The following is a 115,343-nucleotide window of genomic DNA, read 5'->3' as shown; positions in this document are numbered from 1 at the left end:
GTGCGCCTCCTGATCGATCATGCGCGGCGCGTGCTGTTCGTGGTCGGCGTGTGTGGCGCGCTCGGCGACGCGGCGGTCAATTACGACGTCGCGCATCAACTCGGCTCGAATCTCGCCGCACTGATTTCGACCGCCGCGAACATGACGGCCGCCGTGCTGACCGGCTACTTCGCGCTCGCGTTCCGCCGGCCGGTCGCGCATCTGATCCGCAACCGGCCGTACGAGCAGCGCAACGACCACAAGGCCGCCACCGACGCGTTCGACGTGCTTGCCGCGTTGTGGCACGTGCCGGTGCTGGTGCTGGCGACGGCCTCGGTGGTCGCGACATTGGGCGGCTCGGGTTCCAGCGAGAACGTGCTGCAGATTTCGATCGTCACGGCGGCCTTGCTGGTGCTGGCGTTCTTCCTGTCGGCGATCGTGCTGCGGATGACACGTCCGCGCAGTGCCCGCGCCCGTCGCCGTTCGCCTTATCTGACGCGGCTGCTGCGGTTTTCCGGCACGCTGCTGACGCTGTTCATCTGGCTGTTTTTCTTCGAACTGGCCGCCCGCTTGTGGGGTGTTTCGCTGGTGGCGATGGTCGAGGAAAACGTCGCCGCGCGCGGCATCGCGCATGCCGTGGTGGCGATCATCGCGACGGTATTCATCGCGTGGCTGCTGTGGATTCTGGTCGACACTGCGATCACCGAAGCGCTGAATCCCGGCGGTCCGCGCAACAAGGCGCGCGCGCCGAGCATGCGCGCGCGCACGATGCTGCCGCTCGTGCGCAACGTGCTGCTGGTGACGATCATGACGATTGCCGGCATCGTGACGGCAGCCAATCTCGGCATCAACGTGACGCCGCTGCTGGCCGGCGCGGGCGTGATCGGTCTGGCGATCGGTTTCGGCGCGCAATCGCTGGTGACCGACCTGATTACGGGCTTGTTCATCATCATCGAAGACACGATTTCGGTGGGCGACTGGATCGACGTGGACGGCGGACACGCGGGCACGGTCGAGCATCTGTCGATCAGGACCGTGCGTTTGCGCGACGGCCAGGGCGCGATTCACGCGATTCCTTTCTCGCAGATCAAGATCGTCAAAAACCTGTCGCGCGATTTCGCGTACGCGGTGTTCGAAGTGCGCATGGCGTTTTCCACCGACGTCGATCAGATCACACAACTGATTCGTGAAGTCGGCGCCGACTTGATGGCCGACTTCCGTTACCGGCGCGAGATGCTGGGGCCGATCGAAGTGTGGGGGCTGGACCGTTTCGATCCGAACTGGATGGTCGTGAAAGGGCAGATCAAGACGCGGCCGCTGCAGCAATGGAGCGTGGCGCGCGCGTTCAATCTGCGGCTCAAGCGCAAGATGGACGAAGCGGGGATTGAGATTCCGGTGCCGCAGATGCGGGTCTACACGTCGTCGAAAGATAGCGAGGGGCAGCCTTTGCAGGACGACGATATGTCGGGGCTGATGGCGCAGCACGCGCATGAGGCCGGACATGGCGAAGTGCATGCCGGAGCGGGGGTGGGGGCAGCGGCGCGGCCTGCGCATGCGGCGCATGTGCCGCTTGCTGTGGCGCGCGACGTGTCGCATGAGCCGAGGCCCGCGCCACCGCCGACCGGGCAGACCGACCCGGTGCCGCCGCAGATTCCTACGGCGGGGAAGACTTGAGATGCAATGCGGGTACGAGGGGCGGCGTGTGTGTGCTTTGTGCCGGCTTCAGACAAGCGCCGTCGAGTTAGCTGCTCGAACCACATCGTTCACATGCGTCGCGATTTGAGCACCCGGCACACCGTAAATATGCAGCGAAACAGCAGGCGTATCAGAGCGATTCCCCAACTGATGAATACCACCCCGGCCGCCACGCACGAACGACACCGCTCCGCGTTTGCGCGCCTGCGTGCGCGTCGCGCTGGCGCAATGCTGCGCGCCGTTCCATTCGAATACCGTCTCGCTTAGCGTGCCGTCCAGCACCGCGTACCCGCACCACGTGTGATGTCCGTGAACCGGGCTTGCCTGCTGCGGCTGCCAGACCAGCGCGGCGATCGCATAGCGCCCGTGTGGATCGGCGGCGAGCAGGTGTCGCCGGTAGTTCTCCACTGAACCTTCACGTTGCTGGGGCGTGAGCAACGCCGGATCGGCGGCTGCCTGGGCCAGCGCAATGCGCATGCTGCGCGCGAAGAAGGTCGAGTCCGACGGCTCGGGAAAATGCGCGCAGGCTTCGAACATCGCATCCAGCGCGTCGCACAGGCGGGCCAGCGGCGAGTCGTGATTGATCGGCGGACGCTGTGGGGTGCCTGCGCCAGCGCGCGACGCCGTTTCACCCGCTGCGCCGGACTGCGGACGGTAGACCGGAAGACGGTCGAAAGAGGGGGCGCGGAAGTCTTCGCTCATGATTGTTTTGCAGCGTCGTCGCTGCTTTGTCGGCTATTTCTGGATAGCGATATTTATACCCGTTTGACCGGAGAAAGAGTTTCCATATAATTCCCCTCGGAATCTCAAAAGTAGAATAATTTCCTATAGGGGTGTGAAGATGGGAATGGATATCATCGACCGGAAGCTGCTCGAATTGTTGCAGGAAGACGCGACCATGCCGATCGCCGAATTGGCGCAGCGGGTGAATCTGTCGCAGACACCTTGCTGGAAGCGGCTCCAGCGGCTGAAAGAGGCCGGCGTGATTCGCGCGCAAGTGGCGCTTTGCGATGCGCGCAAACTCGGCGTGGGAACGACGGTATTCGTCGCGGTGCGGACCAATCAGCATACCGAGGACTGGGCCAGGACTTTTACGCTGGCGGTGCAGGCGATTCCCGAGGTGGTGGAGGTGTACCGGATGAGCGGCGAAACGGATTACCTGCTGCGCGTCGTGGTGTCCGACATCGACGATTACGACCGCGTGTACAAGCAGTTGATTGCCGCCGTGCCGCTGTATGACGTTAGCTCGAGTTTTGCGATGGAACAGATCAAGTATTCGACGGCGTTGCCGGTGCGGCCATCGGCGGTGACTTAGTGAAGGCGTGAAAGTGCGGGGCGTGTCAGCAGGTGCGCCGTTTGCTGCGTACCTCTATGAGCCTGTATGAGGCGGATGGCAGCGCTGATTGCAAGCCGTGTGCAAGCTTGTCCAGCGTAGAATGCCGCGTTCCCCGCTGCCATCCACGACTGTTTCGCGAACCGAGCCCGCCTCATGAATAAACCGCCGCGCAAGAAGAACCCAACCCTTGGCGTTGCCATCTTCATCGTGGTTGCGATATTGCTGGTGATTGCGACGATTCTCTATAACGCAATCAAGGAAAAGCACGACTTCGACAGCCAGAATGCAGGGGCGCCGTCTATTTCGTCAGAAGCGGCAGCGGCTGCGTCGGTGATGAAGCCGGCGAGCGGCGCGGCTCAGTAAGACTGGGTTGGCTGGTGGCGAGCGTTCTTCGCCATCGCCATTTCACCCCGCCGGCAGGCGGATCACGCTCGCATCCTTGCGAATCAGCGCCGCCGCAGCCAGCATCTGCTTGCACTGATGGGCGAGCAATTTCATGTCATGCACGGCATCGGCCGAATAGTCCGGCGACTTTTCCGTTTCGACCACCATCGCATCGAGTTCGCGGCTTAGCAGCTTGATCTGCTCGGCTTGATCGGCGGGCGCTGCGGTGCCGGCTTCAGCTTCGGTGAGATTGTCGCGGACGGCGCTCAGCGCGCGTTGCAGTGGCTGCAAAGAGACGCTTTCAACCTGCTGTTGCTGCTGTGCGGAGGTGCGCAGCAACGGCGCAGCCGCCGTGATCTGCGATGCGAGTACGTGGCTGCGCACGAGCAGGCCGTTCAATTCCGGCACGAATCGCTGGGCGGACTTCGGCTCGAGCATCATCCGTTGAAACGCCTGGCCAAGATTGGCGAACGCCACGTGAACGTTCTTGCGCGCGAGGCGGTAGCGGTAATCGCGGTCGAGCGCCGTCGCCGCTGCGGCTGCGGCAGCGGATGCACCGGCGGCCGGTCGCGCAGTCACATTGCTGACCGTGGTGGTGCCCGCGCTGGACTCGGCGTTTGCGATTGGTTTGAGGTCGGCCAGCGGCTTGACATCGGCGACAGCGGTAGACGTAGCGTCGGCATTCGTGCTCGCACCTGCGTTTGCAACCATGTTTGCACCCCCCGCGCTTGAAACCCCACCGGTATTAACCATCGCCGGCCTTGTGAATTCCGCGACCGGATCGGTCATCGCCGCAGCCGGGGCACGCGCACCGGCTTCGGTCACGGTCGCGACCACCGCGGCGGCCGGCTTGCCGCTCCACCACCAGCTCGCCTCCAGATACTGCCGGGTCGCGCTGATCATCGTGTTGACCAGCTTGCCCATCAGCCGGTACTCCCAATACGGGAACAGATGGCTTGCGGCAATCGCGATTGCGCAGCCCACCACCGTATCGATCGCGCGTTCGCCGATGATGCGCATGCTGCCCGGCGCGAGCAGATGGAACAGCAACAGCACATACGACGACGTGAACACCACGCTCGCCGCGTAGTTGAACAACAGCAGGCTGTAGCTCATCACCATCGACGCGAACATCACCACCATCACGATGTGCGGATTCTTCACGAGGATGATCAGCGCAATACTCGCCGCGCAGCCGATCAGCGTGCCGACAATCCGCTGCCCGTTGCGCTGTTTGGTCAGCGAATAACCGGGCTTCAAGATGATGACGGTCGTCATCACGATCCAGTACGCGTTCGTCAGCGGCAACAGACGGCCGAGCCAGAAACCGACGGCGACCGCGATCGTCACCCGCAACGCATGGCGAAAGCTCGGCGACGCCATCGTGAGATTCGAAAAAATCTGGCCGAAAGGCACGCGCCTGCTAGACACGAAGCGGCTTAGCGCCTTGTCGATACGCAGCTCGGTTTCGGTCGGGCTCGGGTCGCTCGACAGGCTCTTGCGCATCTTGTCGATCAGACGCGTCGCGCTCCAGATGCGTCTGAAATTCGACGACACCGCTGCATAAGCCTCGGGGCTTTTCGCGGGCAGGTCCTGCTTGCGCATCAGTTCGATTTCGAATTCGATCGCGCGCAATTCAGCCTTGACGTTCACGCTTTTACGCGGCGCATGATTCTGCAGAACCGCGAGCCCGATTTCTTCGAGGTCTTCAGCGGCCTTGCGAATCAGGTCGCGGTAGAACACCAGCAGATCCGAGCCGCCGAACGTGTTGCGCACCAGCGGGTAATCGGTGTGCGCGCCGACAAACAGTTCGTGCAGATCGACGGTGTTGATGAACAGATTGAACAGCATCGCACGGCGCGGTTCGAGCTTGCCGCGCTTGAGCTTGGGCAGATTGCGCAACACGATGTCGCGCGCGGCGTCCTGGCGCTCCACGGCCGCGATCTGCTTGTCGACCAGGTTGCGGTAGCACTCGTCGAGGTCGTTGTCGAGATCGTAGAACGCAGCGCGCGCGAGCAGGTAGTCGGCACACGCGAATACGCTCTCGGCGAGCGCCTGCTGTTCGATGCGATGCATCATCCAGCGGCTGACGAAGGTCGACCAGTATGTGTACCAGAGGCCGCCCAGCAGAATCCACGATGCGTTGACGAGCGCCTGCACCGGCGTGAAGTGTTCCTCCAGCGTCATGATCATCATGAACAGCGTGGCGAAGCTGATCTGCGGCCAGCGGTTGCCGTAGACGACGATCAGCGAGAGCACGAACGTGAGCGGCACAACCGTACACCACAGTGCGACCGGATTGACGGTGGCGAGCCCCGTGGCGAGCGCCGACAGGAAACCGATCACGGTGCACGCCAGCATTTCGTTGTGCTTGTACTTGAGCGGCCCCGGCATGTCGACCACGCACGCGCCGAGTGCGCCGGTGGCGATCGTGAAACCGAGTTCGCGGTCATGAAACACGATCAGGCACAAGAGCGCCGGTAACGACACACCAACCGCGATGCGCAGGCCGCCATAAAAGTACTGGCTGTAAAGGAATTTTCTTATTTCAACCGAATAGCGCATCGACTGCCTGGATTCCATTCACTGAGAAAAGGCGGCTGAAGGGTAGACGCGAGTGCAGACCCAAACTGCCGTCGAGTCTAACTTATTTTGTGTCTGATCTGACCTCGTCCATCTGGCCAGGTTATGCCCTGGGAGCACGTTTGTTATGCTGTCGCTTCAATGTCTGTGGCGGTCTGCACGTTGCGCCAAAGTTACTCCAGCACCGCCCGTCTGATCCGGAATCCATGCTCCAGCTCTTCTATTCAAACCGCTACGAAACCCTTGTCGGCGCGCTTCTCGACGACCTCGGCGAAGCGCCGTCCGATCCCTGGGCCGCGCAGCCCGTGATCGTTCCGAGCGCGGCGGTGCGTCGTCGGCTGGAACTTGATATCGCCACGCGCCAGGGCATTTGCGCGAATGTCAATTTTGGTTATCTCGCGCAATGGCTGTGGGCTCAGATCGGCGGGGTGATCGACGTGCCGCGGCACTCGCCGTTCGCACCGGACCGGCTCGTGTGGCGCTGCTACCGCCTGCTGGGCGACGCGGACGAAACGCTGCCGTGGAACGCGTCGCCGCGTCTGCGAACCTATCTGGATGCAGCCGACGCGTCGATGCGTTACGAACTCGCGCGGCGTGTGGCGACGGTGCTCGACCACTATCTGACTTACCGGCCGGAGTGGTTGCAGCAATGGCAGAAGGGCGGTTCGATCTTCGCAAGCGGCGCGCTGGACGACACCGGCCCGCGTCTCACCGGCGCGAGCGATGCCGCCCGGGAAGACGAGCGCTGGCAAGCGGCGCTGTGGCGCTCGGTCCTCGCCGAAGTCGCGGGCGACGCACAAACGCCTGCCGCCGCCTTGCCCCCCGCGTATCGCTTCCTGGAGGAAATCGGCACGCTTGATCTGGAGGCGATTTCCAACGCACAGTGGCCTGAGGCAGTTAGCGTATTCGCGCTGCCGACCATGCCGCCGTTGCACGTCGCGTTGCTGCGCGCGTTATCGCGTTGGGTCGACGTGCGGCTCTACGTGATGAACCCGTGCCGCGAGTTCTGGTTCGACGTGGTCAGCGAAGGACGCGTGCAGGCGCTCGATGCCGCCGGGCAACTCGACTACCAGGAAGTCGGGCATCCGCTGCTAGCCGAGTGGGGTCGTCAGACGCAGGCGCAGTTGCACATGCTGCACGAACTGACTGAAAGCGCGGCCTCGGGCGAGACCGGCGACTTCACCGAAAACCCGGAACCTAGCTGGCTTGCCGCCGTGCAGAACGGCATTCTCGAACTGCGCGCGGAAACCGATACCGACGAGTTGCCGATCGAGCGCGGCATCGAGGTTCATGTCTGTCACAGCCTGTCGCGGCAGCTCGAAGTGCTGCACGACCGGCTGCTTGGCTGGTTCGACGAATTCGACGATCTGCAGCCGTCGGACGTGCTGGTCGCCGTGTCCGATCTCGCCGCAGCAGGCCCGTTGATCGATGCCGTTTTCGGCACTACGCCGCCTGGCGACACGCGCCGCATTCCGTATCGGATCACCGGTTTGCCGCCGTCGCGGGCGAATCCGGTGGCGCGTTTGCTGCTGGATTGGCTGGCGCTGCCCGAGCGCAGCGTGGGCGCGCCCGATCTGATCGAATGGCTGCGTGTCGACGCGATTGCCGTGCGCTACGGCATCGATGCCAGTTCGCTCGAAGCCGCGCAGGAATGGCTCGCGGCAGCCGGTGCGCGGCGCGGTCTCGCGCCCGTCGAACCGACCGGCGAACACGTGCCGATTGCCCGTCACACTTTCGCGGATGCACTCACGCGTCTCTATCTCGGCTACGCGATGCCCGACGGCGGAGAACCGGTCGACGCGTGGCTGCCGGTCGAAGGCGCCGACGGCTCCGACGCCGAGTTGCTCGGCCGCCTGTCGCGTTTCGTCGACGATATCGACAGCTTCGCAGCCGATTGTGCGGTCGAGCGAACTCCCGCAGCATGGTCGCAACTGCTGCTTGAAACGCTCGGGCAATCGTTCGACGGCGGCGTCGAGTTCGCCGATTCGCTTGCCGCCGTGCGCGACGCGATCAGCAAGATGAGCGATGCGATGCAGGCGGGCGCGCAGGACGTGCTGCTGCCGGCTGCAGTCGTGCGCGGCGCGCTGACCGAAGCGCTCGACGACCCGGCGCGCGGCGGCGTGCCCTGGGGCAGCGTGACTTTTTCATCGTTGACCAGTTTGCGCGGCTTGCCATTCAGGATCGTCTGTCTGCTGGGCATGGACGACGGCGTGCTGCCGAGTCTCGCGCGCGCCGACGAATTCGACCTGATGGCCGCGTTCGGCAAAGCGGGCGACCGCCAGCGCCGCGACGACGAGCGCAATCTGTTCCTCGATCTGGTGCTGGCCGCGCGCGAACGGCTTTTCATCGCGTACACGGGGCGCAGCATTCGCGACAACGCGCCGTTGCCGCCGGCCGCGCTGGTCGACGAACTGCTCGATCATCTGGCGCAAGTGTCGGCGGGCGAAGATGCGAGTCCTGCTGAGGTCGACGAGGCGCGGCACGAGTTCATCGTCGATCACCCGTTGCAGGCGTTTGCGTCGGACTATTTTTCATCGCAAGGCGAGCTGTTCACCTACAACGCCGATCGCGCAGAACTCGCGACGCTGCTGGCCGCGCCACAGCACGCGGACGTCGCACCATTCTTCGATCAGCCATTGCCCCCTGAAGACGATTCACCGGTTGCGTTCGACGAATTCGTGCGCTTCTGGCGTCATCCGGCGCGCGCGTTGTTGAGGGATCGGCTGGGCATCGTGTTGTCGGACGCGCAAGGCGAATTGCTCGACACGGAGCCGTTCGATCTCGATTACAGCGGTCGCGATGCGTTGGCGGATCGTCTGCTGCCCGTGCTGCTCGATGCCGATACCGAAGACGAGGTCATGTTCGATCGTGTGCGCCGGGTTGCCGCGGCGAGTCCCGAATTGCCCGGCGGCGCGACCGGTGCCGTTTGGCGCGCGAGAGAGTTGGGGGCGTTGCACCGGCTGGCAACGAGCGTGCGCCGTGAAGTGGCGTCAGGCGTCGAGCGATTGCCGTTCGTGCTCGATATCGCGCCGCGCTGGCCCGATGGTGCGGATCTCGCAGGCGCGCTGTTTGGTCCGCACGACGCCATGCTTCGTGACGCGGCAAAAGCACCGCTGCAACTGCATGGCACCTTGAATCTGCTGACCGGAACAGGGCAAGTGATTTTCCGTTACGCCAAACCCACCGCGCGCGATTATCTGTCCGCGTGGCTTGCGCATCTGGTTTATTGCGCGGCCCGGCCCGATGGTCCGCGCCGTACCGTGTGGCATGGCAGCGGCGAGAGTTTCGAACTCGCGCCAGTCGCCGCGCCGCTCGATGAACTCGCGCCGCTTGCGGCGTTGTTCAGGGCGGGGCGCAGGTTGCCGCTGCGCTTTTTTCCGAAGAGCGCGTGGACGCGGGTCAGCGAAAGCGAATCGGCGTCGCAAGGTGTGTGGATCAACGACCGCGTGCGCGGCGAGTCGGATGATCCTGCATTGCGCATCGCATTGCGCGGCACGCCGCTCACGCTCGACGAGCCGTTCGGCAGTCTTGCGTCGATCGTGTTCAAGCCGTTGATCCAGCATCTGCGGAGCGCATCATGAGCGGCGCCGCACACAATTACGCGCTGGTCGCCGAAGAACTCGACGTCTTTGCGTGTTCGCTCGACGGCGTCAACCAGATCGAAGCGTCGGCCGGAACCGGCAAGACCTGGAACATTTGCGCGTTGTACGTGCGATTGCTGCTCGAAAAAAATCTGAACGCCGATCAGATCCTCGTCGTCACGTTCACGAAAGCGGCGACTGCCGAGTTGCACGAGCGTATTCGCGGACGCCTCGCGGAACTGCATCGCGCAATCGAGATGGATGACGATGGCGGTGATCCGTTCATTCAGCGTCTCTTTGAAACGACGTTGTCGCCGGAGCGCGGCATTGAACGTGACGACGCGCTGAAAGTGGTGCGCCGCGCGTTGCGTACTTTCGACCAGGCCGCGATTCACACGATTCACGCCTTCTGTCAGCGCGCGTTGCAGGAAGCGCCGTTTGCCGCCGCCATGCCGTTCGCGTTCGAGATGGAAGCCGACGACGCCGCATTGCGTTTCGAAATGGCCGCCGATTTCTGGCGTGAACAGGTCGAACCGGTTGCCTATGCGCACCCTGCGTTCGCCGCGTGGCTGGTGGCCAAACGCGCCGGTCCTGCTTCACTCGACGAGCAACTCGCGCGGCGTCTGAAAAAGCCGTTGGCATTATTGCGCTGGGGCACGCTCGACGCGAGCGGCAGCGACGCCGATCCGCAAGCCGGTTTCGACGCCGCATGCGCGCTATGGCAAGCCGAACGCGACGCAATTGTGGGCCTGCTCGCGCAGGCGCAGGAGCGCTTGAGCAAGACCACGCACAAGCCCGATCACGTGAGCGCGGCCATCGCCGCATGGACCGACTATTTCGCGCAGGGCGATTGCCATGCGCCGCCGCCGAAGGCTGCGCTGAAATTGACGGTGTCCGCGTTGAAGAAGGCGACCAAGGTCAAGTTCGAACCGCCCGAGCATCCGTTCTTCGAACACGCCGAAGCGCTGGCGGCCGCCGTGGTGTCGGCCGAGGTCGCGCAACGCGCGCGCTGGCTCGAACTGGTGCAAAGCTGGCTCGACTATGCGCCCGCCGAGCTGGTCGCACGCAAGCGCACGCGCCGGGTCGTTTCGTTCGACGATCTGCTGTCCAACCTGTATCGCGCGTTGGCTGCCCATCCGTGGCTCGCCGATGCGTTGCGCGCACGTTATCCGGCCGCGCTGATCGACGAGTTTCAGGATACCGATCCGCTGCAGTTCGCCATTTTCAGCCGCATTTTCGCGCCGGCTGGACCGCTGTTCCTGGTCGGCGATCCGAAGCAGGCCATCTACAGCTTTCGCGCGGCTGATTTGCATACCTATCTGGCTGCGCGTGCGGCGGCTTCGGCGTGCTACACGCTGGCCGTCAATCAGCGCTCTACCGCACCGATCGTCGAAGCCTGCAACCGGTTGTTCGAAGCCAATCCGCAAGCATTCGTGCTCGACGGCCTCGACTACCAGCCAGTGCGCGCAGGCGAGCGGCGCAGGGCGCTGTTTGCCGATCCCGATGCAAGCGACGGCGATTTCCGTATCTGGACCCTGCCGCAAGGCGACGCCGCGCTGACCAAACGCGAAGCCCAGCGCGAAGCGAGCGAAGCGTGTGCCGCCGAGATCGTGCGGTTGCTGCGCGGTGCCCGCGAAGGCACGGTGACGATCGGCAACAAACCGCTCGCGCCGGGCAACATCGCCGTGCTGGTGCAAACGCATAAGCAGGGCAGTCTGATCAAGCGCGTGCTGGCCGCGTGGGGTGTCGGCAGTGTGGAGCTGGCGCAGGCGTCGGTGTTTGCGACGCTCGACGCCGAGCAGATTGAGCGTGTGCTGGCCGCCGTCGATACGCCCGGCGATCTGCGTCGTCTGCGTGCGGCGCTCGCGACCGACTGGCTCGGTCTCGACGCCGCCGCGCTATGGCGTCTGGAGCAGGTCGCCGACGCGCCAACATCGGTCGACGACCCCGCGCACGCGGCGGACGCGATGGGCTGGGTCGAACGTTTCTCACGCTACCGCACGCTGTGGCACGAGCGTGGTTTCGCGGTGATGTGGCGCACGCTGATGCGCGAACTGCGGGTGGCGCAACGGCTCGTTGCGGGCGTGGACGGCGAGCGCCGTCTGACGAACGTGAACCATCTGGCCGAACTCGTGCAAGCGCGTGCCGCCACGCAACCCGGCATCGCGCCGACCCTGCGCTGGCTCGCCGCGCAACGCGACCAGGGCGGCGGTGAAGACGCGCAATTGCGGCTCGAATCGGATCGCAATCTCGTGCAGATCGTCACGGTTCACAAATCGAAGGGGCTGGAGTACGCGCTGGTGTTCTGTCCGTTTCTGAACGACGGCGCGTTGCGCGAGCCGCCGTCGTCCGGCTTGCCCGATGCTCGCGAGTATCACGACGAGTCCGGCGACGCGGTGCTTCACTACGGTTGCGACGACGATGAAGCAGAGCGCGCGTCGCGTTACTCATCGCGTGAACAGGCAGCGGAGCGGGCACGGCTGGTGTACGTCGCGCTCACGCGTGCCGTCTACCGCTGCTATCTGGTGGCAGGAACGTATCTGTCGTCGAAGTCCACGAAAGAATCGCGCCGTAGCGTGTTGAACTGGCTGGTGGGCGGCAGCGGTCATGTTTTCGACGACTGGCTCACCGATCCACCCGACGAAGCCTCGCTGGCCGCTCGCTGGCAGGCGCTGGCAGGCGGCCCGGTGACGTTGCAGGCATTGCCTGCGGTTGCTCGCAGGACGCCGCTGGAGAGCCTCGAGGACCACGGCGCGCACATGCAGGCGCGAGCCAACCGGCGGATGTTGCGCGACCAGTGGCGCATGGCGAGCTTTAGCGGCTTGATCGCGGCTGGCAGCAAGGCTGAAGAGTTGCATGCACCGGCCGAAGACGTGCGGCCCGATCACGATGAAATCGCCGATTCGATTGCCGTCGTGCCCGTGCCTGTTCCGCAAGCGCCGTCCTATGCCGAGGACGACATTCTCGGCTTTCCGCGCGGCGCGGCGGCGGGCGACTGTTTGCATCGGATGTTCGAGCTTGCGCAGTTCAACAATCCGGGCACGTGGCCGAAGGCTATCGAGGGAGCGCTCCGCGAGCGGCCCGCCCCGGCCACGCCCGAACTCGGCGCGCGTTTGCCCGCGATGATGCACAACCTGCTCGCCGATGTCGTCAGCACCGAACTCATGCCCGGCATGACGCTGGCCAGGCTCGATCCGCGGCGGCGAATGAACGAAATGGAGTTTCTGTTCGCGGCGCCGTCGCTTGGGTTCCCCGCGTTACGCGAGTTGCTGATCGAGCACGGCTACCCCGACGTCGCACTGGAGCCGGGCGTGTTGCGCGGCTTCGTCAAAGGGTTTATCGACATGATCGTCGAGCACGATGGCCGCTTCTGGATCGTCGACTGGAAGTCGAATCATCTCGGCGATACCGCTGCCGACTACGCCGCCGCGCCGCTCGAAGCGGCGATGGCAAGTCACGCGTATCACCTGCAGGCGCTGCTCTACACGGTCGCGCTGCATCGGTATCTGAAAACGCGGGTGCGCGATTATTCGTACGACACGCACATCGGCGGCTATCTATACCTGTTCGTGCGGGGTGTGCGTCCTGATTGGCGTGACGCCGGTGAGGCCGCCGGCGTGCATCGGCGGCGGCCTGCTTTTGAACTTGTGGCGCTGCTCGATGCGGCCATGATCGGGGGTGTCGCATGAGCACGATTGAGCAGAAAGGCTCGATGCCGCCGGAGATCGACGACATCGGCATCACGCTGCCCACGCCGGCCGATTTCAGCATCGCGCTCGCCGAAGGGTTTGCACGCCGTATCGGTGCGCTGGCGCGTCGCGGGGGCGCCTCGATCGATGCGGTGAAGTGGGCCGCTCGGGGCGCTTTTGCAGCGAGCCGTGCGACGACAGAGGGTCACGTGTGCGTGCCGCTTGGCGTGTTGGCGCGGCGCTTCGACGCGTCGGTCGGCGAGGCGCGCGCGGGCTTGTTTGCAAGCGGCATGGCCAGCGATGGGACGCTGGGCGCGGCGGCTTTACGGCCGTTGGTGATCGACGCGCAGGGGCGTTTATATCTCGCGCGATATTACGATTACGAGCGGCGCCTGGCGCGCTCGCTGGTGGCGCATACGGGTGAAGGCGGCGCGCGGGGTGAGGCTGTTGAGGCGCCCCTTGTTGACACGGCTGAGGGCGCCATGGTGGGCGACACCCAATCCTTGTCCGGCCGTCTACTGCGGTTTTTCGGGCCGCCCAAGGACGATGAAGTCGACTGGCAGCGCGTCGCGGCAGTGATGGCGCTATCGGGACGGCTCACCATCGTCAGCGGCGGGCCCGGTACCGGCAAGACCACGACGGTGGTCGGCGTGCTTGCGTGTCTGCTCGATACCCGCGCCGATCTGCGGATCGCACTCGCTGCGCCGACAGGCAAAGCCGCCCAGCGCATGCAGGAAGCGTTGCTCGCACGTGCCGGCGATCTGCCGCCCGAACTCGCCGTGCGTTTGCCTCAGACTTCGTACACGTTGCATCGTCTGCTTGGCTCGGGGCCGGGCGGACGGTTCCGGCATCATCGAGATAACCCGCTGCCGTACGACGTTGTCGTGATCGACGAGGCGTCGATGATCGACGTCGCGATGGCCGCGCATCTGCTCGACGCTATCGCGCCGCACACGCGTCTCGTGATGCTCGGCGACAAGGATCAGCTCGCCGCCGTCGAAGCCGGTGCGGTGTTCGCCGAACTCAGCGCGCGGCCGGCCTTTACGCAAGGCGGCGTGCAACGGATCGCCGAAGCACTGGGGATAGACCGGAAGCGGTTCGCGCAGGCGTTGCCGGGTGTATCGCGTGACTTCGACGAGCCTCCTGCTGACTATTTCCCATCGGCGGAGTCTGATTCCTTTTCGGACGACAGCTTCGCTACGCCGTCCGACGACCTGTTCGCGCAGACCGATCCGCGCGATGCATTCGATCCGCCATCCGCCGGCGATCTATTCGGCGACGACATATCGGCGGCAAGCGGGGGCGCGTCGTTCGCATCGCGCGACGACATATCGGCTCCGAGCCCGCAGAGTCCGCTCGCCGATTGTGTCGTGTGGCTCGAGCGGAACTATCGGTTCGGCCTCGATTCGCCGATCGGCCGTCTGTCGCTTGCCATTCGCAGCGGCTCTGCCAGCGAGGCGCTCGAGGTGTTGCGCATCGACCCGGCAGAAACCTGCGCGGCGGCTCTGCACGAAGATACCCACGCGACGCTGACCGAGCGCACCGTCACCCGGCTAGCCGCAGGCTTCACCCCTTACGCCGATGCATTGGCGTCGACGCTGGCCATGGACTCGCCCGATCCGCTGCCGCTTTTCGATGCGCTGAACCAGTTCCGCATTTTGTGCGCGACGCGTTCCGGGCCGCGCGGCGTCGATCAGGTGAACGCGGCGATGGCGGCTCAGGTGCGGCGTGCCGCAGGCGTGACGCTGGCGGTGGGCGCGCAATGGTTTGCGGGGCGCGCGATCATGGTCACGCGCAACGACTATGCGTTAGGTCTGTTCAACGGCGACATCGGCATCGCGCTGCCGGGCGCGGGCGGCGCGTTGCGGGTGTATTTCCGCACCGGCGACGGCGGCCTGCGAGCGGTGTCGCCCGCTGCGCTTCCACCACACGACACGGCCTTCGCGTTGACGGTCCACAAATCGCAAGGCTCGGAGTTCGAGCACGCGGTGTTGATGCTGCCGCCTGTTTTCAGCCGGGTGTTGTCGCGCGAGCTGGTGTACACGGCGATTACCCGCGCGCGCGTTCGAGTGGAAGTGGTGGGTGGGCGCGCGGTGTTGGCGCAGGCAATTGCCACGCCGACGCAGCGCGACTCCGGGCTGGCTGCGCGAATTGCGGAGGCCTCGCGGCGAGGGACTTAGGGTGAAACGGAAGCTGGGCTTGCAGGAGGGGCTGTAGCGGCGTGGAGCGGGGATAGGTTGCAACGCAAGCGGGGTCGTTCGCAGCGAGGTGGGGCGGCGCGAAGCGGGCTACGAATGGTGAGAGGTGAGAGGTGCTGGCGTGATGCCGGGGGCGTATGGCCATACTGTGTTACGCCAACGGACGCTAACGCGCCAGGCTATGGGAGCTCGGTACCAGCCAAAAAAAGCGGGAAAGCCCGCCGCGAACCAACGTGCTGCGCGAGCGCTGCTCGCCAGCGTCAAACCGTTGCTAACCGCTGCCAACCGTTGCCAAAAGCTCACCCTGCCACCTCACCCGACTGCACCTTTGCAGCAGCCCGGCTACTCAAAGCCTTTCGATACCAAAGCGTCCACAGTGCAAGGCCACCGTAAATGCCGTAACCGATAAACGGCGAGACCACCAGAAACCGCTCGATCGGCCATGTCAGCGCCATCCACGAGCGCAGTGCGGTCTCGGTAGTCAAGCCGACGCCCCATATCAGCGTCATCATTCGCATCGCGGTAGCGAGTGCGGGTCGTTCGCGCCACAGCGCCTCGAAATGCGCAGCGCCGCCTTCCATCTCGCGAGCAACTGTGGCGCGCGCGAGATAAAAGATTAGCGGGCGGCGCATCGGCAGCGAAAGCAGAAACACCACGCCGACCGCGCCGGACACCAGCGACTCGCGCAACAGCAGCACACGTGGACTGCCGCCCATCACCATGGCGGCGACCGAGAGCACGATCCCGGCGACCACCATCACGCTGAGCGCGTCGACCCGGCGAAAGCGCGCCAGTTCGATCAGACTCCAGACGATCGGCGGCACGGCCGACGCGATCAACGCGCCGGTCTCGCCGAGATGCGGCAGCGTGAAGCGGTAGGCGAGCCAGGGCAGCAGAAAGTTGACGGCCATTTCCACCACAAAACCGGGGCGCAGTTTCATATGACGTTATGCAGTAAGCGGGAAAACGCAGTATCGCGCAGTATCGACGTGCGGATTGTGCCGGTGCAAATGGTTTTTCACATCGGCAGTATCGGTCGATTCGACTTTGAAAATCGTAAGCGCTTAACGCGTGGCCCGCGAGCGTCGCCTGGCGCGCATCGCCGGTTACACTTACGTTTCCCAGCCAGAACAGCCTCATGACATCCCGTTATCCGATCCCGCTCAACGAAATCGAACTGACCGCAGTGCGCGCACAAGGGGCGGGCGGTCAGAACGTCAACAAAGTGTCGAGTGCCATTCATTTGCGTTTCGACGTGCAGGCCTCGTCGCTGCCGGACGTGCTGAAAATGCGTCTGCTTGCGCTGTCCGATCATCGGCTCACGCGTGACGGCGTGGTGATCATCAAGGCCCAGGAACATCGCACTCAGGAGATGAATCGCGCGGCGGCGCTCGCACGGCTCGATGAACTGATAGAGAGCGTCAGCGTGACGCGCAAGCCGCGTGTCGCGACCCGGCCGACGCGCGCATCGAACCGGCGGCGTCTCGATAGCAAAGCGAAACACGGTGAGATCAAATCGGGGCGAGGCAGGGTGGTCGACTGACGGGAGAATGCACACACTGGCGAACCCGCGAACCCGCGAACCCGCGAACCCGCGAACCCGCGAACCCGCGAACCCGCGAACCCGCGAACCCGCGAACCCGCTACCGCTTCCCTCGTCCCCGGGGACGAGTTTCAGAGTCTGCCGCAGCCGGCACGAAGTCCACGCACAGCACGTGCATCCCATCGCGCTCGAACGCCAGCGCCGCGGTGTAGCAGTCCTCGCCGTCGGCCAGCGAATAATGCGGACCCATCATCGCGACCCGTCCCGGCGCGGCAAGCGCGTGCTTGAAGTACGCACGCCGCGACCAGTTGCTGCGCGTTTCGGTGTAAAGCGGCGCGAGCCGCAGCGGCGGTGGTGGCACCGAAGCGGCCGTCACTGATGGCTGGGTTTGCTCGCCTTGACCGTCGGTGATGAAGACCCGGCGTGCTTCCCGCAGATGCCACACTTTTTGCGCGGCCTGGCGCAGATCGCCGGTTACCTTGTAGGTGTCCGCCGCCGCCAGCACCGCTTCCGCGAAGCCCTCGAAACCGAGCCGTTGATGACCCGCGACCTCGCGTTCGTACGCGGCGAACTTGTTCCAGATCGATTCGACCAGCGTCGGCACGCGGGCGCACGCCGCCTGTATCGAACCCTTCGGCTGACCGAGCCAGAAACCCTGCACGAAATCGACGTCGGCCTGCATCAGGATCATCAATTCCTCTTCGGTCTCGACGCCTTCGGCCAGCACCAGCGTGCCGGACTGATGGAGCATCGCGATCAGATGATCGATCATCGAATCGTCGCCCTCGCGCTTGCCCGCGCGCGCCACCAGCGAGCGGTCGAGCTTGACGATGTCCGGACGGAAGCGCCACACGCGGTCGAAGTTCGAAAAGCCTGTGCCGAAGTCGTCGATCGCGATCAGGAAATCGCGCGGCTGCGATGCGGCGAGCATGCTGGCGACGGCGGATTCATCGTCGGCGGGCTGCTCCAGCACCTCGATCACGATGCGTTCCTGCGGCAACCCGAAATGCGCGGACAACTCGTCGATGAACGCGCGCTGCGGCCAGCCGGTTTCGAATACTTGTGGACGCGTGTTCAGAAACAGCCAACCGGTGGTAATGCCTTGTTCCATGAAATTCGCGACGTGCAGACAGCGCGCGATGCGGTCGAGTTCGCGGGCATCCGCAGCCGATCGCGTGCCGGAAAAAAGGACTTCGGGCGAGACCGGCAAGCCGACCGGATCGAAGGCGCGCAACAAGCCTTCATAACCGACCACGCATTGGTGCGTCACCGAAATCACGGGCTGGAACACGCTATGCAGCGTCAACGCGCGCCACGTCGCGGTCCAGCCGGATTCATCCCGTACCAGATGCGGGAGCAGGCCGCTCAGGGTCAATTCGCTGACGGTTGGCATAGGGGCGGAAATGAGAGCACACAAGAGAGCTTCGCGACCGACGGACGGCGATTCGCGCAACCCGGCGCAGCGGGCAATGGAAGCACGGTCCACGCGAGAGCAGGGCGCAATCGATAAAGCCCGGGAACGCGGAGAACGATGCCAGCCATGCTGGACTCCGGCAGATTAGTCAAAACCAGTCTAGCAGTTTGCAATTCGCATGAATGTGCGGGTAATCACAGACGCGCGACCCCGAAATCTGCCATGCCAGAGAATGACGGAGGGCAGCCCGGACTGGATTTGAAGGCGTGCCGCACTGTTTTCCGGCGCACTCATTTCGGACCACCCCGAAGCGCGGATTGCAATTGTTTGCCTGTACGAAATGAGCGTAACAGGGCGGCACGCGGCTACCCGCCAAACTCCAGGCAACGGCGGTGCTCAGACGTGACTCGCTCCATGCTCAGACACTTCTCGTATGTGTCGAGTTTTTTTCGAGTTGAATCGGGCGCCGTCCGCACGAGGCGTTCTGACGGTGTGCGGCGCCCGGCAGCAGACTTGGCGACCGGCAGGTATGCTGCTGTTTCTTAATTTTTCAGGCGAAGGAGCCAGGCATGTCGGAAATCGCGGTGGTCGCAATCTCGGTGGCAAAACCAGGCTATGAAGAGCAGGTGCGTGAGGCGCTCGAAGGTATCGTCGGGCCGACGCGCAGGGAGCCGGGTGCGCTTCAGTACGATCTGCACCGTGATCTGCAGGAGCCGCGCCGGTTTGTGTTCGTCGAGCGTTGGGAAAGCCAGGAAGCGCTGGCGGCGCATGCGAAGTCAGCGCATCTGGAGGCGTATCGTAAAGCCGCCGCAGACTGGCTCGAACACTCGGAAGTTCGCGTCGTCTCGAAGATCGTGTAACTCGGGTAGTTCACGCTGGTGTCGCGGGCCATTAAACCCGTTGAAGCGTGCCAAAGCCCGCTTGGGCCCGCTTAGACCCGTAAACGCAGCAACGGCGAGCGAACCGCCAGGCCAATCAGCCTGTGCGGCTCGCTCGCCGTCATTTTTTCTGCAGATGCCAGGCGAGCGCGTTTTAGTGCGTCGCTTGCGGCACGTCCAGGATCAGGATGATGGTCCAGTCCGCATCGCCGTCGTGGTGATACTGCCGTTCCGCGACGATAAACGGTTGCTGCTTGCCATCAGGGCCAAGAAACAGCACGTCGCCTTCCATCGGCAGGCATTCGACGGGGGGCAGCGCGAGAAACGCTTCCTGACCGCCGCGCGGCATCAGTTTTTCAATTTTGCGGGATGCTGCTTCGGTCCATTCGATATCAAGCTGGATGTTGCTCATGCTGTCCTCCGCACCAGGGTGCGTACGGGTTAGGGGATTCCGGCTGGGTGCCGGTCGGTGCGCGACTTTAGCATACTGAAAGCCGGGCGCGCCGGGCTTCGCGAGGCTACCCAGGCCGATGACGAAGATCCATTAAACAGCAAAAAAGCCGAAGCCGGCATGGCCGGCTTCGGCTTTTCACCTTCGTGGAACGAGGCCACGAAGTGAAGCTGATCGTTGTCCTCTAAAGAGGACGTCCAACCGCACGCTTACTGTGCATCGGGTTTCTTGTGATGATGCGGCTTGTGATGTTTATCCGACATGGCCGGCGCTGCACTCATCGATTGCTGGCGATTTTGCAAATCTTGCGCGCGTTGTTCGATGTCGGCGGCTTTCGCCGGGTCGTTACTCATCGTGATGCCGTTGTCCTGCGCATACGCCGCGCCCGCTACAGCACTGAGAGAAACCAGGATCGCCAGGGACACTTTCTTCATCGCTACCTCCGCAGAGTGGTTGTGGACCCGAGTATTGCCTGTCCTGTCGGAAAGACAATGCATTCTAGTCAGCAATATCCGCTCCCGCAGATGCTTTTGTAACTGCAATCACAATCTGTTACATCTCGCAATGCTGCGTTCTTATTAGCTAAATTGATTAATCAATTTGCGCCGCATTCACATGTATGTCATGGCAATACACTTCTCTTCAGAATTCGGAGGGCTAAATAACGGCCCTCCCGTCATTCGAATATCAGAACCAGCCGAGTGCGCGATAGACGTGAAATTGCGCGATTCCAATCAGTTCATGCAACGCGATCTCCGCACTCTTCAGATTCTCATAGCGCGGCAATACGCCCAGTTGGACCCGCCGCGCGCTGGAGATCAACGGTTGCGGCGCAATGCCGAAGCGGTGAAAGTCGAGTAACGCGCGTGGCATGTGATACGCGGAGGTGACGAGGATCACCGTGTCGTAACGTGATTGACCGACAATGGCCGAGACGTTGCGCGCGTTTTCATACGTCGTGAGACTGCTGTCTTCAAGCACGATGTCCGCGCGAGGAACCTTCTCACGCAATAGGTAAGGAAGATAAGTCTCGGCTTCGGTGGCGGGGTGCCGCTGCGGATTGCCGCCGCTCACGATCACCTGGCAACTGGCCGCGTTTCGTTTGCATTCGGTGTAATTCTCCGCGCTCACCGAAATGCGGGAGAGTACGTCGTGCGGTGGTACGAGCACGTGGTTGTGGTCGTAAATCGTGCCGCCACCCAGCAGGATGATTGCCGTGCGCGGCGCAAACGTGGTCGGCGTCACATTCTCCCGATGCGGCTGCGCCAGATCGAGTAAGGGCGCTGCCAGCCACCCGGCTGCAAGCAGCCAGAACAGGATGACAGTGACAAGGATGAGGGGGCGGCGGGCGCGCTTCCATCGCACGATTGCTGCAAAAAAAAGCGCTAATAAAGTGAATAGAATCAATTTAAATGGGGTAACGTATGTCTTTCGGGACAAATCTACGGGCTTGCTATCGCGCCGCAGCGGTTGCATCGTCGGCACGTAGGTAGAACGCTAACATGCCGTTCAAACGGGGGTTCCGAAACCGAGACCAGGCAACACCTGGTGGAACTCGGCTGCTTCGATAGGCAGCCAGCTTCCGGCCAAGGCGGGTGCTACGCGCGTCACTGGTGGCGCGGTGACGTGTTGGGCATAGATGTGTCATAGCTGCACTTTAAGAAAGAAGTGAGATGACCACGTATTCCAACGAAGCGGTACTTGAAGCGCTGCGGCGGGCGCAATATCGCCAGGTTCCATGGGCCAGACGGCCGGGCGTTTTCCAATATCTTCGCGCATTAGGCCTCATGGATACCGTTCGGCAGCGCACCGTCGCACCAGCGCCGGGCTTTCACGCACCGGTAGACATCGCTGTGCTTACGGATCGGGGCAGAGCCGAGTTCGCGCGGCTCGCTCATGATGAACGTTTGCTCAGCTGGACCGCGCAGCGAATGAACGACTACGTTCTGGAAAAGGCCGAGGTGCGGGCGGCGGCAGTGCTCGAGGCGAGACCGTAAAGCGCTATTGCGCCGTTCGGCAGGCTCGTGCGGATTTTCCAGCCGCTTTTGCGGCTGGCGAAGACTCTTTTCTCCGACGATCAATGAATGGATACACACGCCGATGCCTGACGCATCGGCTGTTTTCGTTTGGGAGAAAAAAAGCCCGTATCACGAGGATACGGGCGTACCGGAATTACTACTGCCACGCTGTGCTAATGGCAGTTAATGAGACTGGTGTCACGCCGGGTGGTTCCCTGATTATTCCAATCACCTGGCGAGGCATTTCTTTCGACGTTCTGGCAATAGAAGTGCTGCGGCAGCGTCTGGAATTCAAATAGCGGTTTAGTTTGTGGCATCCATTTGGACCCCAGAAAAGGGGAAATAGGGCTGCCGAATCATTACCGGTTGAAATTTGCCAAAGCCACCTGCCAACACCTCACCTCCGGCGCGTCGAATCTTCCCGCGGGGCTTCCGGACGCGTCCGAACATTACTGGCAATATCGCCGCGCAAATCTCCGCGCGGTGCCGGTGGCGTGAAGTCGCGGCTACGCGTCTGACTTTCCTGCCACGATTCAAGGCTGGCCGTGCGATCCGGCCGCCAGTTCCAAGCCTGTTGACGCTCCTGTGCGAGCGTCGGTGCGGCCATTGATGAAATCACAATGCCGCACAGAAGCAGTGACATTGGTTTCATGCTGAGCTCCCGTCAAGCCGATCAACTCAAGGCCTGTTTTGCATACGTATAAACATATGCCGAGTAGCGAAAGCACGCTGTAAGTAATAGTAAATGGATGTTTCATCAGCAATCAGCGCGCTGCTTCAGTTGCCTGAAGCAGCGAAAAAAGCGCTGACGTGACGGTGAGGTGAAAGCGACGACTGCGTTGGGCGCGCCGGTTGGCGGTGCCCACTATGGCTGCGGCGAGTGGTGGATTCGCAACAACACGGCAACTCGAAAGTACGCCGGTCGCCCTGGGCGACCGGCGGCAGTAATTCGTGTCAGGCCATCTTGACCGGCGCGCGCCACGATTCCGGATTGGTCCAGAATGCGCCGCGCAGGCGGTCGCGGCTCGGCGGTGCCGGCGGTTTCGCCGCGGTCGCACCAATCCGGCCGCGCAGCGAAATTTCACGGCCGCTCGTGCCGAGTCGCTTAACTATTTCGGCGAGCGTACCATCGGCTTGCCATTCGTCGAATCGACGGCGGCAAGTCGGAGGCGACGGATAACGGCCCGGCAGTTTGGACCAGCCTTCGCCCGTCGACAGCACCCAAAGCACAGCGTTCACAACCGCGCGCGCTTCCACGCGAGGCCGGCCACGCCGTTCACTCCGTGCCGGCTCGGCACAGAACAAAGCCTCGACCAGCGCCCACTCGTTGTCTCTCAAATCGTCGAACAGCATCATGTTTCACCTCAGCGAAGCTAACTCCGGTGCGCTGCCCCGCGCCGCGCACTCTCCATGCACTCGATAGGCGAGTGCCAAGGGGATCGGGCTTGCCACGTCTCTCAAAAATCGGAAGTCATGGCGCCGACCCTGTGTGCATGTAAATGCATGAAGTGTGCCAAGTTGATTCCGACTCCCTGAAAGCCCCGTAGCGGCGGGCCAGCGCGGGCGCTAGCTAGGGGCGTATGAGAATCCAAAAAACCCATCCCGCAAATCGGGACAATCACCAATCTTGTGCAATCAGGCCCGACCAGCGTGCGCTTGCGCCTTATTGCTGCATTGCAGCGAAAGCACGAAGATGGCCCCCAGTAAGCTTTTTGACCCTACAATGCGCATCAAACAAAGCTATTAATGAGGTTGACAAATGAATGTGACGTTGCGTCAGCTAAGGGTTTTCATTGAGGTCGCGCGTCTGCAGAGTTTTAGCCGGGCGGGAGATGAGATTGGTCTGACGCAATCGGCGGTAAGTCGCTGCGTGCGCGAACTGGAGAGCGAGATCGGTCTCAAGCTGATCGACCGGACCACGCGCGAGGTGCAACTGACCGATGTCGGCGGCAATCTGGTGTCGAGCGTGTCGCGGCTGTTGACCGATCTGGACGACGCATTGCGCGAAATCCGAGAAATCGGCGAGCAGCGCCGAGGACGCGTGGTAGTGGCCGCCAGCCCCACCGTGGCTTACCGGCTGATGCCACGCGTGGTGGCGTCGTGCATGCAACAGTTTCCGTACATCACCTTGGGACTGCGCGACGACGTGCAGAGCGACGTGGTGCGCAAGGTCAAGTCGGGCGAGGTCGATTTCGGGGTGATCATCGGCCCTTTTTCCGCCGACGATCTCATCAGCGAGTCGCTGATGACCGACTCGTTCTGCGTGGTCTTTCGCGACGATCACCCGCTGGCAGCACAGGAGCAGGTTGCGTGGGCGGATCTGGAAGGCCAGCAGTTGGTGATGCTCGATTACGCGTCGGGTAGCCGGCCGATTATCGACGCCGTGATGCAGGCGCACGGCGTAAGCGCCACGGTGGTGCAGGAGTTAGGGCATTCCGCGACCGTTTTTGGGCTGGTGGAGGCCGGCGTCGGCGTCAGCGTGCTGCCGTGGCTGGCGTTGCCCTTGCCGGCGGGCGCGGCGCTGGTCGCGCGGCCGCTCGTGCCGCGAGCGGAGCGCACGGTCGAATTGGTGCGGCGGCGGGACCGGTCGCTCTCACCGGCAGCGGAAGCTGTGTGGGGGTTGATCCGGCAACTGCCGGCGCGGGCGGAGGATTTGAATTAGGCGGGACAGGGCTTGGTCGCTCATGAAGAAAGCCCAATTGTTGGGAAGCTGGGGCGGGGTGGCTTTACGTCTCATGGACTGAGTTCAGGCGCCACGCCACAACGGACTGTCGCCCGGCCGCTCGCTGCTACCAAGGCCTACGCCATCTTGTTCATGTTTGTGATGACGCTTTGGACTTGCACGGCGACCTCCATTCGAACCGGAGATGGGCGACTTCGCCGCTCCGAAAATAGACGCCGCGATAAACTGGCAGCTTCCTTAAGCGTCAATCCCTACCTCTAACCCGTCTGGAAGCCTCGATGAGCGTGTCGGACCTGCCTGTGCCCTTCATCCCGAATGCGCGCGACGCCGTGCGCGCGCTGCGTCCTTCGCAAATCCGCGAAGTCGCCAACGCCGGTTTTGGCGTCAGCGACGTGCTGCCGTTCTGGTTCGGCGAGTCCGATCGGGTCACGCCGGCCTTCATCCGCGAAGCCGCCAGCGCTGCTCTGGCAGACGGCGCGACGTTCTACACGCATAACCTGGGCATTGCGCCATTGCGCGCGGCGCTGGCGGGTTATGTGACCGGACTGCACGGCGCGACGTCGGCGGATCACATCGCGGTGACCAGCGCTGGTGTCAACGCACTGATGCTTGCTTCGCAACTGGTCGTCGGTGCACGTGATCGTGTGGTTGCCGTCACCCCGTTGTGGCCGAATCTGGTCGAGATTCCGAAAATTCTTGGTGCCCATGTCGAAACGGTCGCGCTTAACTATGGCGAACATGGCTGGCAGCTCGACATCGAGCGATTGCTCGCGGCGCTGACGCCCGACACCCGAATGCTGCTGATCAACTCGCCGAACAATCCGACCGGCTGGGTGATGAGCCGCGACGAGCAGCGCACCGTGCTGGCGCATTGCCGTCTCCACGGCATCTGGATCGTCGCTGACGAAGTCTACGAGCGCCTGTATTACGCCGACGCGGATGCGGGCGCAGAAGGCTCATCGGCCCGCACAGCACCGTCGTTTCTCGATCTGGCCGGGCGCGACGAGCGTGTGATCTGCGTGAATTCGTTTTCGAAGGCGTGGCTGATGACCGGCTGGCGGCTTGGCTGGATAGTCGCACCTGCGGGTTTGATGGACGACCTGGGTAAGCTGGTCGAGTACAACACTTCGTGCGCGCCGTCTTTCGTGCAGCAGGCGGGGATCGCAGCCGTTCAGCAGGGCGAGCGCTATACGCAGGAACTGGTGCGCGACCTGAAAACCTCGCGAGACCACCTGGTGCGCGCGCTTTCCGAACTGCCGGGAGTTGACGTAAAGGCGCCGCCGGGTGCGATGTATCTGTTTTTCTCGATGCCAGGAGCCGAGCACAGCCTGGATTTGTGTAAAGCCATGGTGCGCGAAGTTGGGCTTGGCATAGCGCCTGGCAGCGCATTTGGTCCACAGGGCGAAGGTTTCGTGCGCTGGTGCTATGCGTGCGATACGGCGCGACTCGACGCGGGCGTCGAGCGTCTGAAGCGCTTTCTGGCGCAATAGGGAACAGTCTAGTGAATGCTGGCTGAGAGCCGGTTGGCGTGCTGGCTGAAAAGAGCGACTGAAAAGTCTGGTCGGAAAGAGCGGCGTTTCTCCCGGCGACACCCGCTTTTCGGCTAAAGCACGCCGGCCACCGCCCGGCCAGAAAATGCGTCGGGGATTTCGTCTTTACGCACTGATTGTTTTTGCGTAATATGGCGCTCAGTCACGCGATTCCTTTCAGGAATATCGCTGCTCCGTCCGGCTGGGTTTGGCTCGATAGTCTGTTTCGCCTCCCCCCGGTGCGTGCTCCCATCAATATGACCGATCAGAATCGGGCGAGCGCGTCTTCAGTTCCACATCGTCTGTTTGATCCGGTTCTTTGACCACAGGGTCTGACCTAGCTGCATGAATACCCAAGAGGCGAAGATCGTCCTCGAGACTGCCTTGATCTGCGCGCAGGAGCCGTTAAAGCTCGGCGAGTTACGCAAGCTCTTTGCCGACGGCGTGTCGGCAGACACCGTTCGGACTTTGCTCGAAGACCTCAAGCAGGACTGGTCTGGGCGCGGTGTGGAGTTGGTCGGGCTGGCGTCGGGCTGGCGGTTTCAAAGCAAGCCCGCGATGCGTTCGTATCTGGATCGTTTGCATCCTGAAAAGCCGCCGAAATATTCGCGCGCGGTGCTCGAAACGCTCGCGATCATTGCGTACCGACAGCCGGTCACGCGAGGCGATATCGAAGAAATTCGTGGCGTCACAGTGAATACGCAGGTCGTCAAGCAACTCGAGGACCGTAACTGGATCGAAGTGATCGGTCATCGCGATGTGCCGGGCCGTCCGGCGCTGTACGCGACTACGAGGCAGTTTCTCGACGACCTCGGTCTGCGCGCGCTCGACGAGTTGCCGCCGCTGGCCGATCCGTCGGCTCAGTTGAATGCGGATCTGCTCGGTCAGCATGCGATCGAATTCGCCGACGCCGAGGTTGCGCAGACTCTCGTATCAGGTGAGGAAGGCGACGCCGGCGACTTGGCGGCTGAAGCGGCGGCGCAAACCGTGAGTTTTGACTCTACGGCCACGGCGTTCGAGGAAGGCGGGAGCGAAGTCGAAGCGAAGGCTGAAGCAGCCAGCGCTACGACGACGGCAGCGGATACGAATATCGACGCAGCGGCCACCGCGCCAGAAGCAGTAAGTAGTACCGTCGCAGTTGGGTCGATCGATAACGTTACTGATCCCGCTGCACCGGCAACGACGCCGCATTTTGATGCCGCAGGCTCACCGGCCACGCCAGAACACGCCGAAAAGGCGCATGCAGAACCGCAGGCCGGCATCGCCGAGCCCGCACAGAATCACGATCCGGTCTCCCAGGCCGATCCGGCAATACCCGCGCACGACTCGGGCGTACTCCGCGATACGGAGCACGCCGCCGAGCCGAATCCGACCACGGCGGCGCACGGCGATCCTGAAGATCGCCGCGATGCCGCACAGGACGCAGGCGTTCTGACCGACGACGAACCCGAGTCGCGCAGCGCCTGACGTAACCGAACTTTTTTTGCCACGCCCGCAACGGGCGTGCGCGACCTGACATTTTGAGGTTGTTTTGACACATACCCACGACACCGATTCGTCCGAATCCGAGCGCGCCGTGCCGTCGGCACGGGCCGACGAAGCTCGCACCACGCAAGCGTCGGCCGGCGAGGGCGAGCGCCCGGCGCAGTCCACGGAAGCTGACGGCGAAGACCGTCCGCGCCGCGGCTTGCGTCGCGGACCGCGCAGCCTGATCGCGCGCCGCCGCGCCGGAGCGAAGACGAAGGGCGCCGAAGGCGCACCCGCGCAAGGCGCGCCGGTCGTCACCGAAGCGCCGCCGGACGGCGAAGTGGTCGCGCAAGTACGTATGCCACGCAAGGACGCTGGCGCCAAGGGCCAAGGCCCGCGCCGCAATGCGGGCGGCGCGAAGCGCGAGGGTGGTCAGCGCGAGGGCGCTGCTCCCCGTGAAGGCCAGCGCGAGCGTCAGCCGCGTGAGGGTGGTCAGCGTCAGAACAACCGCCGTGGCGGCGAAGCGTCGGCGGCACCCGCACCGGCGGAAGCGGGTCAGGACGACCTCTTTTCCTACGTCACGTCGCCTGCGTTCGACGCGGATAACAGCGCCACCGGCGGCGTGCGCGCGCCGATGCTGCGCCGTGGCAAGCCCGCCGCGCCGAAGCGCGTGCTGGCCGCCGACGACGACGCGCCGAAGCTGCACAAGGTGCTCGCCGAAGCAGGCATGGGCTCGCGTCGCGACATGGAAGAGTTGATCGTTGCCGGACGCGTTTCGGTGAACGGCGAGCCGGCTCACATCGGTCAGCGCATCATGCCGACCGACCAGGTTCGCATCAACGGCAAGCCGGTCAAGCGCAAGCTGGCCAACAAGCCGCCGCGCGTGCTGCTGTATCACAAACCGACCGGCGAAATCGTCAGCCATGCTGACCCGGAAGGCCGTCCATCGGTGTTCGACAAGCTGCCGCCGATGAAAACGGCCAAGTGGCTCGCAGTCGGCCGTCTCGACTTCAATACCGAAGGTCTGCTGATGCTGACCACGTCGGGCGATCTGGCGAACCGTTTCATGCACCCGCGTTATAGCGTCGAGCGTGAATATGCGGTGCGCGTGGTCGGCGAGCTGGCTGAAGGCATGCGTCAGAAGCTGCTTCACGGTGTCGAACTGGAAGACGGTCCGGCGAACTTCCTGCGTATCCGCGACGGCGGCGGCGAGGGTACCAATCACTGGTATCACGTCGCGTTGGCCGAAGGGCGCAATCGCGAAGTGCGTCGTATGTTCGAAGCTGCCGGCTTGATGGTCAGCCGCCTGATCCGCACGCGTCACGGCGCGATTTCGCTGCCAAAGGGCTTGAAGCGCGGTCGTTACGAAGAGCTTGAGGACAACCAGGTGCGGGCGCTGATGGCGTCGGTGGGCCTGAAGGCGCCCACGGAAGAGCGTGGCAGCCGCAACTCGGCGCCCGAGCGTAAGCAGCCGGATCCGATGCAGACGTCGATGGGCTTTATCGGCCGTGAGCCGGTGTTGATGTCGCACAGCCGCTTTGAGCAGCAGCCGCGTGGTCAGGGGCAAGGCCGTCGCGGTGCGGCGGGTGGCGGTTTTGGCGGCGGTACGGGCGGTAGTTTCGGTGGCGGCGCCGGTAGCGGTGGCGGCTATGGCAATCGCGGCACGGGCCGTGGAGCGAGCGGTTTTGGCGGTGGCTCCATGGGTGGCGCAGCGGGTCCGCGTGGTGGCCGTGAGGTCGACGGCAATCGTGCGCCGTCGGGCAACGGCAACCGCAGTGGCGGCGGCAAGCGCGCTGCGGGCGGCGCGAATCCGGGCAATGGCGGCGGCCGCGGTCCGGCAGGCAATCGTGGCGGCAACGCGAACCGCGCTGGCGGCAATGCCAACCCGGCTGGTGGCAATCGTAGCGGCGGCGCGCCGCGCGGCCGCTCTCGTGGCCGTTAAACCTCGCTGCCGAATCTGACTCTGTTTGAAGGTTGCCCGGCAGCTAAGCCGGGCGATCGGAGAATAAAGCTGCAATGTAAGACGGTTGGTCGCAAATCGCTTTTACCGCTTTTCGCGAACCACCGTCAGATTCAATCGATGAGCGCCATAGTTTCATCCAACGCATAAAACCGTGGCACGGCCAAAAATAGGGGCAAGTCTGATTTGCTCCTGGTTGCACGATAGTGCTTCGGTACTGTCCGGGCCGCCTTGCAAAAGGCTCTGCGTGTCGCCGTATCGTCGAAAGATTCCCATGAAATCAAGCGGAAATGCGCTTCACGCAGCGTTCTGCGGTTTGCGTTTGTCCTGAAAAATGGCTACAATCGCGAAGTCGCTGGGCGTGCGGCTTTTCATGTGCGGCTCAGGTGCGACCACCGGTAATAAGATGATGGGCGTTTAGCCCATTTTTTTTTGCCGCTCAGTTAATCGTGGTTCGGCATCTCGGGTACGCACGAACGTGCGCCGGCTTGGCGCGCGGCCCGCATTGGTTGTTTGCAAAACAAGCGGCAGGCTCGCTGCGCGAACATCTAAGAGGGCAATGTGCAACTGACGGAACTGATTGAAACCACGGTCGTGGGACTCGGCTACGAGCTCGTCGATCTCGAGCGCACCGGGCGCGGCATGATGTGCATTTATATCGACCAGCCGGCCGGCATCGCGATCGAAGACTGCGAGAAAGTCACGCGTCAGCTCCAGCACGTTCTGACGGTCGAAAATATCGATTACGAGCGGCTTGAAGTGTCGTCGCCCGGTCTCGACCGCCCGCTGAAGAAACTGGCGGATTTCGAACGCTTCGCAGGCAGCGAAGCGGTAATCACATTGAAAAAGCCATTGGACGGACGGAAATCGTACCGGGGCATCCTGCATGCTCCGCAAGGCGAGACGATCGGTCTGGAATTTGAAGGGAAGGAAGGCGCCGCGATGCTCGATTTCACGCTCGCGGACATGGACAAAGCACGCCTCGTTCCGCAAGTTGACTTTAGGAGCCGCAAACAATGAGTCGCGAAGTGTTGATGCTGGTGGATGCGCTGGCACGCGAGAAGAATGTCGACAAAGACGTGGTATTTGCCGCGCTCGAAGCGGCTCTCGCTTCGGCCTCCAAGAAACTCTTCGAAGAAGACGCGGACATCCGCGTCCACATCGACCGTGAAAGCGGCGAGCACGAAACGTTTCGCCGCTGGAAAGTGGTGCCGGATGAAGCCGGTCTGCAGGAGCCGGATCAGGAAATTCTGTTGTTCGAAGCACGTGAACAGCAACCCGAGATTCAACTCGACGAGTTCATCGAAGAACCGGTGCCGTCGATCGAATTCGGCCGTATCGGCGCGCAGGCCGCCAAGCAGGTCATCCTGCAGAAGGTGCGCGACGCCGAGCGCGAGCAGATCCTGAACGACTTCCTCGAGCGCGGCGAGCACATCATGACCGGCTCGGTGAAGCGCCTCGACAAGGGCAACTTCATCGTCGAAACCGGCCGTGTCGAAGCGCTTCTGCGCCGCGATCAGCTGATTCCGAAGGAAAATCTGCGCGTGGGCGACCGCGTGCGCGCCTATATCGCCAAGGTCGATCGCACCGCTCGCGGTCCGCAGATCGAACTGTCGCGTACGGCGCCCGAATTCCTGATGAAGCTGTTCGAAATGGAAGTGCCAGAAATCGAACAGGGCCTGCTGGAAATCAAGGCGGCGGCTCGCGATCCGGGCGTTCGCGCCAAGATCGGCGTGGTCGCGTACGACAAGCGTATCGATCCGATCGGCACCTGCGTCGGTATTCGCGGCTCGCGCGTGCAGGCTGTGCGCAACGAGCTCGGTGGCGAAAACGTCGACATCGTGCTATGGTCGGAAGATCCCGCACAGTTTGTGATCGGCGCGCTCGCGCCGGCAGCCGTCCAGTCGATCGTCGTCGATGAAGAAAAGCATTCGATGGACGTCGTCGTAGACGAAAACGAATTGGCGGTCGCGATCGGCCGCAGCGGCCAGAACGTGCGTCTTGCCAGCGAACTCACCGGCTGGCAGATCAACATCATGACGCCGGACGAATCTGCGCAAAAGCAGAATCAGGAACGCGGTGTACTGCGTGACCTGTTCATGGCGCGTCTCGATGTCGACGAAGAAGTTGCCGACATCCTGATCGACGAAGGCTTCACGAGCCTCGAAGAGATCGCTTATGTGCCGCTCAACGAAATGCTCGAAATCGAAGCATTCGACGAAGACACCGTTCACGAACTGCGTAACCGCTCGCGCGACGCGTTGCTCACGCAAGCTATCGCGAATGAAGAAAAGGTCGAAAATGTAGCACTCGACCTGAAGAGCCTGGACGGCATGGACGCCGACCTGCTCGCAAAGCTGGCTGAACATCAGGTGCAGACGCGCGACGAACTCGCCGAACTGGCCGTGGATGAACTGGTCGAGATGACCGGAATGGAAGAGGATGCCGCTAAGGCGTTGATCATGAAAGCACGTGAACACTGGTTCCAGTGAGAAATGACCATGGCGCACTAAATTGAACGCGGCCGTCAGGCCGCATGACCCGATGCTAACCGCAAGGAATCGGTCCTTGCATTAAGAGGAATGAATGGCGAGTAACAACGTAGCCCAATTTGCCGCGGAACTGAAAATGCCTGCAGGCGTGCTGCTCGAGCAGCTGCAGGCGGCGGGCGTCACAAAAGCGAGCGAAGACGACAGCTTGTCCGAAACGGACAAGGCGCGTCTGCTCGACCACTTGCGCAAGTCTCACGGCTCGACTGATGCGGACAAGCGCAAGATCACGCTGACGAAACGGCATACGTCGGAGATCAAACAATCCGACGCGACGGGCAAAGCTCGCACCATTCAGGTCGAGGTGCGTAAGAAGCGTACTTTCGTCCGCCGCGACGAAGCCTCGGCCGAAGGCGGGGATGCATCGAATCATGTGGCCGAAGCCGAGGTCGACGACCTCGAACTTCAACGTCGTGAAGAGGAAGCTCGTCACGAAGCTGAACTGCTCGAAAAGCAGGCTCAGGAGTTGAAGGCGCGTCAGGAACAACTCGAGCGCGAAGAAGCGGAGCGTCAGGCACGCGAGCTGGCTGCTGAAGCCGAGCGCAAGCGTGCGGAAGAAGACGCGGCGAAGAAGCGCGCGGCGGCTGCGGCCGAGGCGGCAGCTCGCGAGAAGGCGCAGCAGACTGCGCAAGCTGCGCAACCTGTTGCCGCAAAGGTCGAACCGGCAGTGGCAGCCAAGGCTGCGGAGCCGGCAGTCGCGAAAGAAAGCGAGCAGGACGACGAACGCGCAGCGGCCGAACGCGCTGCTCAACGCGAAGCCGCGAAGAAGGCTGAAGACGCTGCGCGTCAGGCAGCCGACAAAGCGCGTGCCGAGCAGGAACAGATCGCCAAGCGCCGTGCAGCGGCTGAAGCCGAAGCACGCGCTATCCGCGAAATGATGAATACGCCGCGCAAGGCACAGGTCAAGGCACCGGAACCGGCACCGAAGCCCGCTGAGCCGGCCAAGGCCGCCGAAGCCAAGGGTACGCTGCACAAGCCGGCACGTCCGGCGGGTGAAGCAGCGGCTCGTCCGGCTGCGAAGAAGCCGGCTGCTGCGGCTCCGGCAGCCACCACCGCACCGTCCGCTGGCGACAAGAAGAAGCCTGGCGGCGGCAAGGGCGGCTGGCAGGACGACGCAGCGAAGCGTCGCGGCATCAAGACGCGTGGCGACACGAGCGGCGGTGTGGATCGCGGCTGGCGCGGTGGCCCGAAGGGTCGCGGCAAGCATCAGGATCAGAACACCACGTTCCAGGCGCCGACCGAACCGATCGTGCGTGAAGTGCATGTGCCGGAAACCATTACGGTTGCCGACCTGGCGCACAAGATGTCGGTGAAGGCATCGGAAGTCATCAAGTCGATGATGAAGCTCGGCCAGATGGTCACGATCAACCAGATGCTGGACCAGGAAACGGCGATGATTATCGTCGAAGAACTGGGCCACCACGCGGTTGCGGCCAAGCTGGACGATCCGGAAGCGATGCTGGTCGAAGGCGAAGTGTCGGATGCGGAAGCTCTGCCGCGTCCGCCGGTCGTCACGGTCATGGGTCACGTCGACCACGGCAAGACCTCGCTGCTCGACTACATCCGCCGTGCGAAGGTTGCAGCGGGTGAAGCAGGCGGCATTACGCAGCACATTGGCGCTTACCACGTCGAAACGCCGCGTGGCGTGATTACGTTCCTTGACACGCCGGGTCACGAAGCCTTTACGGCAATGCGTGCTCGCGGTGCGAAGGCAACCGACATCGTGATTCTGGTGGTCGCAGCCGACGACGGCGTGATGCCGCAGACGAAGGAAGCGATTGCCCACGCGAAGGCTGGCGGCGTGCCGCTCGTCGTTGCGATCAACAAGATCGACAAGCCGGATGCGAATCTGGAACGCGTGAAGCAGGAACTCGTCGCGGAAGGCGTCGTGCCGGAAGAATACGGTGGCGAATCGCCGTTCGTTCCGGTGTCGGCAAAAACCGGCGCGGGCATCGACGATCTGCTCGAAAACGTGTTGCTGCAAGCCGAAGTGCTGGAACTGAAGGCACCGGTCGAGGCGCCGGCCAAGGGTCTGGTTATCGAAGCGAAGCTCGACAAGGGTAAGGGTCCGGTTGCAACGATCCTGGTCCAGTCGGGTACGTTGAACCGCGGCGACGTGGTGCTGGCAGGTAGCGCTTACGGTCGTGTGCGAGCCATGCTCGACGAAACCGGCAAGCCGACCAAGTCGGCAGGTCCGTCGATCCCGGTCGAAATTCAGGGTTTGTCGGAAGTCCCGCAGGCTGGCGAAGAAGTCATCGTCATGCCGGACGACCGCAAGGCGCGTGAAGTGGCGCTGTTCCGTCAAGGCAAGTTCCGCGACGTCAAGCTGGCCAAGCAACAGGCCGCGAAGCTCGAGAACATGCTGGAACAGATGGGCGAAGGCGAAGTGGCGTATATGCCGCTCATCGTGAAGGCCGACGTGCAGGGCTCGCAGGAAGCGTTGGTGCAGTCGCTGCTCAAGCTTTCGACCGATGAAGTGCGCGTGCAGATCGTGCACGGCGCGGTGGGCGGTATCAGCGAGTCGGACGTCAACCTGGCAACGGCATCGAAGGCGGTCATCATCGGCTTCAACACCCGTGCGGATGCCCAAGCTCGCAAGCTGGCGGAGTCGAACGGCGTCGATATTCGTTACTACAACATCATCTATGACGCAGTAGATGACGTGAAGGCAGCGATGTCGGGCATGCTGGCACCGGAGAAGCGCGAAATCGTGACGGGTACGGTCGAAGTGCGTCAGGTCTTCAAGGTACCGAAGATCGGTGCAGTGGCCGGTTGTATGGTCACGGACGGTTTCGTCAAGCGCTCGTCGTCGGTGCGCGTGTTGCGCAACAACGTCGTGATCTTCACGGGCGAGCTCGATTCGCTCAAGCGCTTCAAGGACGACGTCAAGGAAGTCCGCCAGGGCTTCGAGTGCGGTATGTCGATCAAGAACTTCAACGATATCGTCGAAGGCGATCAGTTCGAAGTCTTCGAGATCACCGAAGTCGCGCGTACGCTGTAATTCACGCGGCACGGCTCAACGGGCGGAGCGGGCTTTAACGCCCGCTCCGCCCGTTGTTTTTGGGGCCGCCGTTTCGCGCAGGCCGGTTTTGTCCACCGGGCCATTTGTCTATTGGCCGCCCGGTTAGCCGAAAACCATGGTCGCGCGAACAACTTTTTTGCATCCGTCAGATCGGATCACATAACACCATGCCTAAGAAACGTACTTCCCCTAATCGCAATGTGCAGATTGCCGATCAGATCCAGCGCGATCTGTCCGAGCTGCTGCGCGAGGTCAAGGACCCGCGCATCGGCATTGTCACGATTCAGAGCGTCGAACTGACGCCGGACTACGCGCACGCGAAAGTCTTCTTCACGACGTTGACGGGCGACCCGCAACAGACTCTCGAAGCGTTGGTCCACGCGGCCGGTCATCTACACAATCAACTGTTCAAACGCCTGCACATCCATACCGTTCCGACGCTGCATTTCCACTACGACAAGACGATCGAGCGTGCCGTCGAAATGTCGCGTCTGATCGACGAAGCCAACGCCTCGCGCGCCAAGGAAGACTGAGCGCGGCGTTAGCCGCAATCGCGGACGTGGCAGTGGTATTGGTTTCTACGCGCAACACGCAATGCGCCACTGTTTAGTGCTGTTTTCCGTATCCATCGAAGTCTCTGCTTTTTTGACATGACCGCACCTCAACGCCCCCGCGTGCCGCGTCGCGCGCTCGACGGCGTGCTGCTGCTCGACAAGCCGCTCGGCCTGTCGAGCAACGACGCGCTGATCCGCGCCAAGCGTCTCTATCTGGCGAAAAAAGCGGGCCACACCGGCACGCTCGATCCTCTCGCGACCGGTTTGCTGCCGCTGTGTTTCGGCGAAGCCACCAAGTTTTCGCAAGACCTGCTCGAAGCCGACAAGACCTACGAGGCCACCATGCGCCTCGGCATTCGTACGACCACCGGCGACGCCGAAGGCGAAGCGATCGATACGCGCGAAGTCACGTGCGACGAGGCGGCGGTGCAAGCGGTGCTTCCGCAATTCCTCGGCGAAATCACCCAGGTTCCGCCGATGTACTCCGCGCTCAAGCGAGACGGCAAGCCGTTGTACGAGTACGCGCGTGCCGGTCAGACTGTGGAGCGCGAAGGGCGTCAGGTCACGATCCTCAAGCTCGAATTGATCGCGTGTGCGTTGCCGGACGTGTCATTTCGCGTGACGTGCAGCAAGGGCACCTACGTGCGCACGCTGGCCGAAGACATTGGCGAAGCGCTGGGGTGCGGCGCGCATCTGGTTGCGCTGCGGCGTACCGGAGTCGGAGCGCTGACGCTCGAGAATTCGGTGACGCTCGATGCGTTGTCGGACGCGACAGAAGCCGAGCGCGACACGTGGCTGCAACCGGTGGACGCGTTGCTGTCGACATTCCCGCGTATCGAGTTGAACGAGGATGAAACGCGGCGGTTTCTGCACGGCCAGCGTCTGAAACTGTCGGAGTTGACGATTTCCTCCGACGCCGTGAACGCACCGCGCGTGAGGGTGTATGCCGCGCAGGGCCGCTTGTTGGGGGTTGCGAAGCAAGGCGAGGGCGTGCTTGCGCCGGAGCGGCTGGTGGTGACGGCGGCTAGCTAGCGTTATCGCAAGCGATTACTCAGGCGACCTACGCCAGTACGAAAAAAGGCGGGACTGCTCGAAAGCAGTCCCGCCTTTTTCATACCGCAGTCAGATCAGGAAGACGGCGGCCTTTGAATCTCAATGCGCCGCTGCAGCCGCCGCACCCGCATCACCGCCGGCGCGTTCCGGTTTGGTAATCCAGATCAGCGCAATCAGCGCCACAAAAATACCGGCTGACATGAAGAACAGATCGTTCACGCCCAACTGTGCGGCTTGCTGCGTGGCCATCGTGTTGAACAGCCCGTACGCCTGCGACTGACTAAAACCCGCCGCACCCATTTGCCGGATCGACTGATCGAACACCGGGTTGTACACGTTAGCCTGCGCGGCCAGTTGCGCGTGATGCATGATCGTACGGTGATCCCACGCGGTCTGGAAAATCGACGTGCCGATACCGCCGCACATGATCCGCACGAAATTCGACAGACCCGACGCTGCGGGAATCCGGTTGCCCGGCAGACCCGACAGCGTGATCGACACCAGCGGGATAAAGAACCCCGCCATGCCGATGCCCTGAATCAACGTGGGGATCAACAGCGAGTTGGTGTCCACACCGGTCGTATAACGCGAGCGCATCCAGAAACACAGCGCGAACACCAGAAACGACAGCGTCGCGATATAGCGCGGATCGGTGCGCGGCAAAATCTTGCCCGTAATCGGCGACAGCAGCACCGCGAACAGACCGACCGGCGCCATCACCAGCCCGGCTTCGGTCGCGGTGTAGCCGATGTCGGTTTGCAGCCACAGCGGCAGCAACACGAGATTGCCGAAGTAGAGCCCGTAGCCGATGGATAGCGCGATGGTCCCGCCGGTGAAGTTGCGCCGCGCGAACAGCGACAGGTCGACCACCGGATGCTTCGCCGTCAGTTCCCACACGATAAAGAACGCGAGCGCAATGACCGCGACCAGCGCCAGCACGACGACCGTCGTCGACGAAAACCAGTCGAGGTCCTTGCCCTTGTCGAGCATCACCTGAAGCGAGCCGACCCAGACGATCAGCAGACCGAGTCCGACGCCGTCGATCGGCGCTTTGCGGATCACCGAATCGCGGTTGCGGAAGATCATCCACGTCGCGAGAGCCGCAATGATCCCGACCGGAATGTTGACGTAGAAAATCCACGGCCAGGAGATGTTGTCGGAAATCCAGCCGCCGAGAATCGGGCCGGCCACCGGCGCGATCAGCGTGGTCATGGCCCACATCGATAACGCCATGGGCGCTTTTGCGCGTGGGTAGCTGGCGAGCAGCAGCGTTTGCGACAGCGGAATCATCGGTCCGGCGACCGCGCCCTGCAGCACGCGCGACGCCAGCAAAAACGGCAGGGTGGGCGCGAGGCCGCACATCCACGACGAGATCACGAACAGGATGATCGACGCCATGAACAGACGCACCTGACCAATACGGTCGGTGAGCCAGCCGGTTAGCGGCACCGAGATTGCGTTGGCGACCGCGAACGACGTAATGACCCACGTGCCCTGGTCGGACGAGACGCCGAGATCGCCCGAAATGGACGGGATCGACACGTTGGCAATCGACGTGTCGAGCACGTTCATAAAAACGGCAAGCGACACCGCGATGGTGCCGATTACCAGTTGCGCTCCCTCGAGCGGCGGGTGAGGGAGCTGCGCCTGAGCCTGAGCCATTAAAGAAGCCTTGTTTGAATCGTCACGCGGCTGGGATCAGCTCTTGGCCGGCTTGGCGGCCGGGACAGCAGCGTCGGCGCCGGTTTGCGCCGACTTCTTCGCGCCGCCATTCGGACCGGCGTTTTCCGCGATGATGCGGGCAACTTCGGCATCGGCTTCGTCGCCGAACTTCGCGAACACGTCGGTCTGGTAGACCGTGTTCGGCGCGTCGCCGAGGTGGCCGCCGTTGTCGTCCTTGATGCTCACGTCGACCTGCATCGACAGGCCGATGCGCAGCGGGTGCTTCTCGAGATCGGCCGGATCGAGCGAGATACGCACCGGCAGGCGCTGCACCACCTTGATCCAGTTGCCGGTCGCGTTTTGCGCGGGCAGCAGCGAGAACGCCGAACCCGTGCCGGCCGAGAAGCCGATCACCTTGCCGTGATACACCACCGACGAACCGTACACGTCAGCCGTCATTTCAACCGGCTGGCCGATCCGCATATGACGCAGTTGCACTTCCTTGAAGTTTGCGTCGATCCACAAGCTGTTCAGCGGCACGATCGCCATCAGTGGGGTGCCCGGCGACACGCGCTGGCCGACCTGCACCGAGCGTTTCGCGACATAGCCGGTGACCGGCGCCGGCAGGTTGTTACGCGCGTTGTTCAGGTACGCGTCGCGGACCTTCGCGGCGGCGGCCTGCACGTTCGGATGGCTCGCGATCGTGGTGTTCGCGGTCAACGCGCGGTTCGACGCCAGTTGTTGCTGGGCGGCGTCGACAGAGGCTTGCGCGCTCTTCACGGCGTCGCGTGCGTGCGAGATTTCTTCCTGCGACACCGCGCCGGTTTGCGCGACCGTCAGACGGCGCTTCAGGTCGTCCTGAGCGCGCGACAGATCGGCCTGACGCTGTGCGACTTGCGCGGCGTACTGGTTGTCGTCGACGAAAATACCGCGCACCTGACGCACCGTCTGCGCCAGATTCGCTTCGGTCTGCTCGAGCGTGACGCGTGCGTCAGCCGGATCGAGCACGACGACCGGGTCGCCGGCCTTCACGGTTTGCGTGTCGTCTGCATTCACGCTGACCACGGTGCCGGTCACTTGCGGCGTGATCTGAACGACGTTGCCGTTCACGTACGCGTCGTCGGTGCTTTCGGTGAAGCGTGCGACGAGGAAGTAGTAAAGGCCGTACGCGATCGCGGCAATCAGGATCACGATGACGAGCAGCGTCATCATGCGCTTGCGTTTGCCGTTGTTCGCCGGCTGTTGCGGGGCGGCGGGCTGCTGGGGGGTGCTCATTGATGTGCTCCGGGTTCTCTCAAGCGTCGTCGTTTATTCGGATGTTCGTGCGTGTGTTCGGTGCGTTGCGCGCTCAGTTCGCTGCGGCGGTCGCGGCGGTCGCGGCGGTGGCCGATGCCGGGGCATCGGTCGGCACCACGAGGCCGGTCTGCGTCGCGTCGAAACCGCCGCCGAGCGCCTTGATGAGGCCGATCTGCATATCGCGGCGCTTCATCTTCAGGCTCGTCACCGTCTGTTCGGCGGAGAGGCGGTTCTGGTCGGCGGTCAGCACCTGCAACTGCGGCGACAAACCGGCCTTGTAGCGGATCACGGCCAGCTGGTAGGCCTTCGTCGATGCGTCGAGCGCGCGTTGTGCGTCGCCCGATTGCTGGTCGATCGAACGGATCGACGAGACTTGCGTCGCGACGTCCTGCAATGCGCCGATGAGCGTCTGGTTGTAGTTCGCCACGTCGAGGTCGAAGTCGGCAAAGCGGCCCTTCAACTGCGAGCGCAAGGCGCCGGCGTCGAAAATCGGCAGATGGATCGCCGGGCCGAACTGGATCTGGCGGCTCGATGCGGTCAGGAAACGGCCCCAGCCGAATGCATCGAAACCGAAACCGGCGGCGAGGTTCACGTCCGGGAAGAACTCGGCTTTCGCTTCCTTCACGTCGTGCATCGCCGCTTCGACCTGCCAGCGTGCGGCCACGATGTCCGCGCGACGGGCGACGAGATCGGCCGGAATGTTGTCGGGCAGCGCCACGACAGCGCCGTTGCCAAGCGTCGGCTTGGCGATTTGCAGGCCACGGTCGGGACCCTTGCCGAGCAGCGCGCCCAGTTGATAGCGCACGGTGGTGATCTGGCCGTCCAGTTCGGTCAAATTCGACTGGCTGGTCGCGATATTGCCGCTTGCCGTCTGCCGCTCGACGTTGGTGTCGAGGCCGGCGGCCACGCGGCCGTTGGTGATGCGGCCAATATCCTGACGATTGGCGATTTCGCGCGCGGCGATATCGCGGAACGCGTAAAGCTGCGCCAACTGGTTATAGGCGCTCGCCACCGATGCCGCGAGCGTCACGCGCGCCTGCTGCATGTCCGCTTCAGCCGCCTTTTCCTGCGACACGGCCTGGCCCAGACGCTGACGGTTCTTGCCCCACAGGTCCAGATCCCACGACGCGCTGGCCAGCACGTTGTTCTCGCTGTACCAGGTGCCGCCGTACGGGGGCGGGTAGAGCGAATTGGCTGAATAGAGTTCGCGGGTCCATGAATAGCTGCCGTTGACCTTCGGGAACAGCGCCGAGCGCGACGTCTCGATATACGAGGAGGCTTTGGCCAGACGGGCCTGCGCCTGCGCGATCGACGGGCTGCCGTCGAGCGCTTCCGAAATCAGCTGGGGCAGTTGCGGATCGCCGAACTGGTTGGCCCAGTCGAGCGACGGCCACTGGCCGCCCTGGCCGGGCAGGCTTTGGGTGGACTCATACTGAGCCGGCGACGACATCTGCTTGTCGCTTTTCATACCGAAGTAGTTCGCGCACCCCGTGAGGGCGAGCGCCGTCACCGCGGCGGCGACAGCGGCCCGGCTCGAAAGCGCGGGCGCGGACAGGGAAAGGGATTTCATCGCTCGACTCTTTGAGTGGAATGTAATGATGGACGCTGCAAGCAATTTCTTACGATTTACTGTCAAAATTGCTTGCTGCATCACGGGTTAGTCCCGTTTGTTCGCCGGAATTGACGAGCACGCGACGTAGCATGCTCTTCAGAAAACCCACTTCTTCGGGGGTGAAGCCGCCCAGCAGATCGTCCAGCACGCCGTTGAAGATGCCCGGCATTCTGGCTGCGATAGCGTGACCTTCCGGTGTCAGCGCGAGGCGGACGACCCGCCGGTCTTCATTGCTGCGCACCCGGGTCAGCAGGCCGCGTTTCTCCAACCGGTCGACCAGCCGGGTGACGGCGCTGGCGTCGATGCCGTATTCACGGGCCAGTTCGGCGGCCAGCAGGCACTTGCCGCTCGCCACCATGAACAGGATGCTGCCTTGCTGGCTGGTGATGCCCAACTCGGCCATGCTGCGCTGCGTGACCAGGTTCGACATGGTCGACTTCACTCGCGACAGCAGATAGCCGACGCTTTCACCTAGCTGATACTCGCTGAGGTCCGGCGTGGGGGTGGGGGACGGCTCCGTCATGATTCTCGTGCGAATGCAATGGTTGACTAGGCAGGATTATAGTCAGCGGTTGATTGACGCGGCAAGCGTTATTACAGCTTAGGCAAGGATCTTTTTCTTCCAATCGCTTTAATTGGGGGCCAGGAGCGGGAAGCCTGCTGTAGGGCGCAGCCGATACCCTTGTAATCGTTGTTCCTACACGTCGCGACGTCGAAGTTGTCCGGGCTATCAGGGAATACCAGAAAGCTTCATTCTCCCGTGCTACAATATTGGGTTCCCAAAAGTGCGCTTTGGGCTTGTCGTCGTTTCGTGGTTGTTTAGAAGCAAGCAAGTAACCGTAAGCAACCGGCATAAGCAAGCGGCGCACTCAACTGTCTCCAGGTTTCCTATGACCCGCGCCCTACGCAACATCGCCATCATTGCCCACGTCGACCACGGCAAGACTACGCTCGTCGACCAGCTTCTCCGCCAGACCTCCACGTTCCGTGAAAACCAGCAGGTCACGGAGCGCGTGATGGACTCGAACGACATCGAAAAAGAACGTGGCATCACGATTCTTTCGAAGAACTGCGCGGTCGAGTACGAAGGCACGCACATCAACATCGTCGACACCCCCGGTCACGCCGACTTCGGCGGTGAAGTGGAGCGTGTGCTGTCGATGGTCGACTCGGTGCTGCTGCTGGTCGACGCAGTCGAAGGTCCGATGCCGCAAACGCGCTTCGTGACCAAGAAGGCGCTGGCGCTCGGTCTGAAGCCGATCGTCGTGATCAATAAGGTGGACCGCCCGGGTGCGCGTATCGACTGGGTGATCAACCAGACGTTCGACCTGTTCGACAAGCTCGGCGCAACCGACGAGCAACTCGACTTCCCGATCGTTTATGCATCGGGTCTGAACGGCTACGCCGGCCTGACCCCCGACGTGCGCGAAGGCGACATGCGCCCGCTGTTCGAAGCCGTGCTGCAACACGTTCCGGTTCGCCCGGCCGATCCGAGCGCGCCGCTGCAACTGCAAATCACGTCGCTGGATTACTCGTCGTACGTCGGTCGTATCGGCGTGGGCCGCATCACGCGCGGCACGATCAAGCCGGGCATGGCGGTTGCCGTGCGTTCCGGTCCCGATGGCGCGATCCTGAACCGCAAGATCAACCAGGTGCTGTCGTTCAAGGGCCTCGAGCGCGTGCAGGTCGACTCCGCTGAAGCGGGCGACATCGTGCTGATCAACGGTATCGAAGAAATCGGCATTGGCGTGACCATCTGCGCACAGGAACAGCCGGAAGCGCTGCCGATGATCACCGTCGACGAGCCGACGCTGACCATGAACTTCCTGGTCAACTCGTCGCCGCTGGCTGGCCGCGAAGGCAAGTTCGTCACGAGCCGTCAGATCCGCGACCGCCTGATGAAAGAGCTGAACCACAACGTTGCGTTGCGCGTGAAGGAAACCGGCGACGAAACCACGTTCGAAGTGGCGGGCCGCGGTGAACTGCACCTGACCATTCTCGTGGAAAACATGCGTCGTGAAGGCTACGAGCTGGCCGTGTCGCGTCCGCGCGTGGTGATGCAGGAAATCGACGGCGTGAAGCACGAGCCGTACGAAAACCTGACCGTCGACATGGAAGACGGCCACCAGGGTGGCGTGATGGAAGAGCTGGGTCGCCGTAAGGGCGAAATGCTCGACATGGCGTCGGACGGCCGTGGCCGTACGCGTCTCGAGTATCGTATTTCGGCACGTGGCCTGATCGGCTTCCAGTCGGAATTCCTGACGCTCACGCGCGGCACGGGCTTGATGAGCCACACGTTCGACTCGTATCAGCCGGTCAAGGAAGGCGCGGTGGGCGAGCGTCGTAACGGCGTGCTGATTTCGCAGGACGACGGCGCAGCAGTCGCGTACGCACTGTGGAAGCTGCAGGATCGCGGCCGTATGTTCGTGTCGCCGGGCGAGCCGCTGTACGAGGGCATGATCATCGGTATTCACAGCCGTGATAACGACCTGGTCGTGAACCCGATCAAGGGCAAGCAGCTGACCAACGTGCGTTCGTCGGGTACCGACGAAGCAGTTCGCCTCGTGCCGCCGATCCAGATGTCGCTGGAATACGCAGTCGAATTCATCGACGACGACGAACTCGTTGAAGTCACGCCGCAATCGATCCGCCTGCGCAAGCGTTATCTGAAGGAACACGAGCGCCGCAGCGCAAGCCGTAAGGGCGCGGTGGACTAAGTAGTCCTCGTGTTGCCTGACGAGTTTTGCGATGCTTCGTAGCGAGCGCCGCTTAACGGATAAAAGCCACCTTCGGGCGGCTTTTATCGTTTCTGGAGAATGGAAAATGCGCGGGAGCAATTGTGGCTTCCTTGCAACGGTGTACGCGCATTCTTCCGTTTGTCCCCATTTCCCGCAGAAGACTATTGCGAACGGCGCAATCAGCCCGGAAATCCCGCTGCGACAGGCCTCAGCGGCAATTCGCCAGCTATCTGCGGTATTCGTTCTGTGCTATGCTCCCCGGGTGCAAAGTTTTAGGTCCTTCCAAGCAAGACTTGATTCGCGCAATCCGCTAAACGGTCAGGCCGTGTCGCGGAAGGTTCTGTAACCCGCTATTTCTCGAGAAACTCGAAGAAAGGTGAGCGTAAAAATGATGAAGCAATTCCAGTCGAACTCTTATCTGTTCGGCGGCAATGCTCCGTACGTCGAAGAAATGTACGAAGCGTATCTCGATAATCCGGCGTCAGTGCCCGAGAACTGGCGCAGCTATTTCGACGCGTTGCAGAACGTTCCGGCAACGGACGGTACCAATGCCAACGACGTGGCCCACGGCCCGATCGTCGAATCGTTTGCTCAACGGGCCAAGGCCAATGCCTTCATCCCGCGCACGGCAGCTGGTGGCGAAGATCTCGCTACGGCTCGCAAGCAGGTCTATGTGCAATCCCTCATCGGCGCATATCGCTTCCTCGGCTCGCAATGGGCCAATCTCGATCCTCTGAAGCGCCGCGAACGTCCCGCTATTCCCGAACTCGAACCCGCGTTCTACGACTTCACCGAAGCCGATATGGACCAGGAGTTCAGCGCAACGAATCTGTATTTCGGATTCGAAAAAGCGTCGCTGCGCGAGATCGTCAAGGCATTGCGTGACACGTACTGCGGCCAGATCGGCGCCGAGTACATGTACATCAGCGATCCGGAACAGAAGCGCTGGTGGAAGGAACGTCTGGAGTCGATCCGCTCCACGCCGAACTTCAGCAACGACAAGAAGAAGCACATCCTGAATCGCCTGACGGCTGCCGAAGGCCTCGAGCGCTTCCTGCACACCAAGTACGTCGGTCAGAAGCGCTTCTCGCTGGAAGGCGGCGAAAGCTTCATCGCGTCGATGGACGAAGTCGTTCGTCACGGCGGTGCGAAGGGCGTCCAGGAAATCGTCATCGCGATGGCTCACCGTGGCCGTCTGAACGTGCTGGTCAATACGCTCGGCAAGATGCCGGCTGACCTGTTCGCCGAATTCGAAGGCAAGCACGTCGACGATCTGCCGGCTGGCGACGTGAAGTACCACAAGGGCTTCTCGTCCGACGTCGCAACCGACGGCGGCCCGGTCCACCTGTCGCTCGCGTTCAACCCGTCGCACCTCGAAATCGTCAACCCGGTGGTCGAAGGTTCGGCGAAGGCCCGTATGGACCGTCGCGGCGACGACAGCGGCCTGCAAGTGCTGCCGGTGCAGATCCACGGCGACGCGGCTTTCGCAGGCCAGGGCGTCGTGATGGAAACGCTGAACCTCGCGCAAACGCGCGGTTACGGCACGCACGGCACGCTGCACATCGTCATCAACAACCAGATCGGCTTCACGACGTCGGACCCGCGCGACTCGCGCTCCACGTTGTACTGCTCGGACGTCGTCAAGATGATCGAAGCGCCGGTTCTGCACGTGAATGGTGACGATCCTGAAGCAGTCGTTCTGGCTACGCAAATGGCCATCGACTTCCGGATGCAGTTCCACAAGGACGTCGTCGTCGACATCGTCTGCTTCCGCAAGCTGGGTCACAACGAGCAGGACACGCCGGCTGTCACGCAGCCGCTGATGTACAAGACCATCGCGAAGCACCCGGGCACGCGCGCGCTGTACGCTGAAAAGCTGGTGCAGCAAGGCGTCATCACCGCCGAAGAAGGCGACGATTTCGTCAAGGCCTACCGCAAGGCGATGGACGAAGGTCATCACACGGTCGATCCGGTGCTCTCGAACTACAAGAGCAAGTACGCGGTGGACTGGGTTCCGTTCCTGAATCGCAAGTGGACCGACGCAGCCGACACGGCCGTGCCGCTCGCCGAACTGAAGCGCCTCGCTGAGCGCATCACCACGGTGCCGGAAAACTTCAAGGTTCACCCGCTGGTCGAGCGCGTTCTGAACGACCGTCGCGCGATGGGCCGTGGCGAAGCCAAGCTCGATTGGGGCATGGGCGAACACCTGGCATTCGCGTCGCTGGTCGCGTCGGGCTACGCAGTGCGCCTGACCGGTCAGGACTCGGGCCGTGGCACGTTCACGCACCGTCACGCTGTGCTGCACGATCAGAACCGCGAACGCTGGAACGACGGCACGTACGTGCCGCTGCAGAACGTCTCCGAAGGCCAGGCCAAGTTCAACGTGATCGACTCGGTGCTGTCGGAAGAGGCAGTGCTGGGCTTCGAATACGGTTACTCGACCGCTGAACCGAACACGTTCGTCGCGTGGGAAGCGCAGTTCGGCGACTTCGTGAACGGCGCGCAAGTCGTGATTGACCAGTTCATCTCGTCGGGCGAAGTGAAGTGGGGCCGCGTGTCGGGTCTCACGATGCTGCTGCCGCACGGTTACGAAGGTCAGGGTCCGGAGCACTCGTCGGCACGTATCGAACGTTTCCTGCAACTGTGCGCAGACCACAACATGCAGGTCGTTCAGCCGACCACGCCGGCGCAGATTTTCCACCTGTTGCGCCGTCAGATGATCCGCCTGTTCCGCAAGCCGCTGATCGTCGCTACGCCGAAGTCGCTGCTGCGCCACAAGGAAGCTGTGTCGGATCTGTCGGAACTCGCGAAGGGCGCGTTCCAGCCGATCCTCGGCGAAGTGGACGAAGCGATCGACGCGAAGAAGGTCAAGCGTCTCGTGGTCTGCTCGGGTCGCGTGTACTACGACCTGGTGGCGCATCGCCGCGAAACCAAGGCGAACGACGTCGCGATCATCCGTATCGAACAGCTCTATCCGTTCGCGCACAAGCAGTTCGAAGCGGAAATCAAGAAGTACGACAACGCGACGGAAGTGGTCTGGGTGCAGGACGAGCCGCAGAATCAGGGCCCGTGGTTCTACATCGAGCACCACCTGAAGGACGGCATGAAGGAAGGACAGAAGCTGGCATACAGCGGCCGTCCGGCTTCGGCCTCGCCGGCAGTCGGCTACTACGCGAAGCACTACGAGCAGCAGAAGGCGCTGATCGAAGGCGCTTTCGGCCGCCTCAAGAGCGCGTCGATCGCTAAATAAAAGAATCGCGAACCGGGAAGGCGCGTAGCGCTTTCCCGTGCCGCAACGGTGATCCACGAAGGCTCACACGCGGCATACACGGTTTGCAGACGGTTCGCAGGCGGTCGTCGTTCACCGCGCCGTCACCCGATACGTATTCAGGATATTCATAATGGCTATTGTTGAAGTCAAGGTTCCCCAGCTGTCCGAGTCGGTCTCGGAAGCCACGATGCTGCAGTGGAAGAAGAAGCCCGGCGACGCTATCTCTGTCGACGAAATTCTCATCGAAGTCGAGACCGACAAGGTCGTTCTCGAAGTGCCGGCACCCTCCGCCGGCGTGCTCGTGCAAGTGATCGCGAACGACGGCGACATCGTCGTGGCCGATCAGGTCATCGCGAAGATCGACACGGAAGGCACCGCTAGCGCCGCTGCTGTCGAAGCTGAAGTGAAGCCGGCTCCGGTTGCGACGCCCGCACCGGCAGCAGCTCCCGCTCAAGCTGCATCCGCAACGGGTGCGAACACCGCGGCTTCGCCGGCTGCCGGCAAGCTGATGGCTGAAGCGGGCCTGTCGTCCGCCGACGTCGCAGGCACGGGCCGCGACGGCCGCATCACCAAGGGTGACGTGCTGAACGCAGGCCAGGCCGCTCCGGCTGCGAAGGCTGCACCGGCACCCGCTGCCGCACCGAAGGCTGCGAAGCCGTCGCTGCCGGAAGTCAAGGGCCCGGCATCGGCCGACCAGTGGCTGAAGGACCGCCCGGAACAACGCGTGCCGATGTCGCGTCTGCGTGCGCGTATCGCCGAGCGTCTGCTCGAGTCGCAGCAAACCAACGCCATCCTGACCACGTTCAACGAAGTGAACATGGCTCCGGTAATGGACCTGCGCAACAAGTACAAGGACAAGTTCGAGAAGGAACATGGCGTGAAGCTCGGCTTCATGTCGTTCTTCGTGAAGGCGGCTGTTCACGCGCTGAAGAAGTTCCCGCTGGTGAACGCGTCGATCGACGGTAACGACATCGTTTATCACGGCTACTTCGACATCGGTATCGCTGTCGGTTCGCCGCGTGGTCTGGTGGTGCCGATCCTGCGTAACGCCGATCAGCTGAGCCTCGCTGAAATCGAGAAGAAGATTGCCGAGTTCGGCCAGAAGGCCAAGGACGGCAAGCTGTCGATCGAAGATATGACCGGCGGTACGTTCTCGATCTCGAACGGTGGTGTGTTCGGTTCGATGCTGTCGACCCCGATCATCAACCCGCCGCAATCCGCGATTCTCGGCGTGCACGCCACGAAGGAACGCGCTGTGGTCGAAAACGGCCAGATCGTGATCCGCCCGATGAACTATCTGGCGCTGTCGTACGACCACCGCATCATCGACGGCCGCGAAGCGGTTCTGTCGCTGGTCGCGATGAAGGACGCGCTGGAAGATCCGGCTCGTCTGCTGCTCGATCTGTAATTGCCATCAGCCAGGTGCCGGCTTGTCGTTGCACAAACCGGCACCATCTGAGCAGTACGTCTTTCGCATTCCGCAGTACAGGAACGGTGCGCGCCACTAACTGTGGCCGCGCGCCGTTCCGTCATCAAAAGGATTGTCATGTCCAAAGAATTTGACGTCGTCGTGATCGGCGCAGGCCCTGGCGGTTACATCGCCGCCATCCGTGCAGCGCAGCTCGGCAAGACCGTCGCATGTATCGAAAAGTGGAAGAACCCGGCCGGCGCGTTGAAGCTCGGCGGCACGTGTCTGAACGTGGGTTGCATTCCGTCGAAGGCGCTGCTCGCGTCGTCGGAAGAGTTTGAAAACGCATCGCATCACCTCGCCGACCACGGCATCTCCGTGGAAAACGTCAAGGTCGATATCGCGAAGATGCTGGCCCGCAAGGAAAGCATCGTCGAGAAGATGACGAAGGGCATCGAATTCCTGTTCCGCAAGAACAAGATCACGTGGCTCAAGGGCCACGGCAAGTTCACCGGCAAGACGGACGCCGGCGTGCAGATCGAAGTCAGCGGCGAAGGCGAAGCCGAAGTCGTGACGGCGAAGAACGTGATCATCGCCACGGGTTCGAAGGCACGTCATCTGCCGAACATTCCGGTCGACAACAAGATCGTCGCCGACAACGAAGGCGCACTGACGTTCGACTCCGTGCCGAAGAAGCTGGCCGTGATCGGCGCTGGCGTGATCGGTCTGGAACTCGGCTCGGTGTGGCGTCGTCTGGGCGCGGACGTGACCGTGCTCGAAGCGCTGCCGGAATTCCTCGGCGCAGCTGACCAGTCGCTGTCGAAAGAAGCGGCCAAGCAGTTCAAGAAGCAGGGCCTGGACATTCACGTCGGCGTGAAGGTCGGCGAAATCAAGACGACCGACAGCAGCGTGTCGATCGCCTACACGGACAAGGACGGCAACGCGCAGACGCTCGACGCGGACCGCCTGATCGTGTCGATCGGCCGCGTGCCGAACACCGACAACCTCGGCCTCGAAGCGATCGGCCTGAAGGCGAACGAACGCGGCTTCATCGACGTCGACGACCACTGCGCGACGGCTGTGCCGAACGTGTACGCGATCGGCGACGTGGTGCGCGGCCCGATGCTCGCGCACAAGGCAGAAGACGAAGGCGTGCTGGTCGCGGAAGTGATCGACGGCCAGAAGCCGCATATCGACTACAACTGCATTCCGTGGGTGATCTACACCGAACCGGAAATCGCGTGGGTCGGCAAGACGGAGCAGCAACTGAAGGCGGAAGGCCGCGAGATCAAGACGGGTCAGTTCCCGTTCATGGCAAACGGCCGCGCGCTGGGCATCAACAAGGCGGATGGTTTCGTCAAGATGATCGCCGACGCGAAGACCGACGAACTGCTCGGCGTGCACATCATCTCGGCCAACGCATCGGACCTGATCGCGGAAGCCGTGGTGGCGATGGAATTCAAGGCGGCGTCGGAAGACCTCGGCCGCATTTGCCATCCGCACCCGTCGCTGTCGGAAGTCATGCGCGAAGCCGCGCTGGCCGTCGACAAGCGCGCGCTGAACATGTAATCACGCGCACGCCTGACTGAAAGCACTCTGGCATCACCACAAAGGCGGGCGGGTTCACTCCCTCCCGCCTTTCTTTTTGCAGCAACACCATGAACGTCACCGAATACTACGAAAAAGAACTGCAGACTCGCGGCTATCAGTCAGACCCGGCGCAGCGCGCGGCGGTCGACCGTCTGCAGCGGTGCTACGAAGAGTGGACCGAGTACAAGTCGCGTCGTTCGAACGCGTTCAAGAAGTTGCTCATTCACCCGGACCTGCCGCGTGGCGTGTACATGTGGGGCGGCGTAGGGCGCGGCAAGAGCTTCCTGATGGACAGCTTCTACATGCTTGCACCGCTGAATCGCAAGACGCGTCTGCATTTTCACGAGTTCATGCGCGAAGTGCATCGCGAACTGGAAGACCTGAAAGGCCAGGCCGATCCGCTCGACGAACTCGCGCGTCGCATTGCGAAGCGATATCGCCTGATCTGTTTCGACGAATTCCACGTGTCGGATATTGCCGACGCGATGATTCTGTACCGTCTGCTCGACAAGCTGTTCGAGAACGGCGTGCAGTTCGTGATGACGTCCAATTACGATCCGGACACGCTGTACCCGGATGGCCTGCATCGCGACCGTATGTTGCCGGCCATCGAGCTGATCAAGTCGAAGCTCGACGTGCTCAACGTCGACGCGGGGATCGACTACAGGCAGCGTACGCTGGCGCAAGTCGAGGTGTACCACTCACCCCTCAACGCGGCCGCCGACAAGGCGCTGCGCGACGCTTTCGGGCGTCTTGCCGCGGTTCCCGACGAGAGTCCGATCCTGCATATCGAGAAACGTGAACTGAAGGCGCTGCGCAAGGCTGATGGCGTCGTGTGGTTCGATTTCGCCACGTTGTGCGGCGGCCCGCGTTCGCAGAACGACTATCTGGAACTGGCGAGCCGCTTTCACGCAGTGGTCCTCTCCAGCGTGCCGCAGATGTCTGCGCGCATGGCCTCGGAAGCGCGCCGTTTCACGTGGCTGATCGACGTGTTTTACGACCACAAGGTCAAGCTGCTGATGTCCGCCGCCGTGCCGCCCGAGCAACTCTATGTTGACGGCCCGATGGCTAACGAATTCACGCGGACGGTATCGCGCATCGTCGAGATGCAATCGAAGGAATATCTCGACACGCCGCGCCGGATCGTCGACACCTCGTTGACCTGATACGGGATCACGTGACCCGCACACGCGGGTTGCGTGACATTGCCGGGGGTGCTTTTTCCATGCGCCTGGTGTCGTCCAGGCGCTGAACCGGCCACGCCAAACACCTTAATTTCAAGATTCAGATTGGTCTTATTCTCCGTGCGCGGAGGACTGGATATCTTTTGTCCTTCCTGTTTCTGACAAAGGAGTCAATCATGAATCTGCATCGCGATATTAACGACGAGGAATGGCAACGGGTCGTACCGCTGCTCCCTGAGTTGCGTCCGCGTTCCGAATTGCGTGGACGCCCGCTTGCCAATACCCGTTCGGTACTTAACGGCGTGCTGTGGGTCATGTATAGCGGCGCGACCTGGTCGGCCATGCCGCGCAAGTACCCGTCGTATCAAACGTGTCATCGTCGCTTCAAGGCCTGGTATGAATCCGGCGTGCTCAAACGTGTCACCGAGCAACTGGCTGGTTCCGCAAGTGAAGAGCTGTGCAATCTGATGGAAGCGCGCATGCGCACGCACGCGGGCACTGAGCAGAAGGGTATTTCGACAGCGAAGACCGCGAGCGTGGCGCCGTCGTTGTACACGCCGGCCAAAGCCAGGCCGCTGCCGCCGTCGCCGTCGCCGTTCACTTACGTGTCGCCGTTCAAGCACGCTGCATGACACGCACAATCCGGACACATCAAATAAAAAACGGCCGGACGATGATGATCGTCGGCCATTTTTTGTGAATCCTGACCGTGTCTACGGTCAGGCGTTAGCTCTGCCAGCATTCCCCGCATCGGGCTGTGAACCACAGTCCACTTTGGCCGGTACTTCGATGGGTAATTCCGGCAGCGGCTTCAGATCATCCGCGCATTACTGCTGACGCACCCAAGTCTGCGAACGGCCCAGCAGCGACACGCCGATATACCCGCGCACCACCAGCTTGTTTCCACCGTCTTCAAGATGCATCTTGCACTTGTAGATCTTGCCGTTTTCCGGGTCGAGAATCTGCCCGTGATCCCAGCCGTCGCCATCCTTTTTCATGTCGTTGATGATGGTCATGCCAAGAATCGGCTGATCCTTGCGTGCGTCGGTACATGCGGTACAGCGGCGATCAGGTTGATCGTTAGCGCCGAGTCCCTTGATAACCTTGCCGTTGAGCGAACCACTGCCGTCCTGCGTGATCTGCACGAGCGCTTTCGGCTGCCCCGTGCTGTCGTCGATGGTTTGCCACGTGCCCGCGGGCGTATCGGTTTGCGCCATCGCGGTGACGGCGCTGGCGAGCAATACGCCAGCAAGCGCAGCGTGTCGGGCGGTACGAACGGCGAGGGTGCGAGCGCGTTGAGTGAATTGCATGTTGTCTTCCTCCTTGATGAAGAACTGCGCGATCGTGGTCGCGCAGCGTTATCGGCATCTCGGGCGGCTTCAGTTTCAGGTCACCGTGATGCCTGGTACTGCCTCTCAGGTCTGCTTCAGCTACAACGGTTGGTGATGTGCAAGCCGTGACGCGGGCCGGAACCCGCTGACCATCGTGGTCGCTCGAGCGTAGTCTGCGCAGAATACGGGAAAGTGCGCGCGACGTTTGATAGTGGACCCTCTAATCAGGTCGCGGCACGTTTGGCAGTCGTCAATTCAGTTGGTACGAGAACGTTGCATTGATACGCGGGCTGCGCGACGGGCTTTCGACCGGCGCATCGCCGAGCGCCTTTGCCACCGACAGATCCAGCGTGTAGTACTTCGCATCCGAAATCCGGAAACCGAACGCAATCGACGAGAGCCGCGACGGCGACGGCGTACCCGCATGCAGGTAAACGCGAGCCATGTCGAACGAGACGTAGGGTACTAGCGTGCGCAGATACGTGAACCCCGGCGTGAACGGACGATTGACTTCGAAAATCGCGCCCCAACCCGAATCGCCCGATGCCTCGCCCGGTTGATAGCCCTGCGCGAACCGTTGCGCGCCGAACGAGATCTGCTCGGAAGTCGGCAGGGATACGGCGCTGTACTGCCCGGTCAGTGAAACGGAGGTGCCGATCTTCATCGGCCATTCGTTGGTCTGCGAGAAACTGGCGGCGCTCTTCACGAACGTGATCGACGCGGGATTGACCACAGGCGAGCCGGGCACGTTCGAGTCGCCGGATTTCGACGCGCCGAGAATGTCGAATGCCTTCGATACGGCGATGCTCGCGCGCCTCACCTGGCCGGTATCGACGGCGGTGTAGTCGGCTTGCAACTGCATCACGCGCACTTGCGAGCGAAAGCCGAGTTGCGCGCCGGTGACCTGGTTGTTGTAGCGATCTTCGTCGTGTGACGCATAAACCGAGGCCGTGCCGATCACGCTCCGTGAGTTGCTCAACAGCAGCGGATACGCAAGCGAGCCGCCTATCTTGTCGTTGATCACCGTGCGCTGAACGTAGCCGGGCAGGCCGGGATTGTCGACCGGATTGCCGCGATAGTGCGTCGCGTCGATCTTGCCGATCAGCCCGTTGCTGCCGATCGGCACGGCCGCGTGCGCGGCGAGATAGGTGACGTTGTCGCGTCCCTTCGGCAGCAGCGCCGACACGCTCAACTGTTCGCCGAGCGCGGTCAGCCCGTTCTCGGTGGCGGTCAGCAGACCCTGCACGCCCGGCTGGTTGAAGTTGACGCCGGCGCTGAAGTCGAACGGTTTGCGATCCACCTTCAGTTCGAGCGTGGTCGCGCCGTCGGTGTTCTGCGGCGGGGCCACGTTGGCGGCGACCTTGATCCCCGGCAACAGGCCGAGCACGTTGATGTAGCGCTCGAAGGTCGCGCGCCGCAACGGCCGGTCGGCGACGATGTGGTCGGCGATCGCACGAATCTTGTCTTCGACCGCGCCTGGTCTGCCGGTCACCTTGACGGCCGACACGTAGCCTTCGACTACCGTCACGCGCACGACGCCGTCCGCGAACGATTGCGCCGGAACGAACGCGAACGAGAGCGCATAGCCGCGCTCCTGGTACAGCTTGGTGACGCCGTTGGCGACTTCGATCAGCTCGCCGATCGTGATGTCCTTGCCGACAAGCGGGGTGAAGCGTTGCGCGACTTCATCGAACGGAATGGACTTGACGCCCTCGACCTGCACGCGCGTGGGCGTCAGATGGCGGGCGAGCAGTTCCTGAAGTTGTGGAGCTTGTTGCTCGACCTGCACGGTCACGCTTGGACCGCGATCGGGAGCCTTGACTTGCGGCAGCGAATCGAGCGGATTACCGCCGACTGCCGTACCGCCGGGACGGGACTGCGCATGTGCTTCCATTTGCAACGTACTCGCCGCGAGCGCCGCGAGCAAAAGGGTCCATTTGCTGCCGTACCCGAGTTTCATCGGATTTTCCTCGTATGCCGTTCTTGTGTCGCGGGCGCGCCGCCTGGCCGGGCTGGTCGCGATCGCTTATGTGAGGCTCGATGCTTACTGCCATGCTTGCCTGTATTACGTCACGCGCTCCGCGCAGCTTGAGCGTGTGAGGAAAAAAGCGGAATACGTGTTGAATCGAATCGTAAATGCGTGATGCATGTGCGCTGTTTGTGCACTGTCCGGCGAGATTCACTACGGTACATCTCGCCGGACAGTACGGGCATGCGCATCGCATCGTTACGATCGATGCTCAGGCTAACTACTTAGGCAAACTACTTATGACTCACCGGGACCAGGCTGCCGAGGAGGGTCGTCAAACCGTTCGTCGCGCTGCTGGAACCGCTCGCGCTACCTGTTGAACCTGCCGCCGAACTGAGCGTGCCGGTCAACGTGGCGACCAGCGATGTCACCGGTGACAACAGTTGTCCGGCGCCGCTGCCCGAGGCGCTACCCGATGCGCTGCCCGTCAGACCGGTGAGGGTGCTGGTGAGCGTCGTCAGCGGATTGGATGTACCGGTGGCGCCGGTCGTGACGCTCAGCACCGACGTCAGCGAGCTCAGCGGCGTGCCGTTCAGTGCAGACGTCAGCGAACTCAACGGCGTGCCGCTCAGCGCCGAACTCAGGCTGGACAGCGGCGAACCGCCGAGCAGCGACGACAGCGAGCCAAGCGGATTGTTGCCGAGTCCGAGGCTCGCGAGCGAGCTTTGCAGCGGGCTCAGCGGATTGACGCTGGTGGCCGTCCCGGGCGCAACGACCGCGGTCGTGCCGCCGACCAGGCTCACGATCAGACCCGGAATCGGATTCGCGCCGTTCGGCCCGTTCGGATTGATCAGGCCACCTGCGTTCGTCACCGTGTTGCCGAGCGAGCTGACCAGCGTGCCGACATCGGTGCCGAGCGGGTTGCCAGTCGTCGAGCCGACCTTCGATCCCGCCGAACTCAACGCGCCGCCAACCTGCGCGAGCACGCCGCCGAGCGGAGCGCCGAGGCCGGTCTGCGTGCCGACGGTCTGCGTGACAAGGCCGGCGGTTTGCACGATCGGCGTGATCGCGGTGCTGATCGGCTGCGTGACCTGCTGCACCGGCGCGGACGCCAGCACGTTGCCGAGCGTTGCGCCACCTGCGTTCAGTGCGCCGGCGGTGGTCGACAGTACGCCGGCCAGCGGCGTGGTGACCGGCGACAGCGGCGCGAGATTGCCGGCGCCGAGCCCGCCGACGGCGGTGCTCAATCCCTGCACGACGCCGCTCGTCGAGCTGACCACCGAGCCGAGTCCGGCGACGGTCGTGCCGACCGGGTTCGCGGTGGTGCCGGTCTGGCCGACGCCGTTGCTGACCGCATCGGCGAGGGAAGTCAGCGTGCCGCTCGTGCTCGACACCGCATTGCCCAGCCCTTGCGTGACCTGCGGGCTGAGGCCCGGAATGGTCTGCGAGGCGATGGTGCTGCCGAGATCGCTGGTGGTTTGCGCGGCGGCGGTGGCGAGACCGGTGGTGCCCTTGGTCGTGGTGGTGGTCGTGCCGGTGCTGGTCGAACCGCTGCCACTGCCGCTACCGGTGCCTGACGTGGTCGGCGGCGCGCTGACGGTGCTGCCGCCACACGCCGCGAGCAGGGCGGCGACCGCCACGGACACGGCGACCAGCGGTGCGCGCAACGACGACACGGTCGCGCATGCCGCAGGGAGAGTAAAAAAACGTTGAGTGGACATGTGTGCTCCTCTGTGTCTATCAGTTGTTGTGTGCGGGTGTTTTCAGTGCGCCGTTGCCACAGATGTCTGAGCGGCGCGGCCCAGGTCAGGCAGGAGCCCCGGCGGATCCGGGCGCGGCTGGCGGGCCGCGTACCGGAGCCGGGTCTCGGCAGCTTGTTCGCGAGGTCTGAGCGTCGCGACAGGGCCGCTTATTTCTTCGTCAGTCCACCGAGCAGGCCAGTGACGAGCGAGGTCACCGGAGACAGCGGATTGCTCGCGGTTCCTTTGCCGCTGGTCGCCGACAGTGCGACGCCGGTGCCCGACGTGGTGGCGGAGGCGGTTGCCGACGATGTCGTCGCCGCTGCCGTGGTGGTGACGCCGCCGAGTGCGCCGGTCACGGAAGTGAGCAGGCCGGTGACGGGAGCCAGCGGGCTGCTGGTGCCGCCGGTTGCGCTGCTCAGACCGCTCGTCACGGTGGTGAGCAGGCCGGTGACCGGAGCCAACGGGCTGCTGCTGGTGCCGCCGGTCGCGCCGCTCAGACCGCTCGTCACGGTGGTGAGCAGGCCTGTGACCGGAGCCAACGGGCCGCTGCCGGTGCTTCCGGTGGCGCCGCTGATGCCGCTAAGGCCGCCGGTCAGGCCGCCCAGCGTCGTGGTCAGCGCGGACAGCGGGTTGGTGCTGGTGCCGCCGGTCAGCAGGCCGCCCACCGAGGCGACGGTCGTGCCGGTTGCGGTGACGGTCTGGCCGAGCGCGGTCGTGACCGGGTTGTTGCCGGTCGAGGCGAGCAGCGTGCCGGCTTTGCCGAGTCCGCCGCCGACCGTGGAGAGCAGCGTGTTGACCGGTGCGCCGAGACCTGTCACGGTGCCGACCGTTTGCGTGGTCGCGGCGACCATCGACGTAATCGGGGTGATCGCGGTGCTGAGGGTTTGCGTGACCTGCTGGACCGGACCCGTCGAGAGGGCGGTCGTGAGCGTACTGCCGCCGTTGGTGACCGCTGTGCCGAGCGTGCCGACGACCCCGCCGAGCGGCGTGGTCAGCGCGGCCAGCGGCGCAAGCGGGCCGCTGCCGAGGCTCGTCACGAGCGCGCCGGTATCCGTGACCGCGTTGCCGACCTTGCCGACCACACCGCCGACGCTTGCCACCGTCGTGCCGACTGCGTTGTTGCCGGTGCCGAGCTGTCCGAGTCCCTGCGACAGACCGGTGGCGAGCGTCGACACTGCCGAGCCCACATCCTGCACGACCTGGCCGGTGGCCTGAGTGGTTTGCGTGCTGACGACGGGCAGGGTCTGCGAGCTGATCACCTGGCCGACGCCAGACACCGTCTTGCCGAGGCCGTCGACGATGCCGCTCGCGTCGTTAGTCGTGGTGCCGAGTGCGTTTGCGATCGGCGTCGTCGTGGTGGTGCCGGTACCCGAGGTGCCGCCCGTGTCGGTCGTGGTGGTGGTCGTCGTGGTGCTCGGATTGGAGCCGGAACCGCCCGAACCCGACGAACCGCTGCCGCTGCCCGTGGTGGACAGCGTGCCGCTGCCGGATCCGCTGCCGCTGCTGCCGGTGCCAGTGCTGAGACTTCCGCCGCCGCCGCAGGCGCCGAGAGAAAGCATCGCGGCGATGCTTGCCGCAATCAGGGTTGCCCGTACGGTGGTGCTGGTCGTTTGAATGTTCATGTCGCCCTCGGATCGCATGTGTTATTGGGTGTCGCTGCGAACCTATCTCTGCATGAGCCGTGCCATTTCGACAGACCAATCAGCAGGATTTTCTGGCGATAAAGCGCTCGGCCCGATGCGGCGAGGCTTTGCGTGAATTTGATGGAGTGGGCGCTAAACGGAAATCCGTTCTTTAAACGCGTTCTGGCGGCGCGTTATGTGGTCCGCGTAACGTAACGAGCCGCGCTCGCCGTTACGGTGTACGGCGTAACGCAAATGCCGGGGGAGGGTCGGCGTGCTTGAAACGTTCTGTTCAAACGGTTATTTAGGGTAGCGAATCTAACTAATGGTTATTCCTATGTAATGAAATCCGGAAATTGCCGTTAACCCGGGTAAGGATACAAAAAGCATACGGATTGCGGTTTCTGGCATAGGACAATTGCTTAAATAACATTGTTCGGCTATAAAACCCAAAAGCATCACGGATTGATCAGGGAGGTTCGTTATCGAACAGACTGAACCAAAACATCCGTTTTACTGAGCAACGCTGCAGGATGGACTACCGCAACGCAATCAGCAGCACCAGGAATGAGAGACCGGGTGCCGTAGCGTGAGCAGGGGTTCGATGGGTAGAGCAGCACAAAAGACACGAAATAAATCAAGTCCGAGGGTCAAAATGAAAAAGTTCACACAACGCTTCCTGAGAGATAACAAAGGCGTGACGGCCATTGAGTACGGGCTGATCGCGGGTCTGGTCGCGCTGGCTATCGCCGGAGCGGTGTCCACACTGAGCGGGAATCTCACCTCCGCGTTCACCGCGATCGCCGCTCTAATCGCGCCGGCTAAATAGCGCAAGGCAACCGTTAAACGTCCGCTGAAACGGCTGAGGCGGTTGCGGTCATTGCAACCGCCTGCTTCTACGGCGTTTTAACGCATCGTTGTATTGATTAATGCGAATTGCATGGCAATTCGCATTGCGTTGCTTCGCCTGTCGAGCGCGAAATGAATAACTCCGCCGGTATTTTTTTATTTATTGCCTGGGCCACGGTTGTCGCAATTAGCGATTGCCGCGCCCGGCGTATTTCTAATTTAATCGTTTGCGCCGGTTTAGCGGCGGCATTCGGCTGCGCGTTATTTCAATGCGGGCCTTTTGGCATTTCTTTACTGCATTCCGGTATCGGTGCGTCGGTCGGACTGATTGCGCTGTTGCCGTTTTTCGCGCTGGGCGTGATGGGTGCCGCCGACGTGAAAGTCTTCGCCGTCCTCGGTGCATGGTGCGGCATGTCCGCATTGCCGGGCTTGTGGATCGCGGCGAGTCTCGCGGCCGGCGCGCACGCAGTGTGGCTCGTGGCGACGAACTGGATGACACGCACAAGCCGCCCGCGATTCGCCAGCGCAGGCCGTCTGACGGGCGCGACGTTCGAACTGGGCGGTAAGGCTTCGACGCCTTATGCCGCGTGTCTCACGCTTGCGTCACTCGTGTGGCTCGTATGGCATGCAACGGGCGGGGTGGCGCGATGACTCTTCGCGAAGCCCACGCAGGTTCAGCACGGCGCCCGCGCCAGCCGTCCAGGCGCGCGCAGTCACGCCGCACGCGCACGCAGCGCGGCGCCACTGCGATCGAATTTGCGATGGTGTTCCCGCTGTTCTTCGCGATCCTGTACGCCATTGTCACGTTCAGCGTGATTCTCGTGGCGCAGCAGAACCTGACGCTCGCAGCGTCGGAGGGTGCGCGCGCCGCGTTGAACTGGCAGGCCAATAGCAGCATGGCAGGCGCGCTCGCCGCGCGAGCAACCGCCGCCTGCGCCGCAGCGCAACTGATGACCACGCAACTGGTAGGCAAGGCGATGCAATGCACGTCCACTTACGCAGCCTGCGGAACCGGCATGCAATGCGTGAACGTGGTGCTGACCTACAACTACAGCGCCCATCCGCTGGTGCCGCCGCTGCCGGGGCTGCACCTGGTCACGCCGAACCAGTTGATCAGCAACGCCACCGTCCAACTCAACCCGGAGAACATTCAGTGATGTACGCGCCGGCTTCCAGCCTTTCTGTCCGTGAGCGCGTGTCCGCACGCGTGTCGTGCGCGGCCTCGGGCACTGTCGTGTCCAGCGTCGCGCTCACGGCCGCCATCAACCGACGCAGCCCATCGTCATGCCGAATCTGACCAAAATTCTCGCCGGCGTGCTGATCGCCGTCGCGCTCGTCCTCGGGCTGTTCGCGTGGACGCTGTCGCGGCGCCCGGCGACCGTGGCCGTCGCGCCCGCCACGCCCACGACGTATCAGGTCGTGGTGGCGAGCAAGACCTTGCCGCCAGGCAAAGCCATCACCGCCGATCAGCTGCGCGTGCAGTCGCTGCCGATCAACCCGAACGGCGCATTCACCGATCCGTCGCAACTCGTCGGCCGCGTGCCGGGCGTCGAGATCGGCGCGGATTCGCCGGTGCTGGAGTCGCAGCTGTCGTCGGGTCTGGCCGAGCGCATCGAACCGGGCGAGCGCGCGATCGCCGTGCGGGTGGACGAGAGCAATGCCGTTAGCAACCGCTTGCGTCCCGGCAATTTCATCGACGTGTTTTTCACGCTCAAACGCGATGGCAACACCGGCATGGGCGGTGAAATCGACCGTACCCAGGCGCGTCTGCTGATGTCGAAAGTGCGTGTGCTGGCGTTCGGTAATGCGACCACCACGGGCGACACCGGCGGCGATCCGAGCGGCATGGTGCGCACGGCGGTGCTCGCGGTGCCGGTGGCCGACGTGGACCGTCTGACGCTTGCCGAGAGTGCGGGCCGTCTCGTCTTCGCGTTGCGTAATCCTAAAGATCCCGACGTCATCGACCCGAACGCGCTGCCGGTTCTGCCTGGCGTGCTGAAGACAGCCGCCCACGCAGGCGAGCCCGCCGCGCAGCCGGACCTGACGCGCGCCGCAGCCGGCGTGGCGCTCGACTCGCTGTCGGGCAGCACCGGCGCGACCGGCCCGGGGGCCGGTGCCGGAGTGGGTACGCGCCTGCCGCCGTTGCCGCAGATGCGCTTGCCGACGACGCGCGTCGCGGCGAACACGACAAGTACAAATGGCGGTATCGAAGTGATACGGGGTGGGCGCGCCGAAACGGTCGCCCGATAAGCAGTCTCAGGGAGCGGGCGGCCAATCGCCTCCATAACTACATGACAGAACGGATTTTTGGTTTCAGAAAGGCGGTGTGGCTTGGGTTGGCTTTGCTGGGCGTATCCGTTGCGACTGACGCAGCGGGCCCGGCGCAGCGTGCGCAGTCGGCCGGATCGGTCCAGAGCGCGCTTGCGACGCCTGCGCAGACCATCGAGATGATGGTCGGCGCGCAGCAGCAGGTGGCGATCGGCCATGCATTGCAGCGGGTGGCGATCGGCGATCCGGCGGTGGCGGATGTACTGATCATCAAGGGCGACAAGCGCGGCGGCTTGCTGCTGGTCGGCAAGGCCGCGGGCACCACCAGCCTGATGGTCTGGACGCGCGACAGCGACGCGCCGCTGAACTACACGGTCGACGTCGTCACGCCGGCGGCCGCGGCGCTGCTCGGACCCGATACGTCGGCCGTGAAGGTGCTCGGCAAGACGGCGGTGGTCTCCGGTTCGTCGACCACGACCGAAGCTCACCAGCGTGCCGTGGTCGCGGCGGAAGGCGCGGTCGGCAAGGACGGCTCGGTGTTCGACAGCTCGACGGTGGCGAGCCGCGCGGTGGTGCAGGTGGACGTGCGGGTGGTCGAGTTCAGCCGCACGGTGCTCAAGCAGATCGGCTTCAACTTTTTCAGTCAGCGCAACGGCTTTTCATTTGGCTCCATCGGCCCGAACGGAGCGACATCCGTGACGGTGCCGCAGAAAACGTTCCCCTCGGATTCGAGTGCAACGGTGGGGCCGGCGATCGCGTCGCCGATGACCTCGGCCTTCAACCTCGTGTTTGGTTCCGCGACCAAGGGTCTGTTTGCCGACCTCAGTTTGATGGAGAGCAACAACCTCGCGCGCGTGCTGGCCGAGCCGACGCTGGTTGCGCTTTCCGGGCAGAGCGCGAGCTTCCTCGCGGGCGGGCAGATTCCGATTCCGGTGCCGCAGGCGCTCGGTTCGACGTCGATCGAATACAAGTCGTACGGCATCGGGCTCACGCTCACGCCGACGGTGCTGAGCCCGCAGCGCATTGCGCTGAAGGTGGCGCCGGAAGCGAGCCAGCTCGACTACACGAACGCGGTGACGATCAGCGGCGTGTCGGTGCCCGCGTTCACCACGCGCCGCGCCGACACCACCGTTGAACTCGGCGATGGCGAGAGCTTCGTGATCGGCGGGCTGATCGACCGCGAGACAGCGTCGAACGTGTCGAAGGTGCCGATGCTCGGCGATCTGCCGGTGATCGGCGCGTTCTTCAAGCAGTTGAGCTATACGCAGAACGAAAAAGAACTGGTGATCATCGTGACGCCGCATCTGGTGTCGCCGATCGCGAAGGGCGCGACGTTGCCGACGACGCCGGGCGAGCAGTCGGAGCAGCGCAACGCGCCGGTGTGGCGTTCGCTGATCGGCGGCGTGGCGGCGACGCGCGACACCGTACCGGGTTTTTCGAAGTGATACCGATAGTCGCCCGTCGGGCGCTGCGGATGAATACAGGCTTGAGCCGGCGTGCGCGCGAACCGCGTGCGCGCGCCGGCAGGCAGTACGACGCGGCGGCCTTACGGCCCATGCTGCAAAAGGATGTCCAACATGAACGCGAGAACGCATTCATTGACTGAACGGGCGGTCACCGACCATTTCGTGTTCGCGTCGCTAGCCGACGGGCACCTGCATTGGCTCGCCGATACGCTGATGAGCGCGGGCGCGGTCGAAGCAGCCACGCTCGATCCGGTGATGCTGATGCAGCGCATCGCGACGCTCAATCCGTCGCTGGTGTTCGTCGACTTTTCCGGCGGTCACGCGGCGGCGGCAAGTGCGGCGGTCAGCGCGGTGCGAGCCGGCAATCCGGGCATGCAGATCGTCGCGCTGGGCTCGCTCACCGAGCCGGAAAGCGCGCTGGCCGCGCTGCGCGCCGGGGTACGCGATTTCATCGATCTGTCCGCGCCTGCCGAGGACGCGCTGCGCATCACGCGCCAGGTGCTGGAGAACATCGTCGAGCCGGTGAGCCGTCATGGCCAGGTCACGACGCTGCTCGGCGCGCGCGTCGGCATGGGCGTCAGCACGCTGGCCGCTAACCTCTCCGTGATGCTGCAGCGGCGCGACGTCGCGCAAGGGCGCAAGGCGGCGCTGCTCGATCTCGGCCTGCCAGCATCCGACGGCTCGCTGCTGCTGAACACGCGCAGCGAATTCAATTTCGTCGAAGCCGTGCGCAATCTGCGCCGTTTCGATCAGACCTTCGTGCATACCGCGCTGTCGCATCATTCGAGCGGCCTCGCGCTGACCACGCTGCCGCCCAATCTCGCCGACATGCGCGAGGTGTCGTACTCGTCGTCGATCGGTCTGCTGAACCGTCTGCGCGCGTTCTTCGACCAGCAGGTGATCGACCTCGGCGGCTTCACGAACAGCGAGTTCATCGCGCACGTGGTGCAGGCGTCCGACGAAACCTGGTTGCTGTGCGACCAGGGCGTCGCGTCGATCGTGTCGGCGGTCAGCGTGCTCGATTCGTTGCGCGAAGAAGGCGTGGACACCGCCAACGTAAAGCTGATCGTCAACAAGTTCGACGCCGATCTCGGGCTCGCTGCCGCGCAGATCGCGCAGCGCCTCGAAATTCCGCTGCTCGCCACCTTGCCGGAGCGGCGCGTCGCGCTCGGCCAGGCGGTCAATCAGGGACACCTGCTGGTCGAAGTCGCCGCACGCGACGCCTATGTGCGCGCGCTGGAACCGCTGATCGAACGGCTCGGCGGCGCGCAGCGCGACAGCGCCCAGGCGCGTGGCGGCAAGTCGGCGTTCGGCGGCCTCAAGCGCTTTATTCCCACTACTCAAAAGCGGTCATAGAGATGGCAAAAGAAATCGAATTTGCCGACAACGCGCCTGCGTTCGCGCATAGCCAGCAGTTCCAGGACATCAAGAACGCTGCGCACGAACATCTGCTGACGCGCATCGAGGAACTCGGTTCGGAGTTCGGCCGCTGGTCGCGTAATGCGATCAACCAGTTCGTCGATCTGGAGATGGACAGCTTCGTGCGGCTGCGCCGGATTCCGATCAACGAGAGCGAAGTGCGCCTGATTGCCGAGGCGCTCACGAAGGAACTGGCGGGCTTCGGCCCGATCGAGGACCTGCTCGCCGATCCGGCCGTCGAAGACATTCTGATCAACGGCTACAACGACGTGTACGTGTCGCGCCACGGCATCCTGACGCGCATCCAGGTGCGTTTCGCCGACAACGCGCACCTGCTGCGGATCGTACGGCGGATTCTCGCGCCGATCGGCCGGCGGCTGGACGAATCGAATCCGATGGTCGACGCGCGGCTGCCGAACGGCGGCCGGGTCAACGTGGTGATCGAGCCACTGTCGATCGACGGCCCGATCGTGTCGATCCGCAAATTCCGCAAAGATCCGATGCGGCCCGACGATCTGCTCGCGAACGGCACCTACAGCCCCGAAATCGGCGCGCTGCTGAAGGCGGCGGTGGCGGCGCGCTGCAACGTGCTGGTGTCGGGCGGCACAAGTTCGGGCAAGACTTCGCTGCTGAATGCGCTCGCGTTTCACGTGCCCGACGGCGAGCGCGTGGTGACGATCGAAGACACCGCCGAGCTGTCGCTGAATCACCCGCATGTGGTGCGGCTCGAAACGCGTCCGGGCGGCTTTGACGGCGCGGGTGTGGTGACGATTCGCGACCTGCTGCGCAACACGCTGCGGATGCGGCCGGACCGGATCATCGTCGGCGAAGTGCGGGGCGGTGAAGTGCTCGAAATGCTGCAGGCGATGAACACCGGCCACGACGGCTCGATGGGCACCGTGCACGCGAGTTCGCCGCGCGAATGTCTGTACCGGCTCGAAATGCTGGCGGGTTTCGCGGGCTTTCAGGGCACCGAGTCGAGCCTGCGCCGGCAGATCGCGAACGCGGTCGATTTCATCGTGCAGATTGGCCGGCTCTCCAACGGCCGCCGCCGGATTCTGTCGATCACCGAAGTGACCGGTCTGTCGGACAACATCATTTCGAGTCAGGAGCTGTATCGCTATGAGCCGATTCTGAACGCGGACGGCGACGAACAGGACAACTGGGTATCGCTCGGCATTCATCCGCATTCGCCGAAACTGGCGCGCTTCCGTCAGGCGCTGGGCGGCGCCGAGCCGAACAACGCGTTCGGCAATGCGGGCTTCGGCAGCGGCGGCGGTGGTGGTGGTTTCGGCGGCGGATTCGGCGGCTCGGGCGGCAGCGGTTTCGGCGGAGGCTTCAATGTCTAGCGCGGCCCTGGTCCTGGTGGCGCTCGCGCTGCTGTGCGCGGCATGCGCGGTGCTGCTTTGGCAGCGCGGCACGCAACGCAAAGGCCAGGCCATCGTCGAGCGTTATATCGACAGCCGCATGGCGTCGGCCGCACCGGCCGTCGCAGCAGGCGGAATGACGGGTGGCGCCAGTTCCGGGACAACAGCCCCGCCGCGCGGCGCTCAGGCGCGCCAGACACCGGCCGGGCTGATCGCGCCGCAAGCGCCGCCCGACGACGCGGACTGGCTCGCACGCTTGCGTTACCTGCAGGCGCGCGCGAGCTTCATGCTGCATCACGTGATAGCGCGCGCGGGCATCGCGAAGCCGAAACGCGTGATCACGATCGTCGTCGTCTGCGTGCTGGCGCTGTGCGGCTGGGCCGGCCTGGTGGGCGGTCTGCTGGGCGCCTGCGTCACGTTGGTCACATGCAGCGCGTTTGTCTATTTTCTGCTGTCGATGCGCGTGAACAAGCGCCGTGAGTTGATCGTGCGGCAACTGCCGTTGTTCCTCGACGGCATCGTGCGGCTGATTACGCTCGGCAACAGCGTGCCCGCCGCGTTTCAGGCGGCCCTGCAAGCCACCGACGCACCGCTGCGCGAATGTCTGGACTACGTGTCGAGAATGCTGCGCACCGGCGTCGAGATCGACCGCGCACTGTTCCAGGTCGCGACGATCTACGGCGTGCGCGAACTCGAACTGGTGGGCGCGGTGCTGAGGCTGTCGGTGAAATACGGCGGACGCGCCGACGTGATGCTCGACCGCATGTCGTCGTTCATGCGCGATCTCGAACAGGCCGAGCGTGAACTGGTCGCGATGTCGGCGGAAACGCGGCTGTCGTCGTGGGTGCTGGCGTTGCTGCCGGTCGGCATCGGCGGATTTCTGATTCTGTCCAATCCCAAATATTTCGCGTCGATGTGGTTCGATCCCATCGGCCGGGAACTCGTCTACCTGGCGTTTGGCTTGCAGATAACGGGTGCGTACCTGCTCTACCGTTTATCGAGCCTGAAGGACTGATCATGCAAGCGCATCAACTCGTCGCCCTCGCGCTCGCTCTGGCCGCGCTCGCCGTCCTGCTGCTTGCTGGGCTGGTGCTCGCGCGGGTGAATGCGGTGCGGCGCAGCGAACGCACGTTGCGGCACGCGCTCGACGAACGGGCGCAACAAAGCGCCACGCTCGCAGCGGCCGCAGCGGTCGCACGCAGCGGCGACGCCGCACAGGCCAACCCGAAAGCCGCGCGAACCGTGCAGCCGCAGGGCTTCAAAGGACTGCTCGAACGTTTCGCGCATACCGGGGTTCGCTGGCTCGACACGCCGTTCGGGCGTCAGGTGGTGGCGGAAGAAGAGCGCCGCCTGCTCGAACAGTGCGGTTTCGTGGACACCCGTACGCGCGGCCTGTTTCTGATCGTTCGGCTGCTTGGCGCGTTATTGCTGCCGTTGCTGGCCGGCACGCTGGCCAGCGGCCACTTTGGCGGCTCCGGTTACGTCGCAATCGTGGTGATGGCCGCGATGGCCGGCTTCATGCTGCCGAAGATCGTCCTCGCCCGGCGGGCCCGGCGGCGCCGCAATGGCGTGGTCAACGAATTGCCGCTGCTGGTCGATCTTTTGCGTTTGCTGCAGGGCGTGGGCTTGTCGCTCGATCAGGCGTTGCAGGTGGTGGTCAGCGATTTTCGCGGCATGTTGCCGGTGCTGTCGAGCGAACTCGAAATCGCGCAACGGCAGTTCGCCACCGGCCGGACCCGCGAGCAGTCGTTCAACCGGTTGTCGCAGAGCTACGACAACGAAGATTTGCGCGCGGTCGTGCGTCTGCTGGTTCAGGTGGACCGGCACGGCGGCGCGGTGCAGGAACCGCTCAGGCAGTTCGGCGACCGTCTGCGCGAAATGCGCCGGGCAATGCTGCGTGAACGCATCGGGCGTCTCACCGTGAAGATGACCGGCGTGATGATCGTCACGCTGTTGCCCGCGCTGATGATCGTGACCGCGGGGCCGGGCGTGATGGCGGTCCAGCATTCGTTGAGCATGTCGAAGCATTGAGGACGGCACCATGATTTACCGCTTATTTACTGATGACCGGATGCGCGACGGCCGCCTCGTGACTCAGAGCGCGCGTGACGCGTGTGGTGCGCCTGGTGCTGCTGGTGACCGTATTACGCGCGTCACGCGAGCCGCCTGCTGCGCCGTGACGCTGGCTGCGCTTTCGCTACTGGGCGCGTGCGGGTCCACGGGAGCGTCGGGCTACGGCGTCGGCGCGCAGGCGGAGCGCGCGATGATGGCGCAGCAGTCCACTAAGGACGCCGCGCCGGACACCCCCGGCATGTACCTCGGGCTGATCGACCAGATGCAGTCGCAAGGGCTGTACTTCGCGTCGCTCGCGCATATCGACGCCTACGAAAAGCAATACGGCGCGAGCCCGGACACGATCGTGCTGCGTGCCGATGCGCTGCGTATGACGGATCAGCCGGATGCGGCAGCGCAGGCCTACGGGCAGCTTCTGAAGACGCCGCTGGCCGCACGCGGACATCGCGGGCTCGGTCTGGTCGCCGGTGCGGGCGGCGATTTCGCGCTGGCCGCGCAGGAGCTTCAGCAGGCCGCCCAGCTCGCGCCGACTGACCCGGTCGTTCTGTCGGATCTCGGCTACGCAAAACTGCGTGCAGGCGATGTCGACGGCGCGCGCGTCCCGCTGATGAAGGCCGCCGAACTCGATCAGAAGAGCCCGAAGATCATCAGCAACGTGGTGCTGTATCTGCTGGCCAACGGCGATCAGGCGCAGGCGCTGGCGATCATGAATCAGCAGAACCTTCCGCCCGACGTGCGCTCGGCGATTCGCGCCGATGCGGCGAAAGTGGTGGCAGCAGGCCGCGCGCAGGCACAAGGTGCGCAGACGCAGCAACCGGCGGGCGCGGCGGGCGGCGATGCGCGCACCGTGGCGAGCGCGCAGGGGCTCGAGCCGGCGCCGCGTCTGTTGCAACGCTTTGCGCAGTGACGGGGAGCCGGTGCGCTGGCGGCGGTGAGGCAGTGAATACGCGGTGAGTCATCAGGCATTCAGGGAGTAAAAAATGACAAAGACAACAATGACACGGGGCTGGAACGCATCGGTGCTGTGCCTGGCGATGGCAGCGGCTGGGGTGCTCGGTGCGCCGGCCTGGGCCGTGGCGCAGACGGCCGCGGACGCTGGGCAGGGAGATGCTCAACGGGTGGCTCAGGCATCGGCTGAAACACCGGCGCCCGCGTCGGTTCAAATGGCGGCACAGCACCAGCCGCCCGCACCACGCGCCAGCGAAGTGGGGCATTCGGCTCGCGCGTGGCTGGATCTGCAGCGAAGCAATGCGCAAGCTGCGCCCGCGCTGCCGACACTCGGTTCGGAAGCCGGATTGGCCTATCGGCGCTACATGGAATCGTTCAAGGGCAAGATTCCAGATCTATACGGCTCGGCGCTCGGCGGCGGTGGTAACGGCAACGGTGGCGGCAGCGGCGGTGGAGCCAGCGCCGGCGGCCTGAACTAGCATGAACGCGCAGCCATCGACCCCGGCGCATCACTCGGGGCACGCTCGTCCGGCGGATCCGCCTGGCTCCGTGCGCAGGCCGCGCTTGCGGCGCTTCGGCGGCGCGCGCCGTCAGCATGGCGCGGTTGCGATCGTCGCGGTGATGTTTCTGGTCGTCGCGTTGGCGGCGCTCGCTGCGATCGATGTCGGGAATGTCTTTTTCGTGCGCAGGCAGTTGCAGCGCACAGCCGATCTGGCGGCTCTGGCGGCGGTGCAGGTGGTCAGCACGCCCAACGGCTGCGCGACCACCGTCTCGACCACCGCGCGGGCGAACGCGACGGCCAACGGCTTTACTGCCGCCGGCACGACGAAAACGCTTCAGGCGGTCTGCGGACGCTGGACGCCGGGCGCTGCCGCCACGGCCTTCAACAAAAGCGGCACGCCGGCCAACGCAGTGAGTGTGAACGTCTCGCAGTACGTGCCGTATCTCTTCCTCGTCGGCAAAGGGCAGACGGTGACGGCGTCGTCTGTCGCGGTTGCGTCGAATGTCGCCGTGTTCTCGCTCGGCACCGGCATCGCGACCCTCAACACGCAGCAATCGGTGTTGCTGAACGCGATTCTGGGCGGCTTGCTGCATTCGAACGTGGCATTGAGCGTCGGCGACACGCAAAGCCTCGCGGCGGCGAATATCAATCTGGCCGGGTTGATGACGGCGCTGAACGCAGGGTCGATGCAAGGTTTGCTGGCGACCTCGGTGAGCTATCAGAAGCTGGTGGTTGCCATGGTCAAGGCGTTGCAGAGCGGCGGCGACACGATCGACGCGGCCATCCTGCAGACGCTGGCCGTCACCGTGCCCGGCGGCCAGAATATCAACCTCGGCTACAACAGCAGCACCTCGACCGGGCTGCTCGCGCTCGGACTCGCCAATCCGGATTCGGCGGCGACCGCGACCATTAACGTGCTCGATACGGTGCTGGCCGCCGCGCAGATCGCGCAGAGCAATTCGAGCGGCACCGCCCCGGTGATCAACGTCGCGGCGGGGCTGACCGGCGTCGCCGGCATGTCGATGCAGATGATCAATCCGCCCGTGCTGGCGGTCGGCGAGGCCGGTCTCACGCCGCCTGTTACCGCGCGCACCTCGGCGATCAAGGTGACGCTCACGCTCGCGGCATTGCCGAGCGTGAACCTCGGCCTTGCGTCGGTCGCGTTGCTCAACACGCCGCTGATGGTGACGCTCTATGTCGCACCCGGGACGGCGCAACTGTCCAATGTCGATTGCGAAAACACCAAGGCGGCCACGACGGTGACGTTCAAGGTGACGCCCGGTCTCGCAGGGCTATGCCTGGGCGGTGTGACAAATTGCACGCCGGGCAGCGTCGTGCCGCCTGTCAACGTGGCGTCCGTCACTCTGCTGGGCGCCAACGTGCTGAACGTCTCGCTGGCAGGCCTCGGCCCGGCGCAACTGTCGCCCGGATCGACCGATGTGTCGATCAACGGTTCGTCGGGCAGTTTCAACGTGGTGGCCCAGCCCGTGAACTCCAACGCGCTGGGCAGCGATCTTTCGTCGTTGACTTCGACCCTGCTCGGGCAACTGTCGAATCCGAATGCCCTGACGCTTCAGGTGCTCGGCAGCAATCTTCTGGGCGATCTTCTTTCCGGCGTGATTTCGCTTGTCAGCACCACGCTGTCGCCGTTGCTCCAAAGTATTTTCGGCCTGCTCAACGCAGTGGTCGGTCCGGTGCTGACGCTGCTCGGCGTTCAGATCGGCACGGCTACCGTCCATAACATGTCGCTGACGTGCGGCGTCCCGCAACTGGTCCAATAGCGTGTCCAAGATGAGAACCACCACCAAAATCGAGGAACTCGATATCTACGTCTGGGAGGGCAAGGCCGACATCGTCGACCGGGTCGCGCGCTGCATGGCGAGCTTCGACGTCGAAGTGATCCGCGCGGACGATATCGCGATCTCGCCCGAACGGACCGCGCTGCGGCCGTCGCTCGCGATCATCAGCGTCTCGGTGATCGACAGCGGCGCGCTGATCCTGCGCGACTGGCAGGCGGCGCACGGCATTCCGGTGGTGTGGGTCGGCGCCGCGCCGCGCGAGCACGATCCGGCGGCGTATCCGTCCGAGTACTCGCACATTCTGCCGCTCGATTTCACCTGCGCGGAATTGCGCGGCATGGTGATGAAGCTGGTGCTGCAAATGCGGGCGCACAGTGCCAAAACGCATGAATCCGACGCGATGATCGCGAATTCGGAATGCATGCAGGCGTTGCTGCACGAAGTCGACACCTTCGCCGACTGCGACACGAGCGTGCTGGTGCATGGCGAAACCGGCGTCGGCAAGGAGCGCATTGCGCAACTGCTGCACGAAAAACACAGCCGCTACGGGCAGGGTCCGTTCGTCGCGGTGAACTGCGGAGCGATCCCGGACGGCCTGTTCGAATCGCTGTTTTTCGGTCACTCGAAGGGCTCGTTCACGGGCGCGGTGGTCGCGCATAAAGGCTACTTCGAGCAGGCCGACGGCGGCACGCTGTTTCTCGACGAAATCGGCGATCTGCCGCTGTATCAGCAGGTCAAACTGCTGCGCGTGCTGGAGGACAGCGCGGTTACGCGGATCGGCTCGGCGTCGCCCGTCAAGCTCGATTTCCGGCTGGTGGCGGCGACCAACAAGCATTTGCCGCAACTGGTAAAGGAAGGCACCTTCCGTGCCGATATGTACTACAGGCTCGCGGTGATCGAGTTGAAGATTCCGTCGCTCGAAGAACGCGGTGCCGTCGACAAGATCGCGATCTTCAAGGCGTTCATTGCGCAGGTGGTCGGTCAGGAGAAGCTGTCCGCGTTGCCCGACCTGCCGTACTGGCTCGCGGATGCCGTCGCGGATACCTATTTCCCGGGTAACGTACGCGAATTGCGCAACCTGGCGGAGCGGATCGGCGTGACGGTGCGGCAGATCGGCGCGTGGGATGCGGCGCGTCTGCAACGCCTGCTGGCGCTGGCGCGCAGCAGTCAGCCGGTGCCCGTGGAAAGCGCCGCCGAGGTGCTGGTGGACCGCAGTAAATGGGACATGGCGGAGCGCAACCGCGTGCTTGCCGCGCTCGATGCAAACGGCTGGCGCCGGCAGGATACGGCGCTGTATCTGGGCATCAGCCGCAAGGTTTTGTGGGAGAAAATGCGCAAGTACCAAATTTTTGACGAAGAGCCCGAAACGCGCGAAAGTGAGTAATAATGGGCTGTTTGACTAAAACAAAAACTGTTCGAGCAGGAATTACATGGACCGAAAGTCGAGACTACGACAGATTGCGTTTGCCGCATTCATCTCGTTTGGGGCAGTGCAAGGCGTGAATGCTCAGGCGCTGCAAAACAGCCCGGGCGCTGGCGTTGTTTCCCAGCCAGGCACCACTACGGCGTTGCCGGCAACACCCACATCGCAAGCCGCACAGGCTGACACCACGGCGCTTACGCCCGACGAAAACAAGCAGTCTGCCGCGGGCAATGTCGCGGAATTGCAGCAGATGATCCGCGGCTCGGATCTCAGCGAATTGCGCACTACCTATAACGGCAGCTACGGAGCGAGCCTGCTGTTCTACGGCAAGGAAATGACGTTTTACGTCGCGTTGTTCCAGCAGAAAAACTTCTGGCGCGTGATCAAGACGCAGGACGCCACGCGTGCCGATCTGATCTACAAGGACTTTGTGCGCCAGACCGTGCAGCTGTCCGATGTGGAGATTCGCCGCACTCAGCTCGAAGCACAGAAAGCGTTCACGCAGCGCATGATCGCGCTGTCGCAAGATCGCGCGAACCGCCTGCAGGCCGACCTCGACATTGCGCGTCAGCAGCAGAGCATTGTGGCGAGCCAGCAGCAACAAAGCCGTGCCGAAGCTACGGCATTGGCTCAGCAGAAGACGGTCGCGCAAGACCAGTTGCGTGCCGCACAGCGTCAGGTTCGCGAGTTGCAGCGCGAACTGGAAAGCGGCCTGCCTCCGCACTGAGTGCGATGGGCTGAAGCTGGTGAGACGGGCGGGCGACGCGGTGGCGATAGCGAAGTCCGCCTGGTTTTCATTGGCGTGATGATCCGGCTGTCATCCGTTCTTTTGCGGTGGCGGTCGTTCTTCCGGAAATGCGCTTTATTTCGTGCCGGTTGCGAGGCTGATTAGCTTGTGCACCGGGCACCGATTCTTGTGGCCCCCCAAGTTCATCTTTGTTGCGCAGCCCCGTTCGTTTGACGGATGCTTCTGTCTACGCACGCAAATGCATTAACGCGGGCATTGCAAAACCACACACCGCAAGCCTCGCACTAACGCAAACAGGCGGTGGCGCAAAAACAGCCCCACGCAAACCTGCGGCAAGAAACTCAGCCCGCAACCCAAACCGCGTCGCAAGTCCTAACGCTTTTTCTTTCCCTCCGAAGACGCTTCCGTTGCAGTCGTTTTACGCGGTTCAGTCGGATCGACGGCAATGGGATCGCTGGCAGGAAAGCTTTCCTCGAGCGCCTCGTCGAGACGGCTGTCCATAGACTCGGCAGGCGACGCACTGCTCGCCGGTTTAGGTTCTGGGTGCTTCTTGCTGGTCATGACGTGCTCCGTTAGAAGAGGGGCGACGAATTCAGCATAGCGCATAGTCAGCGTCGGCGAACATCGGCTGAACGGCATAGGACGCTACGTCGTAAGCGTTGTCTTCAAAGCGAGATGGTCAACGTGTTGGCTCGCACGCACGCATGCAAACTTATCTGCCGAACTGGCCGGGCCGCGATTCGTTTTCGGTGTCTCCGCCGACGTCGCTCACAAGCGAAGCATAAAAATACCGGCGAGCCATGAGCCCGCCATCGGACGGCAAATCACATGCACTGGGAAAAAAGCTACGGACGACCAGCGCCTGAACGCTTTACACGTTGGCTAGACAAAACTGGAACGAATGGATTGGACGACGAAGTTGGGCGACAAATCAACCGGCGCCGCGCATGCTAAACGTCCTGTACTGGCGACGCCGCGTGCTGGCGGTCAAAGGCGGATTTGAGCTGACGAAGCAGCAGATGAAACGACTGGAGAGGATTTTGCAGCGGCTCGGCCATGTGTCGGAGTAACTGACGTGCAGGACATAACCGAGCGCTGTTGAAGCGGCTTATTCGTGGCTGCTGCTGCCGCCACCGTGATTGCCGCCACCATGGTTGCCGCCGTCGCCGCCACCCGTGCCGAACAGGCGTCGGCGACGCGTGACGACCACCGGGCCATCCGACGAACCGCTGCGCTCGGAAGACGAGCGCTCGGACGGCGAGCGGTCTGAAGACGGCGCGCCATACGACTCGCGAGGCTCACGCGGTTCACGATGCTCGCGCGGTTCACGCGAACCGTGCGGCCCGCGCGTGTTGTGCTCGCCGTGCGACGGGCGGCCCGCGCGCGGTGCCGGGCGCGTGCCGGTGTCGAGCTGGATCGTCGAGATCGCGCGCTTGTAGATGCCTTGCAGGCCGACAGGCGTGCGCAGCATCACCAGGTACTGATCGAACGACTCGATACACCCGGTCAGGCGAATGCCGTTGACGAGGTAGATTTCGACGCGCTTACGCTCTTTGCGCGCAGCGTTCATGAAGTCGTTTTGCGGATGCGATTCTGCGGAAGCCATGGACAATTCGAGTTAGAAAGACGGTGGTTCGCCGCAATTCTACCCTGTGTGGGGGCAGAGCGCGTCGGTGGGCGAACTGGGTCCACTATACCGGCTTGGGGACACATAAGCATCCGATTACTATTGGCTGTAACGTTGAGTTACGAATCTGCGGACGAATGGCGTGTTCTGCCGACATACCCAGGTCATCGCCGCAAGGCTGGCGGAAAAAGAAGGCGAAAGGGTTTAAGCCTGGTGGAATAAATCACGCGCTGCCCGCGTTAAGTCATGCATGGCGGTGCTGCATGTCGAGCGTGGCCGTGCAGCCGGTGGCCGGGTGTCGGCCGAATGCCGCGCGGCACGCGAAGGCAGCGTCGGGACGTTGTTCATCAGGAGACTCATCATGACGATTTCGCGTATCTTTTCCGCAGTTTTCGTGCTGCTGGCCCTTGCGTTCGGTTCGCTGGCGACCAGCGGCTGCACGTCGACCGACAGCGGTGCGTCGAGTTCCAGTGGAAGCGGCAGCACTGGCGGCTACTGAATGTCCCTACGCGGGTGACTTTTGAAGCCGAAGTGATTGCGTGGCTCCCGCAGTTGCGCCGCTATGCGCGCGCACTGACGGGCGATCGCGCGTGGGCCGACGATCTGGTTCAGGATACGGCGGAGCGTGCGCTTGCGCGCTGGTCCGCGTTCCGGCCCAACAGCAATTTGCGGGCGTGGCTGCTGACCATCCTGCGGCATCTTTACATCGACCAGTTGCGCGGCCGCCGCGAGATTGCCGTCGACGATGAAAGCGCGCCGTGGCGCAACCTTGAAGCGCCGCAGGGCGAAGTCGACGGACTGGTGTTGCGCGATCTGCAGCGGGCGCTGTATTGCCTGCCGGTCGAGCAGCGCGAAGTGCTACTGCTGGTTTGCGTGGAGGAACTGTCGTATCAGGAGGCGTCGAGCGCGCTCGGCGTGCCGATCGGCACGGTGATGTCGCGGCTGTCGCGCGCGCGTGAGCATATGCGCGTGCTGCTGACAGAAGGGCCGGCGCAGGGCGCGGCTCAGGACAGTACGCCGGGGACGGCGCGCAAGCCTCCGCCGTTGAAAGTAGTGAGAAATCCGCGATGAATAACGACGACTACGATCACAGCTTGCCCGAGGGGCTCGATCTGCGGGCGCTGTCGGCGTTCGTCGACGGCGAGTTGCCGGAAGCGCAGCGCGTCGAGGTCGAGGCGAAGCTAGCCCAGCATCCGCAGGCGGCGGCGAAGGTGGCGGCGTGGCGCGCGCAGAAGGCCGCGCTGCGCGCTTTGTGCGGGATTTCGCCGCGCGGTGACCGGGGCGCGCGCGCTTATGGCGTCGTGAACGACGACGACCCGGAGGAGGCGCGTGACCGCAGCGACCGCATCAACCGGGACGAAGAACATGCCGATTCCCGGCACGTCAATGCCAACGCGAATCCCGCTCCCCGCATCGACGCGGACGAACCCGCTTTCATCGTTATTCGCAGGCCGGTTCCGTGGTGGCAACGCGTCGGCGTCGCCGCATGCTGGCTGGCGGCGGGCGCGGGACTCGCACTCGCCGTCGGGCCGCTCGCGCCGCGTCTGACGGGCGGCGCATGGCGTGGTCTCGGTGGCCAGCCTCCCGGCTTTGCGCAGCGCGCGGATATCGCGTATGCGGTGTACTCGCCGGAGCGGCGTCATCCGGTGGAAGTCGCGGCGAGCGACGAGGAACATCTGATCAACTGGCTCTCCAAGCGGCTAAACCGTCCGCTGTCGGTGCCGTCATTGCAGGAGTATGGCTACTCGCTGGTCGGCGGGCGGCTGCTGCCCGGCGAGGCGGGACCCGCAGCGCAGTTCATGTACGAAAACCACGAGGGCGCGCGTCTGACGCTGTATGTGACCGGCATCGCGCGCGACGAAACCGAGTTCCGTCTGTTCCGCGACGGCAACCGGCGCACCTTCTACTGGATCAGCGACGGCATGGGTTATGCGTTATCGGGAGCGATCGCGGAGGGCAAGCTGCGCTCGATGGCCATCGACGTGTGCAGCGCGTTGGGCGGGAAGCCGGAGGCCTGGCAGTAGGGCGGCCGCACAAGCGCGCAGCGACGCCTGCCCGCAGAACCCATCGCCACCTCTTGCGCCCATCGACCGCAAAGGAAACCTCCTTGCCCACACTCCTGCCGCCGACACTATCCGCTGCCCAGTTCGATCAGGCGCTCGCCAGCTGGCGGCAGGTCATTGGCGAGGCGCACGTCGTCACATCCGCTGCCGGTCTTGCCAGCTATCTCGATCCATTCGCGCCCGGCGAGCGCGCGGCGTTTTCCGCCAGCGCCGCGCTGCTGCCCGCATCGGTCGATGAGATTCGCGCGGTGCTGCGCATCGCCAATCAATATCGCATTCCGCTCTGGACGGTCTCCACCGGACGCAATTTCGCGTACGGCGGCGCGGCGCCGCGTCTGTCCGGATCGGTCGTGCTCGACCTGCAGCGGATGAACCGCATCATCGAGGTCAACGAAACGCTCGCGTACGCGCTCGTCGAACCCGGCGTGAGCTACTTCGATCTGTACGCGCATCTGCGCGACAGGGGTTATCGGCTATGGGTCGATCCGCCCGCGGCCGGCTGGGGCAGCGTGGTCGGCAACACGCTAGAACGGGGCTTCGGCTACACCGCTTACGGCGATCACGCGGCGAAGCAATGCGGGATGGAAGTGGTGCTCGCCAACGGCGACGTGGTGCGCACAGGCATGGGCGGGATCGAAACCGGCACGGCGTGGCAGCTTTTTCAGCCTGGCTACGGCCCGTCGTTCGACGCCATGTTCATGCAGTCGAACTACGGCATCGTCACCAAACTCGGCGTCTGGCTGATGCCTGCACCGCCCGCGTATCTGCTCGGCGAAATCCAGTTTCGCCACGAGGCCGACCTCGAAACCATCGTCGATATCCTGCGGCCGTTGCGGCTCGACGAGACGATCCGCAACCATGTGGTGATCGAAGGCGGCTTGCGCCGGGCGGCAGGGTTGTCGTCGCGCAGGCAGTGGTACGAGGGCGCTGGCGCGATGCCCGAAAGCGCGGTCGCCGCGATGCTCGACAAGCTGGACGTAGGCCGCTGGAATCTGCATTTCGCGCTCTACGGCACCCCCGAACTGATCGACGCGCGTTACGCGATCGTGCAGCGCGCGTTCGCGCGTGTGCCCGGCGCGAGGCTGTCCGCCGCGCGCTATTCGGGCGCGGCGGATGACAGGCAGCCCACCGGCGGCGGCGACCGCAACCTCGCCGGCATTCCGTCGATGAGCGCCTTCCGCATGCTCGACTGGCGCGGCGGCGCGGGCGCGCACGTGGACTTCGCGCCGCTCTGTCCGGCGACTGGCCGCGACGCGTTGCGTCAGTACACGATGGTCAAGTCACGAGCCGCCGAATATGGCTTCGATTACTACGGCGGCTTTACGGCCGGCGAGCGTCATCTGCATCACATTTTTGCGGCGATTTTCGATCGCGGCGACGCGGACCAGGTCGAGCAGGCCGGTGCGCTATTGCGCTCGCTGATGAGCGATGCGCGCGCGGCGGGCTATGGCGAATATCGCTCGCATCTCGCGTATATGGATTTCGCGGCGGCCCAGTACAGCTTCAACGATGGTGCGTTGCTGCGGCTATCCGAAACGATCAAGGATGCACTGGACCCGAACGGTATTCTCGCGCCGGGCAAGCAGGGGATCTGGCCCGCTGCATGGCGCGACCGGCGGGGTTATACGTGACGTGGAATCGTTCGATGAACCGACGCACTTTCATGCTGACCGGCGCATGGCTATCGACCATTGCGGCCGGCGCGTGGCCTTCTCTTGCCGAGGCGGCGTCGCACAGCAACACGCTGGCGATCGTCGATGGCTCGTTGACCTGCGGCCCGGCGTTCGCCAGCTATGCCGCGCATCTGAAATTGCCGGTCTTCGAAACCGGCGACGATATCGGCGCACTCTGGTACGCGACACTCGCAGCGCGGATGACGCCGACGTCTTCGCTAATCGGTGTCATCCGCGCATCCGACTACTTCGTTCTTCGCGAACTGGTCACCCGTGCGGGATGGCGAGCCGATGACCTTGTCCCGCAGAACGTCCCCTCAGCTGAAGAGCACGTTCACACCGCTTTCGCTTTCACGCCACGCGCGCTCCACCGCCACGAAGCCTAAAACTTATAAGCCTTGTTCTTCGGATCGAAAGTCGAATCGTCGAAAGTTTTCGGCGTGATGTTTTCGAACACGATTTTCTCGAACAGCTTGCCGTCGTTGTCGTAAGACTCGACCGTGCGAAAGTACGGATGCCGCAGATCGAGCCCCAGCGTTTCCTTCTTTGCGTAGAACTGCGGCTGACCGGTCGGCGTTTCGAAAGTGAAGGCCACCACGCGCACGCCGTCGACGGTTTTGACTTCCACCTGGGTCGAGCGCGGCAAGCCGGCCTCTGCGTATTTTTTGCCTTCGCTGAGGTACTGGTTCGCAATGTACTCGGTGCCGAGATCGCGCACTTCGTGATTCGATTGCGAGTGGGCGAGGGTGCCGGTCAGCGAAGTCCATAGCGGCATGACGTTCATGATGCCGCCGAGGTGGCCGTACATTTCGTCGCTTCGTTTGGACTCGTCGTAAATGATTTCCTGACCCGCGTGCGCACCGTCAGGCAGCCAGTTCGCGTAGATGCGCAAGGGGTCGTGCGCAATGCGCACCAGCATGTGATCGGGTGTGCCGGGCCATTGCCCGTGAATGCGCTCCGAGCGCGACATCGTGAATTCATACGACGGGTAACCGTTCGGCCCTTCCTTGATATAACGCGGTAACGCGAGCGGATCGAGCGACTGGAATAGCGCGACCAGTTGATCGTCGCCGAGCTTTTCCATCGCGCCGCTTTGTTGCGCGGCGCGCAGCCATTTGACCTGCTGATCGAGCGTGAGCTTGCCGACCTGCGAAGGCGGCGTGGCCGGCGGCTTGACGGCCACGGCGGTGTCGAGCGGAGGCGGGGTGTCGTCGTTCTGCGCGAACGCCGAGGGGGAGGCGATTGCCGCGGCGCCGGCAATCAATGCGGCAATCAGCGTCGCGCGCGGGAAGCAGCTACGCGACGCATTTTGTTGCGCGCCCATAGTCGACGCGAAACAGCGCGCAATATTCGGCGCACCACGCGAATCTATCGCACACGCGCCCGATACCACGCCACGGCCCGAGCGCATGAAGGCCAACCAGCGGCATGAGCGTGCAAACAGGCGGTGCTTCATGAATCTCTCCGTAAGGTCGAGGGCGACGCAAAGCGTCCTGCCTGTCAGGCAGACTTTTGCTTCGCGAGTTCCTCGTCGCGCAACGCACGGCGCAGAATCTTTCCGACGTTGGTCTGCGGCAGCTCGTCGCGAAACTCGACCAGCTTCGGCACCTTGTAGCCAGTCAGATTCTTGCGGCAATGGGCGATGACCTGCTCGGCGGTCAGCGACGCATTGCGTCGAACGATAAAGACCTTCACACGCTCGCCTTGCGCTGCATCGGGCACGCCGATTGCGGCCACTTCGCGCACGTCCGGATGCGCGGCGATCACGTCTTCGACCTCGTTCGGATAGACGTTGAAACCGGATACGAGAATCATGTCCTTCTTCCGGTCGATCAGGCGGATAAAGCCTCGCGAATCCATGACGCCGATATCGCCGGTAGCGAGCCAGCCGTCGTCGCCGATCACTTTCGCGGTTTCTTCCGGCCGATTCCAGTAGCCTTTCATCACCTGCGGTCCCTTCACGCACAATTCGCCCGCTTCACCGATGTTCGCCCAACTGCCATCGTCTTTTCTGAAACGCACATGGGTGGACGGCGCGGGCAAGCCAATCGAGCCTTCGAAGTCGCGCATATTGCTGAGGTCGACGGGATTCATCGAGACGATCGGCGAGCATTCTGTGAGCCCGTAGCCCTCGATGATCGGCTTGCCCGTCACCGCCTTGAAGCGGTCGGCGACCGCTTTCTGCGTCGCCATGCCGCCCGCCATCGCGAGCTTCAGGTTCGAGAAGTCGCGCTTGCAGAATTCCTCGTTGTCGAGAAACGCGTTATAGAGCGTGTTGACGGCCGTCATGCCGGTGAATTTTTCGTGGCGGATGATCATCATCACGCGCTTCACGTCGCGCGGATTCGCAATCAGGATGTTGCGCCCGCCGAGTCCCATGAAGATCAGCGCGTTCACCGTCAGCGAATAGATGTGATAGAGCGGCAGCGGCGTGAGCACGGTTTCGATGTCGCCGTTCAGTTGCCCCTCGGCCCACGCCTTCGCCTGCAATAAATTGGCGATGATGTTCTTGTGCGTGAGCATCGCGCCTTTCGCGACGCCGGTGGTGCCGCCGGTGTATTGCAGGAACGCGATGTCGTCGTGACCACTGCGTACGGCGCTCACCGGCCGCGAATAGCCGATGGAAAGCGCTTCAAGCAACGGCACCGCTTGCGGCAGCTTGTAAGCGGGCACCATCTTCTTCACATGACGCAACACGAAATTCAGTAGACGTCCCTTCAGGTTCAGACCGTCGGCGAGCAGGTCGCCGAGACCCGTCACGATCACGTTTTTGATTTTGGTGCCGGGCAGCGCGTCTTCGACGGTCTTCGCGAAGTTCTCGAACACGATGATGGTTTGCGCGCCGCTGTCTTTCAGTTGATGCGCGAGTTCGCGCACCGTGTACAGCGGATTCACGTTGACCACCACCGCGCCGGCTTTCAGCACGCCGAACAGCGACACCGGATATTGAAACGTATTCGGCAGCATGATCGCGACGCGCTCGCCGGGCTTCACACCGATACTTTGCAGATACGCCGCGAACGCCGCCGCCTTGCGCCCGAGTTCGCCATACGTCAGATTCGCGCCGACGCTCACATACGCGACGCGTTCGCGAAACTGCGCGACGCATTCGTCGAAGAACTGCGGAATCGATTCGTATTGCGTGACGTCGATATCGTGCGGGACGTCATGCGGATACGACGCGTACCAGATGCTGTCGGTGTTCGGGGCGCGCGCTGGCTTTTGCGCGGGAGCCTGGACGTCGGCTGCCGGGTTGAGCGTAGACGGTGCTGCAGGTGAGAGCGGGGCTTGGGTGGGCTGGGTCATCGGTCGTCTCCTGAAGTCAGGACTTCATCTGTTTGCGTGCTGGTCTCGCGGCCAGTCATCGGCGCCATGCAGCGCGTGCGTGGCGGTAGCGTGTGGAACGGAACTGCGGCACAACTGAAGCAGGATGGTCGGCGCGCATTTGGGGCGCTCCCGACGTAGCCACGCCGCTCACCGTTCGAGAATCGCGACCACGCCCTGGCCGCCTGCCGCGCAGATCGAGATCAGGCCTCGCGCGGTGCCCGCCGGTTTGTCGAGTTGCGCGAGCATTTTCGCGAGTCCCGCGACAATGCGTCCGCCGGTTGCAGCAAACGGATGGCCGGTAGCAAGCGAACTCCCGTTCACATTCAGCTTCGTTCTGTCGATCTCGCCGAGCGGGCCGGGCAGGCCGAGTTGTGTGCGGCAATACTCGTCATCCTGCCACGCGGCGAGCGTGCACAACACCTGCGCCGCGAAGGCTTCGTGAATTTCGTACAGATCGAAATCCTGCAACGTGAGACCCGCTCGCGCCAACATGCGTGGCACGGCATAAGCGGGCGCCATCAGCAGACCCTCTTTCCTGTCGAAGAAATCGACGGCGGCGGTTTCCGACCAGCTCAGGTAAGCCAGCACCGGTAGACCATGCTGTGCGGCCCATGCTTCGCTCGCGAGCAGTACGGCGGATGCGCCGTCGGTGAGCGGCGTCGAGTTGCCCGCCGTTAGCGTACCGGCGTCGCGATCGAATACCGGCTTCAGATTCGCGAGCTTTTCCAGCGTCAGATCCGAGCGCAGATTGTTGTCGCGCGAGAGGCCGCGATACGGTGTCATCAGATCGTTGACGAAGCCGCGCGCATACGCGTCCGTGAGCTTGCGATGACTGTCATACGCGAGCACGTCCTGAGCCTCGCGCGAAATGTTCCAGCGCTTGGCCATCAGTTCGCAATGTTCGCCCATCGACAGCCCGGTACGCGGCTCACCATTGCGCGGCAGCAGCGGCTTGAAAAACATCCCGGGCCGCAGCTTGGTCAACGCGCCGACGCGCTGCCCCGTGCTTTTGCTGCGATTCGCTTCGAGCAGAATCTTGCGCATCCGTTCGTTGACGCCGATCGGTGCATCGGACGTCGTATCGACGCCGCCCGCAATGCCCGCTTCGATCTGTCCCAGTGCGATCTTGTTGGCGACCAGAATCGCGGCTTCGAGTCCTGTGCCGCAGGCCTGCTGTACGTCGTACGCGGGCGTTTCTTTCGCGAGCGTCGTGGAGAGCACCGATTCGCGCGTCAGATTGAAGTCGCGCGAATGTTTGATGACCGCGCCCGCCGCGACTTCGCCGAGACGCTCGCCGTGCAGGTTGTATCGATCGATCAGACCTTGCAGCGTGAAGGTCAGCATGTCCTGATTCGACGCGGTGGCGTAGGCGGTATTCGAGCGGGCAAACGGAATCCGGTTGCCCCCGATAACGGCGACGCGGCGCACAGCGGGTTGCGGATTGGACATGCTCGGCTCCTTCGGGTCGTTCCCCGGTTATTGGAATTGGAATGGGATGATGCGAAAAGTAACGACAGTGCGCGTGATCTCAAAACGGCTCGTGGGTTTATGAGGCAACAACGATTGCTGCGCCACATTCATTCCAACGGACTTCAATGGGTTGCCCGTTGCAATAAAAATGCCCGCAAGTTTCATTGCAGTCTCCATTGAAAACGGCCGCGTAAATGCGGCTTTTCTCCGGCCTTGTCGCGCACCTCGATATCGCGTTCGATCAGCGAAGGCGACGCGCTCCACAGCGTCGCCTCGCCCGGCAGCAGCATCGGCAATTTGAATTCGGCGCTCAGCGTGGCTTCGGCGAGCGGCTTCGGCGGTTGCAATGCGGAGGCGGCGCGCGCTAGCGTCCACATGCCGTGTGCAATCGCGCGCGGAAAGCCGAATGCTTTCGCGGACAACGCGGCGAGGTGAATCGGGTTGTAGTCGCCCGACACACTCGCGTAATCGCGGCCCAATTGCGGCGCGAGTTGCCAGCGCGAAATGCGTTGCAGCGCCAGCGGCCCGAGTTCGAGCGGTTCGAGCGGAGTGCCGCCCAGCGGAGTGCCGCCCAGCGTATTGCCGCCCGCCTGCACACCGCGCTTCAGATAGACGCTGTCGCCGTCCCACACGGCCTCGCCGCGTCGATACATGCGCGTGTGCAGCACGAACGCCTGACCCTTGTCGTGGCGCAGCAGCGCACCGAATTCGACTTCGACGCGCAGCGTGTCCTTGTACGACAGCGGTCTGCGCAGCCGCACATGATTGGCGAGATGCACGAGCCCAAGCGCGGGCCACGGAAACGCCGGGTCGGTCAGCATCAGCAGATGCAGCGGAAAGGCCAGCAAATGAGGATAAGTAAGCGGCACGCCATGCTCGGGGATAAACCCGCAAACGCGCGCGTAACGCCACGCGGGGCCGGGGTCGATGGCGACCGCCGGGCGCACCAGACGCAGCGCAGGCAACTGGATTTCGCGCCCGCGTTTGACGATGCCCGACAACGCGCGCGCATAGAGCCTGGACGGCGCGGGCAAGGTTTCGATGACGACGGTTTTAGGCCGCACTGCGTCGGGTCGCGTCAAACCCGACGCGTGACGATTGCCGAACGGATCACCCGGATCACCCATGCTTACGCTCCAATCAGGCTTTGTCCGCACACGCGCACGACCTGGCCGCTCACGCCCGCCGATCCCGGATGCGCGAGCCACGCGATGGTCTGCGCGACGTCGACCGGCTGGCCGCCCTGGCTCATCGAATTCATCCGGCGGCCGGCTTCTCGAATGGTCAGCGGGATTTTCGCGGTCATCTGTGTTTCGATGAAACCGGGCGCCACCGCGTTGATCGTGATGCCGCGCACGCGTAGATGCGGCGCCATGCTCTGCACCCGGCCGATCACGCCGGCTTTCGACGTCGCGTAATTGGTCTGGCCGAGATTGCCCGCAATCCCGCTGATCGACGACACGCCGACAATGCGTCCACCGTCGCGGAGAATGCCGGCAGCGAGCAGTGCGTCGTCGATCCGTTCCTGCGCGCTCAGGTTGATGTCGATCACGTTTTGCCAGGCCGCTGCGGTCATCTTCGCGAGGGTTTTGTCCTTCGTGATGCCCGCGTTGTGTACGACGATATCGACACCCTGTTCGTCGAGCGCGGCGGCGATTTGCGCGGGCGCTTCGGGCGCGGCGATATCGAAGGCGAGGGCGGTGCCGTTCAGTTGACGCATCGTCGCGTCGAGCGTGTCGCGTGCCGACGGAATGTCGATGCCGATCACATGCGCGCCTTCGGCCGCCAGCACACCCGCAATCGATGCGCCGATGCCGCGCGCCGCGCCGGTCACGACTGCGCGGCGTCCAGCGAGCGGTTGCTGCCAGTCGAAGCCGGACGGCAATCGAGCCGCGCCTGCTTCGATCCGCACGACCTGTCCCGACACATACGCGGAACGCGGCGACAAAAAGAATCGCAGCGTCGCTTCAACGCCGCTTTCCGCGCTTTCGCCGACATACACGAGATTCGCCGTGATACCGCGCCGCGCTTCCTTGCCGAGCGATCTCGTCAAACCTTCCAGCGCACGTTGCGCGGTCCACTGGCGCGGCGTCGCACAATTCTCCGGCGGTCGCCCGAGCACGACGATGCGCCCGCACTTGCCGAGCGAGCGCAGCGTGTCGTGGAAGAACGCGTGCAGCGGCTCCAGTTGGGTGCTGTCTTCGATCCCGCTCGCATCGAACAGCAGCGCGGCGAGTTTGCCGGACGAACCGGCCTCAGCCGGTTCGAAACGCCCGGTCATCAGGCCATGCCGATTGGCGAGCGGCACCCACAAGCCGGCGCTCCCGTGCGCGACGCTCGTCACGCCGATACTGGCGACCAGATTCGCCAATGCGTCGAGCAGACCAGGTTCGCGGCCCGCGCCGATGGCGACCAGACCGCCGAATTCGGGTTGGTCCGCGCGATATCGGTGCAGCACCTCGGGCTTCGGCAGACCGAGCGAGCGCGCGAGGCGCGCTCCGAACGGCGAGTTGACGAAGTTCAGATACGAGTCGTTCATAGAGTTGGCTGCTCCGCTGGTCACGCTCTTCGGGAAGTCCTTCGACGGACCTCGGACGTGTGTCAGTGTGCACTGAGTTGGGCGCCCCGGCGCGCCCGCTCAGGAGGTTTTTTTCGTGTGCGCTGCGTGTGATGTCCACGTACTCAGCAGTCACTGAGCGTGAATTCACGCGGCCAGTTCCAACGCCTTTTCGAGCGTCTCCTTGCGCTTCTGCAGGTTCGCGAGCATGTCGAAGTCGGCGGGGAAATCGTCGACCTTCACGACCTGCGCGCCGTAACGCGCGTAGTCGTCGAGCACGCGCCGCTCGTCCGCGTCGATCAGGCCTTTTTTCTGCGCCGAGTCGGTCCATGCGCCGAGTTGCGGCATACTCTGCGGCATCGGCGAGAGCAGCCCTTGCCTGACCGCTTCACGCAGCTTCTGGTCGATCTGCGTGAAGCGCGGGTTCAGTTCGAACACCAGCTCGCCGTAACCGAGCGCATCGACATCGGGATGCGGCACGTACGAGTCCGACACCAGGCGATTGCGCGCCGCGCCCGGCGTTTGCATCAACTCGGCGATCTCGGTGCCGAGACGGTCCGACGGCTCGCGATGCGGCAGGCCGAACGGGAACGCGAGCGCCCGCACAAGACCGGCGGCGAAGCGGTTCGGATAGTTCGCGAGCACGCCGTCGAGCGCCTGTTGCGCCTTGTACAGCGAATCTTCGACGCCCCAGCGCACCAGCGGCAAATCTTCTTCCTGACGGCCTTCGTCCTCGAAACGCTTGAGCGTGGCCGAGATCAGGTACAACTGCGACAACACATCGCCCAGACGACCCGAGATGCGCTCACGCCGTTTCAGATCGCCGCCGAGCACGAACATCGACACGTCGGCGAGCAACGCGAATGCGGTCGAAATACGGGTTGCCGCGCGATAGTACTCGTGCAGCGGCGCATACGCCGCACCCGGCTTCGTGATGAAAGCGCCGCCCGTCAAGCCATAAACGAAACTGCGCGCAACATTCGAAAGCGTGAAACTGACGTGGCCGAAGAAGGCGTCGTCGAAGTCGCGCAGTGCCTTCGCGTGATCGGTCTCGCGCGTCGCAGCCATTTCCTTCAGCACATACGGATGACAGCGGATCGCGCCCTGGCCAAAGATGATCAGGCAGCGCGTCAGGATGTTCGCACCTTCGACGGTGATTGCGATCGGCACCTGCTGATACGCACGCGCGAGGAAGTTCGACGGCCCCATGCAGATGCCCTTGCCGGCGGCGATATCCATGCCGTCGTTGATGACCATGCGGGCGCGTTCGGTGATGTGATACTTCGCGATCGCCGAAATGACCGACGGTTTTTCGCCGAGATCCACCGCATGCGCGGACAGGCGGCGCGCGGCGTCCATCACATAGAGGTTGCCGCCCATCCGGCCGAGCGCTTCCTGCACGCCCTCGAACTTGCCGACGGCGGTGCGGAATTGCCGCCGGACCGCGGCATACGCGCCGGTGCCGCGCACGGCGATCTTCGCCATGCCCACATTCGACGACGGCAGCGAAATCGCACGGCCTGCTGCGAGGCATTCCATCAACATGCGCCAGCCGTTGCCGACCTGCGCGCGTCCGCCGATCACCCAGTCGAGCGGAATGAACACGTCCTTGCCTGAGTTCGGGCCGTTCTGGAACACCGCGTTCAGCGGCCAGTGACGGCGGCCGATGTTCACGCCGGGGTGGTCGGTCGGAATCAGCGCGCAGGTGATGCCGGGTTCGTCGCCGCCACCGAGCAGACGGTCGGGATCGAGCGCGCGAAACGCGAGGCCGAGCACGGTCGCGATCGGGCCGAGCGTGATGTAGCGTTTGTCCCAGGTGACGCGAAAGCCGAGCGTCTCGCGGCCTTCAAACATGCCCTTGCAGACGATGCCGACGTCGGGAATCGCCGCCGCGTCGGATCCCGCGTAAGGGCTCGTCAACGCGAAGCAGGGGATTTCATCGCCGCGCGCGAGACGCGGCAGATAGTGGTTTTTCTGTTCCTCGGTGCCGTAGTGCATCAGCAGTTCGGCTGGGCCGAGCGAGTTCGGCACCATCACCGACACGGCCGCCGCCGAGCACCGCGTGGCCAGCTTCATGATGACCTGCGAATGCGCGTACGCGGAGAACTGCTTGCCGCCGTACTGCTTCGGAATGATCATGCCGAGAAAACCGCTTTCCTTGATGTACTGCCAGGTTTGCGGCGACAGGTCCTGCCAGACCATCGTGGTTTCCCAGTCGTTCGCGAGATCGCACAGACGCTCGCATTCGACATCGAGAAAGGACTGCTCTTCAGCGGTCAGCGTGGCGGGGCCGTAGCCGAGCAGCTTGTCCCAATGCGGGCGTCCGGAGAACAGTTCGGCGTCCCACCAGACGGTGCCGGCTTCGATTGCATCGCGTTCGGTCGGCGACATCTCCGGCAGGATCTTGCGGAAGATGTCGAGCACCGGTTTCGTGAGCCAGGTGCGGCGCAACGGCTTCAAGGCAAGCACGAGAGCAGGGAGAACAAACACGATCGCGAGCACGGTGGTCAGCACCGGGCCGGCCGCTCCGCTGAGCTTCGCAGCCGCCACCCAGACGATCATGAAAGCCAGCCACCAGGACGCGCGCGCCTGAACATAGACGAGCGCAAAGGCGGCGATGACGAGCACTAGGATGAACCACGGCATGACGTTTCCTCCTGTTTCGATGGTGCGTGCGGACGCATCCACGGGGGCGCGGACGGCTCGCGTTCTGTCGATTATCTTTCTTCTTTTTTGCTGCTTCTGCTGTTGTTGCTGGCGGGTGAGGTGGTTGCCTGCTTCGCCATGCGCTTGCGAATCGGTATGGCGTCGTTGCTTGCGTCGTTTTTGCGTCGCTCCCGATTCGCGCTTGCTGCGGGTTTGATACGCGTTCCGTGTCGTGCTGATCGTTCGACAACGGAGCGTCGCTCAGGTGCGGAAGTTAGACGTGCCGCTCGGGACTGCGGGTTTCATGGTGTCCGGTTGCGTATGTTTGCGTGGTCGACACTTAATTGGCGGGTACTTGTTGCAGCTTCGATGCTTCGGTGTGCTGCCGGTGAAGCAGGGCGGTTTTATGCGCTGGACTGCTTGCCGGCTGCGATGGTTTGCAATGAGCCGCAGCGCGTTCGAGCTTGACGCTGGACGGCCCGTCACGGCGCCGTCCGTATCGTGTTCGCAGCAACCCGCGTTGGCGTCAGGCCGAACCGTGATACGCATGCTGATACGAAGCCGCTTCGATGCTGCCGCCATGACGCTCGCCGCCGGACGAAACATCAGCCGCCGATTCCACCGATTCCTTCGTTTCCACCGGCTCGCCGCGCTCCTGTGTTTCCGACGACCTGTCTGGCAAGTCGCTGCCGCCCTCGGCTGCATCGCCCAGCACCGCCGCGAACGCCGCGAGTTGCGAGCTATCCGGCAACGGCGCCTTGAGAGCCGCGACCATCAACGACGCCAGACGCGCGATCAGTTGCAGGTCGTTCATCGACTTGCCCTGCGAAAACTCGGAGATCAGGCTGTCGGTATCGGTGCCGGCCAGCACGCCTGACAGCGCGCCGATTGCAAAGTGCAGACGCCAGCCCAGTTCCTCGCGCGGCAGATGCGGCAACGCACGCTGGAACGCATCGAAAAAGCGCACGGCCACCGACGCGTAATGTCCATTCAAAAAGTCGCGGATGAACGACGACGGATCGGTATAAGCGCGCCCCAGCAGCCGCAAAAACGCTTTCCCTCCGACCCGCGGATCGCGCGACAGACGCAGCGCCGGAATGAACATCGCGCCGAGCACGTGCTCGCAGGTCAGGCGCTCGCCGAGCATTGCATCGAAGCGGTCGAGCAGCTTGAGCCGTTCCTGGTTGAGCTGGTCGAGACGACGCGACAGCATCGAATGAATCAGCGATTCCTTGCTGCCGAAGTGATAGTTGACCGCCGCCAGATTCACTTCGGCTCGCGAAGTAATCTGGCGCAACGACATTGCCTCATAACCGCATTCGATAAACAGCGTTTCGGCGGCGTCGAGGATGCGTGATTTTGTATCGCCGGCATTCCGGCCTGTTGTGCGAACTGCCATGTTGCGTCTCCCAGTTGCCGGGCGTCCGGCCCGCAAACAAGCGATTCAAATTGATATTTGAAACAGTTGTTTTTTTCAGGATAAGGAAAGAACGTGCTTACGATCAAGGGGTCGCAGTCGACTAACTCCTCTAGAAGACCTGACGCAGGTCGTCTTCCGTGATGCGCGATGCGTCAATTCGCGCGGAAAATAAAAAAGGCCGTTCCGATGGAAATCGGAACGGCCTCGTATTGCTTGTCTTGCTACCTGTTTGGCCCTGCTTCGTACTGTGGACGCGTGGCGTATGCGTGCTTGGCGTCGCAGCGGTTCTAGCCGCCTTTGCGTCTATTGTGCCTGATATCTTGCAAGCGCAATAGCTGTTTAGTTCGAACGCTTAAAGCTGTGCCGCCACCTCTTTGGCCGACTGCGTCATGTCGATGCCGCGACGCTCGCGGCTGAACGGAATCAGCACGGCAATCACTACCGCGACAATGCCGATCACGACCGCCATCACCAACGCGTAGTTGTTGCCCATGCGTTCGGCCAGACCTGCCTGCAACGGTCCGTTCACCGATGCAATCAGATTGCCGAGTTGATACACGAGGCCGGGGAAGGTCGCGCGAATTTCATCGGGCGAGATTTCATTCAGGTGTACTGGAATAACGCCCCATGCACCTTGCACCGAGATCTGCATCAGGAACGCGCCGGCGGCGAGCAGCACCGGCGTGGTTGAGAACGCCCACAGCGGCAGCACCGGCAATGCGATCAATGCGGCGATGAAGATCGCGCGCTTGCGGCCGATCTTTTCCGACAGCGAGCCGAAGAACAATCCGCCGATAATCGCGCCGACGTTCAGCGTGATCGTGATCCACGACACGGTGTGTGCGTCGAACTGATGCTGAACGCGCAGGAAAGTCGGATACAGATCCTGCGAGCCGTGCGAGAAGAAGTTGAACGCGGTCATCAGAACGATCGCGTACAGCGACAGCTTGATGTTCTGTTTCAACGTGACGATCAAACCCGGGCGCTGCTTCTTTTCGAGTGTCCTGAAAGCCGGCGATTCCGGTACGTGTGCACGCACATACAGCACGAGCAGGGCAGGCAACACGCCGACAAAGAACATGCCGCGCCAGCCGATGTATTGATAGAACACCCCGAACACGATCGACGCCAGCAGATAGCCGCTCGGATAACCCGCCTGCAGCAGTCCCGACACGATGCCGCGCGATTTGGGCGGCACGGTTTCCATCGTCAATGCGCCGCCCACGCCCCATTCGCCGCCCATCGCAATGCCGAACAGCGCGCGCAGCACCAGCAGTGTCATCAGATTGGGCGAAAGGCCCGAGAGCAATTCGAGTAACGAAAAGCACGCAATGTTGACCATCAGCGTGGGGCGGCGGCCGTATTTGTCGGCGAGCCAGCCGAAAATCAGTGCGCCGACCGGACGCATCATCAAGGTCAGCATAATCGCGAAAGCGACTGACGGGATTGTTGTATTGAATTCCGCCGCAATATCTTTCAATACGAATACCATCAGAAAGAAATCGAATGCGTCGAGGGTCCAGCCCAGATAGGCGGCGATCGTGACGTTTCTCTGTTCCCGTGTCCAGCTCATTGATTGTTCTCCTGAGTCCCCAACCACCCGTGTGTGTTTTCACGAGCATCTCTTTAGCCCCGTACGCCTTGTGGCATTGGCTTCGAGCGAGTGTACGCCGACCGTTAAACGCCTGCATGGTTGAACGGGCGTTTATCCGTATTTATACCTGGAGCAAAATTCGTGCTGAATCCGTAATGCATGGATAATGTCGGTTAATTGTAATTATTGTATTAACCGTGTCTGTATTTATGTTTGTTTTTTGTAATGTACAAATTACGTATTCGCGCGATGCCATGGCCGGTTTCTACTGATTTTTAATTCGCCTGACGGATTGCGCGATAGAGGCTGCGCTCGTCGAATTAAGGTTGGCGGGCGCCAAAGCGCACGGGTATAAAAGCGGCTCGCGACAAATACGCCGCGCAACAAGGGAGACTAAATAATGACAATTCCGCATCTATGCCTGCTCATCGTTGCACTCTTGCCGTTTCCGTGGACCATGCTGGCGAAAGTGAGCAAGCGTTACGACAATCGCACGCCGCGCGCTTATCTGGCCGGTCTCGACGGATGGCGCGCGCGGGCGCATGCGGCACATCAGAACGCATGGGAGGCGCTGGCGATGTTCACGGCGGCGATTGTCGTAGCAGGGCAGGCGGGCGGTTCGCCGACATGGATCAATGTGCTGGCGATCACGTTTGTCGTCACGCGTGTGCTGCATGGCGTGTTGTACGTGATGAACCTGGCTTCGCTGCGCTCGCTGGTGTGGTTTGTCGGCGTGGCGTGTGTGGTGTCGATGTTCTTTGTGTCGGCGGGTTCGACGAGCGTGTGATTGAAACGCGGTGGGTTCGCCCTGCGCGTGAACTGTTGGCGTGCCCACCGAGGAAAATTGAGCGTGTGTCGCCGGCGGTAAGTTCTCGCGTCGGGCGAGCTTCTACGGATGTAAAAAGCTATCTGGCGCATATATGCGTTACTTGCATGAGTCGAACTGAAAAATCAATTTGATTCATGCTGCGTCGCGACATACCATGTTCGCTATCTCGTTATATGCCTCTGTCGACGCAATATGTCAGTCAAATCAATCACTTCGTATCCGGTCCGCCGCGAGCACAGCCCGTTTCTGGTGGTCGCGCTGGTGACGCTGCTCACAGGAATTGGCGCCGGTCTCGGTGGTATGGGGCTCGCGTTGCTGCTGCACGGTATCCAGCATTTCGCTTACGGTTACAGCGCAACGCACCTGATCAGCGCTGAGAGTTTCCTGCAAGGCGTAAGCGGTGCGTCGCCCGAACGCCGCGTAGTCGTGCTGACGATTTGCGGACTCGTCGCGGGCCTCGGCTGGTGGGCGCTGTATCGCTACGGACGACCGCTCGTGAGTATTCGTCAGGCCGTCAAATCCGACGATCCGCAGATGCCGTTGCTGAGCACGACGATTCACGCGCTGCTGCAGATCGTCACCGTGGCGCTCGGTTCTCCGCTGGGCCGCGAAGTTGCGCCGCGTGAGATCGGCTCGGCGCTCGCCGGATGGCTGTCGAGACGCGCGGGGTTGTCGGTGGCGCAAAGCCGGATCATGGTGGCGTGCGGCGCCGGCGCGGGTCTCGCTGCGGTCTATAACGTGCCGCTCGGCGGCGCGGTGTTCGTGCTCGAAGTGTTGCTGGGCACGTTCGGTGTGCGTGCGTTGATGCCGGCCATCGTGACCTCGGCGATCGCGGCACTGGTCGCGCAACTCGGACTCGGCGACGAGCATCAATACCTGGTGCCGGTGTTGGCAGTGAATGCGTCGTTGATCGTGTGGTCGCTCGTCTGCGGCCCAATTTTCGGCGTGGCCGCGTGGGGCTTTACCGAGCTGACGAAGCGTTCGCGCGCTGCCGCACCGAAGGACTGGCGCTTGCCCGTGTTGTCGGTGTTGAACTTTGCGATCATCGGCGTACTGGCGATGCATTTTCCGCAATTGCTCGGCAATGGCAAAGGTCCTGCGGGCCTCGCATTCGACGGCGGCTTGACGATCGGTCTTGCCGCGATGTTGCTGGTGCTGAAGGTGGTGATAACAGCCAGCAGTTTGCGAGCGGGCGCGGAGGGCGGCTTGCTGACGCCGGGTCTCGCAAACGGCGCTTTGCTCGCGATCGTACTTGGCGGCGCGTGGAGTCTGGTCTGGCCGGGTGCGTCGTCAGGCGGATTCGCGGTGATCGGCGCAACGGCATTTCTCGCCGCATCGATGCAGATGCCGATCACGGCGGTGGTGCTCATGTTCGAATTTACGCGCGTGGGCCAGGACTTTCTGATTCCTGTGCTGTTTGCGGTGGGCGGCTCGTTGCTCGCGTTTCAGGCTTGCGTGAAATGGGTGCCGAAGCTGCAATCGGCTTTGGGTTTCAACTGGAGTGGGGCGGACAAGGCGCGTTAAATTTGCTTGCGCTTGGTGGCGACATGGTGGCGACATTGCAATCGGCTCGATGTCGATGGCTTTAGCTTGATGCGATGTCGTCGCAAGAGAAGATATCGAGCGGGAGCGAAAGGCGCGACGCAATCGGAAGCGGAGCTGACGCTATATCAATCTGCTAACTGGCAAGTGAATCGAGCCAGCACAAAATCTGTCGATAGAAACAAAAAACCCCGCGAAGCACGAAGGCTCAACGGGGTGTTTCGTTTTTGCTTGAAGAGGCGTGGTGCCCAGGAGAGGACTCGAACCTCCACGGTGTTGCCACCGCTAGGACCTGAACCTAGTGCGTCTACCAATTCCGCCACCTGGGCACGTCTTCAAGCTAGACCGCTATTTTAGCGGGTTGATTCAGCTTGTCAATCCCTACTTCAGACAAACTTCGCTTTATCAACCGCTCGGTGAATTGTGCAACGAAGCGATGCTTCACTACTCAACTACCGTCCTGCTCACTACGCCAACCGATCACACTAAAAGCGTGAACCGGACAACGTAGGTTCTCACAAAAATTAGAGCCGCCCGGAGGCGGCTCTAATTTTGAATCTGGTGCCCAAGAGAGGACTCGAACCTCCACAGTGTTGCCACCGCTAGGACCTGAACCTAGTGCGTCTACCAATTTCGCCACCTGGGCAGGTGATGAACAGCAAAGACCGCCATTATAGCGACAGATTCGGACCTGTCAAGCGTTTCTCCAAACTTGCTTGAACATCCCGCCGACGAGGCCCAATGCCCCTCGCAGCGACTATTGACGGCCCGCTTGGCGCGCAAGACGGGTGTTAGAATGCCTCGCAGTAGTTCGTTGGCACGGTGCACATACGAGCGTCGACTCAGCCTTGAACGAGCCGGACCCGAGCAGTTTTTTTCTGTGCATTTGCAGGTGCATTTCAAGCGCAACTGAAGCACAACGCAAACGCTTCCCAAGCCGAGCCACATCGCCGACCGACGTCCATGCAACGAGAAAAAATCATCGACAAGCCCTTGAGCAAATTTCCTTATCCGATCCCAAGCCGCGAAGAAATCCTGGGCGTGCTGCGCACGAGTGAAGCGCCGCTTGCCGCGAACGACATCGCTGAAGCCTTGTCGATCAAGCGTCAGGAGCGCGAGGGATTTTTCAAGCGCCTCGGCGCCATGGAGCGCGACGGCCAGATCCGGCTCGATCAGCGCAATCTCTATCAACTCACGCATCCGTCGAACTTTGTCGCGGGCCGCGTGCAAGGTCATCGCGACGGCTACGGCTTCCTGATTCGCGACGACGGCCAGGACGATCTGTTCCTGCCCACCGGCGAGATGCAGAAGGTCATGCATAACGACCGCGTGCTCGCGCGCATCGTCGGCTATGACCGGCGTGGCCGTCCGGAAGGGCATATCGTCGAGGTCACGGATCGCGCGAACAAACGCGTGATCGGCCGCCTGCTCAACGAGAACGGCGCGCTGATCGTCGCGCCCGAAGACAAGCGCATCGGCCACGACATCCTGATCGCGCAAAACACCAAGAAGGCCAAGGTCGGCCAGGTGGTGGTGGTCGAACTCACCGATTTCCCGAGTCGTCATTCGCAGCCGCTTGGCCGCGTGGTCGAAGTGCTCGGCGATATCGACGACCCCGGCATGGAAATCGAAATCGCGGTGCGCAAGTACGGCGTGCCGCACGAGTTCGGCCAGGCCGCGCTCGACGAAGCCGCGAAGCTGCCCGACGAAGTGCGTCCGGTCGACGCGCGTCATCGTATCGATCTGCGTGACGTGCCGCTTGTCACGATCGACGGCGAAGACGCACGCGACTTCGACGATGCAGTGTATTGCGAGCCGGTCCAGGTCGGTCGCGGCGAAGGCTTCCGCCTGATCGTCGCGATTGCCGACGTATCGCACTACGTGCATCCGAAGAGCGGACTCGACGCCGACGCGATCGAACGCAGCACGTCGGTGTATTTCCCGCGCCGCGTGATTCCGATGCTGCCGGAGAAGCTGTCGAACGGTCTGTGCTCGCTGAACCCGAACGTCGACCGTTGTGTGCTGGTGTGCGACATGATCGTCACCGCGCGTGGCGAAGTGAAGGCGTATCAGTTCTATCCCGGCGTGATGCATTCGGCCGCGCGTCTGACCTATACCGAAGTCGCCGCGGTGTTGAAGAACACCAAGGGACCGGAGGCCACACGTCGCGCCGCATTGCTGCCGCAATTGCAGAATCTGTATGGCGTGTACAAGTCGCTGTTCGCAGCGCGTCAGAAGCGCGGCGCGATCGACTTCGACACGACCGAGACGTATATCGTCTGCAATGCGCAGGGCAAGATCGAGCAGATCGTGCCGCGCACCCGCAACGACGCGCACAAGCTGATCGAGGAGTGCATGCTGGCCGCGAACGTCTGCGCAGCCGACTTCCTCAAACGCAACAAGCATCCTGGCCTGTTCCGCGTGCACGCGGGGCCGACGGCGGAGAAGCTCGAAAATCTGCGTACGTTCCTGCGCGGCATGGGGCTGACGCTGCAAGGCGGCGACAAGCCGCACGCCAGCGACTACGCCGCGCTGATGGCGCAAATCCGCGAACGGCCCGACGCGCAGATGCTGCAAACCATGCTGCTGCGCTCGATGCAGCAGGCGGTTTACAGCCCGGACAACATCGGTCACTTCGGTCTCGCGTATGAAGCGTACGCGCACTTCACGAGCCCGATCCGCCGTTATCCCGATCTGCTCACGCACCGTGCGATCTACGCGATCCTGCAAGGCCGCAAGTATCAGCCCGAGCCGCCGCAAGGCGTCGAACTGAACACGGCGCTGTCGCCGCGTGCCCGCGCGATGCAGCAGTCCGACGAAGAAAAGCGCGGCCTTCAGCGCGCGAAGAACGTCGCGATCTGGGAAGAACTCGGCTTGCATTGCTCGGCCAACGAACGCCGCGCAGACGAAGCATCGCGTGACGTCGAGGCCTGGCTGAAGTGCTATTTCATGCGCGACAAGCTCGGCGAAGAGTACGGCGGCATGGTGAGCGGCGTCACGTCGTTCGGCATTTTCGTGCAGCTCGACTCGCTGTTTATCGAAGGCCTCGTGCACGTCACGGAACTCGGCTCGGACTACTTCCAGTACGACGAGATCAAGAACGAATTGCGCGGCGAGCGTACGGGCATTCGTTATCGTCTGTCGGATCGGGTGCGGGTGCAGGTGAGCCGCGTCGATCTGGACGCACGCAAGATCGACTTCCGTCTTGTACGCGATACGCCGATCAAGCCGCCTGCTGCACGTGGCGCATTGGCCGACAAGGGCGCGAGTGACGGCGGCAGTGCGCGCGTGCGCTCGTTGCCTCCGGTAGACGGTGGCGCGGGTGGCGCGGGTGGTTCGGCTGCACCGGGCGCGCGTCGCAAGAAGGCGGCTCCGGCGCAATCGGTCGCGGTCAAGGAAGCTCGCGTCGCGCGCGGTGCGGCGAAGAAGCATGGCGCCGTGGCCAAATCGGCAGCGAAACCGCAGGCACGCAAGAAGCGCTGAAGCGGCTTCATCGGTCGAACCGCGCGCATCGGGTACGTTCACGCGTACCGGTTGCGCGCGGTCTGCGTTTTATCGCAGGCATATTGCAGTCAATGCAGTCTGGTACACGGCGCACGCAGGCAAGTGAGCTTGCAGACACAGCACTCCATTCACGTACTCAAGCTCGTATTCATCACAGCAGCGCGCGTTGAGCGCGTTCAATCAAAGGTTGTTCAGTCATGTCACGTCTCAAGGTTTTATACGGTTTCCACGCAGTGACCGCACGTATGCGGCACGATGCATCGACGGTTGAAGAGGTTTATTACGACGCGACACGCAAGGACCGTCGGATGACCGAATTCCTGCATGCCGCGAAAGAAGCCGGCGTGCGTCTGATCGCCGCCGACGAAACGCGTCTGTGGGGCCTCTCGCACACCGAGCGTCACCAGGGCGTGGTGGCGCGTGCGGGCGACATGCCGCTCGCGCAGAATCTGGCCGAGTTGCTCGACGGCATCACCGGTTCGCCGCTGATCCTCGTGCTCGACGGCGTGACCGATCCGCACAATCTCGGCGCCTGCCTGCGCGTGGCCGATGCGGCCGGCGCGCACGCGGTGATCGCGCCGCGCGATCGCGCGGTGGGTCTGAATGCGACGGCGGCGAAGGTCGCGAGCGGCGCGGCGGATACCGTGCCGTACATCACCGTCACGAATCTGGCGCGCGCGCTGCGCGAGTTGAAGGACGCGGGGGTGTGGGTCGTCGGCACGGCTGGCGAGGCGTCCAAGAGCCTGTACGAGACGGAGCTGGACGGTCCGGTGGCGCTGGTGATGGGCGCGGAAGGCGAAGGCATGCGCCGTCTGACGCGCGATACCTGCGACGTGGTGATGCAGATTCCGATGGCGGGTACGGTCGAGAGCCTGAACGTGTCGGTGGCGTCCGGCGTGTGCCTGTTTGAAGCTGTTCGTCAGCGTTCGGTGAAGAAGTAATCCACCGGCACGCGCGCTCGACTCCGGTAAACTAGCCGTTTTTACTGCACGCCAAGCCTTTCCCATGACTCAAGACGAACTCAAGCAACTGGTCGGCCAGGCCGCCGCCGACTACGTGAACGCCAACGTGCCCGAAGGCGCGATCGTAGGCGTCGGCACCGGCTCCACCGCGAACTGTTTTATCGACGCGCTGGCCGCCAACAAGTCGCGCTATCGCGGCGCAGTGTCGAGCTCGCTCGCCACCACCGCGCGCCTGCAATCGCACGGCTTCAAGGTGCTCGATCTGAACGAAATCGACTCGCTGCCGGTGTACGTCGACGGCGCGGACGAAATCGACCACAGCGGCGCGATGATCAAGGGCGGCGGCGGCGCGCTGACGCGCGAGAAGATTGTCGCGTCGGTGTCGGACGTGTTCGTCTGCATCGCCGATGCGAGCAAACTGGTCGACACGCTAGGCAACTTCCCGTTGCCGATCGAAGTGGTGCCGATGGCGCGTACCGCAATCGGTCGTCGCGTGACGGCGCTCGGTGGCGTACCGGTCGTTCGCGTGACGAAGGAAGGCGTGCCGTTCATTACCGATAACGGCAACGAAATCATCGACGTCAAGGGTCTGCGTATCAGCGATCCGCGCACGCTGGAAATGCATGTCAACGCATGGCCGGGCGTGGTGACGGTCGGGCTGTTCGCCGGCCGCGGCGCGAATCTGTGCCTGCTCGGCACGGATACCGGCGTCGAAACGATCGAGTACAGCAAGGGCTGAGCGGCTCGTTTTCAAGTTTTGCATGAGCCCGCGCACGCGGGTTCGTGCAGGCAGCGGATGCGCGGTTCGCATTAGTCGACTGTGTTATCCGCTGCATACATTCATGCGGTGAAAAGTCTTTCCGCAGACGATCGTCACGCAATGTGACGAGCGCATTGTCCAATCGGGCCGTAATCGTCAGATTTACCGCGCCGCTTCCCGTCCAACTGCAATCGTCAAACCTGCTGTCAAACGCGCCGTCAAACGCGTCTTGCCACGTCGCACGGATTCTTTAACCCCGACTTGATCACTCGCCCGATCCCGACCGTTCGAACCCGCGAGTTCAAGTGCGCTCAAGCACAAGAAAAGTGCCTGAAACAGCGCATCTTGTAACGCGCCGTAATGAAGCGAAAGGCTTTGGCGCAGGAACCCCACGAAGGCCGATTATTCGCGCACTGTCGCTTGTCGAATGTGGGCACCCGCACGCACGGCAACTAATGCGGCACATACACTCGTTGCTATGCCAAGGCCCAAAGGCATTCTTCGACAGGCGGGAGAGTTCATGAAAGTGGCGATCGTGCACGACTGGCTCGTGGCGCCAGGAGGAGCAGAGAAAGTGCTCGAGCAGATTATCGAGTGCTTTCCCGACGCCGATCTTTTCAGTCTCGTCGATTTCCTCGAAGACCGCGCGATGCTCGGCGGCAGGGCGGTCACGACATCGTTTATCCAGCAGTTGCCGTTTGCACGAACTCGCCTCGGCGCGTATCTGCCGCTGATGCCGCGCGCGATCAGGCAGTTCGATCTGTCGGAGTACGACCTTGTTATCACGAGTTCTTCTGCGGTCGCGAAGGGTGTCGTGGTCGGCCAGAATCAAATTCATGTGAGTTACGTGCATTCGCCGCTGCGCTGTGCGTGGGATCTGCAACACCAGACTTTGCGTGAAAGGAATCTGACGCGTGGGCCGAAGTCGTGGGCGGCGCGTGCGTGGCTGCACCATATGCGCGGCTGGGATGCGCGATCCGCGAATAGCGTCGATCGGCTGATTACGAATTCGCATTTTATCGCCCGTCGCGTCATGAAGACGTACCGGCGCGATGCGGCGGTGATTCCGCCGCCCGTCGATTTACACAGGTTCGAAGTGCGCGCGCAGAAGGACGACTTTTATCTGACCGCGTCGCGGATGGTGTCTTACAAGCGTATCGATCTGATCGTGGATGCATTCAACGCGACGCCGCACCGCAAGCTGGTGGTGATCGGCGACGGCCCGCAGAGTGCGGCGCTCCGCGCGCGAGCGGGTCCGAATGTGACGGTGCTCGGTTATCAGCCGTTTGCGGTGCTCAAGGATTATTTGCAGCGCGCGCGGGCCTTCGTGTTCGCCGCCGAAGAAGACTTCGGCATCGTCCCGCTCGAAGCCCAGGCGTGCGGTACGCCGGTGATCGCGTTCGGCAAGGGCGGGGCGCTCGAAACGGTGGTGCCGGTTGGCGAGCCGCTTGCGACTGGCGTCTATTTCGCACGGCAAACCGTCGAGTCGATGCTCGGCGCGATCGAGCGCTTCGAACGGCTGCGCGAGCGCATTACGCCGGCGGCCTGCCGGGCGAACGCCGAACGGTTTTCGGCGGCGGTGTTCCGGCGCGCGTTCATGGCGGAAGTCACGCGCACGATCGCCGCGGCCGGCTGGCCTCAGCAGGTTGCCAGTGTGGAGACGGCTGAACGCGATCGGGCGACTGCGGACGTCGCGTGGCCACGCGAGGCGTCGCCGAAAAGCGATTGGGGACGCTGAAGCGGATCGGCAAGCCGGGTTGGCGCGGTGTCGGCCGCCTCGTATCAGGAACGTCGCTTTGCGCGAATAAACGGGTTTTGTCTTACCGCAGTGGGTTGCGTAGTGGGTTGTAAAGCACGGTTGTAAAACAGCCGCCCGGACTCGCTGTCCGGCTGGCTATCGATGTCGATCCGCTTTGTCTGGTCTCTCAGGTAGTCATGCATTGTCGATGCGCGATTACACGCGGGCAAATACGCAGCGGGTTATTTCAAAGAAAGCGTTGCTGGACTTCATAAAGAGACATCCGGGTGCGTGCATTGCGCCATTGACGTCGTATTCACTGGCGCAGGCTTGCCTCGCGTATGGCTATAACGACCTGAAGCAGACGTTCGCTTGCGTGGATTCCTTACCGCCTGCACCGTGTTGGCGTAGGCGGCAACCGGTACCGGATAGTCGCGGCGATTACTACAACAGGCAGTCGTTATTCGTTCGTCACCTGGTGACGCATGCGGAGTACGACCTTTGGACGAGGAAGAATTTAAACTCATGAATGCCGATCGCCTTCCGGGAGACTTTCCCGACATCGCTCAAACCTGGGCCACGCTGCAAGCCGAGCTGCCGATCAAACCGATTCGTTCAGAAGAGGATTATCAGCAGATGGTGCGGGTCGCCAACTCGTTGTCCGATCATCTGAAAGGCAACGCAGAGGATCCGCTCGCCGATCTGTTCGCGATCGTGTCGGATCTGGTCGAAAGTTGGGAAATACAGCACGTGACGATTCCAAAGGGGGAGCCGCGCGAAGTGCTCCGGCACCTGCTGGAAACGCACGGGCTCAAGCAGAAGGACCTGATAGGTATCGCATCGCCCACCGTGGTGAGCGACATCCTTGCAGGGCGGCGCGCCATCAGCAAGAAGGTGGCGAAGGCGCTGGCGCAGCGTTTTCATACCGACGTCAGCGCGTTTCTGTAGACAGCGCGCGGTGCGAGGTGCGAGATGTACCGCGCGTGCCTCGCGCTGTGCTGACCGTCATGGCTCACGCATTTCAACGACTCGTTCTATTCGTCCGACGCCGGCGGCTTGTGTTTCAGCTGCCGGCGTCGGCGTTTTTGTCCGTTCGCTGCATTCGTTGAAAGATCGACGGGGCGATAAAAAAGGGCCGCGCTTTGGCTTGGCGCGGCCCTTGTTACCTAAGCTAAACGCGGTCGATGTCCGGTGCGGACCTCATGGTCGTCTCGACGGAAACGGTTCGCTACCCGCGCCGCGTGCGTCGCGCCATTGTCGACGCACGCGGCCAGCCGTGCCGATGCGCGCTGCTTCCTGTTTCGCGGCACGCATCGCATGCAAACTCAAATGCCATTTGCGCAGCGCAAGCGCGACGCCGCCGGGCGCGAAAACCTGCAGCAACGCGCGCAGCAACCCGGGCTCCGCACGTTCGCCGATCAACGCGCAATAGGCGGCAAAAGCTCGCCGTCCCGCAGGCGTCAGGTATTCGCACATGATGAGCCGCCGATTGAACGACGCGTGATAGAACGCCGTGTCGTCGAATGGCGAAGCGGGGTGTGAATCGTCGCGGCCGGGGCGGGTGCCGAAGTGGTCGACCAGCAGCGACGGGTCGTAGATCAAGGTCCAGCCGCGCCGCTGCACGTCGAGACTGAAGGCCATTTCGCGGTGAGCCTCGGCGCCGGTGCCGCGCAAGCGTCGGTCGAAACGCAGCGCGCCGATCGCTTCGCGCCGGAACGCCATGTTCGCGCCGTCGAGCACTTGAACCGCGCGGGCTTCGCCGTCACTGGGATGATGATTGCCGGTCACGCGCCCATACCAGTTGACGAGACCGACCTGCGGCGGCTGTGCAGGCGCGCTACCGTTGCGTCGATGCGCGACGTCGCGGCCGCCGAGACCGCCCAGTTCCGGCACACATTCGAACGCGCGGGCGATTCGTGCAATCCAGTCCGGATGCGCGGCGGTGTCGTCATCGGTAAAGCAGAGCACGTCGCCGCTCGCGCTTTCGATGCCGAGGTTGTACGCGGCCACTACGCCCGGTTGGCGTACGAGCACGACGCAACGGCGCGGATCGGGGCGGTTGGCTTCGCGCGTGCGCAACCAGTCGAGCGTCGCGTAATCGTCATGGCGCGCGACCACGATCACTTCGTCCGCGCGGCGCTGCTGCGCGTCGAGCGCTGCGAGACATTGCGCGAGATCGACGGTGCGCCGCCACGTGGGCACGATCACGGAGACTCTCACGCCCGGCTCCCGTAGCGGCATGGTCAGAACGCGTTGCGTCCAATAAACCCTTTGAAGATCGTAATGAACACAATCTTCATATCGAACCAGAACGACCAGTTGTGAATGTAGAAGAGGTCGAACTTGACGCGCGCTTCCATTTTTTCGACCTTGGTGGTGGCGCCACGATAGCCGTTCACCTGGGCCCAGCCGGTGATGCCTGGCTTGATCCGGTAGCGGTACATGTAGCCGTACACCTGGTCTTTATAGAGGTCGTCGTGTTCGACTGCATGCGGACGCGGACCAACCACCGACATCTGCCCGAGCAGCACGTTCAGAAACTGCGGCAGTTCGTCGAGACTGGTGCGTCGCATGAAGGCGCCGAGTTTCGTCACGCGCGAATCGTTGCGCGTGGCCTGCGTGATCTGGCCGTGTGCTTCGTGATGCACGCTCATCGAGCGGAATTTGTAGATGCCGAACGGCTGGCCGTCCACGCCTTTGCGTGTCTGCCGGAAAAACACGGGTCCCGGCGACGTGAGTTTGATACCGATAGCCAGCACGATGAACACGGGCGCGAGCGCAAGCAGCGCGAACGCCGCGAACAGGCGGTCGAACATCAGCTTCGGCCACATTTGCGGCGGCGAGAACGGCGTCGCGCTGAGGTTCAGCGTCGGCAAACCGACCACGTCGACCACCGTGTGATTGAACAGCGAGAGGCTGCGAATATCGGGGATAAAGCGCAGATTCACGAAGTCGTGCCGGAAGGTGCGAGTGAAGCGGTAAATCGTATGTTCTTCCGATAGTGGCAGCGCGAGCCACACTTCGTTCACGCGTTCGTTGCGTATCTTGTTCGCGAATGCATCGAGATCGGTCAGCACAGGCAACCGGTTCAGACGCGGACCGTAACTGGCTGCGCCTTCGATACTGGTGTCGAACACGCACACCGGTTTGAAGCCGGCTTGCGGCGCATGTTCGAGATGCGCGAGCAGCGTGCGCGAAAATCCCGGCGCGCCAACAATCGCGACGGTGCGCGAATTCATCCCGCGTCGACGGACGCTGCGCAGCGCCACATGGACGACGCACTTCGCGGCGACGATCAATGCACCGGAGATCAGCGTGGAGTAGCCGAACCACAGCCGCGACACGGCATCCATTCGATGCAGCGTGAACGCCAGCACCAACGCGGTAGCGACCACCACCATCCATGCAGCGGCGACGCGCGCCAGCATCGGGGCGAGCGCTTTGCCGCGCCATGTGTCATAGACGCCGAAGCCCGGAAACAGCAGCAACACGAGCACGCAGTTAAACGCAATCAGAAGTCGCTCGGTATCCGACAACGCGATGGGCGTCGAAAAACGCATCCAGTGAGCGATCAGGCCTCCCGCAATCACGAAGAGTGCGTCGAGGCATCGCGCAGTATTCCTGAACATAGCTGACTTTACCCAGTAGTCGGACGGACCTGTGCTTATTCGACGGTTTCAGCCTGACGCAGACGCGGCAGCAGGCGGTCGAATTCGCGCTTGACGAGGCCATAGCATTCGCATGCGCGCGCTTCGAGGCCCTTGCGGTCGAGTACCTTGATATGGCCGCGGCTATGGTGAATCAGGCCTTCGTCGTGCAGCTTGCCGGCGGCTTCGGTAATGCCTTCGCGGCGCACGCCGAGCATGTCGGCGATCAGTTGCTGGGTCACGGTCAGATCGTTCGATGCGACGCGATCCACTTCGATCAGCAGCCAGCGGCACAGCTGCTTGTTCAGCGCGTGGTGGCGATTGCACGCAGCCGTTTGTGCGACCTGGGTGAGGAGAGCGTGCATGTACAGCAGCATCAGGCGGCGCAGGAAGTCGGAGCGGCCGAATTGCTGCTTGAGCGCCTGTGCGCTCATCCGGTACGCGAAACCGGCGCATTGCACCTGAACGCGGTTCGGCATGGTTTCGCCGCCGGTGAGTACGGGTACGCCCGTCATGCCTTCACGGCCGACGGCGGCGATTTCCACCGAGCTGCCGTCTTCCATCGTCGACAGCATCGAGATAATGGCGGTAGTCGGGAAATAGACGTGGTGAATTCGTTGGCCGGAGTCGCACAGCAATTGCTCGGTGCGCAGATGAACCAGTTCGAGATGAGGAGCTAGCGCTTGCCATTCATGAGACGGCAAAGCGCCGAGCAAATGGTTACCGTGCAGATCTGATTGAAGTGTCAACATGATCGGTCCTCGCGTGAAAGTCGCGGTGTGCGTGACTTTCTGATTTTTTGATCCGATGCCTGCATCCGCTGATAACAGCACGCTGCCTGGCGAGCAGCTAAATGATGAACAGGACCGGCCCCGTATTGGCCTTGGTGCGCCGCCGCTTGTTTTGAGGATCCGGCTTGCGGTGACGCTGCGTTGCGCTTGGGTATTAGCGAGGAGTGTGCCAACGGCAGGGAAAACGAGCACTGGTGCGGCGCAGCGAACCAGGGCCGGGCTCCGCGAGAAGCGAAATGACGCTTTTTGTTTCATATCTGTACAACGACCGTTTGAACAGTCCGCGTTTCGCGGGCCATTTTTATCCGGCTCAAGTCCTTGACGGGATTGGCTTTGCCACTGCTGGACGGGGTCTTCAGGGGCTTGCGGGAGCGTTGCATGATGCCTTCAAAGCCCCTTTTCAAGCGATGTCCGGGATGTGCCGGAAATGATTCAGATGTGTTCAACCCCCTCTGTGCGATGCCGTACCGAACCTGTTTTTGCAGAGGAAAGCGTCGCGTCGAATCCAACAGTGATTCTGCAGACCAGACAGTTTGACCGTTGTGATGCGAGTTGAGGCCTGCGTTGACTATGCGGGTAGGTCGAAGCGGACGGCGGCCCCGAATAGTGGCGGATAAGGCAGCGGCGGTCGGTAGTTTATTCGTCATACCGCGTCTGTTTTATTAGCATTTAAATGTTGGAGTCGATGTGCGTGCAACGATTCGTTTGTGAGAAGTTGGGCGTTTGCCATCAGATCAATCCCCGCAGGCACAGTTGAGCCGTGCTTACCCCGAAATATCAGTTGAGGCCGCTGGTAGTCGAAAACGGCCATACGTATCGAGAGTTGCATAGCGGACCTGGGTTCTCACTCGAATATGCGGGCGCAGCATGGTGAACGTCGCGTCTCGCGGAGATAGGTGCGTATCTCACGCAGCAGAAGGGGCCTGACGTGGGCAGGTATCGCGCTCGCCATCCATGTGCGCTTGCAAGATCGTGACGCGCCTGGTTGCCGGCGTGAACGGATCGGTAACTTGCTCATAGTCGAAATTCGCCATCGGGAAGTGTTGCTTCAGAGTGTGTGCCGAAGAAGGCTCCGCGCAGAAAATGTATCGGACTAGAACACCCTGATGCCGGTCGTGCGAAGTACGCTCGTCGCAGGGCGGGGTAATCGCGTGAGCACGTGATTCAACAGGGTTTCGACGATGATGGATCTCGACATAGCCACGTCATAAACGTGAGGTTCGAACTCACTCGGTGTGCGTGTCGTCATCGATTTCGATGCGGGAAAAGACGGCTGAAAACCCACAGATTGAGACGTCGCGCGTTTGCCATCGAATCGCAATGTCAGAGGATATGAAGTGGGCTGAGTTCTTAGGGTTGGTGAATAGCTTTGATGACGCGCTATTCCTGTTGCGCGTAGTTCGGTGTCCATGCATCGAGCCATTTGACGTACGAATAAACTCGCTGCAATTCAAGGTCCCACCGCGCGCTGCGAACGCATGCCGATACGCAAAATGTAGCGGGAATGAAACGACCGCTTCCGCATTTTCGAAGTGATTCGTGAGGTTCGATCAACTTGACTTGGCGCACGCCAACGATAAGAGCAATCAAAGCGAATAGTCTGCACATTGGCACTCGCAAAATGCACCACTTGCAGCTACGAAAAATGTATAGCGTTTTATCGCCAATGTTGGCGGCTATGAGCGTCCGTCGAACAAAAGCCGCAACGCAATCTTCAGATGGACCCTCGCCGATAATGGCAGCCATCGAATCGACGTATTCTCTCCGCGAGCAACGGAAGCGTTTTATATAAATCACGAAAAGCCCTTCAAATAGCGGCGTTTTATAACAAACACGCTGCGGTTATCGATCGTGGAAATGAAACTTCCCTCGATAAATCACACGCGCGATTTATCAAACTCCAGCATCAGTGCGAAAGCGCACGGAAATACGCGCGTCACAGGACGTACCGTGTAGCCATCACAACGGCCGGCATGTTGAGCCAGGCCATCGAGGTTGGCGTGGGTCTGTCCGCCGTGCTGAACTAATTGACCGCTGGGGAATGCGATGAACTGGAAAACGCTGGAATTCGATCAGCTTTCGGCGCGCGAGCTGTATCTGATTTTGCGGGCGCGCAGTGCGGTGTTCGTGGTCGAACAATCGCATGTGTGCCTAGACGCGGATGGTCGCGATGAAAACGCGCTGCACGTGTTCGCGGTTGAGGACATGGCGCGTCCCATGCCGATTCTCGCGTACGCACGTGTGCAGCCCGGCGACGCCGAAGATCCCGAAATCACCATCGACAAAGTGTTGACGAGTCCGCTGCGGCGCGGCGACGGCACTGCCGAGTTGCTGGTCGAACGTGTGCTTGAGGCCATCGCTCAGCGTTGGCCCGGACATGCCGCGCGTGTCAGCGCGCCGCTCGGTTTGCGCACGTTCTACGAGCAATTCGGTTTTCGTAAGACGGAAGGGCCGTACCTCGAGCATGGCGTGCCGTTCATCGGACTCACGCGTCAGGTGCGCAGCAGTCAGCCGCGATTTGCCGCGTTGCGACGGGCGCGCGAAGGGGCGTCGCTCGTGAATACGTTCGAACTGCTGTGAGCGTGTGTACAGATTGGCGGTACTGATTGTTTTCAGCCAGGCCGGAGAATCACGTGATTCGCTGCGCATGTCATCGTGGTAGTTGTTCTGCACGTTCCCTGGGATTGATCCAGATACACCCAGGCAAGCGGGTTGCGTGTTCGATTGCGACCCGCTGATTCGGCCTCGTCTGCGGGCCATTTTTCCCTGACGCCGCCAATGCGGCGCTTCGCAGATTTCGTCAACCGTTTGTGTAGCCGGCAAGCCCCGATCATCGATACATCGTCGCGCCATTTTCATGCGCGGCATCGACCAGGATCGGGACGGCGGCACGTAGCGGGCAACGACGAATCCTCCAACACTACTGCATTGTGTTTGTCCAGCGACGCTGCCAGAACAGCGCGGACAACCTGACACAGGCCGGCTGATGAAGCGGTGTGGCGTCCGGCTGTCACAAAGGCGAGTACATCGCCGCCAGGATGGGAGACAGCGACGCCAGGTGGTTCAATCCATCGCTCACCAATCGTTTGCCGTTTGCCGCCTTGACCGACCTTCGCGGATTGGAGGGTGGCGCACGCGCATCGCTCGCTTCACCCATACGACAAGATCAGACCAGATTGAACAGGGACTCACTCATGAATCGCATCGTGGAACGAGGCAATCCGCCCGCTTCGGGCGCGGGCATCAACGAAACGCCGACGCGTTTATCCGTGCAGCCGGCGATTCTCGCCGGTGGCGCGAGTTCGCGGTTGTGGCCGCTGTCGCGTGAACGCAATCCGAAACAGCTGATCGATCTGATGGGCGATGAAACGCTGCTCCAGGCGACCTTGCGTCGTCTCGATGCCGCGTTCGTGGTGGCGGCGCACAGTGCGGCGGCGCCTGGTGCCGCGCCTGCATCGATCGCGATGAACACGCCGCTGATCGTGTGCTGCGAGGACCTGCGCCTGCAAACGCTCGACTGCCTCGAGAAGTGCGGACGTTCCGCGCGGATGGTGCTCGAACCGGCGGCGCGCAACACCGCGCCCGCGTTGACGATTGCGGCGCTGGCGGCGCGGGCGTCGGCGGCGGAGGGCGACGACCCGCTCATCGTCGCGTTGCCGTCGGATCATCTGATCGTCGATCACGCGGCCTTCGGTGCGGCGCTCGCCGAGGCGCAGGTGCACGCGGCGCGCGGCGCGATCGTCACGCTCGGCGTGCCGCCGCATCGCGCGGCAACGGGGTATGGCTATATCCGCACGGGTACGGAGCTGGGCGCGCACGGTGCGCGAACCATCGAACGGTTCGTCGAGAAGCCCGATGCGGAACTTGCCGAGCGTTATGTCGCGTCCGGCGAGTACTGGTGGAATAGCGGCATGTTCGTGGTGCGCGCGTCCGTGTGGCTGGCGGCGATCGAGTTGTGCCGCCCGGTAATCGCGGCGACATGTGCGCAAGCGTTCGAGCACGCCACGGTGGACGGCGACGGTTCAGTGCACCTTGCACGCGATCCATTCGCCGCGTGCCCGTCCGATTCGATCGACTATGCAGTGATGGAGCGCATCGGCGCCGACGCGCGCCTCGTCGGTGTCGCGGTACCGCTCGTCGCCGGATGGTCGGATGTGGGCGCGTGGGACTCCGTATGGGACGCCTCGACCAAGGACGCCGACGGCAACGTCGCGCGAGGCCGCGTGGTGTTCACCGGATCGTCCGGCAGCTTCGCGCATTCGGAGGGACGGCTGGTCGCGTGTGTGGGCGTGAAGGGCGTGGTGGTGGTCGAGACCGCCGATGCAGTGCTGGTCGCTGCCAAGGACCGTGTGCAGGACGTCAAGGCGATCGTCGGCCGTCTGCGGGCGCAGCGCAGTGCCGAAGCACAGGAACAACGCAAGGTCTCGCGGCCGTGGGGTTATTACGATTCGCTCGAACACGGAGAGCGCTTCCAGGTGAAGCGGATCGTCGTCAAGCCGGGCGGACGTCTTTCGTTGCAGATGCATCATCATCGCGCCGAGCACTGGATCGTCGTGCGCGGCACGGCGCTCGTCACGCGCGGTGAAGAGCAGTTCCTGCTGTCGGAGAATCAATCGGCGTTCATTCCGCTCGGCGTCACGCACCGGCTCGAAAACCCCGGCAAGACGCCGCTGGAATTGATCGAGGTGCAGTCGGGCACCTACCTCGGCGAGGACGACATCGTGCGCTTCGACGATCAGTATGGGCGTGGCGACCAGCCAGGCGGCGACGTGGGCAACAGCGCGGCACACTGAAGTCGCGGGTTGACGCTGCAAGTCGACACTGTAAGTCGACACACCACCCAGGCCCAACGTTTCTTGCGCCCTCAACGGAAATGGACTTCGGTCCGGCAACCTTGAGGGCGCTTCCACAATCGTGAGTCACGATGACTTCGCGCGAATCTTCCTCTTCGTTTTTTCCCCGGCCCACCACGACGAGAGCGACACGGATCAGACAATTCGTGTCGCTACGTGCGTATTCGCACAATGCAAATTTTGGAACGCAGGCACGCTTGAGACGCAAGCTTATGGCCCATCAGGACATGCGGCGTTACACAGAAGAAACAATTCTCCAGAGGGATAACCCTGTCAGGTCGTTTCCCACTGGCGCATCCGTTTTGAAGCTAGCAACGTATCGTAGAAGAACGCATCACGCATAAGAAAACGACACGCAAGGGCCGTTTCATCAACAGGCTACGCGGGGGAAACACCGCTTCGGGGAGAGTGTCATGGAACAGGCAAATAAAGATCGATCGTTGGTGAGCAAGGTGATGGATGGCTTGGTCACCGGGATCGTCGAAGAGAAGTACGGCGCCATACTGCCACCGCAGGATGTGTTGTCGAAGGAGTTCGATGTCAGCCGCACCGTCATGCGCGAGGCGCTGTCGATGCTGCTCGCGCGCGACATGCTCGACGTGCGGCCGAAGATCGGCACGCGCATCCGGCCCATGAGCGACTGGCGCATGATCGACGAGGACGTTGTGAACTGGCGTTTTCGCGCCAAGCCCGATCCGTTGTTCCTGCGCGACGTGATCGAGTTTCGCATCCTGATCGAACCGCGCGCGTCGGCCCAGGCGGCAGCCCGCGGCAGCGCGGCGGATATCGCGGCGATTCGCGACGCGTTTGAGGCGTTCCGCGCGATCCGCCCGGGCGACGCCGGCTATCAGGAAGCCGATGAGCTGTTCCATACGCGCATCGTCGTGGCGAGCGGCAATCAGTTTTTCAAGCAGATGGCGGCAATCATTCGCGGCGCGTTGTCGACCACCAATCCGATCGTCACCGATAAGGACGGCATGTGGGAAACCGCGGTGAATTCGCATCGGCGTGTGGTCGAAGCGATCGAACGGCGCGATCCGAAGGAAGCCGAAATCGCGTCGCTTGCAATGATCGACTACACGGCGGAAGAGGTGGGCGGCACGTTTTCCGCGGAGCCGCCCGCGCACGGTTGAGCGGCGCCTTTACCGCGACGGTGTGCGGTTGGCGAGACCAGGCAGGAAGGACGGCGTGAGCCTATGTCCACGCAGCGGCGTGCGGCATGCGCGACAATAGCGCCTGTTCTGAACTGCATGGACTCGAAGACACGATGACAATCGCACCGCAGGAAAACCCGTCGGATCGCGTGATCCGCTGGGGGATCGTCGGCACGGGCCGGATTGCCCGGCGCTTTGCACAAGGCCTCGCTCATGTGCCGCACGCGCGGATCACCGCGCTGTGGTCGCGTCGCGCGGAACCGGCCAAAGCGTTCGCCGAGGAGTTTGGCGGCGAGGCCTGCGAGGTCTGCGCCGATTTCGACGCGCTGCTCGCCAGCGGCATCGACGCGCTTTATATCGCCACCGTCCAGGACAGTCACGCCGCGTACGCCATCGCCGCGTTGCAGGCCGGTTTGCACGTGTTGTGCGAGAAACCCGCCACCATCAACCAGCCGCAACTCGAGCGCGTGCTCGACGCTGCGCGCGCATCGCAGCGGCTCTTCATGGAAGCGATGAAGCCGCCGTTTTATCCGCTCTACAGAAAGTTGCACCAGCATCTGACCGACCAGCCGATCGGCGAGGTCGGACTCGTGCGCGCCGGTTGTTCGGTGCCGGGCGTGCCGGACGATCATCCTTCGTTGTCGTTCGAGCATGCGGGCGGCGCGCTGCTCGATATCGGCGTCTACGAAATGTTCCTCGCGGTGGACTGGCTCGGCGCACCACTTGACGTGCAGACGCTCGGACGGCTCGGCGCGACCGGTGTCGACACGTTCGCGAGTTTGAACAGTCAGCATGAGCGGGGCATCGCGCAGCTTTTCTGCGGACTCGATCTGCACGGCAAGGGCGACGCACTGTTAATGGCGACGGACGGCCACGTGACGATTCACGAGCCGTGGTGGAATCCGTCACGCGCGACGATCCGTTATAAGGACGGACGCACGGTCGAACTCGACGAGCCGTTCGAAGGCGGCGGCCTCAACTACGAAACGGCGCACTTCTGCGAGCTGATTCGCGCGGGAGAGGTGGAAAGCCCGGTCATGCCGCATAGCAAGTCGTTGCAGATGATCGCGATGGCGGATGCGGCGCGTGCGGCGCTCGGACTCAGGTTCGCGGGGGAGTGAGCGGCGCTGCGTTGTCGCGCCTGCGTGCGCTTGTGTGCGTCGCCTGGAGCCCGCGCCGGAGCCGTAGCTAGACGCGCGGTGATACGATTTACGTGGGCATGCGAACGCGAAAACCGCGCAGCATGCCCGCCGCTTTTGAATACTTTTCACTGGAACGGGAGCCGCTTGCCATGCGCATAGCCGGGAAATTGTGGCGCGAGAATAAAAGCCTCGTCGCGTTTATCTTTCTGATGGTGCTGTTTCGCAGCGCCGTGGCCGACTGGAACGTCGTGCCGAGCGGCTCGATGCTGCCGACCATTCGCGAAGGCGACCGGATTCTGGTCGACAAGATGGCCTACGATTTGCGCGTGCCGCTCACGCATATCACGATCGCGCATTTACACGATCCGCAGCGCGGCGACATCGTCACGATCGATTCGTCGGCCGCGCACGAGTTGCTGGTCAAGCGATTGATCGGCCTGCCCGGCGATGTTGTCGCGATGCGCGACAACGTGCTGTACGTGAACGGCCTGCGCGCCGATTATCGACCGCTGAAACTGACGCCGCTGCCGGGCGACGCGGCGTCACCCGGCGAGTATCTGACCGAGCATTTCGGCGACGTTGCGCATACCGTGCGCCTGTCGGTCGTAGCGCCGAGTCCGCGCGATTCGTTCGGCCCGGTCACGGTGCCGCAAGGCGAGTATCTGATGCTCGGCGACAACCGCGATAACAGCGCGGATTCGCGCTATTTCGGCTTCTTTCCGCGGAACGAGTTGATGGGACGCACGCGTCACGTCGCTTTTTCGCTCGACCCGGATCACTACTACGAGCCGCGTTTCGAGCGTTTTGGTGCGTCTCTGGACGGGCAGTCGAAGGTGGCGAGCCGCTAGGTCGAAGCGGCCCGGTGCCGGTGAGTGACGGTGGGTACGCCGAAGAGTCTGCTCAGTGCCGCGACGGCAAAGCAAGCCGTCGCTCATACCAGCGCTGCACCCATTCCAGCACCTGGCACAGCACCCAGTACACGGCGGCGGCCGCCAGATAAAGCGGCAGCGGCTGATACGTCGACGCGATGATTTCCTGCGCGCTGCGCAGCAGTTCGGTCACGGTAATCACCGACACGAGCGAGGTGTCCTTGATCAGGCTGATCAGGCTGTTCGACAGACTCGGCACTGCAATGCGCAACGCCTGCGGCGCGATCACGTAGCGCAGCGTCTGACGGCGCGACAGGCCGAGGCTATACGCGGCCAGCCACTGGCCGTCGTGAATCCCGAGAATCGCGCCGCGCATGCTCTCCGACAGATACGCCGCGACATTCGCCGACAGCGCGATCACGCCGGCGGGCGTTGGGTCGAGCGAAATACCGAAACTCGGCAAGCCGTAATAAATCACGAAAATCTGCACCAGCAGCGGCGTGCCGCGCATCACGCTCACGTAGATACGCGAAAGCCAGTTCAGCGGACGGCTGTGGCTGACGCCCATCAACGCGAGCACGGCGCCGGCGATCAGGCCGAAGAACATCGACAGAACCGCGAACTTGACCGTCAGGAGAGCGCCCTGCGCGAGCACAGGGAGCGATTGGACGAGCAGGGAGGTGGTGGACATGAGCGGAGATCGAATTGGCGCGCAAAGCGCACATCATAAACTTTGGCGCGGATAAAGCGTGGGTTGGCGGGGTGGGGGCTTACCTGATATTCAAGCTTGCAAAAGCACAAAGGGCGGCATCGTTGACGATGCCGCCCCTTGCTTCATCCCACGAGTCTTACTTGATCGGCTTGCTGACGTCGATACCGAACCACTTGTCCGAGATCTTCGCGAACGTACCATCGGTTTCCAGCTGGGTCATTGCGTCGTCGATTGCCTTGGCGAACTTCGGATTGCCCTTCTTGAACGGAATGCCCGACGGATTGCCCGGACCGACGTTCGAGCCGGTGCGCAACGGCAATTGCGAGTTCTTCAGCAGGTACGCGAGCATTAGGCGGTCGTTGAGCGCCGCATCCAGACGGCCGGCGGCCAGATCGCGCAGATATTCAGGCGCGCCCGGATACGTCTTCACATCGATGCCCGGCACCGACTTCGCCATATCCATGTAGTTCGTGCCCAGACCGACGCCGAGCTTCTTGCCCTTCAGGTCGTCGAGCGTCTTGAAGTCGCGCGTGTCGTCCTTGCGCTGGATCAGTTGCGCGGCCGAATACGTGTAAGCCGGCGAGAAATCGAGCACCTGCTTGCGCGCGTCGGTAATGCCGACCTGGTTGACGATCACGTCGAACTTGCCCGCCTGCAGACCGGCGATGATGCCGCTCCACTCGGTCGTGACGAACTCCGGCTTCACGCCGAGCTTCGCCGCCACGGCCTTGGCGATGTCGACGTCGTAGCCGACCAGTTCGCCGGACGGCGCTTTCGAGTTGAACGGCGGGAAGGTGCCTTCCAGGCCGATACGCAGCGTGCCGCGCTGCTTGACCTGATCGAGCAGGTCGTCGGCGTGCGCTGTGACGGCGGTGAACGACGCGCCGATCAGACCGGCGACGAGAATCTTTTTCAGCAGGCCAAATTTCATCGTGTTCCTTTGTTGTTCGTCTGGCGTTTTAACGGACGAGAGCATAACAAACGAGACTATCGAAACGTAAATACCGTTTGTTTATGTCTATATTCCTTGCAAGCCGCATAAGTCTCCCGACCTGGGCGGCTGCACCGCAGCCTAGCGCAGCGCCTGCGCGCATTCGGCGACCAGCGCCGGTCCGCGATAGATAAACCCAGTATAGAGCTGCACCAGCGCGGCGCCGGCCGCGAGCTTCGCGCGCGCGTCTTCGCCCGAAAAGATTCCGCCGACGCCGATGATCGGCACCGTGTCGCCGACTTCCGCGCGCAGCTTGCGGATCACCTCGTTCGACGCATCGAACACCGGCTTGCCCGACAGGCCGCCCGCTTCGTCGCCGTGTTGCATCCCGGTGACGGCCGTGCGCGACAGCGTGGTGTTGGTGGCGATCACGCCTTCGAATTTGTGACGCAGCAACGTGTCGGCAATCGACTTGATCTGCTCGTCGTCGAGATCCGGTGCGATTTTCAGCGCGAGCGGCACCAGCTTGCCGTGCATGTCGGCGAGGCGCTGCTGCTTGTCCTTGAGCGCGGCGAGCAGCGCATCCAGCTCGCCCGCGCCTTGCAACTGGCGCAGATTCTTCGTATTCGGCGACGAAATGTTGACCGTCACGTAGCTCGCGAACGGGTAAACGCGTTCG

General features: G+C 62.8%; 91 protein-coding genes, 2 tRNA genes and 2 pseudogenes (2 of these 95 only partly in view). 59 read left to right on the top strand and 36 right to left on the bottom strand.

Annotated features, from left to right (window positions below):
* A protein-coding gene (locus ABH945_RS08185) for a mechanosensitive ion channel family protein (protein WP_074763727.1) crosses the window boundary here: on the top strand, positions 1-1,653 show its 3' portion. Its footprint begins 1,008 nt before the window's first position; only the last 1,653 of its 2,661 coding nucleotides appear in the window; its start codon lies off the left edge, out of view; the stop codon is at positions 1,651-1,653.
* A gap of 48 nt (positions 1,654-1,701) precedes the next feature.
* Here the strand turns inward: ABH945_RS08185 and ABH945_RS08180 are convergent, their stop codons facing one another.
* Positions 1,702-2,211, bottom strand: coding sequence for a cysteine dioxygenase (locus tag ABH945_RS08180; RefSeq protein WP_429250383.1), 510 nt, complete (start codon positions 2,209-2,211; stop codon positions 1,702-1,704).
* A gap of 304 nt (positions 2,212-2,515) precedes the next feature.
* On the opposite strand from ABH945_RS08180, the gene ABH945_RS08175 reads away from it, so the two are divergent.
* The gene (locus ABH945_RS08175) at positions 2,516-2,989 is read left to right on the top strand and encodes an Lrp/AsnC family transcriptional regulator (RefSeq protein ID WP_074766354.1); all 474 of its coding nucleotides are present in this window, start codon (positions 2,516-2,518) and stop codon (positions 2,987-2,989) included.
* Between the two features lie 174 nt (positions 2,990-3,163).
* Entirely contained in the window at positions 3,164-3,373 is a 210-nt protein-coding gene (locus tag ABH945_RS08170; protein WP_074763729.1) for a hypothetical protein, read from the top strand.
* A 42-nt stretch (positions 3,374-3,415) separates the two neighbouring features.
* Here the strand turns inward: ABH945_RS08170 and ABH945_RS08165 are convergent, their stop codons facing one another.
* A complete protein-coding gene (locus tag ABH945_RS08165) occupies positions 3,416-5,959 on the bottom strand; it encodes an FUSC family protein (protein ID WP_429250230.1) in 2,544 nt (847 codons plus the stop codon).
* Positions 5,960-6,183: 224 nt separating this feature from the next.
* Between ABH945_RS08165 and recC the strand changes: the two genes are divergently transcribed.
* The 3 genes from recC to ABH945_RS08150 are packed head-to-tail and all read left to right on the top strand — an operon-like array spanning position 6,184 to position 15,427.
* Positions 6,184-9,558 carry an exodeoxyribonuclease V subunit gamma gene (recC, locus tag ABH945_RS08160; protein WP_429250229.1) on the top strand — a complete coding sequence of 1,125 codons (3,375 nt, stop codon included), beginning with the start codon at positions 6,184-6,186 and terminating at the stop codon, positions 9,556-9,558.
* A complete protein-coding gene (gene recB / locus ABH945_RS08155; protein WP_429250228.1) occupies positions 9,555-13,247 on the top strand; it encodes an exodeoxyribonuclease V subunit beta in 3,693 nt (1,230 codons plus the stop codon). The genes recC and recB overlap by 4 nt, the downstream gene beginning before the upstream one ends.
* Positions 13,244-15,427, top strand: coding sequence for an AAA family ATPase (locus ABH945_RS08150; protein ID WP_429250227.1), 2,184 nt, complete (start codon positions 13,244-13,246; stop codon positions 15,425-15,427). The genes recB and ABH945_RS08150 overlap by 4 nt, the downstream gene beginning before the upstream one ends.
* Positions 15,428-15,744: 317 nt before the next feature.
* On the opposite strand, the gene ABH945_RS08145 is transcribed toward ABH945_RS08150, so the two are convergent.
* Positions 15,745-16,386 (bottom strand): VC0807 family protein, encoded by a 642-nt coding sequence (locus tag ABH945_RS08145; protein ID WP_429250226.1) that lies wholly within the window; start codon positions 16,384-16,386, stop codon positions 15,745-15,747.
* Between the two features lie 197 nt (positions 16,387-16,583).
* Between ABH945_RS08145 and arfB the strand changes: the two genes are divergently transcribed.
* Complete coding sequence (gene arfB, locus ABH945_RS08140; RefSeq protein WP_429250225.1) at positions 16,584-16,988, top strand: alternative ribosome rescue aminoacyl-tRNA hydrolase ArfB; 405 nt, start codon at positions 16,584-16,586, stop codon at positions 16,986-16,988.
* Positions 16,989-17,088: 100 nt separating this feature from the next.
* On the opposite strand, the gene ABH945_RS08135 is transcribed toward arfB, so the two are convergent.
* Positions 17,089-18,381, bottom strand: coding sequence for an EAL domain-containing protein (locus tag ABH945_RS08135; RefSeq protein ID WP_074763736.1), 1,293 nt, complete (start codon positions 18,379-18,381; stop codon positions 17,089-17,091).
* Positions 18,382-18,971: 590 nt separating this feature from the next.
* Between ABH945_RS08135 and ABH945_RS08130 the strand changes: the two genes are divergently transcribed.
* Entirely contained in the window at positions 18,972-19,262 is a 291-nt protein-coding gene (locus ABH945_RS08130) for a putative quinol monooxygenase (RefSeq protein ID WP_429250224.1), read from the top strand.
* 172 nt (positions 19,263-19,434) lie between these two features.
* Here the strand turns inward: ABH945_RS08130 and ABH945_RS08125 are convergent, their stop codons facing one another.
* Entirely contained in the window at positions 19,435-19,692 is a 258-nt protein-coding gene (locus ABH945_RS08125) for a hypothetical protein (protein WP_007182306.1), read from the bottom strand.
* A 57-nt stretch (positions 19,693-19,749) separates the two neighbouring features.
* Between ABH945_RS08125 and ABH945_RS08120 the strand changes: the two genes are divergently transcribed.
* Entirely contained in the window at positions 19,750-19,899 is a 150-nt protein-coding gene (locus tag ABH945_RS08120; protein ID WP_216350606.1) for a hypothetical protein, read from the top strand.
* Between the two features lie 41 nt (positions 19,900-19,940).
* Here the strand turns inward: ABH945_RS08120 and ABH945_RS08115 are convergent, their stop codons facing one another.
* Both ABH945_RS08115 and ABH945_RS08110 read right to left on the bottom strand, forming a co-directional pair.
* Complete coding sequence (locus tag ABH945_RS08115; RefSeq protein WP_074763738.1) at positions 19,941-20,165, bottom strand: hypothetical protein; 225 nt, start codon at positions 20,163-20,165, stop codon at positions 19,941-19,943.
* A 253-nt stretch (positions 20,166-20,418) separates the two neighbouring features.
* Positions 20,419-21,138 carry a YdcF family protein gene (locus ABH945_RS08110; RefSeq protein WP_253189632.1) on the bottom strand — a complete coding sequence of 240 codons (720 nt, stop codon included), beginning with the start codon at positions 21,136-21,138 and terminating at the stop codon, positions 20,419-20,421.
* 266 nt (positions 21,139-21,404) lie between these two features.
* Here ABH945_RS08110 and ABH945_RS08105 point away from each other — a divergent pair, with 266 nt between their 5' ends.
* Positions 21,405-21,728 carry a hypothetical protein gene (locus tag ABH945_RS08105; protein ID WP_429250223.1) on the top strand — a complete coding sequence of 108 codons (324 nt, stop codon included), beginning with the start codon at positions 21,405-21,407 and terminating at the stop codon, positions 21,726-21,728.
* Positions 21,729-22,146: 418 nt separating this feature from the next.
* On the opposite strand, the gene ABH945_RS08100 is transcribed toward ABH945_RS08105, so the two are convergent.
* Both ABH945_RS08100 and ABH945_RS08095 read right to left on the bottom strand, forming a co-directional pair.
* Positions 22,147-22,401 carry a hypothetical protein gene (locus tag ABH945_RS08100; protein ID WP_429250222.1) on the bottom strand — a complete coding sequence of 85 codons (255 nt, stop codon included), beginning with the start codon at positions 22,399-22,401 and terminating at the stop codon, positions 22,147-22,149.
* A gap of 305 nt (positions 22,402-22,706) precedes the next feature.
* Positions 22,707-23,102, bottom strand: a pseudogene (locus ABH945_RS08095) (transposase); the annotation flags it as partial.
* A 406-nt stretch (positions 23,103-23,508) separates the two neighbouring features.
* Here ABH945_RS08095 and ABH945_RS08090 point away from each other — a divergent pair.
* The 9 genes from ABH945_RS08090 (at position 23,509) to truB (ending at position 36,545) form a co-directional block, all read left to right on the top strand.
* Positions 23,509-24,411 (top strand): LysR family transcriptional regulator, encoded by a 903-nt coding sequence (locus ABH945_RS08090; protein ID WP_074763741.1) that lies wholly within the window; start codon positions 23,509-23,511, stop codon positions 24,409-24,411.
* A 299-nt stretch (positions 24,412-24,710) separates the two neighbouring features.
* A complete protein-coding gene (locus ABH945_RS08085) occupies positions 24,711-25,922 on the top strand; it encodes a pyridoxal phosphate-dependent aminotransferase (RefSeq protein ID WP_429250221.1) in 1,212 nt (403 codons plus the stop codon).
* 384 nt (positions 25,923-26,306) lie between these two features.
* Complete coding sequence (gene scpB, locus ABH945_RS08080) at positions 26,307-27,428, top strand: SMC-Scp complex subunit ScpB (protein ID WP_429250220.1); 1,122 nt, start codon at positions 26,307-26,309, stop codon at positions 27,426-27,428.
* Positions 27,429-27,492: 64 nt separating this feature from the next.
* Complete coding sequence (rluB, locus tag ABH945_RS08075) at positions 27,493-29,370, top strand: 23S rRNA pseudouridine(2605) synthase RluB (protein WP_429250219.1); 1,878 nt, start codon at positions 27,493-27,495, stop codon at positions 29,368-29,370.
* A gap of 579 nt (positions 29,371-29,949) precedes the next feature.
* Positions 29,950-30,408, top strand: a complete 459-nt coding sequence (rimP, locus tag ABH945_RS08070) for a ribosome maturation factor RimP (protein WP_074763745.1) — start codon at positions 29,950-29,952, stop codon at positions 30,406-30,408.
* The gene (nusA, locus tag ABH945_RS08065) at positions 30,405-31,880 is read left to right on the top strand and encodes a transcription termination factor NusA (protein WP_074763746.1); all 1,476 of its coding nucleotides are present in this window, start codon (positions 30,405-30,407) and stop codon (positions 31,878-31,880) included. Before rimP ends, nusA begins: the two co-directional genes overlap by 4 nt.
* Before the next feature lie 94 nt (positions 31,881-31,974).
* On the top strand, positions 31,975-34,938 hold the full coding sequence (gene infB, locus ABH945_RS08060; protein ID WP_074763747.1) for a translation initiation factor IF-2: 2,964 nt from the start codon (positions 31,975-31,977) through the stop codon (positions 34,936-34,938).
* Between the two features lie 188 nt (positions 34,939-35,126).
* Complete coding sequence (gene rbfA, locus ABH945_RS08055) at positions 35,127-35,492, top strand: 30S ribosome-binding factor RbfA (RefSeq protein WP_074763748.1); 366 nt, start codon at positions 35,127-35,129, stop codon at positions 35,490-35,492.
* Positions 35,493-35,609: 117 nt separating this feature from the next.
* Positions 35,610-36,545: a tRNA pseudouridine(55) synthase TruB gene (truB, locus tag ABH945_RS08050; protein ID WP_074763749.1), complete on the top strand. Its 936-nt coding sequence runs from the start codon at positions 35,610-35,612 to the stop codon at positions 36,543-36,545.
* 120 nt (positions 36,546-36,665) lie between these two features.
* On the opposite strand, the pseudogene ABH945_RS08045 reads toward truB, so the two are convergent.
* The 4 genes and pseudogenes from ABH945_RS08045 to ABH945_RS08030 form a co-directional block, all read right to left on the bottom strand.
* Positions 36,666-38,264: pseudogene (locus ABH945_RS08045) on the bottom strand (DHA2 family efflux MFS transporter permease subunit); the annotation flags it as partial.
* The gene (locus ABH945_RS08040) at positions 38,265-39,503 is read right to left on the bottom strand and encodes an HlyD family efflux transporter periplasmic adaptor subunit (RefSeq protein WP_429250218.1); all 1,239 of its coding nucleotides are present in this window, start codon (positions 39,501-39,503) and stop codon (positions 38,265-38,267) included.
* 73 nt (positions 39,504-39,576) lie between these two features.
* Positions 39,577-41,094 (bottom strand): efflux transporter outer membrane subunit, encoded by a 1,518-nt coding sequence (locus ABH945_RS08035; protein WP_429250217.1) that lies wholly within the window; start codon positions 41,092-41,094, stop codon positions 39,577-39,579.
* A gap of 49 nt (positions 41,095-41,143) precedes the next feature.
* Complete coding sequence (locus ABH945_RS08030) at positions 41,144-41,659, bottom strand: MarR family winged helix-turn-helix transcriptional regulator (RefSeq protein WP_074763753.1); 516 nt, start codon at positions 41,657-41,659, stop codon at positions 41,144-41,146.
* Between the two features lie 367 nt (positions 41,660-42,026).
* Between ABH945_RS08030 and typA the strand changes: the two genes are divergently transcribed.
* From typA to ABH945_RS08000, 6 genes are all read left to right on the top strand, one after another.
* A complete protein-coding gene (gene typA / locus ABH945_RS08025; protein WP_074763754.1) occupies positions 42,027-43,853 on the top strand; it encodes a translational GTPase TypA in 1,827 nt (608 codons plus the stop codon).
* 409 nt (positions 43,854-44,262) lie between these two features.
* The gene (locus ABH945_RS08020; RefSeq protein WP_074763755.1) at positions 44,263-47,124 is read left to right on the top strand and encodes a 2-oxoglutarate dehydrogenase E1 component; all 2,862 of its coding nucleotides are present in this window, start codon (positions 44,263-44,265) and stop codon (positions 47,122-47,124) included.
* Between the two features lie 151 nt (positions 47,125-47,275).
* Positions 47,276-48,553, top strand: coding sequence for a 2-oxoglutarate dehydrogenase complex dihydrolipoyllysine-residue succinyltransferase (gene odhB, locus ABH945_RS08015; RefSeq protein ID WP_074763756.1), 1,278 nt, complete (start codon positions 47,276-47,278; stop codon positions 48,551-48,553).
* 138 nt (positions 48,554-48,691) lie between these two features.
* Entirely contained in the window at positions 48,692-50,122 is a 1,431-nt protein-coding gene (gene lpdA, locus ABH945_RS08010; protein WP_429250216.1) for a dihydrolipoyl dehydrogenase, read from the top strand.
* An 89-nt stretch (positions 50,123-50,211) separates the two neighbouring features.
* Positions 50,212-51,309 (top strand): cell division protein ZapE, encoded by a 1,098-nt coding sequence (zapE, locus tag ABH945_RS08005; RefSeq protein ID WP_074763757.1) that lies wholly within the window; start codon positions 50,212-50,214, stop codon positions 51,307-51,309.
* Positions 51,310-51,503: 194 nt separating this feature from the next.
* Positions 51,504-51,959: a transposase gene (locus ABH945_RS08000; protein WP_429250215.1), complete on the top strand. Its 456-nt coding sequence runs from the start codon at positions 51,504-51,506 to the stop codon at positions 51,957-51,959.
* 195 nt (positions 51,960-52,154) lie between these two features.
* Here ABH945_RS08000 and ABH945_RS07995 read toward each other — a convergent pair whose 3' ends face one another.
* On the bottom strand, positions 52,155-52,637 hold the full coding sequence (locus ABH945_RS07995; RefSeq protein WP_074763759.1) for a DUF2147 domain-containing protein: 483 nt from the start codon (positions 52,635-52,637) through the stop codon (positions 52,155-52,157).
* On the opposite strand from ABH945_RS07995, the gene ABH945_RS07990 reads away from it, so the two are divergent.
* Complete coding sequence (locus ABH945_RS07990; RefSeq protein ID WP_171910207.1) at positions 52,636-52,773, top strand: hypothetical protein; 138 nt, start codon at positions 52,636-52,638, stop codon at positions 52,771-52,773. The genes ABH945_RS07995 and ABH945_RS07990 overlap by 2 nt on opposite strands.
* Before the next feature lie 135 nt (positions 52,774-52,908).
* Here the strand turns inward: ABH945_RS07990 and ABH945_RS07985 are convergent, their stop codons facing one another.
* From ABH945_RS07985 to ABH945_RS07975, 3 genes are all read right to left on the bottom strand, one after another.
* Entirely contained in the window at positions 52,909-54,618 is a 1,710-nt protein-coding gene (locus tag ABH945_RS07985) for a ShlB/FhaC/HecB family hemolysin secretion/activation protein (protein WP_429250214.1), read from the bottom strand.
* Positions 54,619-54,920: 302 nt separating this feature from the next.
* Positions 54,921-56,348: a collagen-like triple helix repeat-containing protein gene (locus ABH945_RS07980; RefSeq protein ID WP_429250213.1), complete on the bottom strand. Its 1,428-nt coding sequence runs from the start codon at positions 56,346-56,348 to the stop codon at positions 54,921-54,923.
* A 188-nt stretch (positions 56,349-56,536) separates the two neighbouring features.
* On the bottom strand, positions 56,537-57,991 hold the full coding sequence (locus ABH945_RS07975; protein ID WP_429250212.1) for a collagen-like triple helix repeat-containing protein: 1,455 nt from the start codon (positions 57,989-57,991) through the stop codon (positions 56,537-56,539).
* A 655-nt stretch (positions 57,992-58,646) separates the two neighbouring features.
* On the opposite strand from ABH945_RS07975, the gene ABH945_RS07970 reads away from it, so the two are divergent.
* From ABH945_RS07970 to ABH945_RS07905, 14 genes are all read left to right on the top strand, one after another.
* The gene (locus tag ABH945_RS07970; protein WP_429250211.1) at positions 58,647-58,820 is read left to right on the top strand and encodes a Flp family type IVb pilin; all 174 of its coding nucleotides are present in this window, start codon (positions 58,647-58,649) and stop codon (positions 58,818-58,820) included.
* A gap of 152 nt (positions 58,821-58,972) precedes the next feature.
* On the top strand, positions 58,973-59,491 hold the full coding sequence (locus ABH945_RS07965) for an A24 family peptidase (RefSeq protein WP_429250210.1): 519 nt from the start codon (positions 58,973-58,975) through the stop codon (positions 59,489-59,491).
* Positions 59,488-59,997: a TadE/TadG family type IV pilus assembly protein gene (locus tag ABH945_RS07960; protein WP_074763765.1), complete on the top strand. Its 510-nt coding sequence runs from the start codon at positions 59,488-59,490 to the stop codon at positions 59,995-59,997. Before ABH945_RS07965 ends, ABH945_RS07960 begins: the two co-directional genes overlap by 4 nt.
* 127 nt (positions 59,998-60,124) lie before the next feature.
* Complete coding sequence (gene cpaB, locus ABH945_RS07955) at positions 60,125-61,090, top strand: Flp pilus assembly protein CpaB (RefSeq protein WP_429250209.1); 966 nt, start codon at positions 60,125-60,127, stop codon at positions 61,088-61,090.
* A 41-nt stretch (positions 61,091-61,131) separates the two neighbouring features.
* Positions 61,132-62,553: a type II and III secretion system protein family protein gene (locus ABH945_RS07950; RefSeq protein ID WP_429250208.1), complete on the top strand. Its 1,422-nt coding sequence runs from the start codon at positions 61,132-61,134 to the stop codon at positions 62,551-62,553.
* Positions 62,554-62,685: 132 nt separating this feature from the next.
* Positions 62,686-63,930, top strand: a complete 1,245-nt coding sequence (locus tag ABH945_RS07945; RefSeq protein ID WP_074766359.1) for a fimbrial protein — start codon at positions 62,686-62,688, stop codon at positions 63,928-63,930.
* A gap of 2 nt (positions 63,931-63,932) precedes the next feature.
* The gene (locus ABH945_RS07940; RefSeq protein ID WP_429250207.1) at positions 63,933-65,342 is read left to right on the top strand and encodes a CpaF family protein; all 1,410 of its coding nucleotides are present in this window, start codon (positions 63,933-63,935) and stop codon (positions 65,340-65,342) included.
* Positions 65,335-66,375: a type II secretion system F family protein gene (locus ABH945_RS07935; protein ID WP_429250206.1), complete on the top strand. Its 1,041-nt coding sequence runs from the start codon at positions 65,335-65,337 to the stop codon at positions 66,373-66,375. The genes ABH945_RS07940 and ABH945_RS07935 overlap by 8 nt, the downstream gene beginning before the upstream one ends.
* A 2-nt stretch (positions 66,376-66,377) precedes the next feature.
* A complete protein-coding gene (locus ABH945_RS07930) occupies positions 66,378-67,391 on the top strand; it encodes a type II secretion system F family protein (RefSeq protein WP_429250205.1) in 1,014 nt (337 codons plus the stop codon).
* 112 nt (positions 67,392-67,503) lie between these two features.
* On the top strand, positions 67,504-68,340 hold the full coding sequence (locus ABH945_RS07925) for a tetratricopeptide repeat protein (protein WP_429250382.1): 837 nt from the start codon (positions 67,504-67,506) through the stop codon (positions 68,338-68,340).
* A gap of 73 nt (positions 68,341-68,413) precedes the next feature.
* On the top strand, positions 68,414-68,860 hold the full coding sequence (locus ABH945_RS07920; protein WP_429250204.1) for a DUF3613 domain-containing protein: 447 nt from the start codon (positions 68,414-68,416) through the stop codon (positions 68,858-68,860).
* A gap of 1 nt (position 68,861) precedes the next feature.
* Complete coding sequence (locus ABH945_RS07915; protein WP_429250203.1) at positions 68,862-70,664, top strand: pilus assembly protein TadG-related protein; 1,803 nt, start codon at positions 68,862-68,864, stop codon at positions 70,662-70,664.
* 10 nt (positions 70,665-70,674) lie between these two features.
* Positions 70,675-72,066 carry a sigma 54-interacting transcriptional regulator gene (locus tag ABH945_RS07910; RefSeq protein WP_074763772.1) on the top strand — a complete coding sequence of 464 codons (1,392 nt, stop codon included), beginning with the start codon at positions 70,675-70,677 and terminating at the stop codon, positions 72,064-72,066.
* 46 nt (positions 72,067-72,112) lie between these two features.
* Positions 72,113-72,832 (top strand): DUF2968 domain-containing protein, encoded by a 720-nt coding sequence (locus ABH945_RS07905; protein WP_074763773.1) that lies wholly within the window; start codon positions 72,113-72,115, stop codon positions 72,830-72,832.
* Between the two features lie 393 nt (positions 72,833-73,225).
* Here ABH945_RS07905 and ABH945_RS07900 read toward each other — a convergent pair whose 3' ends face one another.
* On the bottom strand, positions 73,226-73,414 hold the full coding sequence (locus tag ABH945_RS07900; protein WP_429250202.1) for a hypothetical protein: 189 nt from the start codon (positions 73,412-73,414) through the stop codon (positions 73,226-73,228).
* A 386-nt stretch (positions 73,415-73,800) separates the two neighbouring features.
* Here ABH945_RS07900 and ABH945_RS07895 point away from each other — a divergent pair, with 386 nt between their 5' ends.
* On the top strand, positions 73,801-73,923 hold the full coding sequence (locus tag ABH945_RS07895) for a hypothetical protein (protein WP_429250201.1): 123 nt from the start codon (positions 73,801-73,803) through the stop codon (positions 73,921-73,923).
* 38 nt (positions 73,924-73,961) lie between these two features.
* On the opposite strand, the gene hfq is transcribed toward ABH945_RS07895, so the two are convergent.
* On the bottom strand, positions 73,962-74,459 hold the full coding sequence (hfq, locus tag ABH945_RS07890; protein ID WP_074763775.1) for an RNA chaperone Hfq: 498 nt from the start codon (positions 74,457-74,459) through the stop codon (positions 73,962-73,964).
* A 271-nt stretch (positions 74,460-74,730) separates the two neighbouring features.
* On the opposite strand from hfq, the gene ABH945_RS07885 reads away from it, so the two are divergent.
* The 5 genes from ABH945_RS07885 to ABH945_RS07865 all read left to right on the top strand — a co-directional run bounded on the left by ABH945_RS07885 (position 74,731) and on the right by ABH945_RS07865 (position 78,602).
* Complete coding sequence (locus ABH945_RS07885) at positions 74,731-74,979, top strand: hypothetical protein (RefSeq protein ID WP_074763776.1); 249 nt, start codon at positions 74,731-74,733, stop codon at positions 74,977-74,979.
* A 14-nt stretch (positions 74,980-74,993) separates the two neighbouring features.
* The gene (locus ABH945_RS07880; RefSeq protein ID WP_074763777.1) at positions 74,994-75,551 is read left to right on the top strand and encodes an RNA polymerase sigma factor; all 558 of its coding nucleotides are present in this window, start codon (positions 74,994-74,996) and stop codon (positions 75,549-75,551) included.
* Positions 75,548-76,504, top strand: a complete 957-nt coding sequence (locus tag ABH945_RS07875; RefSeq protein ID WP_429250200.1) for an anti-sigma factor family protein — start codon at positions 75,548-75,550, stop codon at positions 76,502-76,504. The genes ABH945_RS07880 and ABH945_RS07875 overlap by 4 nt, the downstream gene beginning before the upstream one ends.
* Positions 76,505-76,587: 83 nt before the next feature.
* A complete protein-coding gene (locus tag ABH945_RS07870; protein ID WP_429250199.1) occupies positions 76,588-78,174 on the top strand; it encodes an FAD-binding oxidoreductase in 1,587 nt (528 codons plus the stop codon).
* 14 nt (positions 78,175-78,188) lie between these two features.
* The gene (locus ABH945_RS07865) at positions 78,189-78,602 is read left to right on the top strand and encodes a hypothetical protein (RefSeq protein ID WP_429250198.1); all 414 of its coding nucleotides are present in this window, start codon (positions 78,189-78,191) and stop codon (positions 78,600-78,602) included.
* Here the strand turns inward: ABH945_RS07865 and ABH945_RS07860 are convergent.
* The 9 genes from ABH945_RS07860 to ABH945_RS07820 form a co-directional block, all read right to left on the bottom strand.
* On the bottom strand, positions 78,599-79,540 hold the full coding sequence (locus ABH945_RS07860) for a DUF1571 domain-containing protein (protein ID WP_429250381.1): 942 nt from the start codon (positions 79,538-79,540) through the stop codon (positions 78,599-78,601). The genes ABH945_RS07865 and ABH945_RS07860 overlap by 4 nt on opposite strands.
* Positions 79,541-79,716: 176 nt before the next feature.
* Positions 79,717-81,522 (bottom strand): AMP-binding protein, encoded by a 1,806-nt coding sequence (locus ABH945_RS07855; protein WP_429250197.1) that lies wholly within the window; start codon positions 81,520-81,522, stop codon positions 79,717-79,719.
* 168 nt (positions 81,523-81,690) lie between these two features.
* Positions 81,691-82,992 carry an acetyl-CoA C-acetyltransferase gene (locus ABH945_RS07850; RefSeq protein WP_429250196.1) on the bottom strand — a complete coding sequence of 434 codons (1,302 nt, stop codon included), beginning with the start codon at positions 82,990-82,992 and terminating at the stop codon, positions 81,691-81,693.
* A 27-nt stretch (positions 82,993-83,019) separates the two neighbouring features.
* Positions 83,020-83,178, bottom strand: coding sequence for a hypothetical protein (locus ABH945_RS07845; RefSeq protein WP_429250195.1), 159 nt, complete (start codon positions 83,176-83,178; stop codon positions 83,020-83,022).
* Positions 83,175-84,140: a MaoC/PaaZ C-terminal domain-containing protein gene (locus ABH945_RS07840; RefSeq protein WP_429250194.1), complete on the bottom strand. Its 966-nt coding sequence runs from the start codon at positions 84,138-84,140 to the stop codon at positions 83,175-83,177. The genes ABH945_RS07845 and ABH945_RS07840 overlap by 4 nt, the downstream gene beginning before the upstream one ends.
* 2 nt (positions 84,141-84,142) lie before the next feature.
* Positions 84,143-85,552: a 3-oxoacyl-ACP reductase gene (locus tag ABH945_RS07835; RefSeq protein ID WP_429250193.1), complete on the bottom strand. Its 1,410-nt coding sequence runs from the start codon at positions 85,550-85,552 to the stop codon at positions 84,143-84,145.
* A 165-nt stretch (positions 85,553-85,717) separates the two neighbouring features.
* Entirely contained in the window at positions 85,718-88,216 is a 2,499-nt protein-coding gene (locus tag ABH945_RS07830; protein ID WP_429250192.1) for an acyl-CoA dehydrogenase, read from the bottom strand.
* 526 nt (positions 88,217-88,742) lie between these two features.
* Positions 88,743-89,615: a TetR/AcrR family transcriptional regulator gene (locus ABH945_RS07825; protein ID WP_429250191.1), complete on the bottom strand. Its 873-nt coding sequence runs from the start codon at positions 89,613-89,615 to the stop codon at positions 88,743-88,745.
* 373 nt (positions 89,616-89,988) lie between these two features.
* A complete protein-coding gene (locus ABH945_RS07820; RefSeq protein WP_074763787.1) occupies positions 89,989-91,209 on the bottom strand; it encodes an MFS transporter in 1,221 nt (406 codons plus the stop codon).
* Positions 91,210-91,630: 421 nt separating this feature from the next.
* Between ABH945_RS07820 and ABH945_RS07815 the strand changes: the two genes are divergently transcribed.
* Entirely contained in the window at positions 91,631-92,017 is a 387-nt protein-coding gene (locus ABH945_RS07815; protein ID WP_074763788.1) for an MAPEG family protein, read from the top strand.
* A gap of 234 nt (positions 92,018-92,251) precedes the next feature.
* Positions 92,252-93,583 carry a chloride channel protein gene (locus ABH945_RS07810; RefSeq protein ID WP_429250190.1) on the top strand — a complete coding sequence of 444 codons (1,332 nt, stop codon included), beginning with the start codon at positions 92,252-92,254 and terminating at the stop codon, positions 93,581-93,583.
* 260 nt (positions 93,584-93,843) lie between these two features.
* Here the strand turns inward: ABH945_RS07810 and ABH945_RS07805 are convergent.
* Positions 93,844-93,930 (bottom strand) — tRNA-Leu (locus tag ABH945_RS07805).
* A 230-nt stretch (positions 93,931-94,160) separates the two neighbouring features.
* Positions 94,161-94,247, bottom strand: a tRNA-Leu gene (locus tag ABH945_RS07800).
* Between the two features lie 317 nt (positions 94,248-94,564).
* Here ABH945_RS07800 and rnr point away from each other — a divergent pair.
* The 5 genes from rnr to ABH945_RS07775 all read left to right on the top strand — a co-directional run bounded on the left by rnr (position 94,565) and on the right by ABH945_RS07775 (position 101,513).
* Entirely contained in the window at positions 94,565-97,084 is a 2,520-nt protein-coding gene (gene rnr, locus ABH945_RS07795; protein WP_074763790.1) for a ribonuclease R, read from the top strand.
* A gap of 218 nt (positions 97,085-97,302) precedes the next feature.
* Positions 97,303-98,046 (top strand): 23S rRNA (guanosine(2251)-2'-O)-methyltransferase RlmB, encoded by a 744-nt coding sequence (gene rlmB / locus ABH945_RS07790; RefSeq protein ID WP_074763791.1) that lies wholly within the window; start codon positions 97,303-97,305, stop codon positions 98,044-98,046.
* Positions 98,047-98,110: 64 nt separating this feature from the next.
* Positions 98,111-98,806 (top strand): ribose-5-phosphate isomerase RpiA, encoded by a 696-nt coding sequence (gene rpiA, locus ABH945_RS07785; RefSeq protein WP_074763792.1) that lies wholly within the window; start codon positions 98,111-98,113, stop codon positions 98,804-98,806.
* 541 nt (positions 98,807-99,347) lie between these two features.
* Positions 99,348-100,565 carry a glycosyltransferase family 4 protein gene (locus ABH945_RS07780; protein ID WP_429250189.1) on the top strand — a complete coding sequence of 406 codons (1,218 nt, stop codon included), beginning with the start codon at positions 99,348-99,350 and terminating at the stop codon, positions 100,563-100,565.
* 525 nt (positions 100,566-101,090) lie between these two features.
* Entirely contained in the window at positions 101,091-101,513 is a 423-nt protein-coding gene (locus ABH945_RS07775) for a helix-turn-helix domain-containing protein (protein WP_074763794.1), read from the top strand.
* Between the two features lie 252 nt (positions 101,514-101,765).
* On the opposite strand, the gene ABH945_RS07770 is transcribed toward ABH945_RS07775, so the two are convergent.
* Genes ABH945_RS07770 through ABH945_RS07760 form a run of 3 tightly spaced genes read right to left on the bottom strand, consistent with a single transcriptional unit; the run spans position 101,766 to position 104,964 of the window.
* Complete coding sequence (locus ABH945_RS07770; RefSeq protein WP_429250188.1) at positions 101,766-102,806, bottom strand: glycosyltransferase family 2 protein; 1,041 nt, start codon at positions 102,804-102,806, stop codon at positions 101,766-101,768.
* A gap of 2 nt (positions 102,807-102,808) precedes the next feature.
* Positions 102,809-104,194: an undecaprenyl-phosphate glucose phosphotransferase gene (locus ABH945_RS07765; protein ID WP_074763795.1), complete on the bottom strand. Its 1,386-nt coding sequence runs from the start codon at positions 104,192-104,194 to the stop codon at positions 102,809-102,811.
* Between the two features lie 35 nt (positions 104,195-104,229).
* Entirely contained in the window at positions 104,230-104,964 is a 735-nt protein-coding gene (locus ABH945_RS07760; protein ID WP_074763796.1) for a Crp/Fnr family transcriptional regulator, read from the bottom strand.
* A gap of 275 nt (positions 104,965-105,239) precedes the next feature.
* Between ABH945_RS07760 and ABH945_RS07755 the strand changes: the two genes are divergently transcribed.
* The 6 genes from ABH945_RS07755 (at position 105,240) to lepB (ending at position 113,000) form a co-directional block, all read left to right on the top strand.
* Positions 105,240-105,434 (top strand): hypothetical protein, encoded by a 195-nt coding sequence (locus ABH945_RS07755; protein WP_429250187.1) that lies wholly within the window; start codon positions 105,240-105,242, stop codon positions 105,432-105,434.
* A 1,615-nt stretch (positions 105,435-107,049) separates the two neighbouring features.
* Positions 107,050-107,583, top strand: a complete 534-nt coding sequence (locus ABH945_RS07750) for a GNAT family N-acetyltransferase (protein ID WP_074763797.1) — start codon at positions 107,050-107,052, stop codon at positions 107,581-107,583.
* A gap of 614 nt (positions 107,584-108,197) precedes the next feature.
* Positions 108,198-109,796 carry a mannose-1-phosphate guanylyltransferase/mannose-6-phosphate isomerase gene (locus ABH945_RS07745; RefSeq protein WP_429250186.1) on the top strand — a complete coding sequence of 533 codons (1,599 nt, stop codon included), beginning with the start codon at positions 108,198-108,200 and terminating at the stop codon, positions 109,794-109,796.
* 473 nt (positions 109,797-110,269) lie between these two features.
* The gene (locus ABH945_RS07740) at positions 110,270-110,989 is read left to right on the top strand and encodes a FadR/GntR family transcriptional regulator (RefSeq protein WP_074763799.1); all 720 of its coding nucleotides are present in this window, start codon (positions 110,270-110,272) and stop codon (positions 110,987-110,989) included.
* A 134-nt stretch (positions 110,990-111,123) separates the two neighbouring features.
* Positions 111,124-112,131, top strand: coding sequence for a Gfo/Idh/MocA family protein (locus ABH945_RS07735; RefSeq protein ID WP_429250380.1), 1,008 nt, complete (start codon positions 111,124-111,126; stop codon positions 112,129-112,131).
* Between the two features lie 170 nt (positions 112,132-112,301).
* Positions 112,302-113,000, top strand: a complete 699-nt coding sequence (gene lepB, locus ABH945_RS07730) for a signal peptidase I (protein WP_074763801.1) — start codon at positions 112,302-112,304, stop codon at positions 112,998-113,000.
* Positions 113,001-113,052: 52 nt separating this feature from the next.
* Here lepB and ABH945_RS07725 read toward each other — a convergent pair whose 3' ends face one another.
* The 3 genes from ABH945_RS07725 to ABH945_RS07715 all read right to left on the bottom strand — a co-directional run.
* On the bottom strand, positions 113,053-113,712 hold the full coding sequence (locus ABH945_RS07725; protein WP_074763802.1) for an amino acid ABC transporter permease: 660 nt from the start codon (positions 113,710-113,712) through the stop codon (positions 113,053-113,055).
* A 157-nt stretch (positions 113,713-113,869) separates the two neighbouring features.
* Positions 113,870-114,664, bottom strand: a complete 795-nt coding sequence (locus tag ABH945_RS07720; RefSeq protein ID WP_429250185.1) for a cystine ABC transporter substrate-binding protein — start codon at positions 114,662-114,664, stop codon at positions 113,870-113,872.
* A gap of 141 nt (positions 114,665-114,805) precedes the next feature.
* Positions 114,806-115,343 carry the 3' portion of a quinone-dependent dihydroorotate dehydrogenase gene (locus tag ABH945_RS07715; RefSeq protein ID WP_429250184.1) on the bottom strand. 485 nt of this gene lie beyond the right edge of the window, so 538 of the gene's 1,023 nt are visible here — the last part of the coding sequence; its start codon lies beyond the right edge, outside the window — the gene reads right to left on this strand; the stop codon is at positions 114,806-114,808.

Source organism: Paraburkholderia sp. GAS333, assembly GCF_050435665.1.
Taxonomy (GTDB): domain Bacteria; phylum Pseudomonadota; class Gammaproteobacteria; order Burkholderiales; family Burkholderiaceae; genus Paraburkholderia; species Paraburkholderia fungorum_A.
This window is presented reverse-complemented; position numbering and strand designations above follow the sequence as displayed.

What these genes read in the sequence shown, in the direction of transcription:
- ABH945_RS08180 (WP_429250383.1), bottom strand. Translation starts at nt 2,211, where the DNA reads ATGTTCGAAGCCTGCGCGCATTTTCCCGAGCCGTCGGACTCGACCTTC.
- ABH945_RS08175 (WP_074766354.1), top strand. Translation starts at nt 2,516, where the DNA reads ATGGGAATGGATATCATCGACCGGAAGCTGCTCGAATTGTTGCAGGAA.
- ABH945_RS08170 (WP_074763729.1), top strand. Translation starts at nt 3,164, where the DNA reads ATGAATAAACCGCCGCGCAAGAAGAACCCAACCCTTGGCGTTGCCATC.
- ABH945_RS08165 (WP_429250230.1), bottom strand. Translation starts at nt 5,959, where the DNA reads ATGCGCTATTCGGTTGAAATAAGAAAATTCCTTTACAGCCAGTACTTT.
- recC (WP_429250229.1), top strand. Translation starts at nt 6,184, where the DNA reads ATGCTCCAGCTCTTCTATTCAAACCGCTACGAAACCCTTGTCGGCGCG.
- recB (WP_429250228.1), top strand. Translation starts at nt 9,555, where the DNA reads ATGAGCGGCGCCGCACACAATTACGCGCTGGTCGCCGAAGAACTCGAC.
- ABH945_RS08150 (WP_429250227.1), top strand. Translation starts at nt 13,244, where the DNA reads ATGAGCACGATTGAGCAGAAAGGCTCGATGCCGCCGGAGATCGACGAC.
- ABH945_RS08145 (WP_429250226.1), bottom strand. Translation starts at nt 16,386, where the DNA reads ATGAAACTGCGCCCCGGTTTTGTGGTGGAAATGGCCGTCAACTTTCTG.
- arfB (WP_429250225.1), top strand. Translation starts at nt 16,584, where the DNA reads ATGACATCCCGTTATCCGATCCCGCTCAACGAAATCGAACTGACCGCA.
- ABH945_RS08135 (WP_074763736.1), bottom strand. Translation starts at nt 18,381, where the DNA reads ATGCCAACCGTCAGCGAATTGACCCTGAGCGGCCTGCTCCCGCATCTG.
- ABH945_RS08130 (WP_429250224.1), top strand. Translation starts at nt 18,972, where the DNA reads ATGTCGGAAATCGCGGTGGTCGCAATCTCGGTGGCAAAACCAGGCTAT.
- ABH945_RS08125 (WP_007182306.1), bottom strand. Translation starts at nt 19,692, where the DNA reads ATGAGCAACATCCAGCTTGATATCGAATGGACCGAAGCAGCATCCCGC.
- ABH945_RS08115 (WP_074763738.1), bottom strand. Translation starts at nt 20,165, where the DNA reads ATGAAGAAAGTGTCCCTGGCGATCCTGGTTTCTCTCAGTGCTGTAGCG.
- ABH945_RS08105 (WP_429250223.1), top strand. Translation starts at nt 21,405, where the DNA reads ATGACCACGTATTCCAACGAAGCGGTACTTGAAGCGCTGCGGCGGGCG.
- ABH945_RS08100 (WP_429250222.1), bottom strand. Translation starts at nt 22,401, where the DNA reads ATGAAACCAATGTCACTGCTTCTGTGCGGCATTGTGATTTCATCAATG.
- ABH945_RS08090 (WP_074763741.1), top strand. Translation starts at nt 23,509, where the DNA reads ATGAATGTGACGTTGCGTCAGCTAAGGGTTTTCATTGAGGTCGCGCGT.
- ABH945_RS08085 (WP_429250221.1), top strand. Translation starts at nt 24,711, where the DNA reads ATGAGCGTGTCGGACCTGCCTGTGCCCTTCATCCCGAATGCGCGCGAC.
- scpB (WP_429250220.1), top strand. Translation starts at nt 26,307, where the DNA reads ATGAATACCCAAGAGGCGAAGATCGTCCTCGAGACTGCCTTGATCTGC.
- nusA (WP_074763746.1), top strand. Translation starts at nt 30,405, where the DNA reads ATGAGTCGCGAAGTGTTGATGCTGGTGGATGCGCTGGCACGCGAGAAG.
- infB (WP_074763747.1), top strand. Translation starts at nt 31,975, where the DNA reads ATGGCGAGTAACAACGTAGCCCAATTTGCCGCGGAACTGAAAATGCCT.
- rbfA (WP_074763748.1), top strand. Translation starts at nt 35,127, where the DNA reads ATGCCTAAGAAACGTACTTCCCCTAATCGCAATGTGCAGATTGCCGAT.
- truB (WP_074763749.1), top strand. Translation starts at nt 35,610, where the DNA reads ATGACCGCACCTCAACGCCCCCGCGTGCCGCGTCGCGCGCTCGACGGC.
- ABH945_RS08040 (WP_429250218.1), bottom strand. Translation starts at nt 39,503, where the DNA reads ATGAGCACCCCCCAGCAGCCCGCCGCCCCGCAACAGCCGGCGAACAAC.
- ABH945_RS08035 (WP_429250217.1), bottom strand. Translation starts at nt 41,094, where the DNA reads ATGAAATCCCTTTCCCTGTCCGCGCCCGCGCTTTCGAGCCGGGCCGCT.
- ABH945_RS08030 (WP_074763753.1), bottom strand. Translation starts at nt 41,659, where the DNA reads ATGACGGAGCCGTCCCCCACCCCCACGCCGGACCTCAGCGAGTATCAG.
- typA (WP_074763754.1), top strand. Translation starts at nt 42,027, where the DNA reads ATGACCCGCGCCCTACGCAACATCGCCATCATTGCCCACGTCGACCAC.
- ABH945_RS08020 (WP_074763755.1), top strand. Translation starts at nt 44,263, where the DNA reads ATGATGAAGCAATTCCAGTCGAACTCTTATCTGTTCGGCGGCAATGCT.
- odhB (WP_074763756.1), top strand. Translation starts at nt 47,276, where the DNA reads ATGGCTATTGTTGAAGTCAAGGTTCCCCAGCTGTCCGAGTCGGTCTCG.
- lpdA (WP_429250216.1), top strand. Translation starts at nt 48,692, where the DNA reads ATGTCCAAAGAATTTGACGTCGTCGTGATCGGCGCAGGCCCTGGCGGT.
- zapE (WP_074763757.1), top strand. Translation starts at nt 50,212, where the DNA reads ATGAACGTCACCGAATACTACGAAAAAGAACTGCAGACTCGCGGCTAT.
- ABH945_RS08000 (WP_429250215.1), top strand. Translation starts at nt 51,504, where the DNA reads ATGAATCTGCATCGCGATATTAACGACGAGGAATGGCAACGGGTCGTA.
- ABH945_RS07990 (WP_171910207.1), top strand. Translation starts at nt 52,636, where the DNA reads ATGTTGTCTTCCTCCTTGATGAAGAACTGCGCGATCGTGGTCGCGCAG.
- ABH945_RS07995 (WP_074763759.1), bottom strand. Translation starts at nt 52,637, where the DNA reads ATGCAATTCACTCAACGCGCTCGCACCCTCGCCGTTCGTACCGCCCGA.
- ABH945_RS07985 (WP_429250214.1), bottom strand. Translation starts at nt 54,618, where the DNA reads ATGAAACTCGGGTACGGCAGCAAATGGACCCTTTTGCTCGCGGCGCTC.
- ABH945_RS07980 (WP_429250213.1), bottom strand. Translation starts at nt 56,348, where the DNA reads ATGTCCACTCAACGTTTTTTTACTCTCCCTGCGGCATGCGCGACCGTG.
- ABH945_RS07975 (WP_429250212.1), bottom strand. Translation starts at nt 57,991, where the DNA reads ATGAACATTCAAACGACCAGCACCACCGTACGGGCAACCCTGATTGCG.
- ABH945_RS07970 (WP_429250211.1), top strand. Translation starts at nt 58,647, where the DNA reads ATGAAAAAGTTCACACAACGCTTCCTGAGAGATAACAAAGGCGTGACG.
- ABH945_RS07965 (WP_429250210.1), top strand. Translation starts at nt 58,973, where the DNA reads ATGAATAACTCCGCCGGTATTTTTTTATTTATTGCCTGGGCCACGGTT.
- ABH945_RS07960 (WP_074763765.1), top strand. Translation starts at nt 59,488, where the DNA reads ATGACTCTTCGCGAAGCCCACGCAGGTTCAGCACGGCGCCCGCGCCAG.
- cpaB (WP_429250209.1), top strand. Translation starts at nt 60,125, where the DNA reads ATGCCGAATCTGACCAAAATTCTCGCCGGCGTGCTGATCGCCGTCGCG.
- ABH945_RS07950 (WP_429250208.1), top strand. Translation starts at nt 61,132, where the DNA reads ATGACAGAACGGATTTTTGGTTTCAGAAAGGCGGTGTGGCTTGGGTTG.
- ABH945_RS07945 (WP_074766359.1), top strand. Translation starts at nt 62,686, where the DNA reads ATGAACGCGAGAACGCATTCATTGACTGAACGGGCGGTCACCGACCAT.
- ABH945_RS07940 (WP_429250207.1), top strand. Translation starts at nt 63,933, where the DNA reads ATGGCAAAAGAAATCGAATTTGCCGACAACGCGCCTGCGTTCGCGCAT.
- ABH945_RS07935 (WP_429250206.1), top strand. Translation starts at nt 65,335, where the DNA reads ATGTCTAGCGCGGCCCTGGTCCTGGTGGCGCTCGCGCTGCTGTGCGCG.
- ABH945_RS07930 (WP_429250205.1), top strand. Translation starts at nt 66,378, where the DNA reads ATGCAAGCGCATCAACTCGTCGCCCTCGCGCTCGCTCTGGCCGCGCTC.
- ABH945_RS07920 (WP_429250204.1), top strand. Translation starts at nt 68,414, where the DNA reads ATGACAAAGACAACAATGACACGGGGCTGGAACGCATCGGTGCTGTGC.
- ABH945_RS07915 (WP_429250203.1), top strand. Translation starts at nt 68,862, where the DNA reads ATGAACGCGCAGCCATCGACCCCGGCGCATCACTCGGGGCACGCTCGT.
- ABH945_RS07910 (WP_074763772.1), top strand. Translation starts at nt 70,675, where the DNA reads ATGAGAACCACCACCAAAATCGAGGAACTCGATATCTACGTCTGGGAG.
- ABH945_RS07905 (WP_074763773.1), top strand. Translation starts at nt 72,113, where the DNA reads ATGGACCGAAAGTCGAGACTACGACAGATTGCGTTTGCCGCATTCATC.
- ABH945_RS07900 (WP_429250202.1), bottom strand. Translation starts at nt 73,414, where the DNA reads ATGACCAGCAAGAAGCACCCAGAACCTAAACCGGCGAGCAGTGCGTCG.
- ABH945_RS07895 (WP_429250201.1), top strand. Translation starts at nt 73,801, where the DNA reads ATGCTAAACGTCCTGTACTGGCGACGCCGCGTGCTGGCGGTCAAAGGC.
- hfq (WP_074763775.1), bottom strand. Translation starts at nt 74,459, where the DNA reads ATGGCTTCCGCAGAATCGCATCCGCAAAACGACTTCATGAACGCTGCG.
- ABH945_RS07885 (WP_074763776.1), top strand. Translation starts at nt 74,731, where the DNA reads ATGGCGGTGCTGCATGTCGAGCGTGGCCGTGCAGCCGGTGGCCGGGTG.
- ABH945_RS07875 (WP_429250200.1), top strand. Translation starts at nt 75,548, where the DNA reads ATGAATAACGACGACTACGATCACAGCTTGCCCGAGGGGCTCGATCTG.
- ABH945_RS07865 (WP_429250198.1), top strand. Translation starts at nt 78,189, where the DNA reads ATGAACCGACGCACTTTCATGCTGACCGGCGCATGGCTATCGACCATT.
- ABH945_RS07860 (WP_429250381.1), bottom strand. Translation starts at nt 79,540, where the DNA reads ATGGGCGCGCAACAAAATGCGTCGCGTAGCTGCTTCCCGCGCGCGACG.
- ABH945_RS07855 (WP_429250197.1), bottom strand. Translation starts at nt 81,522, where the DNA reads ATGACCCAGCCCACCCAAGCCCCGCTCTCACCTGCAGCACCGTCTACG.
- ABH945_RS07850 (WP_429250196.1), bottom strand. Translation starts at nt 82,992, where the DNA reads ATGTCCAATCCGCAACCCGCTGTGCGCCGCGTCGCCGTTATCGGGGGC.
- ABH945_RS07845 (WP_429250195.1), bottom strand. Translation starts at nt 83,178, where the DNA reads ATGAAACTTGCGGGCATTTTTATTGCAACGGGCAACCCATTGAAGTCC.
- ABH945_RS07840 (WP_429250194.1), bottom strand. Translation starts at nt 84,140, where the DNA reads ATGGGTGATCCGGGTGATCCGTTCGGCAATCGTCACGCGTCGGGTTTG.
- ABH945_RS07835 (WP_429250193.1), bottom strand. Translation starts at nt 85,552, where the DNA reads ATGAACGACTCGTATCTGAACTTCGTCAACTCGCCGTTCGGAGCGCGC.
- ABH945_RS07830 (WP_429250192.1), bottom strand. Translation starts at nt 88,216, where the DNA reads ATGCCGTGGTTCATCCTAGTGCTCGTCATCGCCGCCTTTGCGCTCGTC.
- ABH945_RS07825 (WP_429250191.1), bottom strand. Translation starts at nt 89,615, where the DNA reads ATGGCAGTTCGCACAACAGGCCGGAATGCCGGCGATACAAAATCACGC.
- ABH945_RS07820 (WP_074763787.1), bottom strand. Translation starts at nt 91,209, where the DNA reads ATGAGCTGGACACGGGAACAGAGAAACGTCACGATCGCCGCCTATCTG.
- ABH945_RS07815 (WP_074763788.1), top strand. Translation starts at nt 91,631, where the DNA reads ATGACAATTCCGCATCTATGCCTGCTCATCGTTGCACTCTTGCCGTTT.
- ABH945_RS07810 (WP_429250190.1), top strand. Translation starts at nt 92,252, where the DNA reads ATGTCAGTCAAATCAATCACTTCGTATCCGGTCCGCCGCGAGCACAGC.
- rnr (WP_074763790.1), top strand. Translation starts at nt 94,565, where the DNA reads ATGCAACGAGAAAAAATCATCGACAAGCCCTTGAGCAAATTTCCTTAT.
- rlmB (WP_074763791.1), top strand. Translation starts at nt 97,303, where the DNA reads ATGTCACGTCTCAAGGTTTTATACGGTTTCCACGCAGTGACCGCACGT.
- rpiA (WP_074763792.1), top strand. Translation starts at nt 98,111, where the DNA reads ATGACTCAAGACGAACTCAAGCAACTGGTCGGCCAGGCCGCCGCCGAC.
- ABH945_RS07780 (WP_429250189.1), top strand. Translation starts at nt 99,348, where the DNA reads ATGAAAGTGGCGATCGTGCACGACTGGCTCGTGGCGCCAGGAGGAGCA.
- ABH945_RS07775 (WP_074763794.1), top strand. Translation starts at nt 101,091, where the DNA reads ATGAATGCCGATCGCCTTCCGGGAGACTTTCCCGACATCGCTCAAACC.
- ABH945_RS07770 (WP_429250188.1), bottom strand. Translation starts at nt 102,806, where the DNA reads ATGCCGCTACGGGAGCCGGGCGTGAGAGTCTCCGTGATCGTGCCCACG.
- ABH945_RS07765 (WP_074763795.1), bottom strand. Translation starts at nt 104,194, where the DNA reads ATGTTCAGGAATACTGCGCGATGCCTCGACGCACTCTTCGTGATTGCG.
- ABH945_RS07760 (WP_074763796.1), bottom strand. Translation starts at nt 104,964, where the DNA reads ATGTTGACACTTCAATCAGATCTGCACGGTAACCATTTGCTCGGCGCT.
- ABH945_RS07755 (WP_429250187.1), top strand. Translation starts at nt 105,240, where the DNA reads ATGACGCTTTTTGTTTCATATCTGTACAACGACCGTTTGAACAGTCCG.
- ABH945_RS07750 (WP_074763797.1), top strand. Translation starts at nt 107,050, where the DNA reads ATGAACTGGAAAACGCTGGAATTCGATCAGCTTTCGGCGCGCGAGCTG.
- ABH945_RS07745 (WP_429250186.1), top strand. Translation starts at nt 108,198, where the DNA reads ATGAATCGCATCGTGGAACGAGGCAATCCGCCCGCTTCGGGCGCGGGC.
- ABH945_RS07740 (WP_074763799.1), top strand. Translation starts at nt 110,270, where the DNA reads ATGGAACAGGCAAATAAAGATCGATCGTTGGTGAGCAAGGTGATGGAT.
- ABH945_RS07735 (WP_429250380.1), top strand. Translation starts at nt 111,124, where the DNA reads ATGACAATCGCACCGCAGGAAAACCCGTCGGATCGCGTGATCCGCTGG.
- lepB (WP_074763801.1), top strand. Translation starts at nt 112,302, where the DNA reads ATGCGCATAGCCGGGAAATTGTGGCGCGAGAATAAAAGCCTCGTCGCG.
- ABH945_RS07725 (WP_074763802.1), bottom strand. Translation starts at nt 113,712, where the DNA reads ATGTCCACCACCTCCCTGCTCGTCCAATCGCTCCCTGTGCTCGCGCAG.
- ABH945_RS07720 (WP_429250185.1), bottom strand. Translation starts at nt 114,664, where the DNA reads ATGAAATTTGGCCTGCTGAAAAAGATTCTCGTCGCCGGTCTGATCGGC.